Consider the following 114,658-nt stretch of genomic DNA (forward strand, 5'->3'; position numbering starts at 1 on the left):
TGATGGTAAACACCGGCTGGTCGGCTTCGCTCACATCGCCATTGCTCTCGATGGTCACCGATACCTGGTCGCCCTGGCCCTGCGGCTCGTCGGTCACCGTGGTGGTCACCGTCTCCTGGCCCAGGGTCAGCTGCTCGAAGTTGTCCGCGCCGCTCACGCCGGTCAGTTTGGCGCTCAGGTCCGCCTGGCCACCGCTGTAGACGTCATCCCCGGCGGTCACTGTCACGCTGCCGCTGGTCTGGCCGGCAGCAATGGTGATGGTCTCGCCGTTGCTCAGGGTGAAGCTCAGGCCGTTGTGGCCATTCACCGGCAAACCGTCTTTGCTGGTCAGGGTCACGGTGTAGGTCACCTCACCCCCTTCGGCCACGGTAGTCTTGTCCGCCGTCAGGGTCGCCACCACCTCGCTTTCGGTGTCGCTGATCTGGACCCTGGCGTCGCCACCGAGCGTCAGGTTTTCAAAGCTCTTGCCGTCAACCACCGCCTCCTTCAGGCCCACGGTCAGGGTCTCGCCGTCCTTGAATACGTCGTCACCCTGCGCGTCCGGGCTGTAGGTCGCGCTGGTCTGGCCCTTGGCGATCACCACCTGTGCGCCGTTGCTCAGGGTGACGGTCAGGTCACTGTCCAGTGCCTGGCTCACCTTGATGGTAAACACCGGCTGGTCGGCTTCGCTCACATCGCCATTGCTCTCGATGGTCACCGATACCTGGTCGCCCTGGCCCTGCGGCTCGTCGGTCACCGTGGTGGTCACCGCCCCTGGCAGCGCTGGCGCCTGCTCGTAACCGCCGCCACTGGTCTCGCTCACGCTCACCCGGAACTGCTCGGCCGGCTCGGCGTAGACGTCATCCAAGGTCGCTACATCAAAGCTCACCGAGGTGGTACCCGCCTTGATGACCAGGTCGCGGGTCACCGCCTGCACATCCCCCTCGTTGGTGGTAATGTGACCCACCACCACCTTGACGGTCAGATCGGTTTTCGGCGCGTCGCTGATGGTCAGGGTGTAGTTCGCCTTGCCCCCCTCGACCACATTGGCATCGCCGGTCAGGGTCAGGGTCGGCGCATCCTGATCATCCACCACGGTATTGGTGATAGTGCCAGTGGTAACCACATTCTCGTAATTGCCGCCACTGGTCTTATCGATAGTGACGCTCAGTGACTCTTCACCTTGCTGATAAATGTCATCACCACGTACCGGCACCGGATCGCTGCTGGCGCTGCTGGCTCCCACCGGGATGGTGATGACCACGCCGTTGGAAAGGATCACGGTCAGCGGGCTGCCGCTCACCGGGTTGTTGACGCTGGCGGTGTAGACGATGCTGCCGCCCTCGACCACCTCCTGGCCGGCGGTGGCCGAGCTCAGGGTCACTGTGGTGGTGTCCACCGTATCGGCCACCTCGGTGGTCACCGTGCTGCTGGTATCCAGTTTTTCGTAGTTGCCGCCGCTGCTGCCAGTGATGCTCACCGTCAGGTTGCTGCCATCTTTGTAGACATCGTCGCCAGGCGCGGCGACCGTCACGCTGCCACTCAGCTCGCCTGCCTTGATGGTGATGCTCGCCCCGTTCGACAGGCTCAGCACCAGATCGCCTTGCGGCGCGTTGTTGACGCTGGCGCTGTAGGTGATCTGGCTCCCTTCATTGACCTGCGCCGGAGCGCTCAAGGTCACTGTGGTGGTGTCGACGGTGTCGTTAATCTCGGTGGTCGTCGAAGGACCGGTAATGATCTGATTGAAGCCACCACCCTGGGTGCCGGTGATCGCGACTGTGATGGTTGACGGATCGACATAAGGACTATCGCTGGGGGCTGCAACGGTCACTGAACCCGAGCTCTGGCCGGCTGGGATAGTGATAACGGCACCGTTGGAGAGAGTAACTATCAGATCGGTACCAAAAACCGGTGTATCCACTGACGCAGTGAAAGTGATAGTGCCACCTTCATTCACTTGAGGTGCTGCTGAGAGTGTCAGGTTGGTGGAGATAAATGTCTGCTCTTCCCCTCCCAGCGCATCGCGCGGGGGTTCAGCATTGGTGTTGTAGGTCGTGTCGAAACCGGCCTGGGAGATGGTGGTATCACCGGTACGGTCGATAGTGACGAAGCCACCGTTGCCGCTGGCACCGGCCACACCGCCCACGCCACCACCGGCGGCAGGAGCCCCGCCAGCAGCCGAGGCTTCAAAGGTCTGGGTCGGGTCGGCGCCCCCCAGGATCGCTTGTTGCAGCGCATTGATATCATCCGGCGCACCGGCTGTTCCATTTTGCGCCAGCAGGGTTTCTGCCTCTTGGACTTGTTCACGGGGTTCTTCTGCGGGGCTCAGGGTGAACTGTTGCTCCCCCCCGAGAAAACTCCCCCCCTCCGGAGAGATGATCACTGCACCTTTTGGCACTACATCACCTTCAGCCAACAGCTTGCGGCTGCCATCTGCGGCCAGCAGATAGACCTCTCCTTTCAGCTGGGTAACGGTTACGCCCTGTGCCAAGGTAATGCTATTGGTGATCATTTTCACTCCTGAGTCCTGTTTTTGGCATACAAAAAACCACAGCGTACTTTGCTCCTTGATGGTGCAAATAACCAGTTCGAAAATTCGAACAGATGGACCGATTTAAACCTCGAATTTTCAGCCAGACAGAAGGGTGTTGCAAAGCGGAGGTGTGGCAATAAAAGTGTTTTTTATCAATATATTGCAGATGATGATGGTAGGAGCCTGATCAGGCGGGCTCCCACCCGGACGGAATACTAGGCACCAGCCCAGAGGATGATGGCAAGCAGCTGCGGCGAGATGATCCGCAGGAACATGACCAGAGGGTAAACGGTGGCATAGGAGAGGGCGCTGGCCCCGCTGGTCGGATGCATGGCGTTGGCAAAAGCCAGGGCGGGGGGATCCGTCATGGAACCCGCCAGCAAACCGCACAGGGTGAGGTAGTTCATTTTGCCATAGAGGCGAGCAAGCACGCCGACCACCAGCAGCGGGATCAGGGTAATGGCGGCGCCATAGAGCATCCAGGCCGGGCCATCACCATTGATCAGGGTATCGACAAAGCCGGCACCCGATTTGAAGCCGACCACTGCCAGAAACAGCACTATGCCAATCTCTCGCAGCGCCAGGTTGGCGCTAGGGGGCATGAACCAGTAGAGCTTGCCGATGCTGCCGATCCGCGACAGGATCAGCGCCACCACCAGCGGCCCGCCCGCCAGCCCCAGCTTGAGGGCAGCGGGGAATCCCGGCAGATAGAAGGGGATGGATCCCAGCAGCACGCCGAGGCCAATACCGATGAACACCGGCAGCATCTGCACCTGCTGCAGTTTTTGTTGCACGTTGCCCACCACATTGGTGACCGCCTCGATGGCGTCGAGCCGCCCCACCAGGTTGAGGATGTCACCGAACTGCAGGCTGGTCTGACTGGTCGGCACCAGTTCGATACCAGCCCGGTTGAGGCGGGAGATCACCACATCGTACTTCTGCTTGATGTCGAGATCGCGGATCTTCTTGCCGAGCACCTGCTCGTTGGTAACCACTACCCGCTCCACCCGCAGATCGGTGCCACGGGTCGAGAGAGAGGTCTCCACCTCCTCTCCCAGCACCAGCAGCACTTTGTGCAGGGCGTGGCGTTCGCCAACCAGATGCAGCAAATCCCCAAGCTCGATGCGGGACTCGGGCTTGGGCACCATCAGTTCCTCGCCGCGCTTGAGGCGGGAGCAGATGACATCGGACTCGTCGAGGCTGGGGATCTCGCTTAGCATCAGACCATGCATGTTGGGGTTGCGCACCGCGATATTGATGGTCTGCAGGCTCTCCTTGGTCTTGCCGGTCTGCTGTTCGAACAGGGCGGCTTCATCGTCGATCTTGATGCGAAAGAAGACTCTCACCAGCCACATGGTGATCAGGATGCCGCAGATGCCGAATGGATAGGCCACCGCATAACCCATCCCCATCAGGCCGGTCGAACCGGGCGCGGCGCCGAGTTCGCCCAGGATCTGCTGACCGGCACCGAGTGATGGAGTATTGGTGACCGCGCCAGAGAAAACCCCGAGGATCACCGGCAGCGGCACATCAAACAGCTGATGCAGAACCACCGCCACCACGCAGCCGAGCAGCACCAGCAGGGCGGCAAAGCCGTTAAGCTTGAGCCCGGAGCTGCGCAAGGAGGAGAAAAAGCCCGGACCGACCTGGATGCCGATGGTATAGACAAACAGGATCAGGCCAAATTCCTGAATAAAATGAAGGGTCTGCGAATCCAGCGCCAAGCCGGAGACCCCTGCGAAGTGGCCCACTATGATGCCACCGAATAGCACCCCCCCTATTCCCAATCCAACGCCATAGACCCGCCAGTTGCCCAGCCACAGCCCCAGCACCGCCACCAGCGACAATATGCTGATGGAAAGCGCGATATCACTCATCTTGTGCATCCTTTGCGAATTGAAACTGTGACTAGCTTGTCAGTAAAAGCCGGGGCCAACTGTGTGATACCGCACGAATTTATCCTTTAAAACGGTGATAAATACCAATTAAGAGCTAGTCAGCAACATAACCATAGATGGCCGCAAAGTGACAAATGCTGCCCCCCAGCACGAACAGATGCCAGATGGCGTGGTTATAGGGAATGCGCTTGGCCACATAGAAGATGACCCCCAGGCTGTAGACCAGTCCACCCAGGGCGAGCAGCAGCAGGCCGGCACCGGCCAGGTGAATATAGAGCTGATAGATGACCAGCAGCGACAACCAGCCCAGCATCAGATAGGTAAAAAGCGACAACCGCTTGAATCGGTTGATGAAGACCAGCTTGAACACCACTCCCGCCAGCGCCAGCCCCCAAATAACCGCCATCAAGCCACGCGCCAGCGGCGTATCCAAAGTCACCAGCAGAAAAGGGGTATAGGTGCCCGCGATCAGCAGATAGATGGCGCAGTGGTCGAAGACCTTGCACCAGCGCCTGGCTTTTCCCTCCGCCACGCTGTGATAGAGGGTCGAGGCGAGGTAGAGCAATACCAGACTGCCCCCGTAGAGGCCATAGCTGACCAGCGCCCGGGTTCCCTGTTCCCATCCCTTGACGAGCAACAGCACCAGACCGACGATCCCCAGCAGCAGGCCCGCCCCATGGCTCAGCCGGTTGGCCAGCTCCTCCCGGGGGGAGTAATCCATCTCACCACTCATATACGCACTCCACGATAACTGGCTCCACTCTACCCAGCCCATTTTCAGTGTACAAGTGTTAGCTTAAAAAAGGGGATGGCTGTCCCCCTCCCCCCCTATGGTGTATGCTCTGCCGCCGACGCCCGCGACAAGGGACATGCACACCGACCCCGGTGATCTGGTCTGGAGAACCTGATGAAGCTGACTGAGCTGTTTACACAACCGACCCCGGCCTTTGGCGAGGCGATGACCGCCCTGCTGGAGCATTTTCACCACTCGGATGACAGCCAGGCTCCCTACCAGCGCAATCAGTTCACCCACCAGCTCGATCAGTCCCGCATGCCGACCCAGGGCATCAGCATCGACGACTATCTGGCCCGGCTGGCCATCCTGGTGCCCGGCGCCTCCCACCTCACCTCGCCACGCTACATGGGGCACATGACGGCACCATTACCGGCCTTCACCGCCGAGCTATCGCGCCTGCTGGTGATGCTCAACCAGAATCCGATGAAGATGGAGTCCTCCCGTCTGCTCAGCTTTCTGGAGCGGGAGGTTCTGGCCAAGCTGCACCGCCTCATCTACCGCGCCGATGACGACTTCTATGGCGAGCAGATGCATGCCAAGGATGCCGCCCTCGGCGTCATGACCAGCGGCGGCACCATCGCCAACGTCACCGCCCTCTGGCTGGCACGCAACCGAGCCTGTGGCGACAACCTGTTCGCCCTCTATGAGCAGGATTATCGCGGCGCCGTGATCCTGGGCTCGCGGCTGATGCACTACTCCTTCGACAAGGGGATGGATCTGCTGGGGCTGGGGGCCAGAAGCGTGTGGCGCCTCGACACCGACGAGCACAACCGGCTCGACCTGGCGGCGCTGGAGCAGGCCCTTGCCCGGTGCAAGGCACAGAAGCTGAAGGTGCTGGCACTGGTCGGCGTCGCCGGCAGTACCGACTTTGGCTCCATCGATCCCCTGCCGGAGCTTGCATCCATCGCCGAGCGCGAGCAGATCCACTTTCATGTGGATGCCGCCTGGGGCGGTCCGACCCTGTTCTCTCCCCGTTATCAGGGGCTGCTGGAGGGGATCGAGCGGGCCGATACCGTCACCCTGGATGGCCACAAGCAACTGCTGGTGCCGCTCGGTACCGGCATGCTGCTCTGCCGCCAGCCGGATCTGATGATGACGGTCAAGCGCGAGGCCCCCTACGCCATTCGTGCCAGCTCCTTTGATCAGGGACGCTTCACCCTGGAAGGAACCCGCCCCGCCAACGCCCTCTATCTGGACGCCGCCTTCCAGCTGTTTGGCCAGCAGGGCTACGCCAGCCTTATCGAGGCCAACTACGATCGGGCACGCCTGATGGCGGCGCTCATCGATGCGGATCCCGCCTTCGAGCTGATGTCGGCTCCCGTGATGAACCTGCTCTCCTATCGCTGCATTCCGCCCCATCTGCAGGGCAAGCCCCTGAACGAGGCTGCCAACGCGCAGATCAACGCCTTTAATGTCGCCCTGCAAAAGGCCCAGCGGGCCGAGGGGCACAGCTTTGTCTCCCGTACCCAGCGGGCTGTGGTGCGCTACGGTGTCCAGCCCCTCACCCTGTTGCGGGCCGTGCTGCTCAATCCGCTTATCGAAGAGCGCCATATTCGCGAGCTACTGGCGGATCAGAAACGCCTCGGCGGCGAGATTGCCGGCCAGATGTTCGACCAGAGTAGCGACAGGGAACCGGATGCAAAATGAGCGGTCTTATTCATTTGCCGTTATCCACCTTGCAGGTAAACTGAACCAAATTTTGAGGGCAATGGGCCAGACATGAAGCAATTTATTGAATTTATTCCACTTATTGTATTTTTTGCCGTATACAAGTTCTACGACATCTATATGGCTACCGGCGCCCTGGTGGTGGTGACCGGCCTGCAGCTCATCTATGGCTGGGTGCGCTATCGCAAGGTCGAGAAGATGCAGCTGTTCACCTTCCTGCTGGTCGGCTTCTTCGGCGGTCTCACCGTCTTCTTCCACGATGACGCCTTCATCAAGTGGAAGGTGACCGTGGTCAACGCCCTGTTTGCCCTGGGGCTGCTCATCAGCCGCTACGGCTTTGGCAAGAACCTGATCAAGCAGATGCTGGCCAAGGAGCTACAAGCCCCAGATGCCATCTGGGACAAGGTCAACCTCGGCTGGGTCGGCTTCTTCACCGTCTGTGGTCTGCTCAACCTCTATGTGGCATTCAATCTGCCGCAGGAGATCTGGGTCAACTTCAAGGTATTCGGCCTGCTCGGCATGACCCTGGTCTTTACCCTGCTAAGCGGTGCCTACCTCTATCGCCACCTGCCCGCCGAGCAGAAAGGCGAGCTGAAAAAATAATCGCATCAAGAAAAGGACGCTCTCATGTGGTATCTCATCTATTCGGAAGATGTTCCCAACAGCCTGCCGCTGCGCAAACAGGCTCGCCCCGCTCACCTGGCCCGTCTGCAGGCACTGCAGGATGAGGGGCGCCTGCTGACCGCCGGCCCCAACCCGGCCATTGATGCTGAGGATCCGGCCGATGCCGGCTTCACCGGCAGTACTGTCATCGCCGAGTTTGCCAGCCTGGCAGATGCCCGGGCCTGGGCCGATGCCGATCCCTATGTGGCGGCCGGCATCTATGCCAGCGTCACGGTCAAACCGTTCAAGAAGGTCTTTTAAGAGACCGCTGCCGCAAAGGATGGATGCAAAGAGGCCGGACACTGTCCGGCCTCTTTTTTCTGCCTCGGCTGCCGGCAACGCCCGATCAGGCCTTCGCGACAAACCAGGGATTGAGGATATCCGGCTTGTTGTAGACAAGGGGCTCGCCATCGAGCCGGGTCACGCTGCCGCCGGCCCCCTCCAGTACCGCCTGGGCGGCCCCCGTGTCCCACTCGCAGGTAGGCGCAAGACGGGGATAGAGCTCGGCGCCCCCCTCGGCGATGATGCAGAACTTGAGAGAGCTGCCCATGGAGACCAGCTCAATCTCGCCCCGTTCCATGTCACCAAAGCGTGCCAGATAGTCGAGGGTCTCCCGGGAGAGGTGATTGCGGCTGCCCACCACCCGCCAGGGGCTTCCTTCCCGGTGTGGGCGTGTCTGGATGGCCTCACACTTGCCATCGGCGATGCACCAGGCACCGAGTCCCTTGCCGCCATACCAAAGCTTGTCCAGCACGGGAGCGTAGACCAGCCCCCAGCGCGGTGCCCCCTCTGCAATCAGCGCGATATTGACGGTGAACTCGCCGTTGCGGGAGACAAACTCCTTGGTGCCATCCAAAGGATCCACCAACCAGTAGCGCCGCCACTCCAGCCGCTCGGCCATCACTTGCGGGCCCGACTCCTCCGACAGCACGGGGATATCCGGCGTGAGCTTGGCAAGCTCTCGCACTATCACCTCGTGGGCCCCCTTGTCGGCGGCAGTGAGCGGGCTCTCGTCACTCTTGTACTCTACCGCAAAGGGCTGGCTGTAGATGGCCATGATGGCCTCCCCCGCGGCGCGGGCAACGGGTTCAATCTCGGCAATCTCGGGTCGGTACATAAGGGGCTCTTCCAGTGTGCAGGCCAGTCAGTGTAACCCTTTTGACATCAATCGCTTATAGCTTATTGCTCTGAGCTATGTCCTTCGGTTGCGACCTTGAGCTGGTATGCATCTGCGTGCAATCAAGAGTCAGGAACCACCTACATGGCGCACGCTAGAGGCCGCTTCTCCCGGGATGGCATCATAGGTATTCAGAGTAATGAAGCGACGCTTTTCAGCTATTTGCACAGACTCTTCTGCCGAAGCGATGTGTTGAAACAAAGATTTCATTTCGTTTCCATCCATCATGATTCGATGATAAAGCCACAACAAAGCCTTTCTCCTGTGCAAGAGAACACAGTGACTCGCTACACATAAATCTCAAAAAACTTCGATACCTTTCTTTTTGTGATCTTACTCATAGAGCAGGCTGCACTCTGTTTTGTTGTGCAGGCCACAAGCATATGGTTTTGAAACGGATCGAAACTTTTTCTGATGACCAGACGGGCAAGGGTGGTGGAATGAAAGGGATGCAGGGTCTTGTCCTGCGAGATAAACAGGAGAGCCACCTGTATCAACTGGTGGCTGACAGCCACTTTCCGATACGCCACCTTGGGTTTGTTCGAATCTCCCCATCCACAAGCCACAGGAGGCAACCCGCCGGCACACCATTCTGACCTTTCCACAACCGCACGGAGACAACCATGCACTCACGTACCGCGAGCATGACGCTGCTGGTCATGCTGACCCTACCCACCTTCGCCCGAGCCGAGGTGATGTCGCTGGAGGGAAACCAGTACCGCATCACCGTCGAGACAGCGGCCGACCAGTTCCGAGAGATCACCTTCACCAATACTGCCAACGGCGATCTCATCCGCTCGAACAACCTGTTTGATATCAAAGGTATGGATGATCGGCTGACCTCATCGGCCGACTTCAGAGTCACGGCGTTCGCCAAGGTGCAAGACCATATCAACATAGAGTTGAAAAACGCCGACTTCGTGGTCAAAAGCGCTATCCGGCTGCCCTCGAACAAAAGCTACGCCAGCATTGATTTCTCACTGGGCACTCGGCAAAACGACCTGCGGATCAACGGTTTTTCTATGCTGCCATTTTGCACCCAGGCCCCGTTCGTCTATGGCGCCATCAACAGCTCCCCCATCATCAGCGACAGCTTCTTCATCACGCCGCAGAATCCACTGGTCAACACCCGTGCCTACGAGGGGGGCGTCAGCCAACTTGTCTCCCTCAAACTCCCCCTCTCGCAGGACAAACCGCTCAGCTATCGCACCTATATCGGCACTTTCGGTGAGGGCCAGCTCAGACGCGACTTCAACCGCTTTATCAATGACGCCCGCGACAGACCTTACGCCCCCTATCTGCACTACAACTCCTGGCTCGACATAGGCTTCTTCACTCCTTACACCGAAGCCGAGGCACTAAAGCGTATCAACCAGATTGGCGAGGCGTTGGTCAAACAGCGTGGGGTACCCGTAAACGGCTTTCTGTTTGATGATGGCTGGGACAATCGCAAGGGCAACTGGGCATTTAGCAAGGACTTCCCCGACGGTTTTCACAAACTGAAAAAAGCTGCCGAAAAATACCATGCCCAGCTCGGGATCTGGCTTTCCCCTTGGGGCGGCTACAACAAGCCAAGGGATGAGCGGATTTCCCATGCCGCCGAGTTCGGGTATGAGCTGAGCGATGGCAAGTTCGCCCTCTCGGGCCCGATCTACTATCAAAACTTCCACCAGAAGGTGATGTCGCTCATCAAGGAACAGGGGGTTACTCACTTCAAGTTCGACGGGACCGGCAATGCGGACAAGCTGATCAAGGGGAGCCGCTTCACCAGCGACTTCGATGCCGCTATCAATCTCATCGCGGATGCGCGGGCCACCAACAAGGATGTGTTTATCAACCTGACCACGGGTACTACGGCCTCCCCCGCCTGGCTGTTCTTCGCCGACTCCATCTGGCGCGGCGGCGATGACATCAACTTCTACGGTCCGGGCTCCAAGGTTCAGCAATGGATCACCTATCGGGATGCCGAAACCTATCGCTCTATCGTCAAAAACGGTCCCCTGTTTCCGCTCAACTCCCTGATGCTGCACGGATTGGTCTATGCCAAGCAGGCCAAACATCTGGACAAGCAGTCACCGCAGGACTTTGCCGATCAGGCCTGGAGCTACTTCGCCACCGGTACCCAGCTGCAGGAGCTCTACCTCACTCCCGAGCTGCTGACCGGTGAGAACTGGGATCTGCTGGCCAGGGCGGCGCTCTGGTCACGCCAGAACCAGGACACTCTGTTTGATAGCCACTGGATCGGCGGCGATCCCACCCTGCAGGAAGTCTACGGCTGGGCCGCGTGGAGCCCCGACAGAGCATTTATCACCTTGCGCAATCCGTCGAGCCAGCCTCAACAATTCCTGCTGGAACCACAGCGTCAACTTGAGATCCCGTCGGGGGAGGCAAGCTACTTCGAGGTTCGGTCACGCTATGGCAACAACCCGACCGTCCCCTCTTCGCTTGGCAATGGCGCCGTCATCAAGCTGGCACCGCTGGAGCTCATTACCCTTGAACTGACTCCCTCCATTGAGCTGGCCCCCGCCAGCTAGCAAACCACAGGCCAGGCACAATTCAGCATGCCGGGCTGCACTGATAAAAAGGGACGCCGCAGCGTCCCTTTTTATCTCTTGTCAGTCTCGGCCGATCAGATCCCCTGACGGGCTTCCTGCATCAGTGCACGCATATCGCTGACCGCCTTGGCCAGGCCGTCGAAGGCGGCGCGACCGATAATGGCGTGGCCAATGTTGAGTTCATAGAGCTCGGGAATGGCGGCGATGGCCTTGACGTTGTGATAGTGCAGGCCGTGGCCGGCATTGACCTTGAGTCCCTTGCCGGCGGCATAGGAGGCACCGGCGGCGATACGCTTGAACTCGGCGTTGCGCTCGGCATCCGTGATGGCATCGGCGTAGCGACCGGTGTGGATCTCGATAAAGGGAGCGCCGCTCGCGGCGGCCGCATCGATCTGGACCGGATCGGCATCGATAAACAGCGACACCTGGGCACCGACGGCAGAGAGGCGAGCCACCGCATCGGTCACCTTGTCCAGCTGGCCGGCTACGTCCAGGCCACCCTCGGTAGTCACCTCGGTGCGCTTCTCCGGCACCAGGCAGACGAAGTGAGGCTTGATACGGCAGGCGATGCCGATCATCTCCTCGGTCACAGCCATCTCTAGGTTCATCCTGGTCTGGATCGTCTGGCGCAGGATCTCCACGTCACGGTCGGTGATGTGGCGGCGATCTTCCCGCAGGTGCACCGTGATGCCATCGGCACCGGCCTGCTCGGCCACGAAGGCTGCCTGTACCGGATCCGGGTACTGGGTGCCGCGGGCATTGCGCAGGGTGGCGATATGGTCGATGTTCACACCCAGGTAGATTTCACTCATGACGACTCCTTGAAACACTTCATTTGTTGACTGTGCGGCTGCCGCCTTGGCGCCAGCTCCGATATCCGTATGTCAGCCTTGCATGCTGGCTTTGCGTTTCAAAAACAGCTCCCGGCTCTTGAGTTGGCGTTTGCCGAGATAGGGTTGCAAGGCCAGCCGGCTGAAACGCTTGGCCGCCTGCAGCAGGGGGGGAGTATCGAAACGTCCCTCGGCGAAGGCCAGCAGGTGGGCACCGAGGAACAGGGTACGGGGATCCGGCGCTCGCTCGCAAGCGACAAAGCCCAATTCGCGCTCGAAACCGTAGAGCAGTTCGGGCTGGATCGGCGCATCGTCGTCGGCGGCATATTCGAAGTCCACCGCATAACCGAGGGCCTGCAACAGCAGGAATTCGAAGCGTCGCAAGGGCAGCTCCGGGGTCTCGCCATCCGCCAGCGCCATGATGGCACGGGCATAGGCATCAAACACCTCGGGGAAGGGGGTATGGGCTTCCAGCAGGTAGTAGACCAGCTCGTTGAGATAGAGGCCGTAGAAGAGGCGATCGCCCCCTAAGCGCAGGGAGTGATCCGGGCACTCCACCTGGGTGAGGTTCTTGAGATCTCCCTTGCCACGCCAGGCGATGGTGAGCAGGGTAAAGGGCTGCAGCAGCCCCTTCAGAGGGGAGCGTGGCCCGCGGGAACCGCGAGCCACCAGGGTAAAGCGACCACTATCCTGGGTGAATACCTCGACCAGCTGGCTGGTCTCCCGATAGGGCCGACTGTGGATGACGAAAGCCGGGGTCAGCAATCAATCGTCACCATACCCGAGACTGCGCAGGGCGCGCTCGTCATCGGCCCAGCCCGCCTTGACCTTGACCCACAGCTCCAGGTGCACCTTGTTCTGGAACAGCCGTTCCATGTCGAGGCGTGCTTCTGTGCCTATGGTCTTGATCTTCTCACCCTTGTTGCCGATGACCATCTTCTTCTGGCCATCGCGCTCCACCAGGATCAGGGCATTGATGTGGAAGATGCCGCTCTCTTCAACCTTGAAGCGCTCGATCTCCACCGTCACCGAGTAGGGCAGCTCCTCGCCGGTGAAACGCATCAGCTTCTCGCGGATGATCTCGGAGGCCATGAAACGGGAGGAGCGGTCTGTCACGTAATCTTCCGGGAAGAAGTGCACATTCTCCGGTAGCAGATCCTTGGCCCACTCGCGGATCTTGGCCACGTTGGTGCCCTTCTGGGCGCTAATGGGCAGGATGTGGGAGAAGGCCATCTGCTGACCCAGCCACTCGAGGTGGGGGAGCAGTTCTTCCTTCTCCTTGACGTTGTCGACCTTGTTGACCGCCAGCACCACAGGGCACTTGAGGTGGCGCAATTTGCCCAGCACCATCTCGTCATCCTTGGTCCAGTGGGTACCGTCGACTACGAACACTACCATGGCCACGTCTCCCAGCGAACTGGTGGCGGCGCGGTTCATCAGGCGGTTGATGGCCCGCTTCTCTTCGATGTGCAGACCCGGGGTGTCCACATAGATGGTCTGGTAGTTATCCTCGGTGTCGATCCCCAGGATCCGGTGACGGGTGGTCTGGGGCTTCTTCGAGGTGATGCTGACCTTCTGGCCAAGCAGCTTGTTGAGCAGAGTGGACTTGCCCACGTTGGGGCGGCCCACGATGGCGACAAAGCCGCAGTAGGTAGTATCTGTCATGACAGTTTTTCCAATGCCTGTTGTGTTGAAAGACCGCGGCCTCTTGCATCAATAGCAGTCATGACAGTCTTTCCAATGCTTGCTGCGCCGCGGCCTGTTCGGCCTTGCGGCGACTGGTGCCGACCCCGACCAGCGGACCATCCAGACCTTCCACCTCGCACTGCACGGTGAACTCCTGGTTGTGGGCCTCGCCCTTGACATTGGTCACTGTATAGGTCGGCAGGGATTTGCGGCTTCCCTGCAGAATTTCTTGCAGACGGGTCTTGGGATCCTTCTGCTCTATGCCCGGCTTGATCTCCTCCAGGCGGCTGGCATACCAGCCCAGCAGCAGGGTCCGGATCGTCTCGAGATTGGAGTCCAGATAGATGGCGCCAATCACCGCCTCGACCGTGTCGGCCAGGATGGACTCACGGCGAAAACCGCCGCTTTTCAGCTCACCCGGCCCCAGGATCAGGTGATCCCCGAGGTCGAACTCCCGGCCCAGCTCGGCCAGGGTCTTCTCGCGCACCAGGGTGGCACGCATCCGGCTGAGATCCCCTTCCGCCGCTTGCGGGAAGCGGTGGAACAGATCATCGGCAATCACCAGACTCAAAATGGAGTCCCCCAGAAATTCCAGTCGCTCGTTGTGACGGGAACCGGCGCTGCGGTGAGTCAGCGCCCGGGTCAGCAATTCTTGATCCTGAAAGACATGCCCGAGACGGGACTGCAGTCTGTTCATCTTGATATTCATTTACTTGATTCCGCCAATGCGGTTGAAGCGCACCCCTGTCGGTACCCAGCTTGGCAGCAGGGAGCCTTCTTCGCGCTCAAATTCAAAACTTATCCAGATAGCGACCGCCTTGCCGACCAGATTCTGCTCGGGCACGAAGCCCCAGAAACGGCTGTCGGTACTGTTGTCACGGTTGTCGCCCATCACGAAGTATTGCCCCTCCGGCACCACCCATTCGTCTGGGTAGGTGCCCGGCTGGCGATAGTAACGGCCGACCATATCGGGCATCAGCGGATTGCGCAGGGTCTCGTGGGAGACGTCGCCCAACTGCTCGGTATAGCGGTCAAGGGGGATCCCCATCTGGGTAAATTCACCTCTTTGTTCAAACTTGATGTCGAGCTTCTTGAAGCCCGGGCACGTTTTCCCTTCCTGCTCCTCGCACTTGGGCCGGATCATCAGCTCCTTGTTGCGATAGATAACGCGATCCCCTGGCATGCCGACTACCCGCTTGATGTAGTCCACCCGCGGTTCGAGCGGGTACTTGAACACCACCACATCACCGCGTTTGGGCTCACCGGTCTCGAGGAACTTGGTGTTGGTCACCGGATCCCGCAGACCGTAGGCAAACTTCTCCACCAGGATGAAGTCGCCCACCAGCAGGGTGGGCATCATGGAGCCTGACGGGATCTGGAACGGCTCGAAGATGAACGAACGCAATACCAACACGAAGGTGATGACAGGGAAGATCCCGGCGGTCTGTTCGATCCAGACCGGCACGGGAGCGACCTTGGCCAGGGTCTTCTCGTCCAGATTGGCGCCGCCGTGGGCACGGGCCACGGCGATCTTGGCCGCGCGCTGCTTGGACCAGATCATCTTGTCCAGGCACCAGATAACACCGGTGATCGCGCAGACCACCACCAGGATCAGGGAAAACGTGCTAGCCATCTATCAATCCTTTCCGACGTGGAGAATCGCGAGGAAAGCCTCCTGCGGCACGTCGACACGGCCCAGGGACTTCATCCGCTTCTTACCTTCTTTCTGCTTGTTCAGCAGCTTTTTCTTCCGGCTCACGTCACCACCGTAACACTTGGCGGTCACGTCCTTGCGCAGGGCCTTGACGGTGCTGCGGGCGATGATCTGGTTGCCGATGGCAGCCTGGATGGCGATGTCGAACATCTGGCGCGGGATCAGCTCGCGCATCTTCTCCACCACCTGACGGCCGCGATACTGGGCGTTGTCCTTGTGGGTGATGATGGCCAGGGCGTCGACGCGCTCGCCGTTGATCATGATGTCCAGACGGACCATGTCGGAGGTTTCGAAGCGCTTGAAGCCGTAATCCAGGGAGGCGTAGCCGCGGCTGGTGGACTTGAGGCGGTCGAAGAAGTCGAGCACCACTTCCGCCATCGGGATCTCATAGGTCAGCGCCACCTGCTTGCCGTGGTAGACCATGTTGGTCTGCACGCCACGCTTCTCGATACAGAGGGTAATCACGTTGCCCATGTACTCCTGCGGCAGCAGGATGTGACACTCGGCGATCGGCTCGCGCATCTCCTTGATGCTGGTGATGGCAGGCATCTGGGCCGGGCTGTCGATGTGGATGGTGGTGCCATCGGTCTGCTCAATCTGGTAGACCACGGTCGGCGCCGTGGTGATCAGATCCAGATCGTATTCACGCTCCAGACGCTCCTGAATGATCTCCATATGCAGCATGCCGAGGAAGCCGCAACGGAAGCCAAAGCCCAGCGCGGTGGAGCTCTCCGGTTCATAGAACAGGGACGCGTCGTTGAGCGACAGCTTCTCCAGCGCATCGCGGAAGGACTCGTAGTCATCGCTGGAGATGGGGAACAGGCCCGCATAGACCTGCGGCTTCACCTTCTTGAAACCCGCCAGCGCCTTCTCGGCACCGTGCTTGGCCAGAGTCAGGGTATCGCCCACCGGCGCGCCGTGGATGTCCTTGATGCCGCAGACAACCCAACCTACCTCGCCACAACCCAGGCCGTCGGTATCCACCTGCTTGGGGGTGAAGATACCGATGCGATCGACGCCCCAGGTCTGGCCGGTGCTCATGACCTTGATCTTGTCGTTCTTCTTGAGCGAACCGTTCTTGATCCGCACTAGGGAGACGACGCCCAGGTAGGAGTCGAACCAGGAGTCGATGATCAGCGCCTGCAGCGGAGCGTTCGGGTCACCTTCCGGTGCCGGGATCCTGGCCACGATCTCTTCCAGCACCAGATCGACGCCGAGGCCGGTCTTGGCGGAGCAGCGCACCGCATCCACCGCATCGATGCCGACGATATCCTCGATCTCTTCGGCAACACGCTCCGGCTCGGCAGCCGGCAGGTCAATCTTGTTCAGCACCGGCACCACTTCCAGATCCATTTCCATGGCGGTGTAGCAGTTGGCCAGAGTCTGTGCCTCAACCCCCTGGCCGGCATCCACTACCAGCAGTGCCCCTTCACAGGCCGCCAAAGAGCGGGAAACCTCGTAGGAGAAATCCACGTGGCCCGGGGTATCGATAAAGTTCAGCTGGTAGGTGTTACCGTCTTGTGCCTGGTAGTTCAGGGTCACACTCTGCGCCTTGATGGTTATGCCGCGCTCGCGCTCCAGCTCCATGGAGTCAAGCACCTGAGCCTGCATCTCGCGGTCGGAGAGGCCGCCGCAAGTCTGGATCAGACGGTCCGACAGGGTCGATTTACCGTGGTCGATGTGCGCAATAATCGAGAAGTTACGAATGTGTTTCATCGAGCAAGAGTCACTCAAAATTGGTTTAAGGTCGGTTATGGAGGCGCGATTTTACTGGATAACCCGGCTGACGGCCATTCTTTAGTCGCCAGCGCCCGTCAAATAGCACCCACCGGGTCAAGAGAGATTGCGGACAGGAACCACCACTCCGATCATCCGGGGACCGTAGCGCCCCTGATCTAGGCGGTTGGAAAAGTAACGAACCAGTAAAAAGCCGAGCACGCCCCCCAATACGCTGAAGAGAATGGTGATCCCCTCCCCCCCGGCGAGCAGCGGCGCCAGCCAGAGCTGGCCCAGCAGAGCCCCCGCCAACAGGCAGAAGAGCGGCAGCACATAGACCAGTGCGGCACCGCGCAGCAGGCTCTCCTGGGGGATACCGAGCCTGATTTGCTGGCCGACGCTTACCTCGGCAGTCAATCGCACCCGCAGACGCGGCGCCTTGAGGGGAAACGCCTTGGCAACCGTGCCGGTGCCACAGCTGGATTGTTGCTGGCAACCGCTGCAGGCGGAGCGCCGTTCGCACTCCACCCAGGCATGGTCGCCCTCAATGGCAACAACCGTCGCCAGCTCTTCACTCATCTCGTTCACGGCAACACCTCGGGCTTGCAAAGCACAGGATCTGAACACGCTTTGCCAGGTTCGGCAAGCGCCCTTCCCCTCTGTGCCAGCGTTATTGTACCGCTTCGTTGCGGGCCAGGGGCTGGACCGACTCGGCGATCCGCTTGGCCGTCTCGGCAGGCACTTCCCCCACGACGGTGATCTCGACCCCCACCTCGTTGACATAGCTCACCAGCGAAGTGGCTCCCTGGCGGATCAGCTGCTGGCGCACCGCCTGCTTGGGATCGACCCGGGCCACATAGACGGAGAGGTCCACCAGACCATCGGAGAGCATCATGTAGTCCACAGGCAGACTGGTGGTCACCAGCTGGTGTTTGTCGCGAGAGAGCACCTTGAAGCCATCCGGCAGCCAGGTGATCTGCCAGCTCAGCACCTGTTGTGGGGCAGGATAGGCATCTTCCAGCGCCAGCGCCTCCGGCAGCTTGCGCTTGGCTAGGGCAACCAGCCAGGGTGCCGGCTTGCTCTGCAGCTCCAGATCGACACCCAGCACCTGCTCGACCAGATTGCCTTCCCGCTCCACCATGTCGACCCGCAGCAACAGGTTGCTCTGCTCATCGATCCAGAGCACGAAGCCATACTTGTCTGCTTCTTTTGGCACCAGTCTGACGACCTGGGCCACCACACCAGCTACCCGGCTGCGACCGGCCAGCACGGCGTCATAGCTTTCCATCACCCGGGAAAGCGGCATCTTCACCAGGGTCGACCAGACGCCCGGGAAGCGTGCCCCCTTCAGGGTGTAGGGTTCATGACTGTTTTCAAAAAAGGTGAATTCATCCTGGCGCTGCAGATACTCGATGGCCTTGCCGTCGAGATAGCTGAGATGAGCGACCTCCTTGCCATCGATCACGGCATGACTGATGCGGATCGGCTCAAGGCGCCCCTGACGGGCTTTGACCATGGATAACTCGAAGTTTTGCTGCTGCACGGCACTCTGCATCTGCTGCAACAAGGCCTCGGCCGACTTATCGTCGGCCGAGGCCTTGGCACTGATCAGCAGGAGAGAGGCCAGCAAAATACGGCTGGACTGGCGCACGTTGTTGGTATCCCTGACGACTCGTTATTGTTGAATTTGCCTGTCTTGCAGCAGACGTTGCTGCAACTGGTGGTCACGCAGGAAGGCGTTGATCCGTTCCCGCTGCTCCTGCATCTGCTGCTCGGTCAACCCTTGCTGGCGATTGCGGTTACCCTCTTGCGGATAGTGCACGCTGACCGGGGCCGCGCTGCCACCGATAGGGATGGTATTGAGCACAGGGTTGGTCGGCACGCCGTCCTGTCCCTGATACTGCTGTACCCCGAAGATGACCGCCGCGGCGACCGATGCCGCAATGGCGTATTGGCCAAGTTGCTGGCCGATACGGCGGAACAGCGGCACCACATTGGAATCTGTCTTGGCTGGTTCCATTTCCGGTTGTGCCTGAGGCGCAACCGGTTTGGCCTCGACCGGCTTGGGTGCCAGTACGGTGGGCTCATCTTCCAGTGCGGCCATGATGCTGTCGCTGAGATCCAGCTGCAGATTGACCGGCAGGTCCCCCCGCATGGCATCGCCGATCAGGTGGTAACGACCCCAGGTATCTTGCAAGTCGGAGTCCAGCTCCAGCTCGTTCAGTACTTGTGCGTCACTCAGGTCACCATCCATCAGGGCAGAGATTTGCTCTTTATTTGCCATAAGTTAAACCCGTCTTTCCCCAGTTAGTTCTCGATCAGAGGTTGCAGCTTTTTGTCGATTGCTTCCCTCGCCCGGAAGATACGGGATCTGACCGTACCCACAGGGCAATCCATGATTTCGGCAATCTCTTCGTAGCTCAGCCCTTCCAGTTCACGAAGGGTGATCGCTGTCCTCAGGTCTTCCGGCAAGGCCTCTATGGCGGCAAACACGGTGCGCTTGATCTCGTCGGTCAGCGCCAGGTTTTCAGGGGTTGAGACCTCTTGCAAGGCTTCACCACCACCATAGGACTCTGCTTCGTCAGCCTCCACATCACTGCTGGGCGGCCTGCGCCCCTGGGAGGTCAGATAATTCTTCGCCGTGTTGACGGCAATTCGGTACAACCAGGTATAGAAAGCACTCTCACCACGGAATGTCGGCAAAGCCCGGTAGGCTTTGATAAAGGCCTCTTGCGCCACATCGGGCACATCTCCGGGATTGTTGACATACCTGGCCACCAGGTTGACCACCTTGTGCTGGTATTTTTTTACCAACAGGTTGAACGCTGCTTTGTCGCCACGCTGGACACGTTCAACCAGCTGTTCGTCCAGTAGATTCTGGTCGCTCATTGGAGCCGTAAAACCCCCATCAGGTTATCGTTTTTCTTTTCCGGCCCTTCCTAAGCGCACAAGTTCAGACAGGGAGAATCAGAGAAAGTTCGCTTGCATTGAAAAAAATGTGATGCAGGCTGCATACACGCCCCCGCTTGGGCTACCATGGTGCCAGTTCTTAATCCAGGCCAATGATACTTATGAAAGCAAGTGTTGAATACCTTTGCGACGTACTGATCATTGGCAGCGGTGCCGCCGGTCTGTCTCTCGCATTGCGATTGGCGGACCAGGCCAAAGTCCTGGTTCTGAGCAAGGGGCCCATCAGTGAGGGGGCCACTTTCTATGCGCAAGGAGGCATCGCTGCCGTGTTCGACGAGACCGACAGCATCGAATCCCACGTGAGCGACACGCTCAATGCCGGGGCAGGATTGTGCGACCCGGCCGCGGTCGAGTTCACCGCCCGCAACGCCCGCAACTCCATTCAGTGGCTGATCCAGCAGGGGGTCCCTTTCGATCAGGAAGAAGACTCCGAGGGCGAATCCCACTATCACCTGACCCGCGAAGGGGGCCACAGCCATCGCCGCATTTTCCACGCGGCCGATGCCACCGGCAAGGCAGTGCAACTGACCCTGATCGATCAGGTTCGCGCCCACCCCAACATCCAGTTGATGGAGCGCTTCAACGCGGTCGACCTCATCACCACCCGCAAGCTGGGTCTGCCGGGCAACCGGATCCTCGGCGCCTATGTCTGGAATCGCAACGCCGAGCAAGTCGAAGTTGTTCGCGCCCGCTTCGTGGCGCTGGCAACCGGTGGCGCCTCCAAGGTGTACCAGTACACCTCCAACCCGGACGTCAGCTCCGGGGACGGCATCGCCATGGCATGGCGCGCCGGTTGCCGGGTGGCCAACCTGGAGTTCAACCAGTTCCACCCCACCAGCCTGTTCCACCCCGACGATCCAAACTTCCTGCTGACCGAAGCCCTGCGCGGCGAAGGCGCTTATCTGCGCCGCCCCGACGGCAGTCGCTTCATGCCGGAATTTGACGAGCGTGCCGAGCTGGCACCGCGGGATATCGTCGCCCGTGCCATCGACCACGAGATGAAACGCCTCGGTGCCGACTGCATGTATCTGGACATCAGCCACAAGCCGGCGGAGTTCATCATCAAGCACTTCCCGACCATCCATGAGCGCTGCCTCGCGGTCGGCATCGACATCACCAAAGAGCCCATGCCCATCGTGCCCGCAGCTCACTACACCTGTGGTGGGGTGATGATCGACAACAACGGCCAGACCGACATTCCTGGCCTCTACGCCATCGGCGAGGTGACCTACACCGGGCTGCACGGCGCCAACCGGATGGCCTCCAACTCCCTGCTCGAATGCGTGGTCTATGCCCATCAGGCGGGGGCCGACATCCTGGCCAAGCTGCCGATGAGCGTGGAGCCGCCCCGTCTGCCGGTGTGGGACGAGAGCAAGGTGGAAGATTCGGATGAGCTGGTGGTGATCCAGCACAACTGGCACGAGCTGCGGCTGATGATGTGGGACTACGTGGGGATAGTGCGTACCAACAAACGTCTGGCCCGTGCCAAGCGCCGCATCGACCTGCTCAAGCAAGAGGTGCAGGAGTACTACGCCAACTTCCGCGTCTCCAACAACCTGCTGGAGCTGCGCAACCTGCTGCAAGTGGCCGAGCTCATCGTCAACTGCGCCCTGCAACGCAAAGAGTCCCGCGGCCTGCACTACAACCTGGACTATCCGGACATGCTGCCGGATCCCAAGCCCACCGTACTGACCCCGGAGCGGGATTGAGCCCGGCCTGGCAAATGCCCATCCGTGACCCCGCTTAAGGCGGGGTCACTCTTTTTTGGCAAAGCGACAAGCAGAAAACAACATCATCACGGACTGCCAACCTGACAATGAGGCTGCGACAGCGGCGAATGAAAGTGCGGCATTCAACGTCCGCTATCAGACGACAGGAAATGGATAGCCCGGGCCAACAGGCGATAGTGTGCGGGGGGAAGCGAGTCGGAGCAGAGCCACAGGGTACGAGGAGCACCTTGCTCGGGCAGAAGAGAGAGCCTCAGCACCCCGGGCAGAGTGCGACTCCCGGGGCCCAGCTGATAGCGGGCGCCTTGCCACGACAGCCAGCGGCCATCCCACTCCAGTACATAGTCATGGCGGGGCAGCGCACGCAAACCCAGCACCAGAGCGGCCAGCCAGCAGGGAATAAACAGGGCCCAACGCCAACCATCGATCAACATGGCCACAGGCCATAGCAACAACAGAAAGAGCGCCAGCAGCCAGATCCGCTGATGGCGGGAGGGGTGAACCGTCATGCTCACCCGCGCCACCGGATCAGCCCTGGCGGTCGTGACGGGCCTGGTTGCGCTCCAGGATCATCGGGATCATGGCGGCAAAGGCGGGGTCTTCGGGGATACCATGACCCATGCACCACTTGAACAGGTCCGGGTCATCGCACTCCAGCAGGCGGATAAAGGTCTGCTGATCGGCCTCGCTCAGGGTGTCGAATTCGTGTTCAAAAAAGGGCATAAAGATCACATCCAGCTCGAGCATGCCACGACGGCAGGCCCACTTCAGGCGGGATTTTTCAACTGGGCTCAACATGGAACTCTCCTTACAAAGACCGTGGGATGGTACCAGCTGGATTTTCCGGCTGACAAACATTAGTTACGTCTTTACCATGCAGCTCACATACTTTCTCTCTGGGATACCATCGTGAGCCTGCAACCACCTGTTTTTCCTGCCGAGCCGACCCGCTTTGCCCTGACCAAGATCGCCATCACCCGCATCGCCGGCCAGGATCGCGTCAAATACCTGCAAGGTCAGGTCACCTGTGACGTCAATGCCCTGCAACCGGGACAAAATACCCTGGGTGGCCACTGCGATCCCAAGGGCAAGCTGTGGAGCAATTTCCGCCTGCTCTGTCTCGAAGAGAGCCTGCTGATGCTGACGACCCCCTCCGTGCTGGAGCGCCAGCTGCCGGAGCTGAAGAAATTCGCCGTTTTCTCCAAGGTGGAGATCGCCGCCGACGAGCGCCACGCCACCGGGATTGCCGGCATCGGCAGCGACGCCTGGATCGCCGATCACTTTGGCCTGGTCCAAAGCGGGCTGGTCGACGGCGGCATGGCGGTGAAAATTGAGCAGGATCGCTGGCTGCTGGTGAGCGACCAGCAAGCCGATACCCTGCCGGCGGGCGACGAATCCCTCTGGTGGGGGCTCGAGATCAAGGCGGGTCTGCCGCACATGGAAGCGGTGCATCAGGGGGAGTTCATTCCGCAGATGCTCAACCTGCAGGCCCTCGATGGCATCTGCTTTACCAAGGGTTGCTACATGGGTCAGGAGACGGTGGCGCGCGCCAAGTATCGCGGCGCCAACAATCGTGCCCTGTTCCTGCTGGCGGGTGTTGCCAGCGAGCCTGTGGCCAGTGGTGATACGCTGGAAATCCGGCTCGGTGACAACTGGCGTCGCAGCGGTATGGTGCTCAACGCCTGGCAACAGGATGGTCAGGTGTGGCTCACCGCTGTGCTGCCCAAAGACACCGAGGCCGACGCCCTGTTCCGTCTCAAGCAGGATGAGAGCGCCAGCCTCACCCTGCAGCCACTGCCCTACTCCCTCGCCGACTGACCCGCAATCCGGACTAACGAGGCACGCGCGCCAGCAGTGCCTCCTTCAGCCAGCGCCCCGCCTGCCCAAGTGGGCGGGCGCGGTGCCACTGCAGCTCCAGCACCAGTTCATGCCTGGCGATAAAGTCGGGGTTGAGCACCACCACCTCCTTGCGCGCCAGGGGCCTGTCCAGCAAGAACTCGGGCACCACGCCCCATCCTAGCCCGCGCTTGACCAGCTCCAGCACGCCGAGATCTCCCTCGACCCACCACACCTGAGAGGCAATGCGAAAGCGCTGACGCTCGGGGCCATCCCGCCGCCCGGTGGCAATCAGCTGGCGCGCCCCCTGCAGATCGACCTCTTGCACCAGCACCCTGTGCGCCAGCGGATGATCCGGCGAGACCACCAGCGGCATGGCCACTTCCCCCAGAGTACGGGTGACTATCTCCCGCTGGGGAACAGCCTGCTGGTAACTGATGCCAAGCTGGGCGCGGCCGCTGACCAGCATGTCGGTCACATCCTCCATCAAGGGAAAGAGCAGCTCCAGCTCGACAGCCGGGTAACGGCGGGCAAACTCTTCCAGCAAAGCGCCCAGCCAGGGGAGATGGGAGTCATCGTCAATGGCCAGGGTCAGCCGTGACTCCACCCCTGCCGCCAGCTCGCCGGCGATGGCCTGCAGGCGCTCCCCCTGCGCCAACAGTATGCTCGCCTCCTGCACCATACGAACCCCGGCCGCCGTCAGCCGGGGATAACGGCCGGTGCGGTCGAACAGGGTCAACCCCAGATCGATCTCCAGATTGGCGATGGCAGTGCTCACCACCGACTGCGCCTTGCCCAGCTTGCGCGCCGCCGCCGAAAACGAGCCGGCCTCGGCGGCGGCCAGCAGTATATTGAGTTGTTCCAGTGACGGCCCCATCCCGGAATTCCTGTTTGCTTATGATACTTGTCGACCAACCTATCTGATTTGCAGATAGATAGTAACGTGAATACATCAATTTTTATCGATAGATTGGCCCGATATTCGTGAATGAACCTGATTGAGAGAGTGATTTATGCGAACCCGTAACGATCGCCTGCGCCATGCCATCGGCTTTGAATTGATTGGCCTGCTGATTGCCGCCCCGTTGGCGAGCTGGGTCACCGGAGTCGGGCTCAACCACATGGGGCCACTGGCACTGTTCTTTTCGGTGCTCGCCACCGTCTGGAACTATGTCTACAACATCGGCGTCGACAAGCTGCTGATGAAGTATCAGGGCCACACCCACAAGAGCCTGTGGCAACGGATCGTGCATACCTTCGGTTTCGAGGGGGGGCTACTGACCGTCGCCCTGCCGGTGATGTCCTGGTGGCTGGACATCAGCCTGCTGGAGGCGCTGGTGCTGGATCTGGGCTTCGTAGCCTTCTATCTGGTCTACGCCTTCGCCTACAACTGGGGCTATGACAAGGTATTCCCCATCCCCCAACCGATGCCGCAGAAGGCGCTGGGCTAATCGGCAAGGCCTCCAAAAAAACAGGGCACCATCATGATCGCAATGATGGTGCCTGAGAGAACAAAAGCGGCTAGCGGGGAGAGAGAAACGTCAGGCTTGAGCCTTGAGCTCAGCACCCTCTTCATCGGTGGCATCAGCCTCTTCGGGTTGAGCCTGGGCTAATTGCAGGGCTTCCAGCTCGCTTTGGTATTCACCAAGCATCTGCTGGGCCACCGCCATATCCCCTTTGTGCTTGCGCTCGAACAGATGGTGCTGCACCACGCCATTGAGATAATCCACCGTGATGGGCTGCTCCAGGAAGCTCTGCAGCCCCTCTTTTTCCAGCTCGGCATTGATTTCATCGGCAGTGGTACGCAGCAGACCGGCGAGTTGAACCAACATGCGGCGCTCACCTTCGCGCAGCAGGCTCAACATGCGGTTTCTCTGCTGCTCATTCTGTTGGGTCATACATTTCCTTACGTCTAATGGGAACAAGCTCGCTCATTCTGCCCTGTCCCCATGGCAGCGTCTATCTCATGACCCCCACAAATTTTTGGCGCAGGTTCACAAATGGCGACAGATGATATTAAGGGCGGCTCTGGGGTATAGTAACCGCTGATTTTCGGGGCATTTCATTAACAAAAATGTCCCCGCCGGTTTACCCCACCGAGGTGAAGATCCCCCTTTATGACTGACGCCATTGTGGTGCTCTGCACCTGCCCAGACCAACCCAGTGCCGACCTTGTCTGCGAACAGCTGCTGACCCGGCGACTGGCCGCCTGCATCAACCAGCTGCCGGGCGTGACCTCTGTCTATCGCTGGCAAGGCAAGGTGGAACAAGCCACCGAGATCCAGCTCATCATCAAATCCCGGATGCCGCTCTTTGCCGAGCTGCAACAGTGTATCCTCACCCACCACCCCTACGAGGTGCCCGAGTTGCTGGCGCTGCCGGTCAGTGCGGGTCTACCCGCCTATCTCGACTGGCTGAAGGAGGAGACCCCATGAGTCGCGCTCGCCTGCGCTACCTGCTGCCCGCCCTGTTCACCCTGCTGCTGGGCCTGTTGTTCACCCCTGTCCAGGCAAGCAGTGATCTGCTGGGGAGCCTGGGCATTCAGGCCAGTGCCAAGCCCGCCTTCCTGAAAGTCGACGAGGCATTCACCCTGGAGAGCGAGCAGCAGGGCAACCGGCTGCTGCTGCGACTTCGCATCGCCGATGATTACTATATTTATCGCCACAGCCTGCACTTTCAGGGCAACGACCTCACCTTCAGCGAGCCCGTCCTGCCCGAGGGAACCGAACACGAAGACGACTTCTTCGGCAAGACCCGGGTCTATTACCAGGAGGTGGAGATACCCGTCACCCTGACCGAGGCAGGGCAACAAGCGAGCCTCAAAATCAGCTACCAGGGCTGCACCGTGGGGCTCTGTTACCCGCCGACCACCAAGGTGGTCGAGGTGCAGTCGCTGATGGCCACGTCGGGTGATAACGAGGCGGCGCCGACTGCACCGTCCAGCCAACAGGATAAACTGGCCGCCGCCCTCGGCAGCCAGGGCTTCTGGCTCAGCATCGCCGCCTTCTTTGCGCTGGGGCTGGGGCTCGCCTTCACCCCCTGCGTCTTCCCCATGTACCCCATCCTGACCGGCATCATCGCCGGTGCCGGCCATCGTCTCTCCACCCGCCGCGCCTTCCTGCTCTCCTTCGTCTATGTCCAGGGGATGGCGCTCACCTACACCCTGCTCGGGCTGGTGGTGGCCTCGGCGGGGCTGCAATTCCAGGCGGCGCTGCAGCACCCCTATGTGCTGATCGGCCTCTCGGTGATGTTCGTGCTGCTGGCTCTCTCCATGTTCGGGCTCTACACCCTGCAGCTGCCGAGCAGCTTGCAGACGCGCCTCTCCGGCCTCTCCAACCGCCAGCAGGGCGGCTCGGTGGCCGGGGTCGCCATCATGGGGATGATCTCGGGGCTGGTCTGCTCCCCCTGCACCACGGCACCGCTCTCCGGCGCCCTGATTTACGTGGCCCAGAGCGGCGATCTCTGGCTCGGCGGCGCGGCGCTCTACGCCCTGTCGCTGGGGATGGGGCTGCCGCTGCTGCTGCTCGGCACCTCGGGCGGCAAGCTGCTGCCCAAGGCCGGCGCCTGGATGGATGTGATCAAACAACTCTTTGGTTTTGCGCTGCTGGCGGTGCCCATCCTGCTGCTGTCACGGCTCTGGAGCGAGCAGGCTACCACCCTGGCCTGGCTCGGCTGGGGGTTGGCGCTGTGCGCCTACTTCTATCACCACAACCAGCATCAGCCCCACTCCATCGGTAAGAGCCTGCGCGGTTTTGTGCTGCTGCTGGCGATGATCAGTGCCGTGGTGGTGGGAAAGGATCTGCTGCTGCCTCCCTCCGGCGCCCAGACCAGTGCCGAAACCCGGGCGCCGCAGTTTATTCGCATCAAGACCCAGGATGATCTCAAGACCCAGCTCGCAGCCGCCCGCGGCAAACCGGTGCTGCTCGACCTTTATGCCGACTGGTGCGTCGCCTGCAAGGAGTTCGAGCACAAGACCTTCAGCGATCCCGATGTGCGCGAGCGCTTTGCCGACATGGTGCTGTTGCAGGCGGATGTCACTGCCAATGACGACGCCGATGTCGAGCTGCTCAACGGCCTCAATGTGCTGGGCTTGCCCACCCTGATCTTCTTCGATCGCGCCGGCAATGAACTCACGGGGCAAAGAGTCACCGGCTTTATGGGCCCGGCCGAGTTTCTGGCTCAGCTCGACAAGCTGCCATAGATGGGAATTGGCCTGGCGCACCGCTGGGCCATCCCCACTGTTACTCGCTGATTTTTCTGGCAATCCCTTGTATATGAGCGACACCGTGGCAAAATTTGCCCTCCATTGTTTCGCCCGTCCGGAGTTTTGATGAAAAAGTGGTTCATCCCCCTGCTGGCCCTCTGGCTCTATGGCTGCAGCGCGGGCCCCGGTGAAGAGGTGATCCGCCAGCAGGTCAGTGACAAGCTGATGGCGGAAACGGACGCCAGCCTGTTCGAGATCAGCGACTTCGCCATCCTGGACAAGGAGGAACGCATGGAAGGCGTCTATCTGGTCAAGGTCAGCTACCAGCTCCACTTCAAGCAGGGGCTGGCTCAACTGCAGGTGCTGCACGACGAGGATCTGGTCTACGACAAGGTCGGTCCCTTCCAGCAAGAGATGGGACTGATGGAGCTGGAGCGCAAATATGGCGAGTTCGAGGCTGGCCAGGTGCTGCCCCAGCAAGCCGAAGTGTGGATGATGAAGACGGAGCAGGGCTGGCGGCTGGCCGAGCCCGCCCACTAATCCTGCTCAGGAGCATGCCCGCCCCGCCTGCGCTATAGTAAATCCTTCATCCGGTGCCACAGCATCCCGAGCGCCAGCAGCGGGGAGCGCAGGGCAGGGCCACCGGGGAAGGTGATATGGGGCACGCTGGCAAACAGCTCGAAACCCCGACTCTCCCCCCGAATAGCCTCCGCCACCAACTTGCCCGCCATGTGAGTGGCATTGACCCCATGCCCCGAATAAGCCTGGGCGTAGAAGACATTGGGATGCTGCTTGAGGCGGCCGATTTGCGGCAAGCGGTTAGCGCCTATGCCTATCATCCCCCCCCACTGGAACTCGATGGCAGTCCCGACCAGTTCGGGGAATACCCGCAACAGCTTGGGCAGCATAAAGGCTTTTATATCGCGAGGATCACGGCCGGAATAGTTGCAGGCACCGCCAAACAGCAGGCGGCCGTCGGCGGAGAGGCGGTAGTAGTCGAGTGCCACGTTCTGATCGCACACCGCCATGTTCTGCGGTAGCAAGCGCTGGCGCAGCCGCTTCTCCAGCACCTCGGTGGCGAGGATGTAGGAACCTGCCGGCAGCACCTTGCCCCCGAGTTCCGGATTGAGTTCGTTGAGATAGGCGTTGCACCCTATCACCAGATAGTCGCTGCTCACCCGACCGTGGGCCGTGGTCACCTCCACCCGCTTGCCGTAGTCGATGTGGGTTACCCTGGATTGCTCGAACAGGGCGACGCCCAGCCCCTGGGCGGCGCGCGCCTCGCCAAGGGCCAGGTTGAGGGGGTGAAGGTGCCCTGACCCCATGTCGATGAGGCCACCGATGTAGCGATCCGAGCCCACGACCGTGTGGATCTCCTCGCGCGGCACCAGCCTCACCTCATGCTCGTAGCCCAAGCTCGCCAGATGTTCGAGCTCTTCCTCGAAACCGGCCAGATGGCGCTGACGGGTAGCGAGATCGCAATAGCCCCAGGTGAGATCGCAGTCGATGCCAAAACGCGCAACTCGCTCGCGCACCAGTTGCACCGCCTCCAATCCCATCAGATCCAGCTCACGCACGCCTTCTTCACCAATCCAGCGGGCAAACTGGCTGGTGTCGTGGCCAATGCCGCGAATGAGTTGGCCGCCGTTGCGCCCGGACGCGCCCCAGCCGATGCGGTTGGCCTCCAGCAGTATCACCTTGTAGCCGGCATCAGCCAGGTTGATGGCGGTATTGAGGCCGGTAAAGCCACCGCCAATGACACAGACATCCGCCTGATGTTCACCGGCCAGCTCGGGCCACTCCTGCGAGTCGTTGCGAGTCGCGGCGTAATAGGAGGCCGCGTGTTCCTGATGTGCGTTGTGCTTTCCTGCCTGCATGCTCAGCATCCTGCCTTGGTTGCAAATTGTTTAATAAAATAAGCAGATTTGTTTCGATAATACCCAGCTCACTCACTGCAAACCAGTCGCACCGGATCACAGAAATGCAAAAGGCGCCCCGAAGGGCGCCTTTTCATGCAATCAAGGTACGGTAACGAATTACAGTACGTCGATGGCGTTCAGGTCGGAGAAAGCCTGTTCCAGACGCTTGATCATGGAAGTCTGACCGGCACGCAGCCATACGCGCGGATCGTAGAACTTCTTGTTCGGCTTGTCGGCACCTTCCGGGTTGCCCAGCTGACCTTGCAGGTAGGCTTCGTTGGTCTTGTAGAAGTCCAGAATGCCTTCCCAGGTCGCCCACTGGGTGTCGGTGTCGATGTTCATCTTCACGACGCCGTAGGAGATGGATTCGCGGATCTCTTCCAGAGTGGAACCTGAGCCACCGTGGAATACGAAGTCCAGGGACTTGGCCGGAATACCGAACTTCTCGGAAACGTACTTCTGGGACGCATCCAGGATGGACGGGGTCAGCTTGACGTTACCCGGCTTGTATACACCGTGTACGTTGCCGAAGGAGGCAGCGATGGTGAAACGCGGGCTGATCTTGGACAGACGCTCGTAGGCGTAGGCCACGTCTTCCGGCTGGGTGTACAGAGCGGACTGATCCATGTGGCTGTTGTCGACGCCGTCTTCTTCGCCACCGGTGCAACCCAGTTCCAGCTCCAGAGTCATGTTCATCTTGGCCATGCGGGTCAGGTACTCGCAGCAGATGTCGATGTTCTCTTCCAGAGACTCTTCGGACAGATCCAGCATGTGGGAGGAGAACAGCGGCTTGCCGGTCTCGGCGAAGTGCTTCTCACCGGCGTCCAGCAGGCCGTCGATCCACGGCAGCAGCTTCTTGGCAGCGTGGTCGGTGTGCAGGATCACGGGAACACCGTAGGCTTCGGCAACGGCGTGAACGTGCTTGGCACCGGAGATGGCACCCAGGATGGCAGCTTGCTGGCCTTCCAGCTTCAGACCCTTGCCGGCAGTGAACACGGCACCACCGTTGGAGAACTGCACGATGACCGGGGCTTTCACCTTGGCAGCCGCTTCCAGCACGGCGTTGACGGAGTCGGTACCGACGCAGTTGACGGCCGGCAGAGCGAAGCCGTTTTCCTTGGCGATGGCGAACACTTTCTGAACGTCATCACCAGTGATCACGCCGGGTTTTACGAAGTCGAAAATTTTCTTAGACATGTTTAATCGTCCTGTCTCGTATGCCGTTAATAAAAAGTGGGGGGTTCATCATGAACCGGCACAGCGGCCACATGATAAACGAAACGGGAGGCTTTTGCCCCCCGTCCCGGGTCAATTAGGCTTTGGCGCGCTGTTCCAGAATCGCGACAGCCGGCAGTACCTTGCCTTCTACGAACTCCAGGAAGGCGCCGCCGCCGGTGGAGATGTAGGAGACCTTGTCGGCGATGCCGAACTTGTCGATGGCGGCCAGGGTGTCACCACCGCCAGCGATGGAGAAGGCCGGGGAAGCGGCGATGGCTTCGGCGATCACCTTGGTGCCTTCGGCGAACTGATCGAACTCGAACACGCCGACCGGGCCGTTCCACAGGATGGTCTTGGCGTTCATGATGATGTCGGCCAGGGCCTTGGCGGAATCCGGGCCGATGTCGAAGATCATGTCACCGTCGGTCACGTCGGACACGGACTTGATGGTGGCCGGGGTGGACTCGGAGAACTCGGCACCGACAACCACGTCGGTGGTCACCGGGATGTTGGTTTCGGCAGCCAGTTTCTTGGCGGTGTCGATCAGGTCGTGCTCGCACAGAGACTTGCCGACGTTGTGACCGGCAGCAGCGATGAAGGTGTTGGCGATGCCACCACCGACCACCAGCTGGTCAGCAATTTTGGAGAGGGATTCCAGCACGGTCAGCTTGGTGGAGACCTTGGAGCCGCCAACGATGGCAACCATGGGGCGCTCGGGCTTCAGCATGGCTTTGCCCAGGGCTTCCAGTTCACCGGCCAGCAGGGGGCCTGCACAGGCGATCGGGGCAAACTGGGCGACACCATAGGTGGAACCTTCGGCGCGGTGAGCAGTACCGAATGCATCCATTACGAAGACGTCACACAGAGCGGCATACTTCTTGGCCAGCTCTTCGGCGTTCTTCTTCTCGCCCTTGTTGAAGCGGCAGTTTTCCAGCACAACCAGCTCACCGGCAGCGACTTCCACGCCATCCAGGTAATCCTTGGCCAGGCGAACCGGGCAGGACAGAGCGTCTTTCAGATAGTTGACAACCGGCAGCAGGGAGAACTCTTCGTTGTACTCGCCTTCGGTCGGACGACCCAGGTGGGAGGTGATCATCAACTTGGCGCCCTTTTCCAGAGCCAGCTTGATGGTCGGCAGGGTAGCGACGATACGTGCATCGGAGGTGACCTTGCCGTCTTTTACCGGCACGTTCAGGTCAGCACGGATCAGAACGCGTTTGCCCGCCAGATCCAGGTCAGTCATCTTGATAACAGACATATTCAGTCCTCTATATTTTCCAGGTAATGTTAAAAACAGTAACCTTTCGCCCGGGGCAGGCTCAGCCTGCAACCATCATGGCCCGGGTAGTATCCAGCATCCGATTCGCGAAGCCCCATTCGTTATCGCACCACATCAACATCTTGACGAGGTTGGCATCGCTCACCCGGGTCTGGGTACCATCAATGATGCAGGAGTGTGCATCATGATTAAAGTCTACGGAGACCAGCGGTTCTTCCGTGTAATCCAGAATACCTTGTAATGTACCTCTGGATGCCCGTTGCAGGGCTTGATTTACGTCACTAACTGTCACTTTTTTACGAACAGTAATACTCAGATCCATCGCTGTTACATTGATGGTCGGTACCCGTACCGCGATCGCCTCGAACTTGCCGGCGAAGTGGGGCAGGATACGCTCCAACCCCTTGGCCAGCTTGGTATCCACCGGGATGATGGACTGGCTGGCGGCGCGAGTTCGGCGCAAGTCGCCATGGTAGGCATCGATCACTTGCTGGTCATGCATGGCCGAATGAATTGTCGTAATAGTACCACAATTTATTTCGAATTCTCGATGCAATGTTTCTATGACGGGGACCACGCAGTTGGTGGTACAGGAGGCGTTCGAGACGATCCGCTCACGTCCGGTCAGCACCTGGTGATTGACCCCGTAGACGATGGTGGCATCCACATCCGCATCGGCCGGATGGGAGAAGAGTACCTTGCTCGCCCCCGCCGCCAGATGCAGCTCGGCATCGGCGCGCGATCCGAACACCCCGGTGCAGTCCAGCACCACATCAACCCCCAGCGCCCGCCACGGCAATCTGGACGGGTCTTTCTCGGCAAACAGGGAGATGAGGTCTTCGCCTACCTGCATGCTGTTGCCCGCCAGTTGCACCGGATAACGGAAGCGACCGTGGCTGGTGTCAAAGCGGGTCAGGTGCACCATGGCCTCCGGCGCCGCCAGTTCGTTGATGGCGACGATCTTGATGGTCTTGTCGCGCCCGCTTTCATAGAGGGCCCGCAACACGTTGCGACCGATCCGTCCGTAACCATTGATGGCAATCTTGATCATCTGGGATGCATTCCTTACCAGCAAAAAGGGGTGACCCTTGGGCCACCCGACACCCGGCTCACGACAGCAGGGCATCCTTGAATTCACCGCGCGCCAGCAAGGCCGCGCCAAATACCCCGGCGCTGTCGCCAAGGGCTGGTGCAATAATGGGGGCCCGGAAGCGGGGATTAAAGAGGAAGGGCAAAATTGTCTCCCGCCCGGCGCGATAGAGGCTCTGCACATTGCCCACCCCGCCACCGATGACGATGACATCCGGATCCAGAATGTTGACCACGTTGGCCAGCGCCTGGCCAAACAGCAGGTGCAGCCGGTCGATGGTGAGCTTGGCCACATGATCGTGGGCGCTAGCTGCCGCAATCTGGGCGAGCGAGAGGCGGCGCTTGGCCTTGGCTTCGTACCAGGCCTCCAGCGCCGGGCCGCTGATCAGGGTCTCGACGCAGCCGCGCTTGCCGCAGTAGCACTCGGGGCCATCGGGTGAGAGCACGTTGTGGCCCCACTCACCGGCGATGCCGTGGTGGCCGTTGAGGATGCGGCCATTGATGACAATGCCCGAACCCACGCCGGTGCCCATGATGATACCGAACACCACTTTCGCATCCGGATGATGCTGGCGCACCGCCCCGAGATGGGTTTCCGCCAGGGCGAAGCAGTTGGCGTCGTTGGCGATGAGTACGGGTACACCGAGCCTGCGCTCCAGATCTTCCTTGAACGGCTTGTCGTTGAGCTCGGTCGTATTGCAGTTCTTCATCAGGCCGGTTTGCGGATCCCGCGCTCCCGGGGTGCCCATGCCGATGATGGCCGGGCGCTGGCCGAGTTTGGCGGCGCACTCCTCTACCAGTTTGGCGATCTGGCCGATCATATGCTCATAACCGCCCTGGCGCTCGGTGGGGATGCGATGACGCAGCAGCACCTCGTCCCCCTCCAGCACCACGCACTCGCACTTGGTACCGCCCAGATCGATACCCCAATCCAATACTCGTTTGCTCATCCAGCCTCCAGCCATGACCAGGGAAACCTGTCTGGGAAACGAGACTCATGCCCGCTCCCATCGTTGTTCCCACAAGGGATGCAGTGTAACCCGAGCGACAACCGGGATGCAGCCCCGCCACCAACGAAACGGGGCCCCAAGGCCCCGTCGTCACGATAAAACGCGCCGCTATCAGCGCTTGTGGTATTGAGCCGAGAGCTCGTGTACCGCGTTGACGAACACGCCCGCATGCTCCGGGTTCACATCCTGATGGATGCCGTGGCCCAGGTTGAAGACGTGGCCATTGCCATGACCGAAACCGGCCAGGATGGAGGCGACCTCTTCGCGGATGCGCTCGGGAGAGGCGTAGAGCATGGAAGGGTCCATGTTGCCCTGCAGCGCTACCTTGTCGCCGACCCGACGCTTGGCGTCCGCGATGTCGGTGGTCCAGTCCAGCCCCAGCGCATCACAACCGGTGGCGGCGATCTGCTCCAGCCACTGGCCGCCGTTCTTGGTGAACAGGGTGACCGGCACGCGGCGACCGTCGTGCTCGCGGATCAGGCCATCGACGATCTTGTGCATGTACTGCAGGGAGAAGTCGCGATAATCGCGCGGGGTGAGCACGCCGCCCCAGGTGTCGAACACCATGACCGCCTGGGCACCCGCCTTGATCTGGGCATTCAGATAGGCGATCACGCTGTCGGCCAGCTTGTCGAGCAGCAGATGCAGGGTCTGCGGCTCTGCGTACATCATCTGCTTGATCTTGGTGAATGCCTTGGAGCTGCCCCCCTCCACCATATAGGTAGCCAGGGTCCAGGGGCTGCCGGAGAAGCCAATCAGCGGCACCTCACCCTTGAGCTCGCGGCGGATGGTGCGCACCGCGTTCATCACGTAGCCAAGCTCGTCTTCCGGATCCGGCACCGGCAGCGCCTGCACGTCGGCCATGGAGGTGATGGGACGCTCGAAACGCGGGCCTTCCCCCTGTTCGAAATAGAGACCCAGCCCCATGGCGTCGGGCACGGTGAGGATGTCGGAGAAGAGGATGGCGGCATCAAGCGGATAGCGGCGCAGCGGCTGCAAGGTGACTTCACAGGCCAGCTCGGCATTGCGGCACAGGGACATAAAATCCCCCGCCTGGGCGCGGGTCGCCTTGTATTCCGGCAGATAACGGCCTGCCTGGCGCATCATCCATACCGGGGTCATGTCCACTTCCTGGCGCAGCAGGGCACGCAGGTAACGATCGTTCTTCAGCTCTTTCATCCCAGTTCCTGAATTCATATCACGCATAAAATGGCGGCCATGATATCACTTTGCCCGCCGGAACGGACTGCCCAATGGGTGGCAAATCCAGGGCCGGTTGCAAAGATGTGAAGGGACGCAAACAAGCGTCCCTTTTACAACGAGGAAATAACGACTCGCCTCAGGCCTCGCCCGCCAGGCAAAGCTCGATGAGTCGCCGCGCTATGGTGCCGTGGGGAGGCAGCCTTGGCAGACAGTCAGCTTCGAAGAAGTCGGCGGCCACCAGCTCCTCGTCCTGTATCCGGATCTCGCCGCTCTCGTAGTCGGCGGTGAAGCCCATCATCAGGCTGTGGGGAAAAGGCCAGGGCTGGCTGGCCACATAGCGCACGTTGCGCACCCGGATGCCGCTCTCCTCGAACACCTCCCGCGCTACGCACTGCTCAAGGTTCTCCCCCGCCTCCACAAAGCCCGCCAGCACGGTATACATGGGATCCTCGACCTGATGGTGACGGCGATGGGCAGCCAACAAAATGGCCGGCCCCTTGCGCACCGCCACGATAATGCAGGGGGAGATGCGCGGATAGACGATGTGACCATGGTGACACACCTGGGCCCACTCCCCCGCCTTGGGCGCCATGGGGGCACCACACTCGCCACAGAAGCGGTGGGTGCGGCGAAAGGTCGCGAGCTGCCAGGCGCGCCCCGCCAGATGAAAACCCGCCTCATCCCCCGCCACCATCAGCTGGCGCAGGGGGGTCATAAGAGACGCCTCGGCCTCCTCCCCCAGATCCAGCAGATAGCAGGGCAGCCCCTCCCACTCGTCGAAACGCTCAAATGACTTGGCGTGCAAAAACGCGGGCAACTGGCTCAACGCCCCCTGCGGAATATGGCCCTGCTCGTCGAGCAGCACCAGATGATCGCCCCCCAGTACGAACCAGCGGGCCTGTTCGGTCAATGACATAAGCATCCAGGCTCTGTATAGCAAAGGTGCGCTCGGCACCGGTCGAGGCTCTCATCTTACGACCAGCGCGAAAAGATGACGACCCCCATGCAGCTAGCGCGACTCTCCGGTACGAGCCACCCCGAAATAACAAGGTCGCCCGCAGGCGACCTTGGTGTTATCTCGTTTTCACCAGAAAGACTCGATGTCAGGCATCCCCCATCGCCAGCAGGGAGGCGTTGCCCCCCACCGCCGTGGTATTGATGGTACGGGTCTTCTCGGTGACAAAGCGGCTCAGATAGTGGGGACCACCTGCCTTGGGACCGGTGCCGGAGAGGCCCTGGCCACCGAACGGCTGCACCCCGACCATGGCGCCGATCTGGTTGCGGTTGATGTAGACGTTGCCTACGTTGATGCGGCTCGCCAGCTCTTCGGCGTGGGATTCGTTGCGACTGTGAATGCCCAGCGTCAGGCCGTAGCCGGTACCGTTGATGTCGCTGATCACCTGCTCCAGATCCCGCGCGGCATAGCGCACCACGTGCAGGATGGGGCCGAACTGCTCGCGCTCCAGCTCTTTGATGGAGCGGATCTCGAGCGCGGTCGGCTGGACGAAGTGTCCCTCCTGGGTCGCCTTCGGCATGGGGGCCTGGGCGATCAGGCGGCTTTTCGGGATCATCCTGGCCAGGTGCAGATCCAACCCCGCCTTGGCCTCGGCGTCAATGACCGGGCCCACGTCGGTGTTGTGCTCGGCCGGGTTGCCGACCTTGAGCTCCTGCATGGCACCGGTGAGGATCTCCAGCACCCGATCGGCGATCTCCTCTTGCAGGAACAGCACCCGCAGGGCGGAGCAGCGCTGGCCGGCGCTCTGGAAGGCGGCGCTGACCACGTCGCGCACCACCTGCTCCGGCAGGGCGGTGGAGTCGACGATCATGGCGTTCTGGCCACCGGTCTCGGCAATCAGCGGCAGGATGGCGCCGTCACGATTGGCCAGAGTCTGGTTGATGAGCTTGGCGGTCTCGGTGGAACCGGTGAAGCAGACGCCGCCGATGCGGGGATCCGCTGTCAGCTTGGCGCCCACCGTGGCACCGTCGCCCGGCAGCAGCTGCAGCACGTCACCCGGGATGCCAGCCTGATGGGCCAGGGTCACCGCCAGATGGGCGATGAGGCCGGTCTGCTCAGCCGGTTTGGCGATGACGGTGTTGCCGGTGGCGAGCGCCGCCGCGACTTGCCCCAGGAAGATGGCCAGCGGGAAGTTCCACGGACTGATGCAGACAAACACACCGCGCCCTTGCAGGAGCAGCTCGTTCTGCTCGCCGGTGTAGCCGGGCAGCAGGGTCGCCTGACCCATCATGCTGCGAGCCTGCACCGCGTAGTAGCGACAGAAATCCACCGCCTCGCGGACCTCGTCGATGCCGTCCTGAAGCAGCTTGCCCGCCTCACGGGTACAGAGCGAAATAAACTGGCTACGGTTCGCTTCCAAAAGATCTGCCAGCTTTTCCAGCGCGGCAGCACGCTCGGAGACCGGCGTCTCGCGCCAGCGCGGGAAGGCTGCATGGGCAGAGGCCAGCGCCTGCTCCACCGCCTGCTCATCGGCCCAATGGATCTTGCCGACGGTCAGACTCACGTCCTGCGGGCTCACCACCACGCGGGCTTCATTACGCTTGAGGGTCTCGCCATCGACGATGGGGCCGGCCAGCCACTGCTTGCTCTCCAGCTCCTTGAGCCCGGCGAAGAAGGGGCGCTGGATGGAGACGATGTTCATGTTCACGCCACTGGAGTTCTTGCGATCACTAAACAGGTTCACCGGCTGCGGGATGCGGTCGTTGGCAAAGCTCGAGTAGCGCTTGAGGGTACGCAGCGGGTGCTCGGCCAGACTGTCCACCGGGGTGTTGGGATCCACCAGCTTGTGCACAAACGAAGTGTTGGCGCCGTTTTCCAGCAGACGGCGCACCAGGTAGGGCAGCAGATCCTTGTGGGCGCCGACCGGTGCATAAATGCGGCAGTGCAGGCCCGGGTTGTCATTGAGCACGGCGTTGTGCAGCTCCTCCCCCATGCCGTGCAGGCGCTGGAATTCGAACTGGCGATCGCCGGCCATCTCCAGAATGCTGACCACGGTATTGGCGTTGTGGGTGGCAAACTGGGGCGCGATGAAACCGCGGGTCGGCTCGCTCAGCAGGTAGCGGGCACAGGCGAGGTAGGAGATGTCGGTACCGGCCTTGCGGGTAAACAGCGGGTAGCCGGGCAGACCGGCCTGCTGAGCATATTTCAGCTCGCTGTCCCAGTAGGCCCCCTTCACCAGACGTACCGGAATGATATCCCCCTGCTCGCGGGCCAGGGCGGTGAGCCAGCACAAGACCGGCAGGGCACGCTTGGAGTAGGCCTGCACCACCATGCCGAGCTTGCCCCAGCCACGGTTCGCCTCGGAGCGGTAGAGCTGCTCGAACAGATCCAGCGACAACTCGAGGCGGTCCATCTCCTCGGCGTCGATGCTGATGGCCACGTCCTTATCGCGGGCCAGACGCACCAGCCCCACCAGCCGCTCGCACATCTCGCCGAGCACCCGCTCGCGGTTGGCCACGTCATAGCGCGGATGCAGCGCCGAGAGCTTGATGGAGATGGAGGGAGCCGGGCCGCCGTCGCTGATCCGCTCGCCGCCCACCGCCTCGATGGCGTTGTGGTAGTCGGCCAGATACTTGTCGGCGTCCTGCATGGTCAGCGCCGATTCACCCAGCATGTCGTAGGTGTGGGTGTAACCCAGCTCGCGGGACTTGCGGCTCGCCTTGAGAGCCTCCTTCATATCGCGACCCAGCACGAACTGCTTGCCCATGATCTTCATGGCGGCGTACATGGCAGAGCGCACCACGGGTTCGCCCAGCTTGTTGACCATCCGCCCCAGCAGGTTGGCCGGATTGCCGTCGAGCTTCTTGTCGAGCTTGATGATCTTGCCGGTCAGCATCAGGCCCCAGGTCGAGGCGTTGACCAGGGTGGAGTCGCTCTTGCGAAAATGAGAGGACCAGTTGGCGCCGGAAAGCTTGTCCTTGATCAGGGCGTCTGCGGTCTGGGCATCGGGGATGCGCAGCAGCGCCTCGGCCAGACACATCAGGATGATCCCCTCTTGGGTATCCAGGCTGTACTCCTGCAGGAAGGCGTCGATACCGTCGCCGGAACCGCTCTCCTTGCGCACCTTGGTCACCAGGGTGCGAGCCCGCTGGGTTACCTGTTCCAGCGAAGCGCCATCTCCCGGCAGCATGGCGGCAAGCTCTGCCAGATAGGCATTTTCATCCACCACATAGTTCTGGGTGATGGCTTCGCGCAGGGCGGCCAGATCGGAGGGAATATAGTCAGCTGCAAGCACTTGAGTCGCTTTGAACATATGGGGTCTTCCTGTACGCCCTAGGGCTGATATCGACGAAGGCGGCCGTGCCGCCGAAACGCCGATAATGTATACAATATTGCACCCTATATGAAATAAATTTGTTGCCTTGTTTTAACAAAAATCGCTGGCATGGGAGTTTTATGGCTATCTCAGGGTGAAAATGCCCTTTTCAGGCCAGCTTCACATCTTGTTTTGTATACAATTCCTCTCTCCCTTTATGCCCCCTCCAGCCCTGCGTCAAACGACAAAAACAGAGAAGGGCCGCCATGGCGACCCTTCTGCTCAGTCAGACAATTTTTGTCAATTCATCCAGCGATCGCTGCGGCTGCGGCGACGAGGCAGCATGGGCAACAGGATGCCGAGCAGGATGCCGGCCCCCACCATGGCACCGCCACGGATGAACCAGTCCATCTGCATGTCGTGTTCCCGGTTGTCATAACTCTGGGTCAGGGCATCGTTCTGCTCCTTGAGATTGCTCATCTCCTCGCCCTGGCTGGCGAGCTGGGCCTTGAGCGATGCTATCTCATTGCTCTGCAGTTCAATCTGGCCATCCTTCTCGGCAAAGCGTTTCTCGTTGTCGCCGTTGAGGTTCTGCAGGCGGCTCTTGAGCTCATCCCGCTCCTTCTCGACCTGGGGCAGGCGCTCGCGCAGGCTGGGCTGGCTCTGCAGCTCGCTGCTCTTGATCCACCCTTCACGGCCACGGCCGTCCACCACCTGAGTGAAACCGGCTTCGCCGTTCACCGACTTTATCTCCAGCGGCTCACCCGCCTTGACGCTGCCCAGGATCCGGTACTGGGTCCCCGGGCCATTGTGGATATAGGTAAAGATGTTGTCTGAAACATAACGGGTCTCGGCCAGTGCCTGGCCGGCACACAAGCAGATCAAAATCCCGAGAAGGGCGCGCATGGTCGATCGGTTCTCTTTTCAGTTTTGGGTAAGAGGCTGAATGTTAAGCCGCCGGCAGGTTAAAGGACAAGCAAAGAAAACGCTTCCCCTGGGGGCACTCCCTGCCCTGCCATACATGACTTGGCCACTTTTTGACCTCATCATCACTTGTTTCTCAGCTCCCGTACCTCGGCCCGCAGCGCTCGCAACTCCTGCAACAACTGCTCCTGCTGGGCATTGTAGTGATGACGCCACTTCTCGGTGTCGTTATCACCGCGATTGGGCTGCAGAAACAGGCTGGCCATGAAACCGCTGAGCGCGCCAAACAGGCCGACCCCGAACAGGATCAGCAGGCTGGCCACAAAGCGCCCCTCCTCCGTCTTGGGCACCAGATCCCCGTAACCCACGGTGGAGAGGGTCACCAGGGTCCACCAGAACGCATCATAGGGGGTCTCGATTTCACTGCCCGGTTGGCCAGATTCAATCCAGTACATGATCCCGGAGCCAAGCCCCAGCAAGAGGACGAACAGGAACAGGATGCCGGAGATGGTGGTTTCGTTTCGCTCGCGACGAAACATGGCCAGCAGGTCCGGCTGGCTGCGCAGCAACTGATAGACACGCCACAACTGGATCAACCGGGCCCAGCGCAGGGACTCCACCATGGGCAGACTGCCCGGCAGATAGAACCAGTTGGCCTTGAAGTAGGCCTTCCTGTCCGGGGCGCGGGCCAAGCCATAGGCGAAGTGGGCGAGAAAGAAGTAACAGATCAGGCTGTCGAGGTCATAGAAGAGTTGCAGTGTCTGGGAAGTCAGGGTTTCGTGCCCCCACCAACGGGCCGTAACCAGCAATACCGAGATAACGGAGAGGAAGGCCATCAGCAGATCGGTGGCCCGCAGATGAGTTAAGTGATGTCGCATACATTTTCCAACTTTAAACACAGTGCAAATTAATAAAAGGGAAGATAATGCCGATAGCCCTGAGGACAAAGGAAAAAGCAGTTTTTTAAAGGAGAAAAAATATGCAGCTAAACCTGCTAGAGAAGCGGATGAGTGATATACGGCTGGTACCCAAGGTAGTACTGCTGATGGTATTCAGTACCTTGTTGTTGCTCACCAAGCTCTGGTTCGATGCCAACAATCTGGAAGCCACCCTGCTCAGCGAAGGGCTGGATCCGGACAAGGCAAACGCCATTGCCGACCGCCTGCTCTGGACAGGTCTGATGGAGACGGCCATCATGGGGCTGCTGTTCGTGATCCTGCTGCTGACCGGCTCCCGTCTGATGGTGAAGCAGGTGCACTATCTGGTCGGCCTGCTGGAGCGCTTCGCCAAGCGGGATCTCAGCCACAAGGTGCTGCTCCACTCCCGCGATGAGTTCGGTGACATTGCCAAGGCGGTCTCCCACTCCCAGGAAAACCTCAAGGCGGTGTTTGGCAACCAGCGTGCCGCCTGCAAGGAGCTCAACGAGATCGCCTCCCAGGTCACCCTTTGCATGGAAGAGGCCAACGAGGCGATCAATGAAGAGTTCGGCCAGATAGAGCAGCTGGCCAGCGCCATGAGCCAGATGGTCGGCGCCATTCGTGAAGTGGCAGCCCACGCCGAACAGGCCTCCCACGCCACCACAGAAACCAGCCAGCTGGCCGAAGAGGGCAGCCGCTGCGTGGCGGAAACCGTCAACACCATCGACACCCTCTCCGGCAACATCCAACGCTCCGCCACCGTGGTCAATCAGGTGGAACAGGGAGTGGATCGCATCGGCTCTGTGGTCGACACCATTCGCGGCATTTCGGAGCAGACCAACCTGCTGGCGCTGAACGCCGCCATCGAGGCAGCCCGCGCCGGTGAGGCCGGTCGTGGCTTTGCGGTAGTCGCCTCCGAGGTACGCGAGCTGGCCAACCGGGCCCAGGCGGCCACCGTCGAGATCCAGAAGATGATCGAACAGCTGCAGGGCAATGCCGCCCAGGCGGCCGAGCTGATGTCCCAGAGCGTGCAACAGGCGGACAAGGGAGTAGAGCAGGTCACTCGCGCGGGGGATCAACTCGCCACCATAGTGCAGCGGGTGCAGGGGGTGGCCGACATGAACCGCCACATCGCCGCAGCCTCCGAGCAACAGAGCTCGGTGGCCGAAGAGATGCGCGGCAACCTGGAGCAGGTCAAGCAGATCGCCGAAGGCTCCGTGGTGGTGCTGCGGGAGCTGCAGGAGGCCTCCGAGCTGGTGGAGCAACACAGCAAGGATCTGGACAGCCAGATCAACTCCTTCAAGCTGACCTGATCCCGATCCGGAGCCTGCTCAGCCAGGCTCCGCCACACAAAGCTACGACCATAAAAAAATCCGAAACATGGCGTTTCGGATTTTTTATATCTGGTGTCCAGCCGGGCAGGTATCCCGCCCGGCCTGACGATGGCCTGCTTACTCGGCGGCCATGCGCGCTTCGATATACGCCAAAGCGCGATCGATGCGGGCGAGCACACGCTCCTTGCCCACCAGCGCCATCACGGCATCAATAGCCGGGGCAATTTACCCAGACCGATGACGGCAATGTGCGACGGCAAGCTTACTCAGCGGCCATACGCGCTTCGATATACGCCAAAGCGCGATCGATGCGGGCGAGCACGCGCTCCTTGCCCACCAGCGCCATCACGGCGTCGATGGCCGGGGACTGACCCAGACCGGTCACCGCCACGCGCAGCGGCATGCCGACCTTGCCCATACCCTGACCCAGCTCGGCGGCAGTGGCTTCAATCAGCTCGTGCAGCGCTTCGGTAGTCCAGGTATCCAGGGCAGCCAGCTTGGCCTTGGCCAGGGCCAGGGGCTCGGCGGCGACGCCGCGCAGATGCTTCTTGGCAGCCGCTTCGTCGATAGCGTCATACTCTTCGAACAGATAGCGGCTCTGGGCGGCCATCTCCACCAGGGTATTGCAGCGCTCGGCCAGCAGGGTCACCACGTCGGCCAGGGCCGGGCCATTGCTGGTGTCGATCTTCTGGTCGGCCATGTGCCAGGCCAGGTGCTTGGCCACATAGGCCGGATCCAGGCTGCGCATGTAGTGGTTGTTCAGCCACAGCAGCTTGTCGGTGTTGAAGGCCGAGGCGGACTTGGAGATGGCATCCAGACTGAACAGCTTGATCATCTCTTCCAGACTGAAGATCTCCTGATCGCCGTGGGACCAGCCCAGACGCACCAGATAGTTCAACAGGGCTTCCGGCAGGTAGCCGTCGTCACGGTATTGCATGACGGAGACGGCGCCGTGGCGCTTGGAGAGCTTGGCACCGTCGTCACCCAGGATCATGGAGACATGGGCAAACTCCGGCACCGGCGCGTTCAGCGCCTTGTAGATGTTGATCTGGCGCGGGGTGTTGTTGATGTGGTCTTCACCACGCACCACATGGGTGATCTCCATGTCCCAATCGTCCACCACCACGCAGAAGTTGTAGGTGGGGGCACCGTCGGTGCGGCGGATGATGAGATCGTCGAGCTCGGTGTTGGCGAACTCGATGCGGCCACGTACGTGGTCATCAAACACCACGGAGCCTTCGGTCGGGTTGCGGAAACGGATGACGTGGGGGGCATCGGCCGGGTGATCGTGATCACCATGACGGCACTTGCCGTCGTAACGGGGCTTCTCGCCGTTGGCCATCTGGCCTTCGCGCAGCGCTTCCAGACGCTCCTTGGAGCAGTAGCATTTGTAGGCGCGACCGTCGGCCAGCATCTCGTCGATCAAGGCGTTGTAGCGATCGAAACGCTTGGTCTGGTAGTAGGGGCCCTCATCCCAGTTCAGCTCCAGCCATTCCATACCCTCGATGATGGCGTCGATCGCCTCCTGGGTGGAACGTTCCAGATCGGTATCCTCGATACGCAGCACGAACTCACCGCCCTGATTCTTTGCAAACAACCAGGAATAGAGTGCGGTACGGGCACCGCCGACATGCAAAAAGCCGGTCGGGCTGGGAGCAAAACGGGTTTTGACTTTCATCTTTAAGCCTTGTGTAGAGGGCCTTGGGCCAATGCGTTAAAAAAACCGTCGCATTTTAGCACCGACAGTGACGGATGGGAAAACCATGAGGGTGCCGGACAAGAAATAAGCGGTCGATAGGGCATGCCCATCAATTTTTGAAGAGGATCGCAAAACCGTTCAGTTTTTTCCGCTTTGCTAGGCAGCATTGCTGGAGAAGCCTCCCGCCCTGCCGATAATTCAAACAACTTTCCACGTCACAAGGAACGCACGATGCAGTTTCGTTCTATCCAGAATCGTATTCTGGTAATGGCCGGGATCGCCATGACCACCGCCCTGGTGATCCTGATCCTGCTCAACCACTACTCGGGTCAACAGACCCAACAACTGACCATCAGCTCCAGCCGCGCCGCCCTGCAACAAGAAGCCTGGCAAAAAGTCAGCGCCAACGCCCGTGCCGAAGCGGCCGCCATCACCCAATTGCTGCAAAAGGGGCTCTCCTACACCCAGCAGATGGCCAGTGCCCTCGCCCTGCAGCAGGAAAACAAGCTGCCTCTGACTCGCCAGCAGGCAACCGATCTGCTCAAGGCCCAGCTCGCACTCGAGCCGCAACTCTATGGCGCCTTCGCCGGCTTCGAGCCGAACGGCTTCGATGGCCAGGACGCCAGCTTCGCCGGCCAGAGCGCGCTCGGCAGTGACGACAAGGGTCGCTTCGTTCCCTATTTCTATCGTGACAAGGATCAGATCGGCACGGATCTGCTGCTCTCCATCGAGAAAACCGACCCCGACGAGTTCGGCAATCCGGCCAACGACTACTACTCCTGTCCGAAACGGGAGGGACGCTCCTGTCTCATCGATCCCTTCAAGGTGGACATCAACGGCCAGCAGGTGCTGGTCAGTACCATCACCACCCCCATCATGGTGGGTGGCCAGTTCAAGGGGATCGCCGCACTGGATCTGGCGGTAGACTCCATCAGCCGCCAGGCCAAGACCCTCAACAGCAACATCTATGAGGGCAAGGGCGAAACCCTGATCGTCAGCGCCGCCGGTGTCATCACCGGCACCAGCGGGGATGCCAGCCTGCTGGGTGGGCGGGCCGACAAGGTGCTCGGCCAGCAGTGGCAACAATATCTGAAGCCGGAGGTTCAGCGTCAGGAGCTGAACGATTCATTCCGCATCTCGGTGCCCATCATGGTGCCGGGCATGGCCCGCAACTGGGCCATCATTGTCACCCTGCCCTACAAGGTGGTGCTGGCGGGCGCCGATCAGCTGGAAGCCCAATTGAGCGACATGAACCAGGCCGCCATGACCCAACAGCTGGTGGGTGCGCTCATCGTGCTGGTGCTGGCGCTGGCCACCATGCTGGTGATCGCTCGCAGCATCACGGGCCCCATCCGTCAGATGGTCAGTCTGGTGGATGACATCGCCGACGGCGAAGGGGATCTCACCAAGCGCCTCACCACCCGCTCGGTGGACGAGCTGGGGGATCTGGCCAAGGGCATCAATCGCTTCATTGACAAGCTGCAGGGGCTATTGGGCGATGTGCTGAAAACTGCCAGCGAGGTGAACCGTCACGCCAGTGACACCGACCGCATCGCCGGCCAGACCGACAACAACCTGCAGCATCATCAGGCAGAGATGGAACAGATGCTGACCGCAGTGCAGGAGATGTCCTACGTCAGCCAGGAGGTGGCCACCCACGCCAACAACACCGCCGACTCGGCCAAGCAGGCCCAGAGTGCGGCGGATCAGGGCAAGGTGCGCTTCCAGCAGGTGATCCAGTCGATGCACAAGGTCGCCGCAGAGGCAGGGAAAGGGGCCGAAGTAGTGGAAGGGCTGGCCCACGACAGCGAGCAGATCACCAGCATCCTCACCGTCATTCAGGGCATTGCCGACCAGACCAACCTGCTGGCGCTCAACGCGGCCATCGAGGCGGCGCGCGCCGGCGAGCAGGGCCGTGGCTTTGCGGTGGTGGCCGACGAGGTACGCAAGCTGGCAGGCAACACCCAGCAGGCGGTGCAGAACACTCAGGAGCTGATCGAGAAGATCCGTCACAGCTCGGCCAACGCGGTCAATGCCATCAACCAGAGCCAGCAGCTGACCCACCAGGCGGTAGGCGAGGCGGATCTGGCGGAAGAGGCGCTCGGCAGCATCTATCAGGCCATCTCCACCATCAACGACATGACCTACCAGATCGCCTCCGCCGCCGAGGAGCAGAGCTCGGTTTCCGAGACCGTCTCCGGCAATCTGTCAAAAACCAACGCACTGGCCAACGACATCGCCCTGGATGCGACCGAAACGGCCAAAGCCAGTCAGGCTCTGCGCCAGGCCGCAGAGCGATTGCAGCAATTGTTGGGACAATTTCGTCTCAGCTGATAATTTTCCTCTCACGGACTCTCCCCCTCGGGGGCGAGTCCGTTTACCATAGGCAGCGTATTTGCCTGATGGCAGGCAATGTAGTGAGAGGTAAATGCCGTGCCCACCCCGGACCGTCGCCCACGTGGCCATAACAGACGAGCCCAGCAGCGTCGCCAAGACGAATCACAAGGATCCCTGCTCCATCGTATCAATGCCGCAACCCTGCCCCTGCGCCAGCTCATCGGCCAGGGTATGAGCCGCTTCGGCAAACGTAGCCAGGAGCCCAAGGCCACCAGGTTCAAGCTGAGCAGCCCGCTGCCCCGCAAAAACACCATAGGGCTGCTGATCCTGACCCCGCTCTGGTTGCTGGTGCTGGCCTGGGAGCCGGCCCCCAGTGCACCAACGGTGGCCCCGTCAGGTTCACTCGATATTCCCCTTGCCGTACCCAGCCAGGCACTGACCGTCGGCAGCACCTCTTCAGCAGTTGCCGCCAAACCGGCGGTGGAAGAAAAGGTCAACGGTACCTGGTTGCAACACGAAGTCCAGGCTGGCGAGACCCTCTACTCCATTTTCCGCAAATTCGAGCTGCCGGGGGTGGAACTGAGTCGCCTCATCGCCATCGAAGGGCCGGATCGTCCGCTGACTCGGCTGCAATCCGGCAAATCGGTTTTCATCCTGGTAGACGAAAATCGTCGCATCCAGCGGGTGGAAATTCGCTCCTACGGCCAGGCCATCTATCGCTACGATCGGCAGGGTGAGGGGTTTGCCCTCAAGGAGTAAGAGAAGCGGGAGGCCAGGCCTCCCGTTTTTTTATGCCGTTTTCCCTCAAATAAGCCGCTGACTTCACAATATTTTTAGCTTGTTCAAAAAACGAAAGGGGCAAAATTGACAAGGGTAGGTGCTAACGTACAATCGTTTTTGCTTTAGACAGGGATTGTTCTGCGTGCTACTGGGACAATGAGACGTGGTCAGTCATGAGCCAACCCCTGCAGCAAGGCAAATGCAGCCCCACCGGGCTTAGTTTCATATTGTTATAGATAGGATTTAGCACATGTCTGACATTCGCACCGGCCAGGTCAAATGGTTCAACGAAACCAAGGGTTTTGGCTTTATCGAGCAATCCCAGGGTCCGGACGTATTCGTTCACTTCTCCTCCATCCAGAGCGCGGGTTTCAAGACCCTGGCTGAAGGTCAAAAAGTCCAGTTCACTGTGACCCAGGGCAAGAAAGGCCCGCAGGCCGAGAACGTCACCGTTATCTAAGCCCGTGCCAGCGAACCCGTAGGAGGAGCCGCCGCCCCTCCTATTTTTTTGCCCGTCGTTTTCCGCTCCCCCACCACGGGTCATGATCCCGTACCCTACGACCAGCCACGTACAAACTCGGTTTGCAAAAAACGGGAAAGCCGATCTGGGCAAATGCCAGATACGAGAAATCATCGCAGCGCGATGTCATTGATAAATCAGAAGGAGTGGCAAGACTTCGAGGAGAGATTGGAGCGGGAAACGAGACTCGAACTCGCGACCCCGACCTTGGCAAGGTCGTGCTCTACCAACTGAGCTATTCCCGCAACAGGATGTCATCTGAAAGTGATTGGAGCGGGAAACGAGACTCGAACTCGCGACCCCGACCTTGGCAAGGTCGTGCTCTACCAACTGAGCTATTCCCGCAACGGAATGTCACTTACAAACTTTTGGAGCGGGAAACGAGACTCGAACTCGCGACCCCGACCTTGGCAAGGTCGTGCTCTACCAACTGAGCTATTCCCGCAACAGAATGTCATCTGCAAGTGATTGGAGCGGGAAACGAGACTCGAACTCGCGACCCCGACCTTGGCAAGGTCGTGCTCTACCAACTGAGCTATTCCCGCATCGGAATATCACTTACAAATTTTTGGAGCGGGAAACGAGACTCGAACTCGCGACCCCGACCTTGGCAAGGTCGTGCTCTACCAACTGAGCTATTCCCGCAACATTAGGTTGTCTTGAGGCTGGCTGATGATTGGAGCGGGAAACGAGACTCGAACTCGCGACCCCGACCTTGGCAAGGTCGTGCTCTACCAACTGAGCTATTCCCGCATCGGGCTGGTTTGCACCAGTGTCATCATCAAATTTTGGAGCGGGAAACGAGACTCGAACTCGCGACCCCGACCTTGGCAAGGTCGTGCTCTACCAACTGAGCTATTCCCGCAACTACCTTAAAACAGACCGTACAGCATTTGGTTGCTTGCGCTACTGTACGGGAGCCGAATTATAAGAGCAGTCATTCCAATTGCAAGGGCTTTTTTGTCTGGTTGCGCGCGTTCGCTCAAAAGCTCACCGAACTGTCGATTTTAGCAACCAGAGCTGGGCAATCCCTTGCCTGGGCATCAGATCTTGAAGACGTGACTGCGGTAAAACTGCAGCTCGGCAATGGATTCGCGGATGTCGTCCAGCGCCTGGTGGGTACCGCTCTTCTTGAACTGATCCAGCAGCTCCGGCTGCCAGCGGCGTACCAGCTCCTTGATGGTACTGACATCGACGTTGCGATAGTGGAAGAAGGCTTCCAGCTCGCCCATGTGCTTGACCATGAAGCGGCGATCCTGGCCGATGCTGTTGCCGCACAGGGGGCTGGTGCGCTCCGGGACCCACTGGCGAATGAAGTCGAGGGTCTCGGCGACGGCTTTCGCCTCGTCGTGCTGGCTCGCCTTGACCCGGGCCACCAGCCCGCTCTTGGTGTGAGTGTTGACGTTCCAGTCGTCCATCTTGGCCAGCTCTTCGTCGCTCTGGTGGATGGCGATGACCGGCCCTTCGGCCAGCACGTTCAGGTCCTTGTCGGTGACGATGGTGGCGATCTCCAGTACCACGTTTTCCTCAGGGTCAAGGCCCGTCATCTCCATGTCGATCCATACCAGGTTCTGCGCGCTGACTGTCATGATTGCTCTCTCTATTGGGAGGAATGGCGGAATTTTGCCAATTTGCATGTATCATACTGGCTTTGGATCTGTTCATAAACTGGCGAATCGAGTGGCAAAGAAAGCAAAACTCAATCTGGGTCAACAAAGGCGCGTCCAGGCCAACCGCGAGCGTCGGCTGCAAAAAGAGCACACCACAGAGGTGGATGACACCCTGTTCGGGCCGGCCATCGAAGGGGTGGTGATCAGCCGTTTTGGTCAGCACGCAGACGTCGAGGCTAGCGATGGCACCATCCACCGCAGCAACCTGCGGCGTAGCAGCATCAGCAGCCTGGTGTGCGGCGACAAGGTGGTGTGGCGTCCCGGCCTCAATGCCGCGACCGCCGGCGTCATCGAGGCGGTGCATCCGCGTCACTCGGTGCTGACCCGGCCGGACTTCTACGACGGGGTCAAACCCATCGCCGCCAACATCGACCAGATCATCATCGTCTCGGCGGTGATGCCCGAGTTCTCCACCAACATCGTCGACCGCTATCTGGTGGCCGCCGAGGATGTGGAGATCCGCCCCCTCATCGTACTGAACAAGGTCGACATGCTCGATGATGCCGCTCGCGCCCGCATCGAGCGCCAGCTCGAAACCTACCGCAAGCTCAATTACGAGGTGCTGCTGGTGAGCTGCGAGAGCGGCGAAGGGCTCGATGAGCTGAAAGCCGCCCTGACCGACAAGATCAGCATCTTCGTCGGCCAGTCCGGGGTCGGCAAGTCGTCACTGACCAACGCCCTGATGCCGGGGCTGGATGTGCTCACCGGCGAGATCTCCGAAAACTCGGGGCTCGGCCAGCACACCACCACCACGGCGCGGCTCTACCACTTCCCGAGCGGTGGCGATCTCATCGACTCCCCCGGGATCCGCGAGTTCGCCCTCTGGCATCTGGAGGCCGACCGCATCACCTGGTGCTTCGTCGAGTTCCGCGATTATCTGGGCGGTTGCAAGTTCCGCGACTGTACCCACAAGGACGATCCCGGCTGTGCCCTGCGCGCCGCGGTCGAAGCGGGCGCCATCAGCGCCGATCGCTTCCACAACTATCACCGCATCCTGGAAACCATGCAGGAAGCCCGTCACGGTCGCCAACAGGCACGCCTGTGACCCTGTTTAACCTACGTTGATGATGAACATGAGCATTACTGACAACCTGAAAATTGCCGGTCAATACTGTCTGCCCAAACACGCCCTCTCCCGCCTGGTGGGCAAGCTGGCCGCCGCCGAAGCGGGAAACCTCACCACCAAGGTGATCGAGGCCTTTATCAAGCAGTACCAGGTCGACATGAGCGAGGCGCTGCACGAGAGCCCTGCCCACTACAAGAGCTTCAACGAGTTCTTCACCCGCGAGCTCAAGCCCGGTATTCGCCCCGTGGTGGAAGACGCCATGACCCTGGCGCTGCCGGTGGATGGCACCGTCAGCCAGCTCGGCCCCATCAGCCAGGGCCGCATCATCCAGGCCAAGGGCCACGACTACAGCGCCCGCGAGCTGCTGGGCGGTTATGAGGATCTGGTGGCGCCGTTCAAGGATGGCGACTTTGCCACCATCTATCTGGCGCCCAAGGATTACCACCGCATCCACATGCCGCTGGACGGCGTGCTGGAGAGCATGGTGTTCGTGCCGGGGGATCTCTTCTCCGTCAACCCGCTCACCGCCGAGAACGTGCCCAACCTGTTTGCCCGCAACGAGCGGGTGGTGGCCACCTTCCGCACCCCGCACGGCCCCATGGCGCTGGTGCTGGTCGGTGCCACTATCGTGGCCAGTATCGAGACCATCTGGGCCGGCAACATAGCGCCGACCAAAGAGAAGAAGGTGGTGCGCTGGGACTACAGCGGCGACGAGGCCATAACCCTGCAAAAAGGCGCCGAGATGGGCCTGTTCAAGCTGGGCAGCACCGTCGTCTGTCTGTTTGGCCCGGGCATGCTGGCCGGGTTCGAGCCCCATCTGGCCAACGGGGTCACCACCCGCATGGGTCAACCCTTTGCCAAGCTGGCGGAGCAGGCATGAGCGAACGGCCCGCCTCTTCACAGAAGAACAACCCGCTGCATGGGCTGACGCTGGAAGCCATCGTCACTGCCCTGGTGGCCCACTACGGCTGGGAAGAGCTGGGCCGGCAGATCAACATCCGCTGCTTCACCCATGAACCCAGCATCAAGTCCAGCCTGAAGTTTTTGCGCAAGACCCCCTGGGCACGGGAGAAGGTAGAGAGTCTCTACCTCTACGTCCAGCGTAAGCAGGCCAAAGCAAAGGAATAACGCCATGGCGTTCAAGATTACTTACACCTACAAGAAGCAGGCCAGGGAGATCGGCTACGCCAACGACAAGTTCAACAGCATCTATGATGCCGTTGCCGCCGCCGAAGGGATCGATCTCGCCAGCTTCCACGCCATGGAGGCACAACTGGCCCAGGTGTGCCGGCGCGACAAGAAGAGCGTGAAGGATTACCGCGAGAACTACTTCAAGGAGCTGGGCTTCTCCAACATCGTGATCGAGCGGGATCCCCAGGAATAAGTACCCGGGCGCGATGCCGGGAACCTTCCAAAAATAAAATGCCGACCCCGGGGTCGGCATTTTCATCTCTGGCGCCAGGACACATCAGGCGCGGCTCAGATAGTCCGCCTGGCCCACCCACTTGTAGCTGGTGAGCTCGGTGAGCCCCATGGGACCACGGGCGTGCAGCATCTGGGTCGATACCGCCACCTCGGCCCCCAGACCAAACTGGCCACCGTCGGTGAAACGGGTGGAAGCGTTGACATAGACCGCTGCCGAACCGGCGCCGTTGACGAAACGCTCGGCATTGGCCAGATCGTTGGTGAGGATGGCGTCCGAGTGGCTGGCATTGTGCTCGCGCATATGGGCCAGCGCCTCGTTGACGTCCGCCACCAGTTTGATCCCCAGGGTCAGCGACAGCCATTCGGTGTCAAAGTCCTCGGCACCCGCTGCGCGCAGCTGTTCGGCACCGGCCAGCAGGGGCATGGCCTCCGGGGTGGCCACCAGCGCCACCTTGCGCTCGTTCATCAGGTTCACCAGCTGAGACAACAGACGTTCGGCAATCTTCTCGTGTACCAGCAGGGTATCGAGAGCGTTGCAGGCGGAGGGGCGCTGCACCTTGGCGTTGTCGATGAGGGGCAAGGCACGCACCAGATCGGCACTCTCATCCACGAAAATATGGCTGATGCCGAATCCGCCGATGATGACTGGGATGGAGCTGTTCTCCTTGCACATCTTGTGCAGCCCGGCACCGCCGCGGGGGATGATCATGTCCACGTAGCGGTCGAGGCGCAGCAGCTCACCCACCAGAGCCCTGTCCGGGTTGTCGATGTACTGCACCGCCGCCTCGGGCAAACCTGAGGCGGTCAGCGCGCTCTGGATCACCCGCACCAGCTCCAGATTGGAGTGGAAGGTCTCGCGGCCGCCGCGCAGTATGCTGGCGTTGCCGGTCTTGAGGCAGAGGCTGGCGATATCGATGGTGACGTTGGGGCGTGCCTCGTAAATCACGCCGATGACGCCGATGGGGACCCGGCGACGGGAGAGCCTCAGGCCGTTCTCCAGTACCCTGCTGTCGATCTCGGCCCCCACGGGATCATCCAGGGTGATCACCTTGCGCACATCCGCCACGATTCCAGCCAGCCGGGCCGGATTGAGCAACAACCGATCCAGCATGGCCTCCGACAGCCCCGCCTCGCGCCCTGCAGCGATGTCCTTCTCATTGGCAGCCAGGATCTGGGCGCTTCGCGCCTCCAGTTCGTCGGCGATGGCAGCCAGCGCCCGATTCTTCTGCGCCGTGCTGACGGTGGCCAGCTGATAGGCGGCCTCACGGGCCGCCTGCCCCATTTTTTCCAGACTCATGACTGTTCCCTTCTGTTCATGCGGGTGCTGCGATCACAACAGCACCATATCATCCCGATGAATGGCCACGGCGCCATAGCCGTAACCCAATACCTGTTCAATCTGATCCGAATGGACGCCCTGCAGCTTGTCGAGCTCTTGATGGTTGTAACGGCAGATGCCGCGCGCCAGCTCGGCGCCCTTGGGTCCCAGGATACGCACCACGTCGCCGCGCACGAAATCCCCCTTGACCGCGACGATCCCCTTGGGCAGCAGGCTGGAGCCTTTCTCCTGCATGGCGGCCACGGCCCCCTGATCCACATGCACTTCGCCGTGGGGAGGGGGGCCTGCCAGGATCCAGCTCTTGCGCCCTTCCAGCGGGGTAGCCAGGGCCGGGAAACGGGTGCCGATACGCTCGCCCTTGGCCAGGCGCCCCACTACCTCCGGCACCTGGCCGGTGGCGATCACCACGTCGATACCGGCACGGCGGGCCACGTCGGCCGCCTGCAGCTTGGTGGCCATGCCGCCGGTGCCAAGGCCGCTGACACTGCCACCCGCCAGCTTGCGCAGAGTGTCGTCTATGGTCTGCACCTCTTCGATCAGCTGGGCATCCGGGTTGGTGCGTGGATCGGCGGTAAACAGCCCCTTCTGGTCGGTAAGCAGGATCAGCAGATCCGCATCGGCCAGGATGGCAGCACGAGCCGAGAGGTTGTCGTTGTCCCCCACCTTGATCTCGGCGGTGGCCACGGCGTCGTTCTCGTTGATGACCGGAATGATGCGGTGATCGAGCAGAGTACGCAGGGTGTCGCGGGCATTGAGGTAGCGTTCGCGATCCTCGAGATCGGCGCGAGTCAGCAGCATCTGGCCGATATGCAAACCGTAGAGGTTGAACAGATCCTGCCATACCCGGATCAGCTGGGTCTGGCCTATCGCCGCCAGCATCTGCTTGTTGGGCAGGGTTGGCGCCAGTGGCGGGTGCCCCAGGTGCTCACGCCCGGCGGCAATGGCCCCCGAGGTGACGACGACGACGCGATGGCCGTGACGGTGCAAGGCCGCACACTGTCTGACCAGCTCGACCATATGGGCACGATTGAGCTGGGAAGACCCCCCTGTGAGCACGCTGGTGCCCAACTTGACGACTATGGTTCTGTTTTCCATGGGAGCATAAAGGCTAAAAAGTAAGGAATCCCTTTATACCCACGGCCATCAGGCCCTGCAAGGCAATTAACGTCGGAAGAAGGGGCGAAAATCCGCGAAGGGGAGAACAAGAATAACCCTGCGAGGGAGTGAGTCCCTCGCAGGGTATCGGGGATCAGGCGGCGGTGACCGCCAGTTCGTTGGTTACCTGCTCAGCCGGCTCCAAGTGGCACTCAAGCACAGTCAATCTGTCCACCAGAAGCTTGTAGAAGTGATTGAGGGTCCGTTCCACTTCTGCCTGGTGTTTCTTGGGGACGGGTTTGTCGAGCCACACCCCGTCTGCATCGTAGAAACCGAGCTGATAGTAATAACGGAAGTGATGGTCATCCTGCTCCAGTACCAGCCACCAGCCCCAGAACTCCCGCTTGTCCGGTGCCGGCTTGGCGCTGACACAGACGGACAGACAATCGAAACGGTAACGCCCCTCTTCACACAAATCCTCGCGCAGATAGGGGCCTATGGCAGCGAATTGCCTCAGCAGTCGCTTGTAGGTCACTCTTTCAGACATGTTAACCTCCCTGTTAAACAAGCCGCGCCACCTTGTGATGGCATCAGATTTTTAGCGCGACATCAGACACACAGATGTCGTTTCAACCACTCGACAATCTCCTCCATGGCCTGGTCATACACCTCCAGCAAGGGTTGCTTGTCGAACACGACCGCCTTGCCATTGCGGCTGGCCGCCGCCAATGCCCGGACATCGCTCTCGGGACAGATGAAATCTTTCTTGTGCCCGATACTTAATATCGGCACCGAGGTGCGAGTCCCCAGCAATCCTTGCGTTTTGAGTGAAAATACCTGGCACTTGGTGCGCATGGTATCCCACTGGGCTGCATCCTCTCCCAGCCGGTTGGCCAGGCTGTCTCGCATCATGCGAGGGCATTTTGCAAAAAGCTCAGGGCTGGTGAATACCTGATTGACCCCCGCCCCCACACACACCACGGTACGCAGCTTGAAAGGCTCGATGAAGGCCAAACGCGCAGCAATATTCCCTGCAAGGCGCATGCCTACCATGGCGATGCGCTGGTGATCGACCCAGGCCACCTCGGAGAGATACTGCAGCACCGCCTGATGGAGGCGACTGGTGTCCTGCACCAGCGGCCAATGTTCGGCATAGCCGATCCCCGGCATGTCCAGCGAGAGCATGCCGATGCCGTTGGGTTCCAGCCGCTTGAGATAGAAGGCGAGGAAATCGAGCTGCAGGGAGTCGATCCCACCGCTGATGATCACCAGAGGCACCGGCTTGTCGGTGGTCGGCAGGTGCAGATAGCCCTGAATATGCTTGCCGCGAAACGGCACCTGGATCTCTTTGAGCGGCACCTTGAACAGCCGGCCCGCCTCGCGATAGGCCATGTTGCCTAAAAGCTGGGCTTGATCCGCCAGCTCGTCATTCTTGAGGTGTGGGTAGCTGGCGATGGAGTAGTAGCGCACCGCCTTGAGCAGTTGCTTCAGCGCAGCCGCCGAATCTCCCTGCTCGCGCAGTTCGCGTCCCCGTTTGAAATAGGTGCCGGCCACCTGGCTCCACTCATAGATCCAGTTGCCCGGCACATAACCCTTGATGGTATCGAAGTAGCAATCATGGGTTCGCTCCCCGGTCGCCATGGCGATGCGCGCCAGGGTCTGCTCCACTTCGACCGGATCGGCGCCCTGCCAGGCCCAGGAAGGGCGCCGCAGCAGACGATACCAGCGATTTGACAGGGAGCCATCGATAAACATCTCCTCTGACTCGCCCTCTTCCGCCGCCGGACTGGTATTGGATATCTCGGAAGTCTCCAATACCTTCTTGACGCGGGTAAACAGTCGGTCGGTCAGGTTGAGGTCGTCGTTCAAGTCCAAGGTAAAATCTCATTCATGATCAGGCAATGGTTCATCTTAACCAGATTTGTCGTCACACAGCCACCCCAGGCCCAATTGACAGACAAAAAAACAGGGCTCCGAAGTGGAGCCCTGTGAAACTGTTATTTTTCGTCGCAGATTGGCGTGGTGAACTCCAGCGCCATATCCCAAGGTTGTTCAATCCAGGTATCCTGCGGAATGGCAACCTCGAAGTCATCTACCAGCGGCTCGCCCATCGGCTTGGCGAAGATGGTGATGAACTTGGCGCGGGGATAGAGTTCGCGGATCGCCTTGGCGGTGCCACCGGTATCCACCAGATCGTCCACCACCAGCCAACCTTCACCATCCCCTGCGGTGGTCGCGGCCTTGACCACCACCAGCTCGCGCTGGTTGTCATGGTCATAGCTGGAGATGCACAGGGTCTCCACGTTGCGAATGCCGAGTTCACGGGCCATCAGGGCAGCGGGCACCAGGCCGCCACGGCTGACCGCGATGATCCCTTTCCACTGGCTGACTGGCAGTTGACGACGGGCCAGACGGCGCGCTTCACGTTGCAGGTTGTCCCACGATACATAAAACTTCTTCGGCATGTTATCGATCTCGAATAGTTATTTAAAACAATCACTTAAAATGATGGTAACCGGGACGCTTCCCCGATAACCAAGCAATGACGGCCCTTGCTCGACTGAATTCAGATTGCACTTTGGCTGCCTCAGGGCTAAGCCTCGGCAGCGGATCTATGGCAGTGGAAGCAAGATGGGCATATCCGGCGATCGGTTGCATGGAGTGCCAACACCGCGGACAGGCTGTTGGGCCGGTATGATAGCACCGTTTGCAGATAAAATGACTGGCAAACGTATGCCAAATGAAGGAAAGATCGTCCAGATTATCCCCAGATGACTCATATAAAGAGCCAAATGACCAAGCGACTACCCGTCCGGTTGACGCAAAATCCATCACAACGCCAAACAGCAGATAAAAAAATAGCAGGGAGGAGGATTTACCTCACACACCTGCTGCTTTCTCGTCATGCCTGTTTGTCACAGGCGGGTTGTCCGTTTGTTCGGACAGACCGTCTTAGCGACGGGTGACGAAGGGGTTAGGGTAGCTGAAACCCTGGGTATAGAGAGACGGGGCGAACCAATAGGTTGAGTTGCTGCCTGGCATCTTTAAACTCCTGATTGCTTAACAAGTTACGTACCTTTAATGCGGGCTCAAATCCTTGAACGAACACTCGGTTCCATGGAGGCGCACTTGTCTTTGCTTCGGTTCCCTGGAGGCTTTCATCGTCATCCTGACGGGTGGCGAACCACGGGAGCTAATTTACCAGTCGGCGCCATAAATTCAACTTTTTTGTGAGATGCGTCACATAATTTCTTTTCCACCAGCCAGCCCCCCTCGAACCTGATCATTGCCTGCCACAACCTTTCCCAGCAGCATAACCGACCCGAGATTTACGCTGTCTGCTCACATTTTTCTGCGATTGGCTGTATTATCGTTATCCACTTCCCGGGCCCGTTGACGGGGCCTCTCACTATTCCGTGCTGGTAAGGAGTCCTGACGTGGCACAACTGAGTTCCCTCTCTCCCACCCTGGTGTGGCATTTCTTCGAGAAAATCTGCTCCATCCCCCACCCCTCCAAGCACGAGCAGGCGCTCGCCAGCTGGATCACCGAGTGGGCCAGCGCCGAAGGGCTGGCGGTGAAGCAGGACAAGGTCGGCAACCTCTTCATCAAGAAGCCCGCTACCCCGGGCATGGAAAACCGCAAGCCGGTAGTGCTGCAGGCGCACCTCGACATGGTGCCCCAGGCCAACGCCGATACCCCGCACGATTTCACCAAGGACCCCATCGATGCCTACGTGGACGGTGAGTGGGTCACCGCCCGCGGTACCACCCTGGGCGCCGACAACGGCGTCGGCATGGCCGCCTGCCTGGCGGTGCTGGCCGACAAGAGCCTCAAGCACGGCCCGCTGGAGGTGCTGCTCACCTCCGACGAAGAGACCGGCATGACCGGCGCCTTCGGCCTCGAGGCCGGCTGGCTGGAGGGCGAGCTCCTCATCAACACCGATTCCGAAGAGGACGGTGAAGTCTACATGGGCTGCGCCGGTGGCGTCGACGCCAACATCCGCTTCCCCCTCGAGCTGACCGCTGCCCCGGCGGGTGAGGCATTCGAGCTGCAGGTGAAGGGGCTGGTCGGCGGCCACTCCGGCGGCGATATCCACCGCGGCCGCGGCAACGCCAACAAGCTGCTGGTGCGCCTGCTCAAGGCCGCCCAGGCCCTGAATGTGGAGCTCGCCGGGATCCATGGCGGCACCCTGCGCAACGCCATCCCCCGTGAGGCCCGTGCCACCTTGGTGGTGCCGGGTGCCAACGTAGCCGAGTTCAAGGCCCTGGTCGATCGCTTCACCGGCATCTACCAGACCGAGCTGGCCGCCACCGAGCCGCACCTGACCCTCCTGCTGACCCAGACTGCCGCCCCCGCCAAGGTGATGAGCGCCTCCCTGCGCGATCGCCTGCTGGATGCCCTGATGGCCTGCCCGAACGGCGTAATGCGCATGAGTGACAGCATGACCGGCGTGGTCGAGACCTCCACCAACCTAGGCGTCATCAAGACCCTGGACGGGGAAGTGTACGTCCAGTGCCTGATCCGCTCCCTCATCGACTCGGGCCGCGACCAGATTGAGCAGATGACCCGCTCCCTGTTCACCCTGGCCGGCGCCAGCTGCGAGTTCACCGGCGCCTACCCGGGCTGGGCCCCGAACGTCAACTCCCCGGTGATGGAGCTGGTGCGCGGCACCTATGAGGAGCTGTTCGGCAGCCGCCCCAACATCATGGTGATCCACGCCGGCCTCGAGTGCGGTCTGTTCAAGAGCGCCTACCCAGAGTGGGACATGGTCTCCTTCGGCCCGACCATCCGCGGCGCCCACTCCCCGGACGAGAAGGTGCACATCGTCGCGGTCGAGCGCTTCTGGCAGCTGCTGACCCGCGTGCTGGAGCAGATCCCGGCCAAATAAACGGCACCAGCCATAAACAAGAAAGCCCCGCATCATGCGGGGCTTTTTTGTCATCGACGAGAACAGGTCATCGAATGCCGCGGGCTTCGCGGATCCACTCCCAGGCCTGCTGGATCTCCTGGGCCTTCTCCTTGGCCATCTCCATCATCTCGGGTGGCAGCCCCTTGGCGGCCAACTTGTCGGGGTGGTGCTTGCTCATCTCCTTGCGATAGGCACGCTTGATATCCTGATCGCTGTCACTCTCGTTCACCCCGAGCAGCTGATAAGCATCCTTGAGACGATCGGCTGACGGTGCTTCCTGACGATACTGTTGGCCACCCGCACCACCGCCCTGGTACTGGCCATGGGCGCGATTGAAGAAGTTCATCTGCGCTTCGGCCATGGCCAGGATCCGGGCCAGCTCGATACGGCTGAAGCCCAGCTCGTCGGCGATGGTGTGCAGAATAGCACGTTCCCCATCCTCAACCCGGCCATCGGCAAACGCGGCCTGCAGCTGTACTTCCAGAAAGAAGCGCAGAATGTCCCGCTGCCCCTGGCTGGCACGACGAAACTCGGCCAAGGTCTCGCGCAGCGGAAAACCGGCCTCCTTGCCCTGACGGAACGACTCCTGGGCGCGGGCTCGCTGCTCCCCTGCCAGTCGCATCCGATCCATCAGGTTGGAGGCCACCCGGATCTCCTGCTCGGTCACCTGACCGCTGGACTTGGCAATGTGCCCCATGACGGCGAAAGTGGCATGAAAGAAGACCGCCTGCTGCTCCTGAGTCGGCCCACGGCGAAACGCACTTTGCAATCCCATGCCCCGATCGAAACGGTGGCCAATCCAGAGGCCGATGAGGGCACCAATCAGGTGGCCGAGCAGAAAACCGAAGAAGGCGCCGAGCACCTTACCCCAAATACGCATGGTTCAAGACCTCTTGATGTTAATGAGTGCGAGCCAGAAGCAGATCATCCAGCTCGCGCAGTCGCGGGACTGTGCCTATATCACGCCACTCGCCGGCCAGCAGGCTGCCACCCACTCGCCCTTGTGCCATCCACTCCCGCAACAGGGGAGCCAGCTTGCGCGCGCCGCTCGCCAGACTGGAGAATGCTGCCGGATGATAGAGCCCGACGCCACTGAAGGTAAACCCGGGAATATCGAGCACCCGCCCCTCTTGCAGGGAAAAATCCCCCTGGGGATGCTGGGGGGGATTGGGCACCAGCCAGAGATGGGCCAGACCTTCCCCCAGATGCTGGGTAACCAGGGTGCGGTAGTCCAGATCGAGCCAGGTATCCCCGTTGATCACCAGAAAGGGGTCGCTCCCCAGCAGCGGCAGTGCCTGCACTATGCCCCCTGCGGTCTCCAGCGCACTCTCCTCTGCTGACCAGTGGATGGTCACCCCGAACTGGCTGCCATCCCCCAGCACCTCTACCAGCTTGTGGCCAAGCCAGGCGTGGTTGATGACCAATTCGGTCACCCCTGCAGCTTTAAGCTTTTCGATATGATGCACAATGAGGGGCTTGCCCCCCACTACCAGCAGCGGCTTAGGCAGGGTATCGGTGAGCGGGCGCATCCGCTCGCCACGTCCTGCCGCCAGGATCATCGCCTTCATGCCTGCTCCTTCGCCACCCGGGCGAGTCCCGGCAGCACCACCTGCTGCAACCAGTCGCCAAAACGGGCGAGCACGGGCTCGCTGGCCCCGTGCAGCTGGCAAACATCCACCACATATCCCAGGGTGCGGGGAATATCCTGGAGGTAACCTGACTTGCCATCCCGATGATAGAGTCGGGTGAAGATGCCGGCGGCTTTCAGGTGACGCTGCATGCCGGTGAGATCCGCATGGCGGCGGAAGCTGGCATAATCGAGATCGCCGAGCAGCCCCGCCTGCTGCAGGGTCGCAAAACCATGGCACATCCCCTGTTCGATCACCTCGTCCGGCCAGCGCACGTAGCAATCCTTGAGCAGGGAGACCAGGTCATAGCTAAGGGGGCCGATGACCATGTCCTGAAAATCGATGATGGCAAGATCGCTGCTATCGGGGGTATTGCCACCACATACCATCAGGTTGCGGCTGTGAAAATCCCGGTGCATCACTCCCTGCGGCTGGGCCAAGTTGCTGGCGGTCAGGCAGGTAAAGGTATCGTCGAGCAGCCGTTGTTCTGCCGCGCTCAGGGTCAGTTGAAGATGGTGGCCCAGCAGCCACTCGGGGAAGATGCTGTTCTCCCTGGCCATAAAGGCGGCATCAAAAGGCTCCAGGTCAAGCTCAACCGCACCAAGGCGAGGCAACAGCCCGATGGCCTTGTCATACCAGGCCTGTACGTTGTCGGCATTCAGGCAGCCAATAAGCTGGGTATCCCCCAGATCGGTGACCGCCAGCAGACCGAGTTCATAGTCCACCGCCTTGACCTCGGGCGCCAGCAGCTGACGCGCATGCAAGGCCGCCGCATTGCGAACAAATTCATGATTTTTTTCGGTTTTAGGATTGGCATCCACCCAGATAAGGCCACCGCCACGAAAGTAGCGGCGGAAACTGGCATCACCGGAAATAAGGGTAAGATGGAGGCAGGCATCACCGGAGAGTCGGCGTGCCCACTGCAGAAGCAGGGAATCGCGATCGTGCATAAGTCGAGGACCAAGGTAGAAAGCAGCACTTGGCTGTTAGCCCTGGCCGCAATAATGCTTTATCATTGCCGGCTAACATAAAGCAATGACATGCAATGTCAAATACGCAGTTAGGATAACTTGTTGAAATCCTTATAAATCAGCATCTTATGGTGTGATTTGTGCTATGGATTGGGTCATTACACTGACCCTAAGATAACACATAGGGATCACAGGATGAAGTACCTCCAACTACGTCGACGACGCTACTACCTCCACTGGAATGTCCCCGCCGAACTAAGGGATCACCCCTTCTTTGGTGGACGAGCCATCTACACCAAAACCCTCGAAACCAGCGACCTTCAGCAGGCTCGAAGGATGCGCGATACCATCGTTGCAGAATTCAATGAGTTGCTAGAGCGTGTTAGGACAGCACCTCGCCGCCATCGCTTCAATCACTTGCTTACCGAAATCCGTGCAGCCATCGAAGAGAGCAACCGCTATAGCAGCCCCAACGATGACGACGAACACCTCTTCCATGCGTATGACGTGGAAGCGGCAGTCGCATCAGGGGACCTTGTGAAAGCCGATGCAATCAGGGTGGCTCTACATGGTGATACCTCACTTGCCAAAGACTACGCAATGACCCTGCTCGAAGCGGTCGATGGGTTTGCCAATGAGCACAGCCGAACCGTCAATAAAGCGGTCATCAGCAAAGCTCGTCAGGGAGCTAAAAGCCTTCTTAGTGTTTTGAAGGTAAAGGACATCACTCTGTCTAAGATCGAACCTCGGGACGTCACACGGTGGCTCCAGGCGATCAGCACAGAGAAAAGCGACTGGACACGCAAGGGCTACCGCTCTGCACTCTCCTCCTGCTGGGAGTGGTGCTATCTGCACAAGGAAGTGGACGGGACGAACCCGTTCACTGCTTCTCGCTTCAAATCAGGGATCGCCCCTCAGAAGTACAAGCCATTTACCTTTGAACAGCTCAAGGTCATGGCCGAGACGGCTACCCTTCCCTTGCGCCAGCTTATGAAGTTCGGGCTTGTGACTGGGTGCCGTATTGGAGAGCTGGTCTCCCTCACACCTGAAGACTTTGAGGTGAAAGGCGGTATTACTCTCATACGGATCAAAGACGGCAAGACAGCCAATGCCATCCGTGGGATCCCTCTGCCGCGATACCTTTGGGAAGAGCTTAAAGGACACGTCTGCTCCGGCCTATGGCTAGACCGACACGGCAAAACGTCACCTTCAGGGTGGTCTTCGAAATTCAGTGCTTTCAAAGGGAAGATAACTGGCGAGCGAGAGAAGCAACAGTGCTTCCATAGCTTCCGTGGAATGACGATAACCGCTTACCAAAACGCAGGGGTACAGGAGGGCATGACCTCTCAGATCGTTGGGCACAGCAAGCAAGGCTTAACGTTGTCATACGGGCTCTACTCTTCCGGCTACAACTACACCCATCAGCTTGAAGCCGTCGAGAAGATGCTGGCAGAGGAAACCATGTCCCAGTTTCTCAAGTTGTTCGATAAGTAACCACCTCGAAAAAAAGCCCCCTCGGTGAACATCAAGTAGTCCTGAAGTCCGCCAAGGGGGCTTTGTCGTTTGGTTGTCAGGTAGTCTTCTGAATTTCAGAGGACATAGTTACCAAGAGCTGAAGGCTGACTGATGCTTTCGCAGCGATTTCTTGAAGTCCTGCTCGATGCGGAAGGCTTCGTTGAAGATAGCCTTGGCCTCCTTCTCATAGCAGGCCTTGAAGGGCACCTTGTAGAGGGTCAGTTGCAAGGCGAACTCCTTGTAGAACGCCAGTATGTCGTCCTTTCCACGATGCTTGGTGATCGCTTCGGCGGCACAGTAAGCCAGCCCAATGTCATTCCATTGCTTCTTGGTGTAGCTCGTCTTGGCATGGCATACGCTGGCGATACGACTCTCTATAGCCCTCACAGCGCTTAGTGTGTCAGCCGCTATCTCTGCTTTAGCCAGTTCAGGCAAAGACTCCATGCCAGACGCATAGACACCATACTTGCGGATTGACGGAAGGACTGTCTTAGTGACCCAGCGTTTGAACACTTTGGCCCGCTCAAGGCGAGAGCCCATAACGAGTGAGTACAGGCCGGACTCGTTGACGCAATTTACCGCTTGAATACCGCCTTTGGTAAGGATGTCGCGTTTTGCTACGTCCTCTTCATCTACGTGCTTTGCAATAGTATCGCGGGCGTTGCTGTACCCCAGCGCATCTGCCACGTCCTTAGCGACGAACCACGGCTCCCCATCGCGGAGAACCACGCGGATGTCGAAGGACAGTTCATCGGTGACATTGAAGGTGTGTTTGGTAATTTTCATCGATGGGTTTCCTTATGTTGTGCCTCTCCTGCCGTCCTCTCTCCGGTAGGCAAACTGGAACAGCAGAGGCACGACATAAAGGCACTGATGTTTGAATGAAAGTGACCGAAGGGCGGTCAGAGATCTTGCTTAGGTCAGTGAAAAGGAAGGGGGAGTGCTAGTGGGTCAAGTGTCAGAAAGCAACAAGAGTAGAAGGAGACCGATCTGTCACAACTCAAGGGCTGTTGATAGGTCTTAAACCTTGATAAAAAAAGCACCAGATCGCTCCAGCGCTTTCATCTATCTGTCCGTCAGCTTATTCCGCCAAGATGACACCCATTTGAGCCGCCGCTTTGCGCAATTTCTCTTCTTGTCGTTCTATTTTGGCCTTTGCTTTCTGGTGTGCTTTCCACGCCTCTTGCAGTTGTTCAGAGGTCATGTCCTCGGGTTTCACTGGTTTGGCATGGCGGGTTTGGTCGGGTTTGTAGCCTGTTGCTTTATAAACATCAAAAGGCTCGTCCGACTTTTCGGTAGGTGCGGAAGTGTCATCAAGAGAGCTGATGGCACGGGGAATGTGGGTGTCTGCATCCACGCGGGTTGTACTACGATCTGAGGCGTCAGCCATTGGGATTACGGAAGACGCAACATTCTCACTGTTGCCCTGGGAAGCGCCAAGTTCTGTTTCATCGTTCTCATAGATGTGGGCCATTTGCTGAAATAACCACACCTCATTCTCACTATACCCATGCTCAGCGGCGCGAGCGATGAGTGCAGCCTTTTCCGCAGCTGCTTGCTCCTCCCTCATGCGCTCATCCTCAGCCCACTTCGCTTCGGCGTCACTGATTACCTGAGCTACCGTCTTGGGGCTCTTGATGCGATACTTTTCTGCAATAGCGTTTGCCGTTAATCCATCGCAATAGGCTTCAATAATCGCTTCATTGCGACGAGTCTTACATTCCACAGACAAGGTGGGATGTGGGTTGTCCTTGAAACCTGTGAATTTGTTGTAAGCCACTTCCAGCACAGTCTTGGAGGTGCCAATGGCCTTAGCTATAGCGGGGATGTCTGGCTCGAATGCGTTCTTCATTAATTCGCGGGGATAGCCCTTCTCCACGATTTTCGCGATGATGTTACGATAATCGGCAGCACTGTTTCGCTTCCCGTGTTTTGTATTAGCTCCCATTGCATGTAATCGTACGTCTACGCTCGAATCAGCTTCCTCAATAGAAAAGTGATGAATCGGAATCTCGGTGATGCCTAACCGTTTGAATGCTTCCATCCGGTGAAACCCATCTACTAAGTACAGCTGAGACCCCCAAAGACACTGTAGACGGATAGGTGTAGCGAAAGGGACTCCGTCTTGGATCAGCGTGGCAAGATACGCCACATTGTTATCGTCCAAGGGGCCAACACGGTACTGATACTCTGGACTGATGATAATCGTGGATGCGTTGATGGTCTTTTGTGCCCTGATTTCATTGATAGCACTGTATGGGTTTAGCTCGGTGGGCTGCTCAATAGCATCAGTAGGAACAAGAGCTGGGGAGAGGATCTCGATCTTATCAGTTGTCATAGCGTTCTAGTTTGGCAGTTGTTGAGTTGGTATTTCCCGTAAATTTCGGATTTTACCAATTTGATCAGATTCACGACCCCATGACAACCATACGTTGGGATTATCACTATTCGTCGGAATTCTGAATTGGTTGGTTAGGAAACTGCAGTGATGTCCTTAAGCGGATCACCATAACAGCAGTGCTGATAGGTCTTCCCTGCATCTTCCCTGACAAGTGGTTGTATTGGCGATTCATGGGGTTACTAAACAATGGCTGCATGGCAGACAATGGATCGCTCTGAAGATGATCTCTGATGAGACCATTGGTAATCTTGAAGATACCTGACATAAGTAAGGTAAGAGAGAAGTTATCTGGGGTGTCTTAAAGATGTCTTTTAGTATTGGTCTTTTCGTATCCCCCCCTATGGTCAGGGAAAATAGATAGCCTCATTCATCACTGTTCTTGATGGCGCTCTTCGGAGGCCTCGGAACAAACAGGGGCACTCAGACGAACAAGCCCAGAGTCGGCCCCAGGCTCCCCCTCTGGTCCCTTCCAGATAGCCCCTCAGACGATCTCTCTGCTCACCTTACGCATTCCCCCATGTAACCCCACACGCTCACCCCTGCACGATCTCACAGGTCCACAGAGAAAGCATGAAGACAGCAGGGACAAGGATGGAAGGGAAAAGGGAGGCAATGAGAAAGGACCAGAGGGACAGGCGCAGGGTCATCGTCGAGTCCTCTCAAACGACAAACCCCCAAGGTGTCGCAGTGAACAGCCTCGGGGGGCGATTGAAGGATTCGATCAAAGTTGGCTACTCGATCAATCCTTTCTATTGGTCAGGGTAAATTAGCTGTCTCTAATGTTACTCGGGACAGTCCCAGTAATCGATCCTTTCGATGGTCTCAGACTCAACCTATAGACACACTCGATCAATTCAATTCCCCATCCTCTCGCATCCTTGTTGATAGGCGATGGACAGTCGCTCGGCTGACTCCATGAAGCGTAGCGATTTCCCGCAGAGACTTGCCGCCCTCCAGCAGGGTCGCCTTGATTGCACCCTCGTCGATACTCTTGGGCCTGCCGGTGTACTTCCCCGCAGCCTTAGCTTTGGCGATCCCTTCCATCTGGCGCTCCTTGCGTAGAGCCGTCTCGAATTCAGCAAAGGCACCCAACATGGTGAACATCAGCTTCCCTTGGGCAGTCGTCGTCTCTAGGTTTTGGTCCAAAACACGCAGGGTCACGCCCTTGGCTTCCAGTTGCTCCGTAATGTCCAGAAGGTCAGCGAGAGAACGGCCCAGACGGTCCAGCTTGGTGATCACCACCTCGTCCCCCTCTCGGACATACCGCAGGAGTTCGGCTAGTTGCTCACGGCCATCTATGCTGGTCCCTGAAACCTTCTCTTGGTACACACGCTCACAACCGGCCTTTGTCAGCTTATCCAGTTGAACATCCAGCGATTGACCGACAGACGACACACGTGCATAACCGATAACCTGTCCCATCACTATCTCCTACTCAATCCACCAATGCCCAAGCTGTCATAGGGACTTTCCCCGCGTCGTAATGCTTTCCTGCCGCTATCTCTGCTTGCCGGTGGTCAATCGCAGCAATGACCTTCAGTTCCTCTTGGAGGCCCGTAGCAGCAGCCTTATCAAGCATCCTTGGGGCGACTCTATCCAGTGACTTCCTGTCCTTGAATCGGCGAAGCCTGATAACCAAGTCATTCATGCGGAAATCTCCTTCATCTTCTTCCTATTGCTTCAACGTGAGTCCTTGTCGGTGTCACGCCGTCACATTAATGTCTTAACCCGATGGGACTTAGATTATGAAACAGAAATGAGACAGTCAATGCCCCGTGTGAAAGAAGTCCATTAGGGTATACCTAATGGGACGAAGGGAAGGGCAGAGAGACACAGTAGGAGGAGATAGGAAGACGCAGGGGCTCGCCTATGTGTTAGCAAGGGGATGGCTGGGGCATGGACAAGGAGAGGCACAGGCAGGCGCTCAGGCGGTGAGAGAAAGAGGACGGCAGGGCTACCGGCTGGCTGTTTCTGAGGGGGTACGGGGGGAAATCGCGGGCGTTAAATCACTGAAGATGGCATTCAGATTTTTTCCAGAATTTACCCTGGGGAGGGTCTAGTGGCGCGTAATAATACTGATCTTTTCTCAGAGTGCAACTTTGATGCCCTCGTCAAAATTCCTTTAAAAACATGTAGTTGCAACACTCCTTGATTTGATGGATAGTAGTTGTGTGGAAATCAACCACATCAACTTAGAGGCTCCGCTTATGCTCCAGAACTTCAGAAAGCACTTCCCACAATTCTCCGATACGGAGACGTACCCTGATGTACTTATTGAAGTCGCAAGGCAGACGGCTTTACCGGAAGTAGGTGGAAAATGTTGGACGGATGAGCGGAGGCAGAGAGGGCTGTCTTTGTTAGTTGCTCACTACTTGGCATGTGACCTGAAATTTGGGCCTGCATCCTTTGAACAAAGCCGGTACGGGCAAGAGTTCAAGCGCATCCGTCCCAAACATGTGGCACTGGTATTGTGATCAACCGAAAAAGAGAGGCGACAAGATGATGTACTGCACCCCGCACAATGTAGAAATCAGAAAACCTGATGGAAGATTAAGTGGTCAATTTAAAGCTGCGATTAATACAACGTCACGCACAATACGTTTTGAGGCAATACAGCTCCCAACCGATGTTGGTGACTTCCAGATTGACGTTGGTGACGTAGTGATACATCACATAGGGAATGGTACAGAAAAAGAGTACCGCATACATGATCTGGGCTGGCGGGCTAGTTCTGGGTATCACCTCCCAGAGAGATACATACTAAAAGTTCAGCAATTGCCCTAACTCAGCGAGTCGTGTGTGAGTAACCGCACTCCTACGTGAAATCATGGCCCCTCTGGTACACGTAGACCTAAAGATTTCACGTAGGAGCGCATCCCCCAAAGGTATTTTTCGCACAACAGCTCAAAAACCATTTCAATCATTGATTTGATCATCTATGATTTCATGCATGGTTTTTTAGATGATTTGTGAGTGGAGAGAAAAGATGCCAGTATCAATAATGCTATCTGATGAAACTTTTAAGCGGCTGGAGAAGTTGGCAGTTGGGTTTGATACCCCCGAGCGGGTGATAGCACGGCTTCTTGATGGGGTGAATGCTGATAGCGCGAAGTCCGCAGATGCCAGACCAACGCTAACATTCTTGCCTGATGAGACTGCATTCAAAAATGAGCTATTAGCCAGAAAGATCGCCCAAGTGGTGCTGTATTTTCAGGATGGTGAGCGGGATGTGCTTCACTGGAATGCATCCAGATTACAACCTAGCTCAAAATTGAGAGCTAACTTGTGGTCAGGTTTCCTGCGTAATTGGAAAGAGAGAGGGATCATTGCCGCTGAACTCTCGGTTCTTCCCAGAAGCACTAACCAACCTGATGATGACACGGCACTACGCATAGCTATCGCTGGTGAAGTTCATTGGACGTTAGAGGAAGTTAATGATTACTACGTTGATCATGAGTTAGTGAGTAGTGATGACGATCAACCGTACTATTACCTTGTAACCTTCTCGGAAGACACACCAACTGAATTGGTGAAGATCGCTGGATTGAATAGCTCATTCCAAGCTCACTTTGATCTAAATTTCATGCCTAGTAGCGATGAATACGAGAACTCATAACTGAGAAGTACCAAATGAGGTTAACGCTTGGCCCCTGTAGGCTCATCTTATGATGCTCGGGGGGCATTATTTATTAGTCATAGCCCCAAACATCGGCCCATTCTTCCAGCTCTGAACACGCCCAGATCGCTTGCTGATCTTTCTGTAGCTCCCGCCTAACAGAATCTCCCAGACAGACCCATTCTCTCCTAGCACGGGAAATACCTGGCCCTCGGTTATCCCAAGTCCAGCCTCTATGCATACCAGCTTTTTCTGTCCGTTCATCGTTGTGCCCTCAGTATGTCCTTGAGCTTCTCAAGGGCGCTCCTGTTGTTCTCTAGGCTGGCTTTCTTGTCAGCTTCCCATTCCTCCGGTGTCTTAGTGACCCGCTTCCGGTCGAACATGGCGAACTTACCCACAGACGAAGAAACGGGAGAGCGATCCTTGTTACTTTGTTTCTGTTTAGAAGAAGTCAAAGACTTAGCCGGATGCTGGGGGCTGGAGGTACGGAAAAGGACTAGGAGCGCAGACCCCAAGCGGTACACAGAGGCCAGATTCCAGTTGGCTATCTGGTCATGCTTCCGGAACTCGGTCTTTATGAAACCAAGGGTTTCCAAGCGGCGCAGAGCGTTGCGGACAGTTCTGGTCGTACAACCAATGGCCTTAGCGATTGTCCTCAGATAGAGACACGCAGCCCAGCCTTGAGCCTTGTTCATGTGGCGGGCAATAACGAGAGCAACCTCCTTGGTATAGGAGGTCCCGAAAGAGGATACGGGGAGCTTGGCGAGAGTAGCGACAACTTGATCGCTGTGTGATAGTCTTGTCGGCTGCATGGTGTGCTTTCCGTGCTATGAAATTTGGCAACACACACACCGTAAGTATCTGATTTTTAATAATTAAACCAACCAGTTCCCGACATGCAATGTCAACTCGATGAAACCTGTCGTAAAATGCATGCCCTGGATCAACCGTACCTATCACGGATTGCACGAGTCTTTCACATGACAAAATGGACACTGGGATACCGCTATCCCATCGCCCTGACTATCAGCCTGGCACCGGCCCTGACCTCCATGATGGTGCAGGCGGCCCCGTTCAATCCGCCGCCTGCGACCGGTATTCTCGACAGCCTCTGCTATGACTATGTCCCCAAGGTCGAAAAGCCCTCTTCGGCAGAAGATGCCAATGCCCTGCCGGTCGAGGTCGACGCCGATCGCCTTGAGGCCAAGCAGGGCGGCACCGCCGTCTATGAAGGGGACGTCAAGGTGCGTCAGGGGGTTCGCAAGTTTGACTCCGACTATGCCCAGCTCGATCAGAAGAGCCGGGATGTCATCGCCATCGGCAACATCTATTACAACGACGGTCAGGTGACCGTCACCAGCGACAAGACCCTCAAGTCCAACCTGGATACCAAGAATTCCGAACTGGAAGAGGGCAAGTATCAGGTTCATGGTTCACCGGTGCGCGGCTTTGCCAAACGGGTCACCATGACCAACAACAACCAGAACATCACCATGGAGGGCGCCCAATACACCACCTGCCCCCCCGGTCAGGAGGTGTGGACCCTCAAGGCGGGCAGCATCGACATCGATCAGAAAGAGGTGTTCGGTGAAGCCTGGAACGCCAGCCTCTGGCTCTATGACTATCCGGTGTTCTATTTCCCGTACATCAACTTTCCCATCAAGGATGAACGCAAGACGGGTCTGCTCTATCCGGGTTACAAGCAGAGCTCCGGCAACGGCATGGAGATCACCCAGCCCTTCTACTGGAACATTGCCCCCAATTATGATGCCACCATCACCTCCCACTTCATGGACAAGCGCGGCCTGATGGAACAGGTGGAGTTCCGCTACATGCCGGACCCCGCCCACGTCGGCACTCTCTATTTCGAAAACCTGGCGGATGACAAACAGTACAGCCCGAGCAACCCCAGCCTGGCCGGTTTGTCTGACGGCCATCGCTATATGCTGAACGTCCGTCACGGCTCCAGCCTGATGGACGGTTCCCTGCACTTCGGGCTCGACTACACCAAGGTGCGGGACAGGGACTACAACTACTTCAACGATTTCAGCCCCCAGGTGGGCACCCAGATTGACAGCCAGTTGCAACAATCCTTCACCGCCGGCTACTACCAGAAGAACTGGAACCTCACCTCCGAGGTGCGCCGCTACCAGATCCTGAGTCCCTATGCGCTGCTGCCGCACGAGATGCTGCCGCGCATCGACTACAACTACTATCGCCAGGGCAACTGGTTCGATCTGGCCTGGAACAGCGAGCTGACCAAGTTTGGCTATGACAGCGGCAATGCCAGCAGCTACCAGTCGGGAGAGCGCTATACCGCAACCCGTTTACACATGGCCCCGACCCTGACGGTTCCCTTGGTGGATGCTCCCGGTTACTACCTCACCAGCCAGTACAAGCTGATGTTTACCTCCTACAATCAGGAGGTACCAGACACCCTGGTCGGTACGGATCGCGCTCGCTTCACCGATGCAGAGACTGGCAAGCTGACCCTCAAGGATGGCACCATCAATCGTCTGCTACCCTCTTTCCGCCTCAAGGGTGGCCTCAACTTCGATCGCTCGGTCGACTGGTTTGATGGCAAGGGAACCCAAACTCTGGAACCCGAGTTCCAGTATCTCTACATCCCCTACGAGAACCAGGACGATATCGGGGTCTACGACTCCACTACTACCCGACAGGACTACTACAGCCTGTTCAGCGATCGCCGTTACGCCGGTCTCGACAGGATCAGCGATGCCAACCGGATCAGCGCTGGTCTCACCAGCCGGATCTATGACAACGTCGGGGATGAGCGGCTGCGTCTCGCCGTCGCCCAGGCGTTCGAGCTGACCTCTCCCAAGGTTCGTCTCTATTCCTCGGATCCCGAGAGCACCAACGCTCGTTCTCTGCTCTCCTTTGAGGGGGATGCCCGGATCACGGATCAGTGGTTCGCCCACGCTGGCGCCCAGTACGATACCGAGGAGGGTGCGTTCAGTTCAGGCAATGGTGCCGTGGAATACCGTCATGACAAGCTGGTTACCCAGCTCAACTACCGCTTTATTCAGGATGGCAACCGGGATTACCGCTACCCGACCAACGCCGCCCTGGCAGAGGACCTTAGCCAGGCAGGTCTGGTAATGATGGCGCCGATTGCCGATCAGTGGCAGGTTTACGGCGGCTACTATCGCGATATCAAGCAGGATGTGAACATTGACCGCAAGATCGGTGTCAAATACGACTCCTGCTGCTGGAGCATCAACCTGAGCCTGGAGTGGCACAACCAGCCTGACAACGTCACCCTGAGACCCACTTCGGAGAAATCGATCGGTCTGCAGTTCGAGATGAAGGGGCTCGGCAGTGTCGGTACCGGTGGCCGCAGCGTCACTCTGGATACCGAACTGTTGCCCTATGTTCGCCCGTTTAATCTGAAAGACCAGCAATGATGCTGGTCCAGCCTTGAGAGATGGATATGAAAAAGACCCTGATAGCCCTGCTGACCGCGGGAATGTTCGGCGCCATGAGCCAGGCCGCCATGGCGGCCCCCGAGCTGATGGACAAGGTTCTGGCCGTGGTCAACAAGGACGTGGTACTTGCCAGCCAACAGGATGCCCTGGTCAACAAGGTCAAAATCTCCGCCCAGGAGAGCGGCCAGTCTCTGCCTGACGACGCCACCCTGCGCAAACAGGCGCTGGATCGCCTGATCCAGGAGAGCCTGCAACTGCAGCTGGCCGAACGCCAGGGCCTGAAGATCAGCGATACCCAGCTGGAACAAGCCATCCAGGGGATCGCCGCCGACAACAAGATGACCCTGGATCAGCTGCGTGCCCAGCTCGCGCGCGAAGGCATGAGCTATGCCCAGTACCGGGAAGAGGTGCGCCGCGAGATCCTGATGAACGAGGTACGCCGCAACCAGGTGCGCCGTCGCATCAACATCTCCGAGCAGGAGGTGAAACAGGTAGTCGACATCCTGAAAAAACAGGGTCAGCAGCAGAACGAGTATCACCTTGGTCATATCCAGATTGCCCTGCCTGACAACCCTTCCGCTGCCCAGCTGGATGCAGCCAAGAGCAAGATTGAGGGCATCTTGGCCGCGCTCAAACAGGGGGCTGATTTCCGCAAGCTGGCCATTGCCGAGAGCAACGGACCCAAGGCGCTGGAAGGGGGTGACTGGGGCTGGATGAGCCCGCAGGAGATGCCGACCCTGATGGCCGAAGCGGTTCAGGGCGCGACCAAGGGCGACATCGTCGGTCCGCTGCGCTCCGGTGCCGGCCTGCACATCATCAAGGTATTCGACACCAAGGGTCAGCAGCAGGTGATGCAGACCGAGGTGAAAGCCCGTCACATCCTGATCAAGCCCTCCATCATCCTGAGCGAAGAGAAAGCCAAGGGCATGCTGGACGGCATCTTGCACGATATCAAGAGTGGCAAGGCGAGCTTCGCCAGCATGGCGGAGAAGTACTCCGAAGACCCGGGCTCTGCGGTGCAGGGCGGCGAACTGGGCTGGTCTGATCCGAACGTCTACGTGCCCGAGTTCCGCGACATGGTCAACCGCCTGCAACCGGGCCAGATCAGTGCCCCGTTCCGCAGCTCTCACGGCTGGCACATTGTCCAGCTGGAGGATCGTCGCAGCCAGGATGCCACCGACAAGGCCCAGGAGCAGCGCGCCTATCAGCTGATCTACAACCGCCGCTTCGTGGAAGAGTCCCAGGCGTGGCTGGACGAGCTGCGTGATGAGGCTTACATCCAGATCGAAGGCGCCAGCAGCTGATGCGTTGTCGTCGCCTTGCCGTGACCCCGGGTGAACCGGCCGGGGTTGGTCCGGATCTTGTGTTGCAGATAGCCCAGCAGGATTGGCCCCACCAGCTGGTGGTGATCGCCGATCCGGCGCAGCTGCGTGAACGCGCCGCCCTGCTGGGTCTGCCCATCGAGCTTGAGCCCTACGATCCCGCCGCACCCGCGCATCCGCAGCGGGCCGGCACCCTGACCGTCTGCCCTGTCTCTCTCGGCGCCGCCGTGGTGCCCGGAGAGCTCGACGAAGGCAACGGCGCCTATGTGCTGGCCACCCTGCAGCGCGCCTGCGACGGCAACATGAGCGGTGAGTTTGCCGCCGTGGTGACCGGCCCCGTGCACAAGGGGATCATCAACCAGGCCGGCGTATCGTTCAGCGGCCACACCGAGTTCTTCGCCCAGCAATCCAACACCGCCGACGTGGTGATGCTGCTGGCAACCGAGGGGCTGCGGGTGGCGCTTGCAACCACTCACATCCCCCTGGCCTATGTGGCGAAGGCCATCACCGAGGATCGCCTCGGCAAGGTGATCCGTATCCTGGATGCGGATCTCAAGGCCAAGTTTGGCATCGCCAAACCGCGCATTTACGTCTGCGGCCTCAATCCCCACGCCGGGGAAGGGGGCCATCTCGGTCGTGAAGAAATTGACGTGATCGAACCCGCCCTGGCCACCTTGCGCCAGGAGGGAATCGATCTGGTCGGCCCATTGCCGGCCGACACCCTGTTCCAGGAGAAATACCTCAAGGATGCGGATGCGGTACTCGCCATGTACCACGACCAGGGACTGCCCGTGCTCAAATACAAGGGCTTCGGCAGTTCGGTCAATATCACCCTTGGACTCCCTTTCATCCGCACTTCGGTGGATCACGGCACCGCACTGGATCTGGCAGGCAAAGGCCTGGCCGATCCCGGTAGCCTTACCACCGCGATTAACCACGCCATCAAGATGGTAGAGAAAAAAAGATATGAGCAGTAAGGTGCACATGGGCCACACGGCCCGTAAGCGTTTTGGTCAGAACTTCTTGCACGATCGCTACGTGATCGACCAGATCGTGGCCGCCATCAATCCGCAGCCTGGCCAAAACCTGGTGGAGATCGGCCCGGGTCTGGCCGCGCTGACCGAGCCGGTTGCCGCCCAGATGGACAAGATGACTGTGGTCGAACTGGACCGGGATCTGGCGGCCCGCCTGCGCGAGCACCCGACACTGAAGGACAAGCTCACCGTCATCGAAGCCGACGCCATGCGCTTCGACTTCAGCACCCTGATGGGAGAAGGCAAGGGGCCGCTGCGCATCTTTGGCAACCTGCCCTACAACATCTCCACCCCGCTCATCTTCCACCTGTGCGAGTTTGCCGATCGGGTGGAGGACATGCACTTCATGCTGCAAAAGGAAGTGGTTCTTCGTCTGGCCGCCGGTCCCGGCAGCAAGGCCTACGGCCGTCTGAGCGTGATGACCCAGTACTACTGCCAGGTGATCCCGGTGCTGGAAGTGGGCCCGGGCGCCTTCAAGCCGGCGCCCAAGGTGGACTCCGCCGTAGTGCGTCTGGTACCGCACAAGAACCCGACCATAGTCGCGAAAGACATCCGCTGCCTGAATCGCGTCTGCACCGAGGGCTTCGGCCAGCGTCGCAAGACCATTCGCAACAGCTTCTCCAACTTCATCACCGACGCCCAGCTGACCGAGCTTGGTATCGATGGCAACCTGCGCCCCGAGAACCTCACCCTGGAGCAGTTTGTCATGATCGCCAACTGGCTGGCGGATCAGCCAAAGGTCTGATCCCGTGACCACCCCGTGCATCGTGATCCGCCCCTACCCCAGTTATGTGGCGGACTCCAAAGACCCATATCAGTTTCACTATCTCATCGAGATCGAGAACCTGGGGCCCGGCCCGGTGCAGTTGCTGCACCGGCGTTGGCTCATTACGGATGCCAATGGCAAGATGCTGGAAGTCGAAGGTCCAGGCGTGGTCGGGGAACAGCCCGTGATCGCCGAGGGGGAGACCTACCGCTACCAGAGCGGCGTCCCGCTGGTGACCCCGCTCGGGGTGATGGAAGGGCGTTATACCCTGCAAGATGGCTCTGGTCAGCAATTTGAGGCGCCCATCGCCCCCTTCACGCTGGCCATCCCCAATATTATCAACTGAGGTTTCATGGCGAACTGTTTTGTCGGCGATATCCAGGGCTGCTATGACGACTTGCGCCGTCTGCTGGATCTGGCCGGGTTCGATCCCGCGTATGACGTTCTCTGGCTCTGTGGTGACCTGGTCGCCCGCGGCCCCGACTCCCTCAACACCCTGCGCTTCGTCAAGGGACTGGGCAACCGCGCCGTCACCGTGCTCGGCAACCATGACCTGCACCTGCTGGCGGTCGCCAACGGCGTCGCGCCGCTCAAGAAAAAAGACCGGTTGCAGAGCCTGATGGAGGCGCCGGATCGGGACGAACTGCTGGAGTGGCTGCGCCACCGGCCGCTCCTGGCGGAACACCCAGATCTGCCGATCATGATGGTGCATGCCGGCATCTCGCCGGCCTGGGATGCCCGCACAGCCCGCAACTGTGCCCGCGAGGTGGAGAGCCTGCTGCGCGGTGACCAGTACAGCTGGCTGCTGCACAACATGTATGGCGATCAGCCCGACTGCTGGCGGGACGATCTGGTCGGGATAGACCGCTACCGCTACATCATCAACACCTTCACCCGGATGCGCTTTTGCTACTTCGACGGCCGGCTCGACTTCAAATGCAAGAAGGGTCCCAGCGAATCGACCCCGGGCCTGCGCCCCTGGTTCGAGCAGCGCGAGCACCATGTGGATGATCCCATCCTGGTGTTCGGCCACTGGGCAGCCCTGATGGGCAAGACCGACAAGCAGGATATCAAGGCACTCGATACTGGCTGCGTCTGGGGCAACAGCCTCACCCTGTGGCGCTACGAGGATGATGCCCTGATCGCCACCCCCTGCCCGGTGCATGCGAGCTGATCGCAGCCCATACTGGCTGCATGAAAAAGCCCGACTGATAGTCGGGCTTTTTATTGTCAGGCGGGTTACAACTTGCGCCCCAGCCGTTTCTCTATCTGGCGCCGCTCCCACTCCGGGCCAAACAACTTGAAGGGCTGGAACAGGTTGATGGCGTGAGAGATCAGCCCCAGCCCCCAGCCCAGCGCCGCCCACCAGGCCCAGATATAATCCGGGTTGCTCAGATAGTTGATGACAAACAGCCCGCCGATCACCACCAGATAGCTGGCGATGTGGTAGTAGAAGCCTCTGAGATCCTCCACATAGCTCATCGCCGCCCGCTCCTCGGCCGATACCTGCCCCCAATCCCGTTTCCTCGTCTCGCTGCCTTTCATCTCGTGCTCCTGTTGCTGTACTCCATCCAGTTGAGCCACATCGAGTTCAAAGACGGCGGCCAGGGCCTTGAGGGATTCCAGTCCGGGCTGCTGCCCCTGCTCAATCCGCTGGATGGTGCGGACACTCAAGCCGGAGAAGGTCGCCAACTGCTCCTGTGACCAGCCCCGCTGCAATCTCAACTTCCTGACGATCATCTTGCACTCCTTGTGGTGATTGACGGGGCCAGCATAGGGTCAACATCGGGCAAGGTGAGACGACAGCAAGCCGACATAAACCTGACAATCTTTTAAAATCATAATGTTAACTACAGGCCATGGAAACAGGTGTCGCCTGCGGCTGACAAGCACCAGCCGCAAACTGCCTGGCTTACAGACTCTTCATCAACTCGGCGGCGATCTCGAAGGAGCGCAGCCGCGCCTGATGATCGACGATAGGGCCGTTGAACATCAGCTCGTCGGCCCGGGTTTCCACCAGCAGCGACTTGAGGCCATGACGTACCTGTTCCTGATCCCCTACCAGGGAGCGGGCCAGCGTTTGCTCCATGGCCATCAGCTCGCGGGGTGACCAGGTGTCACCCAGTGACTGGACAGGGGCAGGCAACTTGCCGGCATCACCGCGATAGAGGCGCAGAAACTGCTGCTGCACCGTAGTGAACTGGAAGCGGGCCTCCCGCTCGCTGTCGGCGGCGATCATGTTGACGCACACCACCGCATAGGGCTTGGGCCAGCGGGCCGAGGGGCGATACTGGGTGCGGTAAATCTCCAGCGCCTGCAGCAGCAAAGCGGGGGCGAAGTGAGAGGCAAAACCAAACGGCAACCCCATGGCCGCCGCCAGCTGGGCGCTGTAGAGACTCGAGCCCAGCAACCAGACCGGCAGATGCAGTCCCTGGCCAGGTACCGCCTGCACCGCTCCCGCCTCATCGCCAAAATAGTCCATCAGCTCGCGCACATCTGCCGGAAAATCATCGACGTCTCCGCTGCGCTGGCGGCGCAGTGCCTGCATGGTGCGCTGATCGGTGCCCGGTGCTCGACCCAGGCCCAGATCTATCCGATCCGGATAGAGGGAGGCGAGCGTGCCAAACTGCTCGGCGATCACCAGCGGCGAGTGATTCGGCAGCATGATGCCACCCGCCCCTATTCTCAGGGTGCGGGTCGCTCCCGCCAGGTGGCCGATCAGCACAGCAGTGGCGGCACTGGCAATGCCCGGCATGTTGTGGTGCTCGGCCAGCCAGTAGCGGTGGTAACCCCAGCGCTCGGCATGTTGCGCCAGATCGCATGAGCGGTGGAACGACTCGGCCGGTAGGGAGCCTTCAGGAACCGGCACCAGATCGAGGACGGAATAGGGGATGGCAGACATGGGTCACTCCATTGATTCACAGACCAGTAACAAGTGGGGCAATGTAGCATGAGATACCTGAATGAATCACCTTACAAACCGGTTTCTGTCAGATGCCGAACAAGAGCCAGGACATCCACCTAAAGCGGATGCTGCGACTAATGATGAATAGGTTGAAAGCATCGCTGTTTTTTTAGTCATTTTATTGCCACACTGCTGACTGATCTTTTCTGCAACTGCACGTGTGACAAGGATGTGTCCATGACAACAGCCAGGCCTGGTCGTAAACCCTTCTATGTTCATATCGCCACCCTCTTTATCTTGCTGTTTACCTTTCTGGGAGGGGCGCTTATCACGCTTCAGTTCCAGCAGGATACCCAGCAAGGGCTCGAGCATGAGCGACAGAATTTTTTGCAATACCGGGAACAGCTTGCCCTGGCCTTGCAGTTGAACGAACGTCCCGCCCGCATGTCCCTCAGCCTGCTGCGCACAGGCCGGCTGGCAGGCATGGAGAGCCTGGATGAACGGCTCGGTTACCTGCCGCAGTTGATCGAGGTGCTGGCAAACAGCGCCAGCTATGGTGCCGTCTACGCAGGCTATGAAAACGGCGATTTTTTTCTGGTTCGCAAGCTGACCAGTCGGGCCAGAATGCAGCTGGAAAATGTTCCCCTCGCCAGCACCCTGATGGTGCAGAGCCTGCATCAGGGCAAGGGGGAATTTCTCTACTTTGACCAGCATCTGACGCTGCTCGAGCGCCGGGCCATGCCGCAATACCAGTACGATCCCCGTAGTCGTGACTGGTACAAGCAAGCGCGTCGCCATCCAGGCATTGCCGTCACCCACCCCTATCTTTTCTTCACCACCAAGGAACCCGGAATGACCCTGGCGGTGGAGAGCAAGGACAAACGCGCCGTGCTTGGGCTCGATACCAGCGTCGAGGGACTGTCGGCCCTCATCGGTGAGCTGCGCCTGCCACAACATAGCCAGGTGGTTCTGTTTGATGACCATGCCACCCTGCTGGCCGCCGATCCCAAGGATCTGCCCAGCTTCGAGCAATTAAAACAGCTGCCCATGCTGTCGGCCCTCGCTCACCCCGCCCTGGCCCGGTTGCAGCAGCAGATCACCAGTGAGCCCGGGTTACTGGACACTCCGGTAGAGCTGGATATCAGCCTGCCTGACGGCAACAGCTGGCTGGCCAACCTGGCCCCCCTCGGCGAGGGCTCGCCTTTCTATATTGCCCTGCTGATCTCGACCGATGTGCTCTACCAGCAGGCGCGCGACGCGGCACTGGTCAATCTGGCCCGCACCCTGATCGGTTTGCTGTTGCTGCTGCCGGTGATCTGGTGGGTATCCCGCCGCACCGCCACCCCGCTGCAAGCCCTGACCCGGGAGGCGGAGCGGATCCAGCATTTCGATTTTACGGCCAGCAAGGAGCCCGAATCGGCGATCCGCGAGATCGATGATCTGGCCCGTACCATGTCCGGCATGCGCCTGACACTGGGCAACTTCATGAACATGGGTCGCGCACTGGCTGCTGAACATCGCTTCGACTCCCTGATCAGCCGCATCCTGCACGAGACCACGTCAGCGGTACAGGCTACAGGAGGCTGCCTCTATCTGGCGCAAGATCAGCAGATGGTGGCAGTCAATGCGTGCTGGTTGCAGGGCGACTTGCCAATCGAACAGGTACCCTGGCAACCGGCACTATTCGGGACTCAGGTCGCCGCCAACCGGCTCTCCGTCGGCATCGACCAAACGGGCTGGCAGCAATACATGAGCAGCTGGGGCTCCTTCCCCGGCCCCAGTGAACTGGTCGCCGAGCCCCTGCGCAATCACCGCCAGGAGTTGATCGGTTACCTGTTTCTGATCCTGCCCGAGTGCTCGCCACGGGAACTGGTCTCGCGGATCAGCCTGATCGAAGCGCTGGCGGGGACTTCCGCCTCCGCCATCGAGAACCAGCGCCTGCTGGAAGAGCAGAAGCAACTTCTGGAGTCCTTCATCGAGCTGATGGCGGGCGCCATCGACGCCAAGAGCCCCTATACCGGCGGTCACTGCCAGCGCGTGCCCGAGCTGACCAAGATGCTGACCGAGGCGGCCTGCGCCCAGCGACAGGGCCCCTTTGCCGATTTCAGTCTCAACGAGGAAGAGTGGGAAGCCATCCATATCGCAAGCTGGCTGCACGATTGCGGCAAGGTCACCACCCCGGAGTTCGTGGTCGACAAGGCCACCAAGCTGGAGACCATCTACGACCGGATCCACGAGATACGCACCCGTTTCGAGGTACTCAAGCGCGATGCCTATATTGAGGCCCTCTGTGCCAGGCTGCCAGAGTCAGAGCGGAGCGCCTGCCGCGAAGCGGTGGCTCCACGTTGGTCGGAACTGGACGAAGAGTTTGCTTTCGTGGCCGAATGCAATCTGGGTGGCGAGTGGATGGCCCCCGAGAAGATTGAGCGGCTCGACGCCATCGCCAGCCGCACCTGGTTGCGCACCCTGGACGATCGGCTCGGCATCAGCCGCGAGGAGCTCAAGTTGCATCAAAGCGAGCCGGCGTCGACCCTGCCCTGTGTTGAGCAGCTGCTGGCCGACAAACCCTCCCATCTTATTCCGCGGCCCCAGCAGGACAGGTTTGACGATGGCAATCCCTGGGGGTTCAAGGTCAAGGTGCCCAAACATCTCTACAACCGCGGGGAGCGCTACAACCTGGCCATCGGCCGCGGCACCCTCACCGAGGAGGAGCGCTACAAGATCAACGAGCATATCATCCAGACCATCCGCATGCTGGAGCACCTCCCCTTCCCGCGCCATCTGCGCAGCGTACCGGAAATTGCCGGCGGCCATCATGAGCGGATGGATGGCAAGGGATACCCGCGCCAGTTGCTGGGGGAACAGATGAGCATCCCGGCCCGCATCATGGCCATCGCCGACATCTTTGAGGCGCTGACCGCAAGCGATCGCCCCTACAAATCGGGCAAGACGGTCTCCCAATCCCTGGCCATCATGCAGAACATGGTGCGAGAACAGCATATCGATCCGGCCCTGTTTACCCTGTTCGTCAGCAGCGGTATCTGGCGCGACTATGCCAAGCGCTTCCTGACCCCGGAACAGCTGGACGAAGTGGATCAGGAGATACTGCTGGCCAGCTAGTTGCCACCACACATTGAAAAGGGGCCCGCGGGCCCCTCTTCTCTTGGCAGATCGTATCAGCCGCCAGCCTCGACATACTGGCGAGTCAGCTCGGCCGTCATCATCTCCCGCATCCTGAATTTCTGCAGCTTGCCGGTCACCGTCATGGGGTACTCTTCCACGAAGCGGATATAGCGCGGCACCTTGAAATAGGCGATGCGGGCCGAGAGGAAGTGCTTGATCTCCTCCTCGCTCGCCACCAGATCCGGCCTGAGCTTGACCCAGGCACACACCTCCTCGCCGTAGCGTTCGCTGTCAACGCCAAATACGGCCGCATCCTGCACCGCCGGGTGCTCGTAGAGGCGCTCCTCGATCTCCCGTGGATAGATGTTCTCGCCACCACGGATGATCAGATCCTTGATGCGCCCAACGATCTGGACATACCCCTCTTCATCCATGATGCCGATGTCCCCGGAGTGGAGCCAGCCATCATCATCTATGGTCTGTGCCGTCTTGGCCGGATCCTGCCAATAGCCCTGCATCACCCCATGGCCGCGACAGCAGATCTCCCCCTTCCCACCGATGGGGACCGTCTCGCCGCTCGCATCAACCAGCTTGATCTCGGTGTGGGCGAGGGCACGGCCCACCGTGCTCACCCGCTTGTCCAGCGGCGCATCGATGGCGGTCATGTGATTGATCGGACTGCACTCGGTCTGGCCATAGGCAATGGTTACCTCGGTCATGTGCATCAGACTCTGGACCTTGCGCATCAGGGGTTCGGGGCAGATGGCCCCGGCCATGATGCCGGTGCGCAGGGAGGAGAGATCGAAGCTAGCGAACTGTGGCAGCTCCAGCTCGGCGATGAACATGGTCGGCACCCCGTGCAGGGCGGTGCAACGCTCCTCGCTCACCATCTGCAGGGTTGCTACCGGGTCGAAGGCCTCCGACGGAAACAGGGCGCAGGCACCCACGCTGATGCAGACCAGATTGCCAAGCACCATGCCAAAGCAGTGGTAGAGCGGCACCGGGATACAGAGTTTGTCCTGCTCGCTGAACGCCATGCCGCTCGCCACCAGCCGCGCATTGTTGAGGATGTTGCGATGGCTCAAGGTGGCCCCCTTGGGGTTGCCCGTGGTGCCCGAGGTGAACTGGATATTGATGGCATCCTCCGACTTGAGGCTGGCACCCACCCGGGCCAGCACGGCGGGATCCACTCCCTCCCCCAAGGCCTGCACGGCATCAAAATTCAGCATGCCGGGGGTCATCTCCTCCCCGAGCCGGATCACCATCTCCAGGGTTGGCAGACGGGCGGCGGCGAGCCGTCCCGGCGTACTGCCGGCCAGTTCGGGGGCCAGCTCGTTCAACATGGCGAGGTAATCGCTTCCCTTGAAGGCGCTGGCACAGATGAGGGCACGGCAACCCACGTTGTTGATGGCAAACTCCAGCTCGTAACTGCGATAGGCGGGATTGATGCAAACCATGATGGCGCCGATGCGAGCGGTGGCAAACTGCACCAGGCACCACTCTATGTTGTTCGGTGACCAGATGCCGACCCTGTCACCCGGCTTGATCCCGAGTGCGAGCAACCCCTTTGCCAGTCTTTCGATCCGGGCCAGATATTCGCGGTAGCTCCAGCGGATCTGCTGGTGGCGCACCACCACGGCGGGGCGGTCGGGAAAGCGTTCGGCTATCTCTTGCAGATAAGTGCCAATGGTCTGGGATAGCAGAGGTTGGTCACAGGGACCGGTCCGGTAGCTGAGCAGTGAGGTCATGGGTGACTCCTGGCCACATGGGTTGGAATTGCCTACTGCTCGGCTGGCACGGGTTCAATTTGTTACATTAATGTAAATGCCAATTCTTGAGAAGATTCACTTTGGTCTAATGTTGACCATAAAAAAACGGCCAACCGAAGTTGACCGTTTTTAGTCCGCAATGGCTGTTTTAGAACAGCAAGTGCGCCACACCGGCGATGACCGGCAGGGTCACCAGGGTGCGCAGCAGGAAGATGACGAACAACTCCCACAACTTGACCGGGATCTTGCTGCCCAGCAGCAGGGCGCCCACTTCCGACATATAGATGAGCTGGGTCACAGACATGGCGGCGATGACGAAGCGGGTCATCTCGCTTTCGATGGTGGAAGCCAGTACAGCCGGGATGAACATGTCGGCAAAGCCAACCATGATGGTCTTGGAGGCCGCCTCGGCCTCCGGCAGTTGCAGCAGCTCCAGCAAGGGAACAAAGGGAGCCCCCAGCCAATTGAAGATGGGAGTGTGTTCGGCCAGCATCAGGGCACAGGTACCGATGGCCATCACCACGGGCAGCACGCCAAACACCATATCCAGTGCATTCTTCACCCCTTCCCGCGCTACGGCACCGAGGTCGCTCACGCTCTCGGCTTTGGTCAGCGCCCGCTCGTAACCGTAGCTCAGCACGCTGTGGCGATGCGGTACCACCTCCTGCTTGCGGCACAGGGGAGAGCCATCGGCGTAGACATCCTTCTTCCAGGAGAGCGGCGGCAGACGCGGAACTACGATGGCAGCCACCACGCCGGCCAGGCAGACGGTCAGGTAGAAGGGTACGAACATGTGCTCCAGCTTCACCTGGGAGATCACCACCAGACAGAAAGTAATGGAAACCGCAGAGAAGGTGGTACCGATCACGGCCGCTTCACGCTGGGTATAGAACTTGCCTTCATACTGTTTGCTAGTCAGCAGAATGCCGACGCTGCCGTCCCCCAGCCAGGAGGCGAAGCAGTCCACGGCGGAACGACCCGGCAGACGGAACACGGGACGCATGATGCGGGTCATCATGGTACCGACGAACTCCAGCAGACCAAAGTCGAGCAGCAGGGGCAGCAGCAGGCCGGCAAAGATGAATACGGAGAACAGTACCGGCAGCAGATCGTGCAACACCAGCCCGCCGGTGGCGCCCGAATAAAGCACCTCAGGCCCCATCTGGAAGAAGGTTAGCAAGACGAAGATGCCGCCCAGCACCCGCACGCTGGCCCAGAAGGGGGAGACATTGAACAGGCTGTTGAGGAAAGGACGGCGAACCAGGATGGCCGGTTTGAACAACCAGGCGATGATCGTCATCAGCATGGTGGTGGTGATCACGGCGCTGACCATGGCGACCAGATAGTCGGCAAAGACCAGCTGAACCAGCTTCGCCAGCACGGCGACCGGGATGGTGACATTGCCTTCATAGACGACCGGCGTCATGAACAGCAGGATCCCGATGAGGGACGGGATCAAAAACATCAACAAGTTGCGGCGGGTGTTGACCGCCGGTGCTTCCAGACTCTTTTCCAACATGATGTGACAACCTTAACGTTACTTTCCTTAGCCTGGTCAACCTGCATACTCACGCATAACCCGGCAAAACGGGCGCAAGAATACTCTAAAAAAATGCACAAACAACCTTTTTATGGATAAATCTGCGCATAAATATTTTTACAGGAAAACCATCCATCAAAACAACCCGTTACAGAAGCGCATATCGATTCATTCGACATCGCTAGCAGATTGTTTCATTACTGTTAATTCAGGTGGGCAGTATAATCGGTTAGCCATCACAGGCAATAAGCAGCATCACAAATATATCTATTGAATCCGACTGACAGGCATAAAAAAACCGGAGCCTTCGCAGGCTCCGGTTTTCAATGCCAGTGACGGGATTCAGTCACGGACATAAATGACTTCGACGCCATCGTCGTCATCTTCATCCCAGTCATCATCGTCGAGCCCTTCGTCGAAGGCCATGGACGCGGCCAGCGCCTCGGCTTCGGCCTTGGCCAGCTGGTTCTTGTGGTAGTCATCCCACTTGAACTCAACTTTCTCGATGGCTTCTTTCGCATCGGCTTCCAGCTGACGGGGCATAGTATCCAGCAGATCCAGGATGTCGTAGCAGACCTTCTTGGTCCCTTCCTTGCTGATGGCGGTGATTGCGTAGATGGGCCCTTCATGGTTCAGGGCAGCCTTGACCCGATCCATCACCTCCTGAGCCTCTTCTTCCAGGATCAGGTCCATCTTGTTGAACACCAGCCAACGCGGCTTGCTCGCCAGCTCGGGGCTGTATTTCTCAAGCTCGCGGACTATGGTCACAGCATTTTCAGCCGGATCGGAACCATCGATGGGGCAGATATCCACCAGGTGGATCAGCACGCGGCAACGCTCGAGGTGCTTGAGGAAGCGGATACCGAGGCCAGCACCTTCGGCAGCCCCTTCGATGAGGCCCGGAATGTCGGCAATCACGAAGGAACGGGAGTTCTCGCCACGCACCACGCCCAGGTTTGGCACCAGGGTGGTGAAGGGGTAGTCGGCCACTTTCGGACGAGCGGCGGAAACGGCGCGGATAAAGGTGGATTTGCCGGCATTGGGCAGACCCAGCATGCCGACGTCGGCCAGCAGCAGCAGCTCCAGCTTCAGGGTACGCACTTCACCCGGGGTGCCGTTGCTCTTCTGGCGCGGCGCACGGTTGACCGAGCTCTTGAAACGGGTGTTGCCAAGACCGTGGAAACCGCCCTTGGCGACCAGCAGCTTCTGCTCATGATGAGTCAGATCACCCAGCAGCTCGCCGGTGTCTTCATCGGTAGCGCGGGTACCGACCGGCACGCGCAGGATCTTGTCCTTGCCGCGGCGACCAGTACAGTTGGCGCTCTGGCCATTCTCGCCACGCTCGGCGGCATGGAAACGCTCGAAGCGATAGTCGATCAGGGTATTGAGGTTCTCGTCGGCGATCAGGTAAACGTCGCCACCATCACCACCGTCACCACCATCCGGGCCACCGTTCGGGATATATTTTTCACGGCGAAAGCTTACACAACCGTTACCACCGTCACCGGCATCGACTCGAATCTGGACTTCATCAACAAACTTCATAGGTAACCGTCACCTTAATTCGAAAAACCGATACGCAATTATAGTGGTACAGACCCCTGCGGGCGATACGCATATTGCCAATCATGTCCTGCAGAACCGGGGTCGGCTGCGTTCCGTTTTTTCGTCAAAAACATCAAAAAGACGTCAGAAAAACAAAAGCCCCGCCTGTTGGCGGGGCTTCGGATCCTTGCGGTCCGTAATTACTCAGCAACGATGCTAACGTACTTACGGTTCAGCGGACCTTTGACTTCGAACTGCACCTTGCCGTTCGCGGTAGCGAACAGGGTGTGGTCCTTGCCCAGACCAACGTTCTCACCAGCGTGGAACTTGGTGCCGCGCTGACGAACGATGATGCTGCCAGCCAGAACTGTTTCGCCGCCGAAACGCTTCACGCCCAGGCGTTTAGCTTCAGAATCGCGACCGTTGCGGGATGAACCGCCAGCTTTTTTGTGTGCCATCTATCGGACTCCTCTAATTAAGCGCTGATGCCAGTGATTTTGACTTCAGTGAACCACTGACGGTGGCCCGCTTGCTTACGGTGGTGCTTACGACGACGGAACTTGACGATAGTCACTTTCTCGCCACGGCCGTGAGCCACAACTTCAGCTACAACCTTGCCACCTTCAACGAAAGGAGCACCTACTTTAAAAGTGTCGCCTGCAGCAACCATCAGCACTTCGTTGAAGTCGATGGTAGCGCCAGTCTCAACGTTCAGCTTTTCCAGACGAACGATTTGACCTTCGGCCACACGGTGTTGTTTTCCGCCGCTTTGGAATACCGCGTACATTTGATTAACTCCGTAAAGGCATGTCTTTTGCTCAAGGCCAGACATGCGCAAAAACCTATAACAATGGGCGGGCATTCTACGCAAATCGATCTGCTCAGGCAAGGCCAATTTAGCAAAAAGTTTATTTTGTGCGCATATCTGCCGCCGTGGATAAACGCTTAACTGTAACCCATTGTGAAATCGTGTAGAATCCCCGCCATTACTAAAAATCGCAGTTATTGCTGCCGTCACGTTACGAGACTTATGGACCAACAGACTATCCGTGCGCTCTGTGCCGCCGACATGACGGCGGTCAATGAACTGATCCTGGCTCGACTTCAGTCCGACGTTAGTCTGATCAATCAGCTGGGTTTCTATATTGTCAGCGCCGGCGGCAAACGGATGCGCCCCATGCTGACCGTCATGGCAGCCCGTGCGCTGGGCTACGAGGGTGAAGATCACCTGAAGCTGGCCGCCATCATCGAATTCATTCACACCTCTACCCTGCTGCACGACGACGTGGTCGACGAATCCGATCTGCGCCGCGGCCGGGAAACCGCCAACGCCCTGTTTGGCAATGCTGCCAGCGTCCTGGTGGGCGACTACCTCTACAGTCGCTCCTTCCAGATGATGAGCGAGCTCTCCAACCTGAGGGTGATGGAAATCCTGTCGGATGCCACCAACACCATCGCCGAAGGGGAAGTGTTGCAGCTGATGAACTGCAACGATCCCGACACCACCGAAGAGAGCTACATGACGGTCATCTATTGCAAGACCGCCAAGCTGTTTGAGGCCGCCACTCGCCTCGCTGCCGTGCTGACCCATCAGCCTGAGCCGGTCGAGCAAGCCATGACCGACTACGGCATGTATCTGGGTACCGCCTTCCAGATCATCGACGATGTGATGGACTACTGCTCCCAGAGCGACGACATGGGCAAAAACGTGGGGGACGATCTGGCCGAAGGCAAACCGACCCTGCCGCTGTTGCGGGCCATGGAAGTGGGTACGCCGCAAGAGCGCCAACTGGTGCGCGATGCCATCGAGCATCGCAATGGCATGGAGCATCTCGATCAGATCCTGGCCATCCTCGAGCGCACCGGCGCCCTGGAGTACTCCCGCATGCGGGCTCGCGAGGAGGCCGACAAAGCCATCGCCGCTCTCACCATTCTGCCGGACTCCCAGCACAAGCAGGCGCTGGAGACTCTGGCACATATGGCGGTGCAGCGTAGCGCCTGAGTCAAGGCTCAACCACACACGAAAAGAGGCCGAACGGCCTCTTTTTTATTTTCTGATTCGCACCGGTTGGCTTAACGCGCAAGCATCCAGAGGATCACGCCTCCGGCCACCACCAGAGAACCGCCGATGCGGCGCAACAGCTCGGGGGGCTGCTCGCTCAGCAGGCGCAGCATCTGCTGCCAGGCTCTTGGCATCAACAGCGGACCCAGCCCTTCAAACAGCAGCAACAAGCCCAATCCCATCAGTACAGATGTCAGCATCTTGTTCCCTTCTGCTCCCCTCTTCTGCCGGCATCACTGTGGCTGGCACCCAAGAAAAAAAAGGGTCTGACAATGCAGACCCTTTGCAACTACTTTTCCCAACGGCTTACTTGCTGCCGTTCGGCGACTTGAGGTAACGGAAGAACTCGCTGTCCGGCTTGAGCACCATCAGCTCATTGCCACCGGAGAAGCTCTTGCGATAGGCCTCCATACTGCGCACGAAGCTGAAAAACTCGGGGTCTTTCTTGTAGCTGTCGGCATAGATCTTGGCGGCCTCGGCATCCCCTTCACCACGCAGCTGACGGGCATTACTCTCGGCATCGGCGATCATCACGGTCACCTTGCGGTCGATGTCGGCACGCAGGATCTCCGCCTTCTCACGCCCCTGGGAGCGATGCTCACGGGCCACTGCGGTACGCTCGGCGCGCATCCGCTGGTAGATGGAGTTGGAGACTTCCACCGGCAGGTTGATCTGCTTGATCCGCACATCCACTACCTTGATGCCGAGCTCGGAGGAGCGCGCCATCTTCTTCAGGGCATCTTCCATCACGGTACTACGCTCGCCGGAGACGATATCCTTGATGGTGCGGTTACCGATCTCGGAACGCAGACCGTTGTTGATCTTGCGCTTGAGCAGGTCTTCGGCCTGCAGTTTGTTGCCACCACCGGTCGCCAAGTAGTACTTGGAGAAGTCCTCGATCTTCCACTTCACGTAGGAGTCGATGATGAGGTCTTTCTTCTCGGAGGTGACGAAGCGGTCGGCCTGGCTGTCGATGGTCTGGATACGGGCATCCATCTTGCGAACCTGGTCGATGAGCGGCACCTTGAAGTGCAGGCCCGGCTCATAGAGGCGCGGCTCGCCGGAATCAACCCGCTTCACCTTGCCAAACTGCACCACGATCCCCTTCTGACCTTCATCAACGATAAAGACAGAGGAGAAGCAGACCATGGCCGCGACAGCGATTGCACCAATAGCTAGCTTTTTCATCTATCAGTTTCTCCCTGAGCTGAAGCGGTCACCGCTACGCAGCGGCATCGGAGTGGAGTTGGCCCCCTCGTTGGAAACCGGCGCCGGCTCTACGGTCGGAGCCACGGTCGAGCGCTGTGGCTGAGCCACGTTCGGCTTGCCAGACAGCTTGTCGAGCGGCAGGTAGATCATGCTGTTGTTGCCAGCAGGCATGTCGACCAGCACCTTGTTGGCTTGCTGGTACAGCTCTTCCATGGTTTCCAGATAGATACGGTTACGGGTCAGCTCGGGTGCAGCCTGATACTGGGGCAGCAGCTCGTTGAACCGAGCAACCTCACCCTGGGCCTTCAGCACAATCTGGGACTTGTAGGCTTCGGCCTCCTGCTCCAGACGCTTCACCTGGCCACGGGCCTTGGGTTCCACTTCACGGGCATAGGCTTCCGCTTCACGAATGAAGCGCTGTTCATCTTCCTGGGCGGCGATAGCGTCATCAAACGCATCCTTCACCTCTTCCGGCGGACGAGCCGGCAGGAAGTTGACGTCCACGATCTGCAGACCCATCTGGTAGGGCTCGATGATGCCATCGATCACTTCCCAGGTTTCCTGACGGACCTTTTCCCGACCCGTGGTCAGTACGTCATCCATCTTGGTGTGGCCCACCACGTAGCGCAGGGCACTGTCGGTGGCCTGGCTCAGGCTCTCGTCGGCATTGGTCACACTGAACAGGTACTGCTCGGGATTGACGACGCGGTATTGTACGTCCATCTCGACCCGCACCACGTTCTCATCCTGGGTCAGCATGAAACCGGATGCCGGCAGGGAGCGCACGGACTCGACGTCCACCGGGATCACCTGATCGATAAAGGTCGGCTTCCAGCGCAGGCCCGGCTCGACAATGTGGGAAAACTTGCCAAAGCGCAGCACGGCACCGCGCTCGGCTTCACGAATGGTGTAGAAGCCGCTGACGACCCACACCACCACGGCGACCACCAGCGCGATGGAAATACCAAAGCGACCCACATCGCCGCCAGACTTGCCGCCACCCAGCAGGCCACCGAAACGGCGACTCACCTTGCGCAGCATTTCATCCAGATCAGGGGGCCCCTGATTCTTGCCGTTGTTCCCCCAGGGGTCACGGTCTTTGCCGTTGTTACCAGGCTCATTCCAAGCCATCAGCGTCTCCATTAATACTTGCGGATGGATATCATCTCTATCGAACCCTCATCGTTGATGAAGCCTGTCAGCATTCACCGACGAATCAATGTCTGATAAAGCGTTGTAAACTCTCACCTTCCTGTTTCACGAGGCGGTTCCAGTCGGCCACTTGCAAGCGGACTTCCAGCACAAAATCCCCCTCCTCGCTAAAACCTTCCTGCTCAATCCCTTTCAACTGATAGAGCGCACTGCGCAATCTCGCGGCAGAAGGCGGCAACTGCAGGGTGTGATGCACCATGGAGCCAGCCAGCAGCTCGGTCAGGGCCTGAAACAGGTATTCACACCCTTCACCGGTCTGGGCAGACAGCCAGACGCGCAACGGGCGTCCTTCTTTATCCCGCTCCAGGCCAGCCGGACGGTCCGCCAGCTTGTCGATCTTGTTGCAGATCATCAGCTGGGGGCGGTCGTCCGCTTCGATCTCGGCCAGCACCAGCTGCACGGAGTCGATATTCTCCTGCATCTGCTCATCGGCACAGTCCACCACATGCAGCAACAGATCCGCTTCGCGGGTCTCCTGCAAGGTCGCCTTGAAGGCGGCGACCAGATCATGGGGCAAGTGCCGAATAAATCCAACCGTGTCTGCCAAAATCACATCACCCACGTCCCGGATCACCAGTTTACGCAGGGTGGGGTCCAGGGTTGCGAACAGTTGGTCGGCAGCATACACGCTGGCAGCTGTAAGTTGGTTGAACAAAGTAGACTTTCCGGCGTTGGTATAACCAACCAGGGATACTGTCGGTACTTCATTGCGATTGCGGGCGCGGCGCCCCTGTTCCCGCTGCTTGGCTACCTTTTCAAGCCGACGCAAAATCGCCTTGATGCGTTCACGCAGCAGACGTCGGTCGGTTTCAAGCTGGGTTTCCCCCGGACCGCGCAGACCGATCCCCCCTTTTTGACGCTCAAGGTGGGTCCAGCCTCGCACCAGGCGAGTAGAAAGATGGCGTAACTGAGCCAGTTCGACCTGCAGTTTACCTTCGTGGGTTCTGGCCCGCTGGGCAAAGATATCGAGGATCAGGCCGGTTCTATCCACCACCCGGCACTGGAACAGACGCTCCAGGTTGCGCTCTTGGGCAGGGGTCAGGGCATGGTTGAAGATCACCACGTCGGCGTCCAGCATCTGGACCTGGGATGCGATCTCTTCAGCCTTGCCACTGCCGACAAAAAATTTGGCACTGGGGGCACTGCGACTGGTGGTGATCACCGCCAGCGCATTGACTCCGGCAGAGCTCACCAACATCTTGAGCTCTTCCAGATCCTCCCGTTCACCCTCATCACTGAAGTTGACATGCACCAGAACGGCCTGTTCGCCAGCTTCATAACGGTCAAACAAGCGCTTGCTCCTTAACAGGAATCATGATGAATCTGAGTTGACGAGTGGACTCGTCCCGGGATATCACGCCTCGGCGTCACCCTGTTCATCAGCACCACCGTTGGGAGCAGGCTGATGATGGTTGACGGCACGGGCCGGCACCACGGTGGAGATGGCGTGCTTGTAAACCATCTGGCTCACGGTGTTCTTCAGCAGGATGACAAACTGATCGAAAGACTCGATCTGACCTTGCAGTTTGATGCCGTTCACCAAATAGATAGAAACAGGAATACGCTCACGGCGCAGCGCATTCAAAAACGGGTCTTGGAGAGATTGCCCCTTAGCCATTTTTCTTTTCCTTATAGTTTGTTGTTTTTAAACATCGAATCTCAATATAACAACCTGATTATACAGGGAGTGTCAAGCCACACCAGCGCGAGCAAGCACGCGTTCCAGATTGCCAGACTCACCAGATTCCAACCAGATCACATCGGGCCAACCGCGCAACCAGGTCATCTGTCGTTTTGCCAATTGGCGGGTGGCAACGATGCCACGATAACGCATCTCATCATACTCTATCTCACCGTTCAGATAGTCCCACATTTGGCGATATCCGACGCAGCGAATAGAGGGCAGATCCGGTGTCAGATCGCCGCGGGCCATCAGGGCCCTCACCTCCTGTTCGAAGCCCCCTTGCAGCATTTTGTCGAAACGCTGTTCGATACGCTGATGCAGCACGGCACGATCCTTCGGCGCAATGGCAAACTGTTGCACCCGATAGGGCAACCCCTCTCCCTGTACCTGGGTCAATTCGGTGAGCGTCTTGCCGCTGATGCGGTAGACCTCGAGCGCCCGGCTGAGCCGCTGCGGATCGTTGGGATGAATGCGGGCACCGGCTACCGGGTCGATGCGCACCAGCTCGTCGTGCAACGCCTGCCAGCCGAGGCGGGCCGCCTCTTCTTCAATGCCGGCACGAATGGCCGGATCGGCGGAAGGCAGGGGTGACAGCCCCTCCAGCAACGCCTTGAAATAGAGCATGGTGCCACCCACCAGCAGCGGAATGCGGCCGCGATCGGCGATATCCTTCATCTCCCGCAGGGCATCCTTGCAAAAATCCGCCGCCGAGTAGCTCAGGGCCGGATCCAAGATGTCGATCAGCCGGTGAGACGCCAGCGCCAGCTCGGCCGGGGTCGGCTTGGCAGTGCCGATATCCATACCGCGATAGATCAGGGCCGAATCGACGCTGATGATGTCGCAGGGCAGCGCCTGACACAGTTCGATGGCGAGATCCGTCTTGCCGGAGGCCGTCGGCCCCATCAAAAAAATTGCAGTCGGCAAGTCACTCGCCATGCTTGAACTCCTCCAGCACGGCCGCCAGCGAGAGCGGGCGCACCATGCGAACGTCTGCCAGTTGGTCAGCGTGATCGGCAACAAGTTCCGTCAGCAACCGACTGGCAGTTGAAAAATCGTATACTTTCTCGCGGCTTATCCCCTGCTCCACCAGCCATTGGCATAATACTTCAGCCTGCTGGCCGGCATCACTGTCAGATCCACCCTCAATGATTTGCAGCAATTCGGGTAACAGCCGTACCAGGTCGGTCTGACGCAGCAAGGCGGGTACCCGAGTCAGGATCATGGTGTCGCGCCCACCGCTTTTCAACTCCAGCCCCATCCGTTTGAGCAAACGCTCCTGCGCCTCCACCAGGGTCATCAGGTTTTTGGGCAACTTGAAGGAGACCGGCAACAACAGTGGCTGGGCCGCCAGCCCCTGGCCCCAGGTCTCCAGCAGCCAGTGACGCAGCAGCAGGCGTTCGGCCCGCACCAGCGACAACAGTGCCAGCTGGCCATCCCGCTCTATCAGCAGATAGGCCTGCTCCACCAGAGTAAGCGCCCGGCAACCCTGTTGTGCGGGTGGCCTGGGAGCGTCAGCAGGGGCGTTTGTCGCAACTTGCGCCGATTCGGCGATGGGCAAGGTGGTGAGCAGCGCTCCCATGCCCCGCATCGCCTCGCGGCTCGGGGGCTCGGGTGGCTGGTAGCTGCCGGCGCGCCCTGCACCTGAGCTTCCCGATCCTCCTTCTCGCACCTGAGCCGGCGCCCGGTAGTTGTGCTCGGCGCCATACCATTCGGGACGAGGCGCCTGCCCGGGATATTCGATCTGCGGACTGACCGGCAGTTCGACCAGGGTTTCGGCCAGCGGCTCATCGGTGGCGGTACCAGCCCCTTCACGGCGCAGTGCGGTAAAGAGCGCCTGGAAGATGAAGTCGTGGATGAGGCGGGCCTGATGAAAGCGCACCTCGTGCTTGGCGGGGTGGACATTCACATCCACCTGACGGGGATCCAGCTCGATATAGAGCACATAGGCGGCGAAGCGATCGGCGGGCAACAGCTCGTCATAGGCCTGACGGATGGCGTGATTGATGAGCTTGTCGCGCATCATGCGGCCATTGACGTAGGTGTATTGCAGATCGTTTTGCGGCCTGGCCCCTTGCGGAGTGGCCAGCCAGCCCCACAGCCGCACGTCGCTGTGTTCGCTCTCCACCGCCAGCGCATGATGCATGAAGGGCGTGCCACAGACGGCGGCAAGGCGGCGCTCCTGCTCCGGCACCGTATTGGCCGCCTTGTACTGGCGTACCACCTTGCCGTTGTGGCGCAGGATCAGAGTAACATCGAAGCGAGAGAGCGCAATGCGGCGCACCAGCTCGTCGATATGAGCGAACTCGGTCTTTTCGCTGCGCATGAACTTGCGCCGCGCCGGGGTGTTGAAGAAGAGATCCACCACCTCCACTGTCGTACCCACCGGATGGGCCGCCGGCTTGACGGTGACGCTCATCTCGCGCCCCTCGGCTTGGGCTTGCCAAGCTTCGGCCTGCTCCGCCGTGCGGGAGGTGAAGGTCAACCGGGAAACCGAGCTGATGGAAGCGAGCGCCTCGCCGCGAAATCCCAGGCTGTTGATCCCCTCCAGATCGTCCAGAGTCGCGACCTTGGAGGTAGCGTGGCGCGACAGCGCCAGCACCAGTTCATCCCGGGCAACCCCGCAGCCGTTATCACGAATGCGGATCAGCTTGGCGCCCCCCTTGTCGATATCGATTTCGACCCGGTCGGCGCCCGCATCCAGGCTGTTTTCCACCAGCTCCTTGACGACGGAAGAGGGCCGCTCCACCACCTCCCCTGCGGCAATCTGGTTAGCCAGAATCGGAGGCAATATACGGATTGGCATCGCTGGCTCCTGCTTTATTTTTTGGGAATGTAGAGCACCTGCCCTATCTGGATTTCCCGCGATTTCAATTTGTTGATCTCCACCAGACGGGCCTGGCTCACCCCGTACCGTTCGGCAAGGCGAGAGAGGCTCTGGCCGCGGGTGACCACGTGGCGGATCATCTTCGACTTGTCGTTGACCCCGGCACTGGTGGTCGCCGAGTAGGGCTTGATCACCCCGGCGCCGGAGGCGCTGCCCACGCTGCTGACCGGTGCACCACTGTCACGCACGGTCGCCGGCATCCGGTTGGTCACCTGGGGTTGGGGAGCCGGTTTGCTGGCGGCCACCTGTCTGGGCGCCGCAGCTGGCTGGCTCGCCACGCTCTTGCCGGTCAGCATGGCCCCCTTGGTCGGGTGAGCACGGTAATAGTTACGGATCCCCTCGAAGATGGCGCGAGCCAGCTGATCCTGATAGCTGGAGGTGGCCAGCAACTTCTCTTCGGCGTGGTTGGAGATGAAACCCGTCTCCACCAGCACGGAGGGAATGTCCGGCGCCTTGAGCACCGCCAGGCTGGCGTGTTCCGGCGCCTTCTTGTGCAGCCGCGCGACCTTACCCATCGAGCGCAGGATCTGGCGGCTGACGTCATAGCCCTCGGCGCGGGACTTGTCCATCGAGAGATCGAGGAAGGTCTGTGCCAGATAGGGGTTGGGGTCGGATTCGGCCAATACCTTGCCGACCCCGCCGAGCAGTTCGCCCTGCTTCTCCTGCTTCTCCAGCCAGCTGCCCATCTCGCGGTTGGCGCGGTTGGTCGACAATACCCAGACGGAAGCACCACGTGGCGTGGAGTTATGGAAGCTGTCGGCATGAACGGAGACCAGTAGATCAGCCTTCGCCTTGCGAGCGATTTCGGAGCGCTTGTTCAGATCGACGAAGTAGTCGCCACGGCGGGTCAGGATGGCACGCATCCCGGGCTCACGGTCGATGAGAACCGCCAGCTTCTGGGAAACCGCCAGGGTCACCCGCTTCTCGTAGGTGCGACGCGGGCCGATGGAGCCAGGGTCTTCCCCGCCATGACCCGGGTCGATGGCAATCACCACCCCCTTGCCCTTGCCGCCCACCGGCGCCGATCGCACGGCGGCGGCCGAGCGCTTCTCTTCATAGGGCAGGTCGATCACCAGCCGGTGTCCGTAGGGGCCGGCCGGTGCCAACGGAAACACCACCGGCTTGATGGCTGAACTCAGGTCCAGCACCAGCCGCAAGTCGCCCTTCTCCTGGGGCGTGCTCTGGCGCACCTTGCGCACCAGTTCACTGTTGTTCTCGACGCGAGCCAGGTTGGTGGCCACGTTCGCCCCTTTCAGGTCGATCACCAGGCGATCCGGACCGGTCAGGGTGAAGTAGTTGTAATTGGGGGCACTGCTCATGTCGAGCACCACCCGGGTGTTGTCCGGTGATGGCCAGATCCGCACGCTCTTGAGCTGATTCGCCCAGGAGGGTAAGGCCATCAAGGAGAAAGCAATAAGAAGGATCAAGCGCACGTAGATGACAACCGTTCCAGAATGGCTTCGCCAATAGCAGTGCGTGCCTCAATCAGGGCCTCGCGCTGCTCGCCTACATAGGTGAGGGTGATTTCGAGGTCGGGTGCCGGCAGCCAGCCCTCCCCCTTCTCGGACCACTCCACCAGACAGAGGGTGTTGGCAGAGAAGTAGTCGCGGATCCCCATGAACTCCAGCTCTTCGGGATCGGCCAGACGGTAAAGATCGAAGTGGTAGACCTGCCAGCTATCCAGCTCATAGGGTTCGACCAGGGTGTAGGTCGGACTCTTTACCTTGCCCTGATGGCCCAGCCCCTGTACCCAGCCCCGGGTCAGGGTCGTTTTACCGGCCCCCAGGGCGCCATGCAAAAACACCGTGGTCGCCTGCTGACAGGCCTGTGCCAGACGGCCACCCAGAGCCACTGTTGCTGCCTCGTCCGGCAGTGTCATCATCAACTGTTTTGCCATGTTCTTCTTTTAACTTGTAATGGTGTCGGGATTAACCAGTTTGCGGATCCAGGGCAACAGATCGGACGCCAGCATGCCCCGCTCTCCGTCAGCGGCGGCCAGATCGGCAGCCTCTCCGTGGATCACGGCCCCCAGCCGGGCAGCCATGGTGGCGGACCAGCCCTGAGCCAAAAGGGCGGCGATTATACCAGATAACAGATCGCCCATGCCGCCACTTGCCATGCCGGGATTGCCCTCGCAACAGAGCGCGATCCCCTCGTCATCGGCAATCAGGGTACCGGCCCCCTTAAGCAGCACAACGCCGCCGTAACGCTGCTGCAAGGCGCGCACCGCGGCAAACCGGTCGGATTCAATCTCGGCGATGGAGCACCCCAGCAGCCGAGCGGCCTCGCCAGGGTGGGGAGTAAGTACCCAATTATCCTGATGACGGGGAGCTTGCGCCAGCCAATTCAATCCATCAGCGTCTAAAACCAGAGGAATTTTGCTGGTCAATGCCTGCTCGAACCGGGTGCGAGCCCACTCATCCAGCCCGAGGCCCGGACCTATGACCCGCACCGATGCCCAGCCCCCGTCATCCGCCTCATCGCCCCCCATCAATTCTGGCTGGGATAGACTGACTGGCGGATGAACCGGATGCTGACACACTCGCACCAATCCGGCGCCGGTCCGCAGGCAGGCCCTGGCCGCCAGCAGGATGGCCCCCTGCATGGCGCGATTGCCGCCCACCAGCAGCACCTTGCCGTTCACCCCCTTGTGAGCCGAACGCAAGCGCGGCACCAGCTGCGATTTTAGCGCCGGATAATCGAGCCGCCAGGCTGAAGGCAGCACACGCTCATCGGGCATGACGCCAAGATCATCGCACTCGAGTCGGCCGACGCAGTCGACCCCATCCCCGGTGAGCATGCCCTGCTTGATGCCGATAAAGGTGAGGGTGCGGGTGGCGCGCACCACGGCCCCCATGGCACGTCCCGTATCGCCATTGAGTCCGGAAGGCAGATCCACTGCCAGCACGGGCACACCCAAGCCATTGATTGTTGCGACGATCTTTGTCAGTAACGGAACAAGATGTGTACTGACACCCGTCCCCAGCAGGGCGTCAATGACCAGATCGGGGGGAGGAAGACTTGCAAGCACCGGGTCTTCGGCCAGCCAGACCTTTCCCCCGCAGGCCAACCATGCCTCGGCGGCCACTCTGGCATCCCCCTTCAACTGAGCGGGCTCCCTTACGGCGATCACCACGGGCACCAACCCATGCTGGCGGGCGAGGCGGGCCAGTACATAGCCATCCCCACCGTTGTTGCCGGGGCCGGTGAAAATCCACCAGTTGCGACGCTCAGGCCAGTGTCGAATTGCATGGGCAAAGAGGGCCGCACCAGCCCGCTCCATCAGGGCATAGAGCGGTTGCCCTTCACGCCTGGCCCACTCCTGTTCACGAGCGCGGATCTGTTCGGTCCGCCACAGCCCCTGTGATAGACTGTCCGCCTCTTTCTTGCATTCAGCATCCCCGATGACCTGTACCATGACGGCTCCCGACGCTTATCCATTGTCCCGAACCGGCCCAGCCCGGCCCATGATGATGCCTGAGCATCCACTCCTGTTTGCCTTGCAGATCAATTCATTAAGGCATGCAGCGGGATGACGGCCCCCGACTTTGAGCAGTTGGCTCAAGATATCAAGCTCTGGGCCCGCGAGCTAGGATTTGACCAGGCAGGCATCACGGATACGGATCTCGCCATCGAAGAGCCCAGGCTGCAGGCCTGGCTGGATGCGGGCCACCACGGCAGCATGGAGTATATGGCGCGTCACGGCATGATGCGGGCCCGCCCCCACGAGCTGCTGCCGGGCACCCGGCGGGTGCTGTCGGTGCGGATGAACTACCTCCCCTTCGAGGCGGGGTTCGCCGCCACCCTGCGCGATCCGACTCTCGGCTACATCAGCCGCTATGCTCTCGGGCGCGACTACCACAAGGTGCTGCGCAACCGCCTCAAGCAGCTGGGGGAACGCATCGAGCGGCGCTGCACTGAGATGTTTCAAACCACAATCGACCCCATCGGCGAGTGGCGTCCCTTCGTCGATTCGGCCCCCGTACTGGAGCGGCCGCTGGCAGCCAAGGCAGGCCTCGGCTGGGTGGGCAAGCACTCGCTGCTGCTCAATGAGTCGGCCGGTTCCTTCTTCTTTCTGGGAGAGCTCTTGCTCAACCTGCCACTGCCGCTGGACGAACCGGTCGAAAAGGAACAGTGCGGCAAGTGCGTGGCCTGCATCAACATCTGCCCGACCGGTGCGATCAAAGCTCCCTATGTGGTGGACGGACGCCGCTGCATCTCCTACCTCACCATCGAAAATGACGGTCCCATCCCGCCAGAGTTCAGGCCGCTGATGGGCAACCGCATCTATGGCTGTGACGACTGCCAGCTCATCTGCCCCTGGAACCGCTACGCGGACGTCAGCCCGGAGCCCGACTTCAGTGCGCGACCCAATCTGCACCGCCCGCCCCTGCTTGAGCTGTGGCGCTGGAGCGAAAGCGAGTTTCTCAAGCACACCGAAGGGAGCCCCATTCGCCGCATCGGCTACCAGCGCTGGCGCCGCAATCTTGCAGTGGCACTCGGCAACGGGCCGGCCACAGCGGAAGTGATTGAGGCCCTGCAACGGGCCCTTGCTGGAGCCGAGCCTCTGGTGGCCGAGCATATCGAATGGGCGCTGGCGACCCTGGCCAATCGCCAAGAGGAAGAGAGCAAGAAGACTCGCTTGCTGATCCGCTGCATCGAAAAAGGTTTGCCGGATCACGCCTGAGCAATCTGCCCCTTGCCGGCACGCCGCAGTTTTTTCATGCTCTGCCGATCCGTCACGGTCAGCACATTAAAAGGACACCACAGATGCATATGTTGGGAGTGGATATTGGCGGCTCGGGGATCAAGGGCTGTCTGGTCGATACCAAAACCGGCGAGCTGATCGGCGAGCGCCATCGCATTGCCACGCCGCAACCGGCCACACCGGCCGCCATTGCCCATACCCTCAAGGCACTGGTGGAGCATTTCAACTGGCAAGGGCCGGTGGGGTGCGGCTTTCCCGCCACCATCCACCACGGGATCGCCAAGAATGCCTCCAACATCGACAAGAGCTGGATAGAAACCGACGCCGTTCACCTGTTCAGCGATGTCACCGGCCAGCCCTGCTACGTGCTGAACGATGCCGATGCCGCCGGTCTTGCCGAGATGAAATTTGGCGCAGGTAAGGAGCGCCAGGGGGTGATCATCCTCATCACGGTAGGCACCGGCATCGGTACGGCGGTGTTTGTCAACGGCCACCTGCTGCCCAATACCGAGCTGGGTCATCTCGTTCTGGAAGGCATGGTCGCCGAGCACTACTGCTCGGATGCGGTGCGCAAGCGCGAGGATCTCTCCTGGAACCGCTGGGGCAAGCGCTTCAACAAGTATCTGGCCCGCCTCGAGTTTCTGTTCTCCCCCGACCTCTTCATCCTGGGGGGCGGCAGCGCCGCCAAACTGGAGAAGTTTGTCGACCGCATCCAGACCCGGGCGCCGCTCATCCCGGCGGCCAGCCTCAACCAGGCAGGCATCATAGGGGCAGCCCTCTACGCCGCCGAGCAGCATCAGAGCTGAACACTTCGGCGTTGTGACTACCTCCCATAACCAAGGGGCCCGACAGCCATGCCGGGCCCTTCTTTCATATGGCCTTACAAATCATCCAGGCGATGCACCCCGTGTACCAACCGGGTCAGGCGGGTCTGCTCCAGCCGGGCAAGATTCTCGAGCAGCGCCGCCGTATCCGAGGTCGGGCACTCGCGGGCCAGGTGATTGAGCTCGCCCACCAGCTGCTCTTCCCAACTACACACCCGGGTGACGATATCCTGGGTCTGGGCCGTGGCAGGCAGCTCGAACTGGCGAATGCCGGGCAACATGTCTTCACTGAACCCCTGCTCCAGCCAGGTCTCCCTCACCGCCTCGGTCAGCTGGCTGCCATACTCGTGCAGGTGAGCGCAGGCGGCGTCTTCCCGCCCCTGCAAATACACCAGCAACATCCGGCTGCGTTCACTGTCCACCTGAGCGGCCAAGCGCCCGTAGCAGAGCCCAAGCTGGTGATGTACCTGCTCCAGATAGTGCAGCAACTGTTTGATCTGTTGGAATCTCATCGCACTGCCCTCCTTGTCTGATGTCCATCCCAGTATAAAAAACCATCTTTCGTGCCCCAATCAGGATCGCGCTGCCCCTTGCGCTATATCAAATGAACGGGCAAGAAGTGCCATAGACGAGGAAACGGGAACGATTTGTGCAACAAAAAGTAAAAAGATAGGGCGGGGCGTGAACAGGCGCTTCAAACGAAGCAGAACAAAAAGGTCGTGCAAAATCCAATATAAATGACATTTAAGCCAGCATTTCCATGTTAAATTCGGATTGATAGCCACATTTATGAATTCAATATTTAGCTCCTCTTCGCCACAAAACATCATCTCGGGAACGGCATCCTTTTTCTCATTTTTTTAGACGTCTAGATGTATAAATGGTCGTTGACATGGCCATCCAGACATCTTAGCATCATCCTCCATGATGGCAGTGTCACCCAGTGAAACCTCTGCCCAATTCACCCGCCTGTAGCGCCCTGTGCTTTAAGGCTGTTAGCACGGAAGAATCCCATGATTAAGTTGATCGGTCTCAACAAAGTCTACGGTAAAGGCAGTGATGCCGTGCACGCCCTGCGTGATGTCAGCCTGCATGTGCCGCAAGGCAAAATTTTCGGGGTGATCGGTGCCTCCGGCGCCGGCAAGAGCACCCTCATTCGTTGCGTCAACCTGCTGGAGCGTCCGACAGAGGGCCAGGTCATCGTTGGTGGCCAGGATCTGGTGACCCTGAGCGAACGGGACCTGACCCAGGCCCGCCGCCAGATCGGGATGATCTTCCAGCATTTCAACCTGCTCTCCTCCCGCACCGTGTCTGCCAACATCGCCTTCCCGCTGGAACTGGCAGGCTGGAGCAAGGATAAGATCCAGCATCGGGTCGCCGAGTTGCTGGCGCTGGTCGGGCTGGAAGCCCGTGCCCACGCCTATCCGTCAGAGCTCTCCGGCGGCCAGAAACAGCGTGTCGCCATCGCCCGCGCCCTGGCACCGGCGCCCAAGGTGCTGCTGTGCGACGAGGCCACCTCGGCCCTCGACCCGCAGACCACCCGCTCGATCCTGACCCTGCTCAAGGAGATCAACGTCAAGCTGGGGCTCACCATTTTGCTCATCACCCACGAGATGGACGTGGTGAAGGGGATCTGTGACGAAGTGGCCATCATCAGCGACGGCCGTCTGATCGAGCAGGGCGAAGTGGCCTGGTTCTTCAGCAATGCCCAGACCGAGCTGGCTCGCGACTTCATCCGCTCCACCATCCATCTGGAGGTGCCGCAGGAGTATCAGGATCGGATGAGCAGCGACCGGGTACCCGGCAGCTATCCACTGGTGAAGCTCGGCTTTACCGGCAGCACGGTCGACAGTCCGCTCATCTCCGAGGCAAGCCGCCGTTTCAACATCGACATCAGCATTCTGAGTGCAGACATCGAGTATGCCGGTGGCGTCAAGTTCGGTTTCCTGCTGGCGGAGCTGTTCGGGGATGAAGCCCAGTGCGAGGCGACCCAGCAGTTCCTCATCGACAACCATATTCAGCTGGAGGTAATGGGTTATGTCCGAAGCCATGATTAATCTGCTGTTCACGGCCCTGGGCGACACCCTCATCATGGTGTTTGCCTCCGCCCTGTTTGGCTGCCTGCTCGGCCTGCCGCTCGGCGTGGCGCTACATGTCACCAAGGCGGGCCAGATCCTGGCCAACCCTGTGCTCAACAGCACCCTCGGCATGGTGGTCAACATCGGCCGCTCGGTGCCCTTCATCATCCTGCTGGTGGCCATCATTCCGCTGACCCGGCTGATCGTCGGCACCAGCATCGGTACCGTCGCCGCCATAGTGCCGCTCACCATAGGCGCCGTGCCCTTTATCGCCCGCCTGGTGGAAGGGGCCCTGATGGAGGTGCCGGACGGCCTGCTGGAAGCGGCCAAGGCCATGGGCGCCAAGCCCCTGCAAATCATCACCAAGGTGCTGCTGCCCGAGGCCCTGCCCGGCATCCTCAACAGCGTCACCATTACCCTGGTGACCCTGGTCAACTACTCCGCCATGGCTGGTGCCATCGGTGGGGGCGGTCTGGGTGATGTGGGTATCCGTTACGGCTACCAGCGATTCGACCCGACCGTCATGCTGGTCACCGTGGTTATCCTGGTGGTGCTGGTTCAACTCATCCAGAGCGCAGGTGAGCGCCTGGTCAACAAATACGATCATCGTTAATCGTCGATTTCTGACAGGAGGTTTTATGAAATTTGGCATCAAATCCGTTGCGGCTGCCCTGCTGGCTGGCCTGGTACTGGCCGGCTGCGGCCAGAAAGAAGAGAACAAGAGCCTGAAGGTAGGCGCCATCGCCGGCCCTGAGACCGAGCTGGTCGAAGTGGCCGCCAAGATCGCCAAGGAAAAATATGGCCTGAACGTCGAAGTGGTGACCTTCTCCGACTACGTCACCCCGAACGTGGCTCTGAACGATGGCAGCATCGACGTCAACGCCTTCCAGCACAAACCCTATCTGGATGCCCAGATCCGTGATCGCGGCTTCAAGCTGGTGCCGGTCGGCAACACCTTCGTCTACCCGATCGCCGGTTACTCCAAGAAGATCAAGGCGCTGAACGAGCTGCACGATGGTGCCCAGATCGCGGTACCGAACGACCCGACCAACCTGGGCCGCTCCCTGATCCTGCTGGAAAAGCAGGGCCTGCTGACCCTGAAAGAGGGTGCCGGCCTGGAAGCCACCGTACTGGATATCACCAACAATCCGCGTAACTTCAAGATCGTCGAGCTGGAAGCAGCCCAGCTGCCCCGCTCCCTGGAAGACGTGGATCTGGCCATCATCAACAACACCTTCGCTGGCCAGATCGGTCTGACCCCGAGCGAAAACGGCCTGTTTGTTGAAGACAAGGAGTCCCCCTACGTCAACCTGATCGTGGCTCGCGAGAACAACAAGGAGGACGAGAAGGTCAAACAGTTCGTCCAGTCCTTCCAGACTGACGATGTCTACAAGAAAGGTCAGGAGCTGTTCAAGGGCGGCCTGGTCAAAGGCTGGTAATCATCCATTCGGTAAAAAAGGCCACGCTTTGCGTGGCCTTTTTATTAAGCGCCGCTATCATATCCGCGAGCACGGCAACACGAACATACTGATCACATGAAAAAATGGTATCTGGCCTACTGCAAGCCAAAAGAAGAGGCCCGCGCCCGCGCCCATCTCGATGCCCAGGGTATCGAATCCTATTACCCCATGGTGGAGATCGAGAAGCTGCGCCGGGGCAAGCGGGTTCCCGTCCGGGAACCCATGTTTCCCAACTACCTGTTTATCTTCGTCGATCTGAACGAAGTCACCCCCATCACCCTGAAGTCGACCCGCGGCATCAGCCGGATCATCCACTTCGGCAGCGAATGGACGCCCATCAATAGCGCCTTGGTCTATCAGCTGATGAGCAAGGATGACAGTGACGAGGCGAGAGCCAGTTACGCCAGGCTGCCCAGCCAGGGGGACAAGGTGAAGATAGAGACCGGCCCCTTCGCCGGTTTTGAAGCCATCTATATGGAACCTGATGGCGAGAAACGGGCCATCCTGCTGGTCAACCTGCTCAACCAGGAGACCCCCTGCAGCCTCGAGAATGGCGACTTCCGCCGCCTCGATTAGCCGCGATAACGCCAGGTGGCGGCTTGCTCCGCCACCGCTTTCAACCCTGCCGACCCTCTTTCCTGCCAACTTTTCTCATTCGGCACCAACCGCGCTATCCAGCCCACAGGTCAGGCACAGCCCCCATCAGCCAGACAGCAATGCTGGCAAGCGTTCCAACCAGGCTGCATGCCAGTTTTTCAGCTCGTGACGGGGCATCGGTCGGGCGGAGAAAAATCCCTGGCAGACATCGCAGCCAAGTACCGCCAGCTGGCGCCAGGTCTGCTCGTCTTCCACTCCTTCCGCGACTGACTTTAGCCCCAGTTTACGGGCCAGTTCGATGCTGGATTCGATAATGGCCAGACGAGAAGGATCGGCATAGCAGCGATCCACGAAGGATCGATCCAGCTTCAACTCGGTAAACGGCAGCAGCGCCAGCTGCTGCATGGAGGAGTAGCCAGTACCGAAATCATCAATGGAGAGGCCAAAACCGTGCATGCGCAGACGCGTCAGCACCTCCAGGGACTTGCCCAGATCCTGGACGAAAGAGCTCTCGGTCACCTCCAAGGTGATCAACTCGGGATTGATGCTCCAGCGTTGACACTGGTTGATGAGGGAGTGGCAGAGATCCCCCTCGATCAGGGATGTCGTGGAGAGGTTCATCGACAGATTCAATGACAGACCCGTCTCTTCCCAGAGATGACCATCACGGAGCGACTTGCTGATGATGACCTCGGTCAGCTGATCGATGAGCCCATTGTTCTCCGCCAGGGGAATAAAACGGGCGGGAGAGATCATGCCATATTCCGGGTGCTGCCAGCGGGCCAGCGCCTCCATGCCGACCCACTGGCCGGTCACAAAGCTCACCTTGGGCTGGTACCAGGGCAGGATCTGATCCCGCTCGAGGGCCAGTTGCAACTCGACGACGTCGATGCCGTACCCCTCTTCGCTATGTTGTGGCTCTTGTCCGGGGGACCAAGTGTCGATCAGTTGCCGGATCTGCTGCGGACTTGAGGGCTTTTCGAGCCGCCCCAGCACCTGCAGGCCATAGGCGGCACTCATTCGCAGCACTGCCGCCACCACGTCATCCTCCAGTGCACTGGAGAGGATAATACCCCCCTTGAAGCCCCCCAGAGAGAGGCGGCGCAACAATGCCATGCCATCCATGCCGGGCATGCGCAGATCACATATCAGGATGTCGACCTGATGATGCTGGCAAAGCGCCAACGCCGAGAGGCCATCCTGCGCCTCCAGCAGTTGCTGATATCCGAGGCTGCGGATCTGGTGCAACAGGGTCTTGCGCTGGAAGGCGTGATCTTCCACCACCATGATAACCAGCTCATCTTCTCTCTTATTCATGGATCCACAGTCCCATTTCGCGTGTTACTTCATGCATGGCGGCATTCACACCGGCTGCCAACGCATCGAGTTCATCCAGCTGTTTCAACCGGGCGGCCGACTCCAGCCTGGCCGCCTGCTCCGCCAGCGCGGCTTCACCGACCATGCGGGCTGCCCCCTTGATGCGATGGGCTATTTCCATCAATTCCCGGGTATCACGAGCCGCCGTCGCTGCCATCATCTCTTGGCAATCAGCCTGATTTGATGCCAGATATTCTCGCGCCATGGTGCAGGCCAGGGCCTCATCACCAAACAGATCCCGCCAGCGGCTGGCTTGCTCGAGGGCAGAAGTCGAGTCGGCAGGCTCAGCTGCATTGGTGCCGCTTGCAGGCAACCACTTGGTCAGCAACTTGCGCAGCGATTCCAGTGCATAGGGTTTGATCAGCATGCCATTCATGCCGGCCGCCGTCATGCTCTGGGTCGCCTCCTCGGACGCATCGGCAGTCACCCCTATGATGGGGGCCTGCTCTCCCTGGCTGCGCAGGGTTCTCGCCAGGGTATAGCCATCCATGACCGGCATATGGCAATCGGTCAGCAGCAGGGCAAAATGCTGCCCTTGCCAGGCACGCAGTGCCTGTTCGCCATTATCCACCACCTCGCAGTCGACCCCAAGAATCGCCAGCTGGCGGACCAGCAAGGCCCGGTTCACCGGGTGATCATCGGCCACCAGCACACGGCCATCCAGAGTTGCCGTTGCTTCGTCCTGGCTTGGCGGTGCATGGTCGGCCAGCAGATCGCGGCACGTTTCCAGCAGCAGGTCCGGGTAGAGTGGGGATTGACCGAGTCGCCACCAGTGGCTGGTGCCAAGCCGCCCCCGCAGCGCCTCCCGGGGGGAGATAACTATCCCCTTGAGACTGGCGTGCTGTAACCAGCGTTGCCATTCGCTGCCAAGCGCTCGCTCGAGGCTTTGTTCATCCGCCAGCAGCAAGCCTTCCAGCTCCCCATCTAGCTGGCTGCCATCAATGGGATGCAGGGTAGCACCGAAACGGATCATGGTTGCCTGCAGCAGCGGCTCATCACTGAGCAGCCACCAGTGGCTGCCAGCCAGTGCCGGGGTATCCCATCGGCAGTCGGAAAGCGGGATGGTGAAGCTGAAGCTGGCCCCCTCACCGGCCCGGCTGGTGAGGGAGAGTGTTCCGCCCATTTTGCGCACCAGCTGATCGCAGATGGCCAGCCCCAGTCCGGTGCCGCCAAAACGGCGATTGATGTCGGACTCCACTTGCTCGAACGGAGTAAACAGCAACTCTTGCTTCTCTTCGGCGATCCCGATGCCGGTATCACTCACCGTGATGACGAGGGCGCCATCGCGATAGCCAACCCGGATGCCGATGCTCCCCTGCTCGGTAAACTTGACCGCATTGCTGAGCAGATTGGAGATCACCTGCCCCACGCGAATGGCATCGAGCACCGCCTGGTCGGGGATCTGCGCCTCCCAGTGCAGCGTCACCTTCAACCCCTTGCCGTAGGCCTGGGCCGCATGGCCACGGATCACATCGCAGATGACGGACTGCAGGCGGCCGGGATGGTAATCGAGCAGGAACTGCCCCGCCTCCATCTTGGAAAAATCGAGGATATCGTTGACCAGATAGAGCAGATTGTTGGTGGAGCTCTCAACATTGCGCAGCAGGTAGCGCTGATCCTCGTCGAGGGAACTCATGCGCAGCAGCTCCAGCATGCCGTGCATGCCGGAGATGGGGGTCCGCAGCTCGTGGCTCATGGTCGCCAGGAAGCGGCTGCGTGCCTGCATGGCCTGCTCGGCTGACGCGCGCGCTTCGCGCAGCTCGAGCTCTTGCTGCTTGAGGGTGGTGATATCCTGCACCACACCGTTGAGGATCAGATCGCCACTCTCCTGCGGGACGAAGTTGCCCCGCACCTGCAGATATCGCGTCCCCGCAGGCGAAGGTACCATGACTTCCAGATCCAGTGGCGTCAGGGCCATGGCATGGGCCGCCACCTCGCTGACGAACGCCTGCTGCATCTCCTCACCGAGATCGAATACCGCCCCGCCAGGCTGGGCCTGCAACAAGCTCTCCGCCGGTTTGCCAAGGATCTCTTCGGCGCCACGCGAAACATAGAGAAAACGCCCTTTCCCCACACCCTGCCACAGATATTGATAAACGACCCCGGGCATGCTGTCGGTCATGTCCTTCAACCGGGTTTCGGCTTCACGCACCTTGCTTTCGGCCGCCTTGATGGCGCTCACATCGGTCAGCACCGTCAGTACGCCCTGAATGCTCCCATCCGCGGCGCGGTAGGGCAGTTTCACATAGATGACGTGGAACAAGGTGCCATCTCGATTGCTGCTCTGCCCCGCCCCGGCGATGACCTCACCGGTCGCCCAGATCTGGCGCTCCTCGCGCAGCATCTGCTCCCGCTCGTCCGGGCGCATGTTGCTCCAGCCATCCTCCAGTTCGGCCCCGATGAAGGTCTCCCGATAGGCCTTGTTGCACAGGGTCAGGGTCTGCTGGCGATCCCGCAGCGCCACCATGTTGGGCAAGGAATCGAGCAGGGTCTGGACAAATACCAGTTGTTCGTTGAGCTTTTGCTCCGCCCGCTGGCGCTGGGCTATCTGGCGCCGCAGGCTCCTGACCCAGATAAACGCCAGCGCGCCTATGACCACCACCCCGCCCAGAGAGAAGGCCAGCCAGCGGTAAAGCAGCGTATTGTCCTGCTCCATGTTGATGGAGATATTGAGCCATTTGCGCTCCAGCAGGGCCCACTCATCGTCGCTGATGGTCAGCAGCAACTTGTCCATGATGCGGGTCAATTCTGGCTGGCTGTGCGCCACCGCCATGCTGACCGGCGTGCCAAACTGGCTGCTGGCATAGACGACCTGGTACTTGTCGTTGAAGCCCTGCATCGCCTGACGACCGATGTTGGTCATGGTCAGCAGCACATAATCCGCTCGCCCGTCATCCAGCATCGACAGCAGCTCGTTATCCGTACTGGTATGGACCAGGATGCCACCATTGGCATTGACCACAGAAGACTCGTAAGAGCCCACCACACCGCCAACCCGATGGCCACGCAAATCAGCGAGAGAGGCCAGGTTCTTGCTCCCCCGCTTGGCGACCACATACGAATGGAGCATCAGGAAAGGAGACGTAAAAGAGGCGTAGCCTCGCCGCTCGTCCATCACAGTGATGAGGGGGATAAGATCCACCTGCTGGCGGCGCAGCAGTTCGAGGGATTGGGTCCATGAGTCCGTTGGCGTCAACTCGAAGCGAATGCCGGTACGCAGGCTCAGCAGCTTCATCAGATCCGCCGCATAGCCGTGCAGCACACCTTCTTTGTCGATCTCACTGATCCCGGCGAAAGCCGGCGCCACCGCAAATCGAACCACCTCTCGCTTTTTCAGCCAGGCCCGCTCCTCTTCATCCAGCAGATGAGCCAAACTGACGGGAGATTCATCCCTCCCCAGACGCAGCCTGGAATCGGTGATCGGCACCCGCTGGTAAGCCTCGAGCAGTCGATCTCTCAAGGCGATATTGCCCTTCCTGATCGCAATCGTCAGTACTGTGCCTTGCAACCACTCCGGATTGACGATCCCCAGCGGGCCGGACATGTGCTCCATGGCGTTCTTCAGCGCGGGCTCCAGACCCACATAGGCATCGGCCAGACCCAGTTTCACCCTGTAGCTGGCCTCGTCACGACTGTTGAGCTGGGTGACGTTATCTATCCCCATCCTGTCCAGGATCTGGCAGGAACCAAACCCGCGCACACACACCCAGCGCAGTTTCTTTGCCTGCTCAAGGGTGAGCATCTGGGCAGGTTCTCGCAGCAGCACCACCCTGTCATAGCTCCCCAGATAGCCGACCTGGCTGACTTCGCGATGATCCAGGCTATCGCGCGGGATGCCAAACAGCGCATCCACTTTCCCGTCGATCAGCGCCTGCTGCGCCTCGACATAAGAGGCGTAGGGAACATAACGCACCTCTCTTCCCATCTCGGCGGCAATACGCAGGGTCAGCTCCCGCTGGGGCCCAGCATAATGACCGACGGACATGGCATAGAGAAATGGTGGGTAGCCTTCCCGTGGTATCCCCACCACCAGTTCGGGTACGGACTGCTGCTCGACGGCGGCGCTACCTTCATATGCAGACTGCGCCGCAGCGCTTAACGGACTGCTCAGCAGCAGCCACGCGAACCAGGCGAAGAAAAAGTGGCGAGAAAGAGGCATGAAGGTCTTGTCCTGATGAGTGAAATCGATAATGCAGCTACCGCCCATCTTGCTGGCAATTGCACCACAAGGCGAGAAAACATACGCATCCGTCACAAACGGGGCCAAGAGGATAGAGGTATATCTAATAAAAGTGAATAAAAGGCCTACTTTTTATGGCAGAAAAAGTGACAGGCTCCGGCCTGTCACGCCACAGGGGTTGGGGGGATGACTCCCCCCCTTGATCAGGTTATTCGATTCCCGAGCCGAAAGCCGGTTTGATACTCCCGCTCACGGACGTGAGTGACATGGGAAACCTGCCCCTCATACCCTTCCAGGCCGATATCCTTGAGCAAGGCCGGCGAAAGGTTGACCTGCGTCAGGCGACGCTCGACATGGGCGATCCGCTTCTGGACCAGGGACTCTACGCTGCGCAGTAAAACCAGTTCGATTGACATGACATTCTCCAGCTGAACATGCGGTTCTCCCGGAGAAAGTGGACATCACCCTGCGGGACAACCGCGGGTGATAAAAATAAGCAGGGGTTACCTGTTTACGCCACGCGGTAAAAGAGCACGAGATTTCACGCTGCCATGGGTGCAGCGAGCAAATGCAACGTTGAGCATCAGATCTTGCATTTTCGTCTCCTTACCGGGTAAAAGTTGAACAGGTCGCAGCAGTCTAAAAAATCTTCACATCTAAAACAAGTCTCTCATGGCACCTTTTTAAAAACGTTTTCATTGGCAAGCCATGGCCATCACAAAAACCGGGATCGCCGTCAGATGCCGGACAGCAGCCGGTACTCCTCCAGCACATAGGTGTCCGTCATGCCGCTGACGTAATCGAGCAGCAGGCGCACCCGGTAATACCACTCCTGCTCCCCCTCGTCGGTAAAGCGTGCATCACGGGTCGCCACCGCCAGCCGATAGGCCTTGAGATGGCGGGCCGAGAGCCTGTGGTAGAGGCGCCGGGCGAAGAACAGTTCATTGCCCCCTTCCCCCGCCAGCAAGCGAGCAAACTGCCCGGCCGGCATTGCCAACAGGCAGGCGTAAGTAGAGAGCACCCCGCGCAGGGCGGCATAGCCTTCCAGCTCCAGCGCCTCCACCTCGGGGCGCCGGAACACCAGCTCGCGGGCCACCTGCTTGAGCATGTCGAGCACCCGCGCTGCCGGCGCCTGACCGTGTAACAACGCCTGGGGATAACTGCCCCGCAGGATGGCATCGTGTTCATCCACATAACTCTTTGCCGCAAGCGCCACCAGATCCCGGGTCAACTGCTGGCGAAAGTGGGGGAAAAAGCCCCTGCCGGAGGCCAGCGCATCATCGAGCAATCCGGCCAGATAATCGCTCCCGTCTGCGCTGCGCAGCGCCGTCAGCAGCTCGCCGAGGGTGAGGATGCGCCGGTCCACCGCATCTTCCAGATCGGCGATGCAGTAGGAGATGTCGTCGGCCGCCTCCATGATGTAGACCAGTGGATGGCGACAACCCTGGGCCAGCCCCAGGCTTTGGCCCAGAGCGCGATAGAGGGGCTGCTCGCTAAAGAAGATGCCCCGCTTGCTGCTCCAGCCATGATGCTGGCCATAGCTCACCCCGGCCAGAGGCTGCTGCGGGTATTTGCACAGCGCCGCCAGCTGCCCCAAAGTGAGATTGAGTTCGTGCAGGCTGTGCACCAGGCGCAGGCTCTGGGCATTGCCATCGAACAGCAGCAGATCCTGGCGCAGTTCCGCCCATTGGGGTGAAGGCATCAGGCCCAAAGCTTGTTGATAGAGGGGATCGAGCATCTCGCCGAGACACTGGCTCATCACCTGCTCGCCGAAGTGACCAAACGGCGGGTTGCCCACGTCGTGCAGCAGGCAGGACATCTCCACCAGATTGATAAAGGCCCCCTCGCACACGGCACCTGTCGGCAAGGCCGTCAGAATACGGCGGCTGATCTGGCGGCCGGTCTCCTGCACCTCCAGCGAGTGGGTGAGGCGACTGCGCACCGACGCCTTTACGTCGAGGGGAAACACCTGGGTCTTCTGCTGCAACCGGCGCACCGGGGCGGCCTGCACAATGCGGGCACGATCCTGCTCGGTCGCCTCCAGCAGCTCCTCATCTCCCCAGGGGTGGATGCGCTCGGGGGTAATCAAACGGCGATACATTGGCGACTCCTTGCCAGCGGCTTTCATCGGGCTCAAGACAACAACCAGCGTCGCAAGCGGGCGATGTCACCCGGGTACTCGCGGCGCAGCGTCTCGATCCAGTCCTCGACATTCTCCCACCAGGCGGGGTGATCCGGACTCTGGATCAGCTGGGCAGTCTGCTGCAAACGGCGCAAACCGATAGAGCCCGCGGCGCCCTTGATCTTGTGGGCCTCCTCCACCACCCCGGCCTGATCCCGGGCAACCATGTTGGAATCAAGCACCGCCATGTAGTCCGGCATCATCTTCTCGAACAGCTCGACGCTGGAGAGCAGCACCGGCTTACCGACGGTATCGGCGTAATCGGTGAGAAAGGGAATATCCAGCAACGCATCCTGATTGCCGGCATCGGCCTGCTCGTCGGCCTCGTCTTCTGCCAGATCGGCAAACAGGTGGCCAATCACCTCCCGCACCGCTTTCGAGCCCAGTGGCTTGTTGATCACATCCCGCATGCCGCGATCCAGATAATACTGGCGATCACCGGTCACGTTGGCAGTCAGCGCCACCATGGGTGGCAGGCTGTCGCCGTAACGCTCCAGCAGTTGGGCCGCCACATCAAAGCCGGTCATGTCCGGCAACTGGATATCGAGCAAAATCAGATCAAAATCATCGGGATTGGCCATCGCCAGCGCCTGACCACCATCCCGCGCCACCTGGACATGATGGCCCAGCTTGGTCAACAGGGCGCAGGCCACCGTCACATTG

Annotated in this window: 103 protein-coding genes and 7 tRNA genes (1 of these 110 cut by a window edge); 36 read left to right on the forward strand and 74 right to left on the reverse strand. The window is 59.6% G+C overall.

Annotation, left to right across the window (positions count from 1 at the left end; translation table 11 throughout):
• The 3 genes from ACB028_RS15570 to ACB028_RS15580 form a co-directional block, all read right to left on the reverse strand.
• On the reverse strand, window positions 1-2,491 hold a 2,491-nt coding region (locus ACB028_RS15570), incomplete at its 3' end, for a retention module-containing protein (RefSeq protein WP_371144667.1).
• 236 nt (window positions 2,492-2,727) lie between these two features.
• On the reverse strand, window positions 2,728-4,389 hold the full coding sequence (locus tag ACB028_RS15575; protein WP_225633267.1) for a putative transporter: 1,662 nt from the start codon (window positions 4,387-4,389) through the stop codon (window positions 2,728-2,730).
• Window positions 4,390-4,504: 115 nt separating this feature from the next.
• Entirely contained in the window at window positions 4,505-5,143 is a 639-nt protein-coding gene (locus ACB028_RS15580) for a hemolysin III family protein (RefSeq protein WP_042028321.1), read from the reverse strand.
• A gap of 174 nt (window positions 5,144-5,317) precedes the next feature.
• On the opposite strand from ACB028_RS15580, the gene ACB028_RS15585 reads away from it, so the two are divergent.
• The 3 genes from ACB028_RS15585 (at window position 5,318) to ACB028_RS15595 (ending at window position 7,798) form a co-directional block, all read left to right on the forward strand.
• Window positions 5,318-6,853: a pyridoxal-dependent decarboxylase gene (locus ACB028_RS15585; RefSeq protein ID WP_371144668.1), complete on the forward strand. Its 1,536-nt coding sequence runs from the start codon at window positions 5,318-5,320 to the stop codon at window positions 6,851-6,853.
• A gap of 72 nt (window positions 6,854-6,925) precedes the next feature.
• Window positions 6,926-7,477, forward strand: a complete 552-nt coding sequence (locus ACB028_RS15590) for a septation protein A (RefSeq protein ID WP_026456166.1) — start codon at window positions 6,926-6,928, stop codon at window positions 7,475-7,477.
• Between the two features lie 24 nt (window positions 7,478-7,501).
• A complete protein-coding gene (locus tag ACB028_RS15595) occupies window positions 7,502-7,798 on the forward strand; it encodes a YciI family protein (protein ID WP_026456167.1) in 297 nt (98 codons plus the stop codon).
• Window positions 7,799-7,883: 85 nt separating this feature from the next.
• Here the strand turns inward: ACB028_RS15595 and cysQ are convergent, their stop codons facing one another.
• Window positions 7,884-8,654: a 3'(2'),5'-bisphosphate nucleotidase CysQ gene (gene cysQ / locus ACB028_RS15600; RefSeq protein ID WP_371144669.1), complete on the reverse strand. Its 771-nt coding sequence runs from the start codon at window positions 8,652-8,654 to the stop codon at window positions 7,884-7,886.
• A 129-nt stretch (window positions 8,655-8,783) separates the two neighbouring features.
• Window positions 8,784-8,924: a hypothetical protein gene (locus ACB028_RS15605; RefSeq protein ID WP_371144670.1), complete on the reverse strand. Its 141-nt coding sequence runs from the start codon at window positions 8,922-8,924 to the stop codon at window positions 8,784-8,786.
• 413 nt (window positions 8,925-9,337) lie between these two features.
• On the opposite strand from ACB028_RS15605, the gene ACB028_RS15610 reads away from it, so the two are divergent.
• The gene (locus tag ACB028_RS15610; RefSeq protein ID WP_371144671.1) at window positions 9,338-11,248 is read left to right on the forward strand and encodes an enterotoxin; all 1,911 of its coding nucleotides are present in this window, start codon (window positions 9,338-9,340) and stop codon (window positions 11,246-11,248) included.
• Between the two features lie 95 nt (window positions 11,249-11,343).
• Here the strand turns inward: ACB028_RS15610 and pdxJ are convergent, their stop codons facing one another.
• From pdxJ to rpoE, 10 genes are all read right to left on the reverse strand, one after another.
• Window positions 11,344-12,081, reverse strand: a complete 738-nt coding sequence (pdxJ, locus tag ACB028_RS15615; RefSeq protein WP_371144672.1) for a pyridoxine 5'-phosphate synthase — start codon at window positions 12,079-12,081, stop codon at window positions 11,344-11,346.
• Window positions 12,082-12,153: 72 nt separating this feature from the next.
• The gene (recO, locus tag ACB028_RS15620; protein ID WP_042028311.1) at window positions 12,154-12,864 is read right to left on the reverse strand and encodes a DNA repair protein RecO; all 711 of its coding nucleotides are present in this window, start codon (window positions 12,862-12,864) and stop codon (window positions 12,154-12,156) included.
• Window positions 12,865-13,764, reverse strand: a complete 900-nt coding sequence (era, locus tag ACB028_RS15625) for a GTPase Era (RefSeq protein WP_026456171.1) — start codon at window positions 13,762-13,764, stop codon at window positions 12,865-12,867. It lies immediately after the preceding gene.
• Between the two features lie 58 nt (window positions 13,765-13,822).
• The gene (gene rnc / locus ACB028_RS15630; RefSeq protein ID WP_371144673.1) at window positions 13,823-14,494 is read right to left on the reverse strand and encodes a ribonuclease III; all 672 of its coding nucleotides are present in this window, start codon (window positions 14,492-14,494) and stop codon (window positions 13,823-13,825) included.
• Window positions 14,495-15,418, reverse strand: a complete 924-nt coding sequence (gene lepB / locus ACB028_RS15635; RefSeq protein ID WP_026456173.1) for a signal peptidase I — start codon at window positions 15,416-15,418, stop codon at window positions 14,495-14,497.
• Between the two features lie 3 nt (window positions 15,419-15,421).
• Entirely contained in the window at window positions 15,422-17,215 is a 1,794-nt protein-coding gene (gene lepA, locus ACB028_RS15640) for a translation elongation factor 4 (protein WP_042028307.1), read from the reverse strand.
• 117 nt (window positions 17,216-17,332) lie between these two features.
• Entirely contained in the window at window positions 17,333-17,794 is a 462-nt protein-coding gene (locus ACB028_RS15645; RefSeq protein WP_371144747.1) for a SoxR reducing system RseC family protein, read from the reverse strand.
• Between the two features lie 91 nt (window positions 17,795-17,885).
• Complete coding sequence (locus tag ACB028_RS15650) at window positions 17,886-18,866, reverse strand: MucB/RseB C-terminal domain-containing protein (RefSeq protein ID WP_124239621.1); 981 nt, start codon at window positions 18,864-18,866, stop codon at window positions 17,886-17,888.
• A gap of 24 nt (window positions 18,867-18,890) precedes the next feature.
• Window positions 18,891-19,499, reverse strand: coding sequence for an RseA family anti-sigma factor (locus ACB028_RS15655; protein ID WP_042028304.1), 609 nt, complete (start codon window positions 19,497-19,499; stop codon window positions 18,891-18,893).
• Between the two features lie 23 nt (window positions 19,500-19,522).
• Window positions 19,523-20,104, reverse strand: coding sequence for an RNA polymerase sigma factor RpoE (gene rpoE / locus ACB028_RS15660; RefSeq protein ID WP_042028302.1), 582 nt, complete (start codon window positions 20,102-20,104; stop codon window positions 19,523-19,525).
• A 182-nt stretch (window positions 20,105-20,286) separates the two neighbouring features.
• Between rpoE and nadB the strand changes: the two genes are divergently transcribed.
• Window positions 20,287-21,894, forward strand: a complete 1,608-nt coding sequence (gene nadB, locus ACB028_RS15665) for an L-aspartate oxidase (RefSeq protein WP_371144674.1) — start codon at window positions 20,287-20,289, stop codon at window positions 21,892-21,894.
• 143 nt (window positions 21,895-22,037) lie between these two features.
• Here nadB and ACB028_RS15670 read toward each other — a convergent pair whose 3' ends face one another.
• Entirely contained in the window at window positions 22,038-22,421 is a 384-nt protein-coding gene (locus tag ACB028_RS15670) for a protein YgfX (RefSeq protein ID WP_371144675.1), read from the reverse strand.
• Between the two features lie 19 nt (window positions 22,422-22,440).
• Complete coding sequence (gene sdhE, locus ACB028_RS15675) at window positions 22,441-22,710, reverse strand: FAD assembly factor SdhE (RefSeq protein WP_042028298.1); 270 nt, start codon at window positions 22,708-22,710, stop codon at window positions 22,441-22,443.
• 111 nt (window positions 22,711-22,821) lie between these two features.
• On the opposite strand from sdhE, the gene ygfZ reads away from it, so the two are divergent.
• Window positions 22,822-23,730 (forward strand): tRNA-modifying protein YgfZ, encoded by a 909-nt coding sequence (ygfZ, locus tag ACB028_RS15680; protein ID WP_371144676.1) that lies wholly within the window; start codon window positions 22,822-22,824, stop codon window positions 23,728-23,730.
• 13 nt (window positions 23,731-23,743) lie between these two features.
• On the opposite strand, the gene ACB028_RS15685 is transcribed toward ygfZ, so the two are convergent.
• A complete protein-coding gene (locus ACB028_RS15685; protein WP_201982111.1) occupies window positions 23,744-24,625 on the reverse strand; it encodes a LysR family transcriptional regulator in 882 nt (293 codons plus the stop codon).
• Between the two features lie 136 nt (window positions 24,626-24,761).
• Between ACB028_RS15685 and ACB028_RS15690 the strand changes: the two genes are divergently transcribed.
• Window positions 24,762-25,199, forward strand: a complete 438-nt coding sequence (locus ACB028_RS15690; RefSeq protein WP_201942065.1) for a PACE efflux transporter — start codon at window positions 24,762-24,764, stop codon at window positions 25,197-25,199.
• A gap of 90 nt (window positions 25,200-25,289) precedes the next feature.
• On the opposite strand, the gene ACB028_RS15695 is transcribed toward ACB028_RS15690, so the two are convergent.
• Window positions 25,290-25,646: a hypothetical protein gene (locus tag ACB028_RS15695; protein WP_223379985.1), complete on the reverse strand. Its 357-nt coding sequence runs from the start codon at window positions 25,644-25,646 to the stop codon at window positions 25,290-25,292.
• A 219-nt stretch (window positions 25,647-25,865) separates the two neighbouring features.
• Here ACB028_RS15695 and cutA point away from each other — a divergent pair, with 219 nt between their 5' ends.
• From cutA to ACB028_RS15710, 3 genes are all read left to right on the forward strand, one after another.
• On the forward strand, window positions 25,866-26,183 hold the full coding sequence (gene cutA, locus ACB028_RS15700; RefSeq protein ID WP_371144677.1) for a divalent-cation tolerance protein CutA: 318 nt from the start codon (window positions 25,866-25,868) through the stop codon (window positions 26,181-26,183).
• Window positions 26,180-27,949, forward strand: a complete 1,770-nt coding sequence (locus ACB028_RS15705; protein WP_371144678.1) for a protein-disulfide reductase DsbD — start codon at window positions 26,180-26,182, stop codon at window positions 27,947-27,949. The genes cutA and ACB028_RS15705 overlap by 4 nt, the downstream gene beginning before the upstream one ends.
• 129 nt (window positions 27,950-28,078) lie before the next feature.
• Entirely contained in the window at window positions 28,079-28,492 is a 414-nt protein-coding gene (locus ACB028_RS15710) for a hypothetical protein (RefSeq protein ID WP_224211108.1), read from the forward strand.
• Between the two features lie 32 nt (window positions 28,493-28,524).
• On the opposite strand, the gene ACB028_RS15715 is transcribed toward ACB028_RS15710, so the two are convergent.
• The 10 genes from ACB028_RS15715 to ACB028_RS15760 form a co-directional block, all read right to left on the reverse strand.
• Window positions 28,525-29,829 carry an NAD(P)/FAD-dependent oxidoreductase gene (locus ACB028_RS15715; RefSeq protein ID WP_371144679.1) on the reverse strand — a complete coding sequence of 435 codons (1,305 nt, stop codon included), beginning with the start codon at window positions 29,827-29,829 and terminating at the stop codon, window positions 28,525-28,527.
• Between the two features lie 159 nt (window positions 29,830-29,988).
• Window positions 29,989-31,068 (reverse strand): class II fructose-bisphosphate aldolase, encoded by a 1,080-nt coding sequence (gene fbaA, locus ACB028_RS15720; protein ID WP_201982134.1) that lies wholly within the window; start codon window positions 31,066-31,068, stop codon window positions 29,989-29,991.
• A gap of 115 nt (window positions 31,069-31,183) precedes the next feature.
• Window positions 31,184-32,347 (reverse strand): phosphoglycerate kinase, encoded by a 1,164-nt coding sequence (locus tag ACB028_RS15725; RefSeq protein ID WP_371144680.1) that lies wholly within the window; start codon window positions 32,345-32,347, stop codon window positions 31,184-31,186.
• Between the two features lie 61 nt (window positions 32,348-32,408).
• A complete protein-coding gene (gene epd / locus ACB028_RS15730; protein WP_026456220.1) occupies window positions 32,409-33,419 on the reverse strand; it encodes an erythrose-4-phosphate dehydrogenase in 1,011 nt (336 codons plus the stop codon).
• Between the two features lie 58 nt (window positions 33,420-33,477).
• Window positions 33,478-34,407, reverse strand: a complete 930-nt coding sequence (locus tag ACB028_RS15735) for an ROK family protein (protein WP_342011083.1) — start codon at window positions 34,405-34,407, stop codon at window positions 33,478-33,480.
• A gap of 171 nt (window positions 34,408-34,578) precedes the next feature.
• Window positions 34,579-35,646 carry a uroporphyrinogen decarboxylase gene (hemE, locus tag ACB028_RS15740; protein ID WP_026455918.1) on the reverse strand — a complete coding sequence of 356 codons (1,068 nt, stop codon included), beginning with the start codon at window positions 35,644-35,646 and terminating at the stop codon, window positions 34,579-34,581.
• A 160-nt stretch (window positions 35,647-35,806) separates the two neighbouring features.
• Window positions 35,807-36,586 (reverse strand): NAD(+) diphosphatase, encoded by a 780-nt coding sequence (nudC, locus tag ACB028_RS15745; protein WP_371144681.1) that lies wholly within the window; start codon window positions 36,584-36,586, stop codon window positions 35,807-35,809.
• Between the two features lie 187 nt (window positions 36,587-36,773).
• The gene (gene putA / locus ACB028_RS15750; protein WP_371144682.1) at window positions 36,774-39,938 is read right to left on the reverse strand and encodes a bifunctional proline dehydrogenase/L-glutamate gamma-semialdehyde dehydrogenase PutA; all 3,165 of its coding nucleotides are present in this window, start codon (window positions 39,936-39,938) and stop codon (window positions 36,774-36,776) included.
• A 303-nt stretch (window positions 39,939-40,241) separates the two neighbouring features.
• A complete protein-coding gene (locus ACB028_RS15755; protein ID WP_042028283.1) occupies window positions 40,242-40,847 on the reverse strand; it encodes a TIGR04211 family SH3 domain-containing protein in 606 nt (201 codons plus the stop codon).
• Window positions 40,848-40,990: 143 nt separating this feature from the next.
• A complete protein-coding gene (locus tag ACB028_RS15760; protein ID WP_042070094.1) occupies window positions 40,991-41,812 on the reverse strand; it encodes a potassium channel family protein in 822 nt (273 codons plus the stop codon).
• 32 nt (window positions 41,813-41,844) lie between these two features.
• Between ACB028_RS15760 and ACB028_RS15765 the strand changes: the two genes are divergently transcribed.
• Complete coding sequence (locus tag ACB028_RS15765; protein ID WP_026455921.1) at window positions 41,845-43,095, forward strand: methyl-accepting chemotaxis protein; 1,251 nt, start codon at window positions 41,845-41,847, stop codon at window positions 43,093-43,095.
• Between the two features lie 283 nt (window positions 43,096-43,378).
• Here ACB028_RS15765 and gltX read toward each other — a convergent pair whose 3' ends face one another.
• Window positions 43,379-44,794, reverse strand: coding sequence for a glutamate--tRNA ligase (gene gltX, locus ACB028_RS15770; RefSeq protein WP_371144683.1), 1,416 nt, complete (start codon window positions 44,792-44,794; stop codon window positions 43,379-43,381).
• A gap of 252 nt (window positions 44,795-45,046) precedes the next feature.
• On the opposite strand from gltX, the gene ACB028_RS15775 reads away from it, so the two are divergent.
• The 3 genes from ACB028_RS15775 (at window position 45,047) to ACB028_RS15785 (ending at window position 48,392) form a co-directional block, all read left to right on the forward strand.
• A complete protein-coding gene (locus tag ACB028_RS15775) occupies window positions 45,047-47,149 on the forward strand; it encodes a methyl-accepting chemotaxis protein (RefSeq protein ID WP_371144684.1) in 2,103 nt (700 codons plus the stop codon).
• 99 nt (window positions 47,150-47,248) lie between these two features.
• Window positions 47,249-47,911, forward strand: a complete 663-nt coding sequence (locus tag ACB028_RS15780) for a LysM-like peptidoglycan-binding domain-containing protein (protein WP_371144685.1) — start codon at window positions 47,249-47,251, stop codon at window positions 47,909-47,911.
• Window positions 47,912-48,182: 271 nt separating this feature from the next.
• Window positions 48,183-48,392, forward strand: coding sequence for a cold-shock protein (locus ACB028_RS15785; RefSeq protein ID WP_005297820.1), 210 nt, complete (start codon window positions 48,183-48,185; stop codon window positions 48,390-48,392).
• Window positions 48,393-48,621: 229 nt separating this feature from the next.
• On the opposite strand, the gene ACB028_RS15790 is transcribed toward ACB028_RS15785, so the two are convergent.
• The 8 genes from ACB028_RS15790 to orn form a co-directional block, all read right to left on the reverse strand.
• Window positions 48,622-48,697: transfer RNA gene (locus ACB028_RS15790), tRNA-Gly, on the reverse strand.
• A 24-nt stretch (window positions 48,698-48,721) separates the two neighbouring features.
• Window positions 48,722-48,797, reverse strand: a tRNA-Gly gene (locus ACB028_RS15795).
• 24 nt (window positions 48,798-48,821) lie between these two features.
• Window positions 48,822-48,897: transfer RNA gene (locus tag ACB028_RS15800), tRNA-Gly, on the reverse strand.
• Window positions 48,898-48,921: 24 nt separating this feature from the next.
• Window positions 48,922-48,997: transfer RNA gene (locus tag ACB028_RS15805), tRNA-Gly, on the reverse strand.
• A 24-nt stretch (window positions 48,998-49,021) separates the two neighbouring features.
• A tRNA-Gly gene (locus ACB028_RS15810) sits at window positions 49,022-49,097 on the reverse strand.
• Window positions 49,098-49,129: 32 nt separating this feature from the next.
• A tRNA-Gly gene (locus ACB028_RS15815) sits at window positions 49,130-49,205 on the reverse strand.
• A 36-nt stretch (window positions 49,206-49,241) separates the two neighbouring features.
• Window positions 49,242-49,317, reverse strand: a tRNA-Gly gene (locus ACB028_RS15820).
• A 178-nt stretch (window positions 49,318-49,495) separates the two neighbouring features.
• Window positions 49,496-50,041, reverse strand: coding sequence for an oligoribonuclease (gene orn, locus ACB028_RS15825; protein WP_371144686.1), 546 nt, complete (start codon window positions 50,039-50,041; stop codon window positions 49,496-49,498).
• Between the two features lie 91 nt (window positions 50,042-50,132).
• On the opposite strand from orn, the gene rsgA reads away from it, so the two are divergent.
• From rsgA to ACB028_RS15845, 4 genes are read left to right on the forward strand one after another with little or no spacing between them, the layout of a single operon-like run.
• On the forward strand, window positions 50,133-51,167 hold the full coding sequence (rsgA, locus tag ACB028_RS15830; RefSeq protein WP_041202860.1) for a small ribosomal subunit biogenesis GTPase RsgA: 1,035 nt from the start codon (window positions 50,133-50,135) through the stop codon (window positions 51,165-51,167).
• A 28-nt stretch (window positions 51,168-51,195) separates the two neighbouring features.
• Window positions 51,196-52,068, forward strand: a complete 873-nt coding sequence (gene asd / locus ACB028_RS15835) for an archaetidylserine decarboxylase (RefSeq protein ID WP_371144687.1) — start codon at window positions 51,196-51,198, stop codon at window positions 52,066-52,068.
• Window positions 52,065-52,316, forward strand: a complete 252-nt coding sequence (locus ACB028_RS15840) for a VF530 family DNA-binding protein (protein ID WP_371144688.1) — start codon at window positions 52,065-52,067, stop codon at window positions 52,314-52,316. Before asd ends, ACB028_RS15840 begins: the two co-directional genes overlap by 4 nt.
• Before the next feature lie 4 nt (window positions 52,317-52,320).
• Window positions 52,321-52,572: a DUF2960 domain-containing protein gene (locus ACB028_RS15845; RefSeq protein WP_042028274.1), complete on the forward strand. Its 252-nt coding sequence runs from the start codon at window positions 52,321-52,323 to the stop codon at window positions 52,570-52,572.
• A gap of 84 nt (window positions 52,573-52,656) precedes the next feature.
• On the opposite strand, the gene ACB028_RS15850 is transcribed toward ACB028_RS15845, so the two are convergent.
• The 5 genes from ACB028_RS15850 to gpt all read right to left on the reverse strand — a co-directional run bounded on the left by ACB028_RS15850 (window position 52,657) and on the right by gpt (window position 57,512).
• The gene (locus tag ACB028_RS15850) at window positions 52,657-53,910 is read right to left on the reverse strand and encodes a glutamate-5-semialdehyde dehydrogenase (protein ID WP_371144689.1); all 1,254 of its coding nucleotides are present in this window, start codon (window positions 53,908-53,910) and stop codon (window positions 52,657-52,659) included.
• A 33-nt stretch (window positions 53,911-53,943) separates the two neighbouring features.
• Window positions 53,944-55,047: a glutamate 5-kinase gene (proB, locus tag ACB028_RS15855; protein WP_042028272.1), complete on the reverse strand. Its 1,104-nt coding sequence runs from the start codon at window positions 55,045-55,047 to the stop codon at window positions 53,944-53,946.
• A 154-nt stretch (window positions 55,048-55,201) separates the two neighbouring features.
• Window positions 55,202-55,594: a sigma factor-binding protein Crl gene (gene crl, locus ACB028_RS15860; RefSeq protein WP_342011175.1), complete on the reverse strand. Its 393-nt coding sequence runs from the start codon at window positions 55,592-55,594 to the stop codon at window positions 55,202-55,204.
• Between the two features lie 62 nt (window positions 55,595-55,656).
• Window positions 55,657-56,922 (reverse strand): esterase FrsA, encoded by a 1,266-nt coding sequence (gene frsA / locus ACB028_RS15865; protein WP_124239573.1) that lies wholly within the window; start codon window positions 56,920-56,922, stop codon window positions 55,657-55,659.
• Window positions 56,923-57,044: 122 nt separating this feature from the next.
• Complete coding sequence (gene gpt, locus ACB028_RS15870) at window positions 57,045-57,512, reverse strand: xanthine phosphoribosyltransferase (protein ID WP_026457557.1); 468 nt, start codon at window positions 57,510-57,512, stop codon at window positions 57,045-57,047.
• 972 nt (window positions 57,513-58,484) lie between these two features.
• Here gpt and ACB028_RS15875 point away from each other — a divergent pair.
• The gene (locus tag ACB028_RS15875) at window positions 58,485-59,936 is read left to right on the forward strand and encodes an aminoacyl-histidine dipeptidase (protein ID WP_371144690.1); all 1,452 of its coding nucleotides are present in this window, start codon (window positions 58,485-58,487) and stop codon (window positions 59,934-59,936) included.
• A 67-nt stretch (window positions 59,937-60,003) separates the two neighbouring features.
• On the opposite strand, the gene djlA is transcribed toward ACB028_RS15875, so the two are convergent.
• The 3 genes from djlA to ACB028_RS15890 are packed head-to-tail and all read right to left on the reverse strand — an operon-like array spanning window position 60,004 to window position 62,535.
• The gene (gene djlA / locus ACB028_RS15880) at window positions 60,004-60,837 is read right to left on the reverse strand and encodes a co-chaperone DjlA (protein ID WP_042028270.1); all 834 of its coding nucleotides are present in this window, start codon (window positions 60,835-60,837) and stop codon (window positions 60,004-60,006) included.
• A gap of 19 nt (window positions 60,838-60,856) precedes the next feature.
• The gene (murU, locus tag ACB028_RS15885) at window positions 60,857-61,525 is read right to left on the reverse strand and encodes an N-acetylmuramate alpha-1-phosphate uridylyltransferase MurU (RefSeq protein ID WP_371144691.1); all 669 of its coding nucleotides are present in this window, start codon (window positions 61,523-61,525) and stop codon (window positions 60,857-60,859) included.
• A complete protein-coding gene (locus tag ACB028_RS15890) occupies window positions 61,522-62,535 on the reverse strand; it encodes an aminoglycoside phosphotransferase family protein (protein ID WP_371144692.1) in 1,014 nt (337 codons plus the stop codon). The genes murU and ACB028_RS15890 overlap by 4 nt, the downstream gene beginning before the upstream one ends.
• A gap of 216 nt (window positions 62,536-62,751) precedes the next feature.
• Here ACB028_RS15890 and ACB028_RS15895 point away from each other — a divergent pair, with 216 nt between their 5' ends.
• Window positions 62,752-64,050, forward strand: coding sequence for a DUF6538 domain-containing protein (locus tag ACB028_RS15895; protein WP_371144693.1), 1,299 nt, complete (start codon window positions 62,752-62,754; stop codon window positions 64,048-64,050).
• Window positions 64,051-64,158: 108 nt separating this feature from the next.
• On the opposite strand, the gene ACB028_RS15900 is transcribed toward ACB028_RS15895, so the two are convergent.
• The 4 genes from ACB028_RS15900 to ACB028_RS15915 form a co-directional block, all read right to left on the reverse strand.
• Window positions 64,159-64,857 carry a Bro-N domain-containing protein gene (locus tag ACB028_RS15900; RefSeq protein ID WP_371144694.1) on the reverse strand — a complete coding sequence of 233 codons (699 nt, stop codon included), beginning with the start codon at window positions 64,855-64,857 and terminating at the stop codon, window positions 64,159-64,161.
• Window positions 64,858-65,152: 295 nt separating this feature from the next.
• A complete protein-coding gene (locus ACB028_RS15905) occupies window positions 65,153-66,409 on the reverse strand; it encodes a hypothetical protein (protein ID WP_371144695.1) in 1,257 nt (418 codons plus the stop codon).
• 912 nt (window positions 66,410-67,321) lie between these two features.
• A complete protein-coding gene (locus ACB028_RS15910) occupies window positions 67,322-67,894 on the reverse strand; it encodes a recombinase family protein (RefSeq protein ID WP_371144696.1) in 573 nt (190 codons plus the stop codon).
• Between the two features lie 13 nt (window positions 67,895-67,907).
• On the reverse strand, window positions 67,908-68,120 hold the full coding sequence (locus ACB028_RS15915; protein ID WP_024946490.1) for an Hha/YmoA family nucleoid-associated regulatory protein: 213 nt from the start codon (window positions 68,118-68,120) through the stop codon (window positions 67,908-67,910).
• 559 nt (window positions 68,121-68,679) lie between these two features.
• Between ACB028_RS15915 and ACB028_RS15920 the strand changes: the two genes are divergently transcribed.
• Together ACB028_RS15920 and ACB028_RS15925 are read left to right on the forward strand one after the other, a co-directional pair.
• Complete coding sequence (locus ACB028_RS15920; RefSeq protein ID WP_371144748.1) at window positions 68,680-68,946, forward strand: DUF4054 domain-containing protein; 267 nt, start codon at window positions 68,680-68,682, stop codon at window positions 68,944-68,946.
• A gap of 512 nt (window positions 68,947-69,458) precedes the next feature.
• On the forward strand, window positions 69,459-70,088 hold the full coding sequence (locus ACB028_RS15925; protein WP_371144697.1) for a hypothetical protein: 630 nt from the start codon (window positions 69,459-69,461) through the stop codon (window positions 70,086-70,088).
• A gap of 260 nt (window positions 70,089-70,348) precedes the next feature.
• Here the strand turns inward: ACB028_RS15925 and ACB028_RS15930 are convergent, their stop codons facing one another.
• Window positions 70,349-70,900: a helix-turn-helix domain-containing protein gene (locus ACB028_RS15930; protein ID WP_371144698.1), complete on the reverse strand. Its 552-nt coding sequence runs from the start codon at window positions 70,898-70,900 to the stop codon at window positions 70,349-70,351.
• 168 nt (window positions 70,901-71,068) lie between these two features.
• Here ACB028_RS15930 and lptD point away from each other — a divergent pair, with 168 nt between their 5' ends.
• The 6 genes from lptD to ACB028_RS15960 are packed head-to-tail and all read left to right on the forward strand — an operon-like array spanning window position 71,069 to window position 77,830.
• Entirely contained in the window at window positions 71,069-73,513 is a 2,445-nt protein-coding gene (lptD, locus tag ACB028_RS15935) for an LPS assembly protein LptD (protein ID WP_371144699.1), read from the forward strand.
• A 26-nt stretch (window positions 73,514-73,539) separates the two neighbouring features.
• Window positions 73,540-74,838 (forward strand): peptidylprolyl isomerase SurA, encoded by a 1,299-nt coding sequence (surA, locus tag ACB028_RS15940; RefSeq protein ID WP_042028374.1) that lies wholly within the window; start codon window positions 73,540-73,542, stop codon window positions 74,836-74,838.
• Window positions 74,838-75,833 carry a 4-hydroxythreonine-4-phosphate dehydrogenase PdxA gene (pdxA, locus tag ACB028_RS15945; RefSeq protein ID WP_371144700.1) on the forward strand — a complete coding sequence of 332 codons (996 nt, stop codon included), beginning with the start codon at window positions 74,838-74,840 and terminating at the stop codon, window positions 75,831-75,833. Before surA ends, pdxA begins: the two co-directional genes overlap by 1 nt.
• Window positions 75,823-76,635: a 16S rRNA (adenine(1518)-N(6)/adenine(1519)-N(6))-dimethyltransferase RsmA gene (rsmA, locus tag ACB028_RS15950; RefSeq protein WP_223379968.1), complete on the forward strand. Its 813-nt coding sequence runs from the start codon at window positions 75,823-75,825 to the stop codon at window positions 76,633-76,635. The genes pdxA and rsmA overlap by 11 nt, the downstream gene beginning before the upstream one ends.
• A 4-nt stretch (window positions 76,636-76,639) precedes the next feature.
• Window positions 76,640-77,002: a Co2+/Mg2+ efflux protein ApaG gene (gene apaG, locus ACB028_RS15955; protein WP_342013930.1), complete on the forward strand. Its 363-nt coding sequence runs from the start codon at window positions 76,640-76,642 to the stop codon at window positions 77,000-77,002.
• Window positions 77,003-77,008: 6 nt separating this feature from the next.
• Entirely contained in the window at window positions 77,009-77,830 is an 822-nt protein-coding gene (locus ACB028_RS15960; RefSeq protein WP_371144701.1) for a symmetrical bis(5'-nucleosyl)-tetraphosphatase, read from the forward strand.
• Window positions 77,831-77,895: 65 nt separating this feature from the next.
• Here the strand turns inward: ACB028_RS15960 and ACB028_RS15965 are convergent, their stop codons facing one another.
• Entirely contained in the window at window positions 77,896-78,396 is a 501-nt protein-coding gene (locus ACB028_RS15965) for a 2TM domain-containing protein (RefSeq protein WP_371144702.1), read from the reverse strand.
• A gap of 172 nt (window positions 78,397-78,568) precedes the next feature.
• The gene (locus tag ACB028_RS15970; RefSeq protein WP_371144703.1) at window positions 78,569-79,558 is read right to left on the reverse strand and encodes a luciferase-like monooxygenase; all 990 of its coding nucleotides are present in this window, start codon (window positions 79,556-79,558) and stop codon (window positions 78,569-78,571) included.
• 240 nt (window positions 79,559-79,798) lie between these two features.
• Here ACB028_RS15970 and ACB028_RS15975 point away from each other — a divergent pair, with 240 nt between their 5' ends.
• A complete protein-coding gene (locus ACB028_RS15975) occupies window positions 79,799-82,681 on the forward strand; it encodes an HD domain-containing phosphohydrolase (RefSeq protein WP_371144704.1) in 2,883 nt (960 codons plus the stop codon).
• A gap of 56 nt (window positions 82,682-82,737) precedes the next feature.
• Here ACB028_RS15975 and ACB028_RS15980 read toward each other — a convergent pair whose 3' ends face one another.
• The 5 genes from ACB028_RS15980 to rplU form a co-directional block, all read right to left on the reverse strand.
• Window positions 82,738-84,432 (reverse strand): AMP-binding protein, encoded by a 1,695-nt coding sequence (locus ACB028_RS15980; RefSeq protein WP_371144705.1) that lies wholly within the window; start codon window positions 84,430-84,432, stop codon window positions 82,738-82,740.
• Window positions 84,433-84,601: 169 nt separating this feature from the next.
• Window positions 84,602-85,972, reverse strand: coding sequence for a YjiH family protein (locus tag ACB028_RS15985; RefSeq protein ID WP_371144706.1), 1,371 nt, complete (start codon window positions 85,970-85,972; stop codon window positions 84,602-84,604).
• A 363-nt stretch (window positions 85,973-86,335) separates the two neighbouring features.
• Window positions 86,336-87,538: an Obg family GTPase CgtA gene (gene cgtA / locus ACB028_RS15990; RefSeq protein WP_042028257.1), complete on the reverse strand. Its 1,203-nt coding sequence runs from the start codon at window positions 87,536-87,538 to the stop codon at window positions 86,336-86,338.
• A 200-nt stretch (window positions 87,539-87,738) separates the two neighbouring features.
• Window positions 87,739-87,996, reverse strand: coding sequence for a 50S ribosomal protein L27 (rpmA, locus tag ACB028_RS15995; protein ID WP_005304202.1), 258 nt, complete (start codon window positions 87,994-87,996; stop codon window positions 87,739-87,741).
• A 17-nt stretch (window positions 87,997-88,013) separates the two neighbouring features.
• Entirely contained in the window at window positions 88,014-88,325 is a 312-nt protein-coding gene (gene rplU, locus ACB028_RS16000; RefSeq protein WP_005304210.1) for a 50S ribosomal protein L21, read from the reverse strand.
• A gap of 243 nt (window positions 88,326-88,568) precedes the next feature.
• Here rplU and ispB point away from each other — a divergent pair, with 243 nt between their 5' ends.
• Window positions 88,569-89,540 (forward strand): octaprenyl diphosphate synthase, encoded by a 972-nt coding sequence (gene ispB, locus ACB028_RS16005; protein ID WP_224211084.1) that lies wholly within the window; start codon window positions 88,569-88,571, stop codon window positions 89,538-89,540.
• 71 nt (window positions 89,541-89,611) lie between these two features.
• Here the strand turns inward: ispB and ACB028_RS16010 are convergent, their stop codons facing one another.
• The 10 genes from ACB028_RS16010 to ACB028_RS16055 all read right to left on the reverse strand — a co-directional run bounded on the left by ACB028_RS16010 (window position 89,612) and on the right by ACB028_RS16055 (window position 100,007).
• On the reverse strand, window positions 89,612-89,800 hold the full coding sequence (locus tag ACB028_RS16010; RefSeq protein ID WP_371144707.1) for a DUF2065 family protein: 189 nt from the start codon (window positions 89,798-89,800) through the stop codon (window positions 89,612-89,614).
• 106 nt (window positions 89,801-89,906) lie between these two features.
• On the reverse strand, window positions 89,907-90,788 hold the full coding sequence (hflC, locus tag ACB028_RS16015; protein ID WP_026456015.1) for a protease modulator HflC: 882 nt from the start codon (window positions 90,786-90,788) through the stop codon (window positions 89,907-89,909).
• 3 nt (window positions 90,789-90,791) lie between these two features.
• On the reverse strand, window positions 90,792-91,940 hold the full coding sequence (gene hflK / locus ACB028_RS16020; protein WP_026456016.1) for an FtsH protease activity modulator HflK: 1,149 nt from the start codon (window positions 91,938-91,940) through the stop codon (window positions 90,792-90,794).
• A gap of 85 nt (window positions 91,941-92,025) precedes the next feature.
• Window positions 92,026-93,312, reverse strand: coding sequence for a ribosome rescue GTPase HflX (gene hflX, locus ACB028_RS16025; protein ID WP_371144708.1), 1,287 nt, complete (start codon window positions 93,310-93,312; stop codon window positions 92,026-92,028).
• A 63-nt stretch (window positions 93,313-93,375) separates the two neighbouring features.
• Entirely contained in the window at window positions 93,376-93,639 is a 264-nt protein-coding gene (gene hfq, locus ACB028_RS16030; RefSeq protein ID WP_026456017.1) for an RNA chaperone Hfq, read from the reverse strand.
• Between the two features lie 72 nt (window positions 93,640-93,711).
• Complete coding sequence (gene miaA, locus ACB028_RS16035; RefSeq protein WP_371144709.1) at window positions 93,712-94,641, reverse strand: tRNA (adenosine(37)-N6)-dimethylallyltransferase MiaA; 930 nt, start codon at window positions 94,639-94,641, stop codon at window positions 93,712-93,714.
• Entirely contained in the window at window positions 94,631-96,508 is a 1,878-nt protein-coding gene (gene mutL, locus ACB028_RS16040; RefSeq protein ID WP_223379961.1) for a DNA mismatch repair endonuclease MutL, read from the reverse strand. Before mutL ends, miaA begins: the two co-directional genes overlap by 11 nt.
• Window positions 96,509-96,522: 14 nt before the next feature.
• Window positions 96,523-97,989, reverse strand: coding sequence for an N-acetylmuramoyl-L-alanine amidase (locus ACB028_RS16045; RefSeq protein WP_223380415.1), 1,467 nt, complete (start codon window positions 97,987-97,989; stop codon window positions 96,523-96,525).
• Between the two features lie 23 nt (window positions 97,990-98,012).
• Window positions 98,013-98,486 carry a tRNA (adenosine(37)-N6)-threonylcarbamoyltransferase complex ATPase subunit type 1 TsaE gene (tsaE, locus tag ACB028_RS16050; RefSeq protein ID WP_371144710.1) on the reverse strand — a complete coding sequence of 158 codons (474 nt, stop codon included), beginning with the start codon at window positions 98,484-98,486 and terminating at the stop codon, window positions 98,013-98,015.
• A 9-nt stretch (window positions 98,487-98,495) separates the two neighbouring features.
• Window positions 98,496-100,007 (reverse strand): NAD(P)H-hydrate dehydratase, encoded by a 1,512-nt coding sequence (locus ACB028_RS16055; protein WP_371144711.1) that lies wholly within the window; start codon window positions 100,005-100,007, stop codon window positions 98,496-98,498.
• Window positions 100,008-100,121: 114 nt separating this feature from the next.
• Between ACB028_RS16055 and queG the strand changes: the two genes are divergently transcribed.
• Both queG and ppgK read left to right on the forward strand, forming a co-directional pair.
• Window positions 100,122-101,276 carry a tRNA epoxyqueuosine(34) reductase QueG gene (gene queG / locus ACB028_RS16060; protein WP_371144712.1) on the forward strand — a complete coding sequence of 385 codons (1,155 nt, stop codon included), beginning with the start codon at window positions 100,122-100,124 and terminating at the stop codon, window positions 101,274-101,276.
• An 83-nt stretch (window positions 101,277-101,359) separates the two neighbouring features.
• Window positions 101,360-102,103: a polyphosphate--glucose phosphotransferase gene (gene ppgK / locus ACB028_RS16065; RefSeq protein WP_371144713.1), complete on the forward strand. Its 744-nt coding sequence runs from the start codon at window positions 101,360-101,362 to the stop codon at window positions 102,101-102,103.
• A 74-nt stretch (window positions 102,104-102,177) separates the two neighbouring features.
• Here ppgK and ACB028_RS16070 read toward each other — a convergent pair whose 3' ends face one another.
• Window positions 102,178-102,633, reverse strand: a complete 456-nt coding sequence (locus ACB028_RS16070; protein ID WP_026457144.1) for a hypothetical protein — start codon at window positions 102,631-102,633, stop codon at window positions 102,178-102,180.
• 501 nt (window positions 102,634-103,134) lie between these two features.
• Between ACB028_RS16070 and metN the strand changes: the two genes are divergently transcribed.
• The 4 genes from metN (at window position 103,135) to rfaH (ending at window position 106,235) form a co-directional block, all read left to right on the forward strand.
• The gene (gene metN / locus ACB028_RS16075; RefSeq protein WP_342013919.1) at window positions 103,135-104,178 is read left to right on the forward strand and encodes a methionine ABC transporter ATP-binding protein MetN; all 1,044 of its coding nucleotides are present in this window, start codon (window positions 103,135-103,137) and stop codon (window positions 104,176-104,178) included.
• Window positions 104,159-104,812: a methionine ABC transporter permease gene (locus ACB028_RS16080; protein ID WP_026457146.1), complete on the forward strand. Its 654-nt coding sequence runs from the start codon at window positions 104,159-104,161 to the stop codon at window positions 104,810-104,812. The genes metN and ACB028_RS16080 overlap by 20 nt, the downstream gene beginning before the upstream one ends.
• Before the next feature lie 25 nt (window positions 104,813-104,837).
• Window positions 104,838-105,638, forward strand: coding sequence for a methionine ABC transporter substrate-binding lipoprotein MetQ (gene metQ / locus ACB028_RS16085; protein WP_371144714.1), 801 nt, complete (start codon window positions 104,838-104,840; stop codon window positions 105,636-105,638).
• Window positions 105,639-105,734: 96 nt separating this feature from the next.
• The gene (gene rfaH, locus ACB028_RS16090; protein ID WP_371144715.1) at window positions 105,735-106,235 is read left to right on the forward strand and encodes a transcription/translation regulatory transformer protein RfaH; all 501 of its coding nucleotides are present in this window, start codon (window positions 105,735-105,737) and stop codon (window positions 106,233-106,235) included.
• Window positions 106,236-106,361: 126 nt separating this feature from the next.
• Here the strand turns inward: rfaH and ACB028_RS16095 are convergent, their stop codons facing one another.
• From ACB028_RS16095 to arcB, 5 genes are all read right to left on the reverse strand, one after another.
• Window positions 106,362-107,573: an EAL domain-containing protein gene (locus ACB028_RS16095; RefSeq protein WP_371144716.1), complete on the reverse strand. Its 1,212-nt coding sequence runs from the start codon at window positions 107,571-107,573 to the stop codon at window positions 106,362-106,364.
• Window positions 107,566-111,792, reverse strand: coding sequence for an ATP-binding protein (locus ACB028_RS16100; protein ID WP_371144717.1), 4,227 nt, complete (start codon window positions 111,790-111,792; stop codon window positions 107,566-107,568). Before ACB028_RS16100 ends, ACB028_RS16095 begins: the two co-directional genes overlap by 8 nt.
• A 224-nt stretch (window positions 111,793-112,016) precedes the next feature.
• The gene (locus ACB028_RS16105; protein ID WP_026456921.1) at window positions 112,017-112,229 is read right to left on the reverse strand and encodes a hypothetical protein; all 213 of its coding nucleotides are present in this window, start codon (window positions 112,227-112,229) and stop codon (window positions 112,017-112,019) included.
• 320 nt (window positions 112,230-112,549) lie between these two features.
• On the reverse strand, window positions 112,550-113,914 hold the full coding sequence (gene dgt / locus ACB028_RS16110) for a dGTPase (protein WP_371144718.1): 1,365 nt from the start codon (window positions 113,912-113,914) through the stop codon (window positions 112,550-112,552).
• Window positions 113,915-113,946: 32 nt separating this feature from the next.
• Window positions 113,947-114,658, reverse strand: the end of a protein-coding gene (gene arcB / locus ACB028_RS16115) for an aerobic respiration two-component sensor histidine kinase ArcB (RefSeq protein ID WP_342018111.1). The gene runs 1,601 nt beyond the window's last position; only the last 712 of its 2,313 coding nucleotides appear in the window; the start codon falls outside the window, past its right edge; its stop codon occupies window positions 113,947-113,949.

The sequence above is a fragment of the Aeromonas sp. S9(2024) genome, from assembly GCF_041403185.1.
GTDB lineage: Bacteria > Pseudomonadota > Gammaproteobacteria > Enterobacterales > Aeromonadaceae > Aeromonas > Aeromonas enteropelogenes.

What these genes read in the sequence shown, in the direction of transcription:
- ACB028_RS15575 (WP_225633267.1), bottom strand. Translation starts at nt 4,389, where the DNA reads ATGAGTGATATCGCGCTTTCCATCAGCATATTGTCGCTGGTGGCGGTG.
- ACB028_RS15580 (WP_042028321.1), bottom strand. Translation starts at nt 5,143, where the DNA reads ATGAGTGGTGAGATGGATTACTCCCCCCGGGAGGAGCTGGCCAACCGG.
- ACB028_RS15585 (WP_371144668.1), top strand. Translation starts at nt 5,318, where the DNA reads ATGAAGCTGACTGAGCTGTTTACACAACCGACCCCGGCCTTTGGCGAG.
- ACB028_RS15590 (WP_026456166.1), top strand. Translation starts at nt 6,926, where the DNA reads ATGAAGCAATTTATTGAATTTATTCCACTTATTGTATTTTTTGCCGTA.
- ACB028_RS15595 (WP_026456167.1), top strand. Translation starts at nt 7,502, where the DNA reads ATGTGGTATCTCATCTATTCGGAAGATGTTCCCAACAGCCTGCCGCTG.
- cysQ (WP_371144669.1), bottom strand. Translation starts at nt 8,654, where the DNA reads ATGTACCGACCCGAGATTGCCGAGATTGAACCCGTTGCCCGCGCCGCG.
- ACB028_RS15605 (WP_371144670.1), bottom strand. Translation starts at nt 8,924, where the DNA reads ATGAAATCTTTGTTTCAACACATCGCTTCGGCAGAAGAGTCTGTGCAA.
- ACB028_RS15610 (WP_371144671.1), top strand. Translation starts at nt 9,338, where the DNA reads ATGCACTCACGTACCGCGAGCATGACGCTGCTGGTCATGCTGACCCTA.
- pdxJ (WP_371144672.1), bottom strand. Translation starts at nt 12,081, where the DNA reads ATGAGTGAAATCTACCTGGGTGTGAACATCGACCATATCGCCACCCTG.
- era (WP_026456171.1), bottom strand. Translation starts at nt 13,764, where the DNA reads ATGACAGATACTACCTACTGCGGCTTTGTCGCCATCGTGGGCCGCCCC.
- rnc (WP_371144673.1), bottom strand. Translation starts at nt 14,494, where the DNA reads ATGAATATCAAGATGAACAGACTGCAGTCCCGTCTCGGGCATGTCTTT.
- lepB (WP_026456173.1), bottom strand. Translation starts at nt 15,418, where the DNA reads ATGGCTAGCACGTTTTCCCTGATCCTGGTGGTGGTCTGCGCGATCACC.
- lepA (WP_042028307.1), bottom strand. Translation starts at nt 17,215, where the DNA reads ATGAAACACATTCGTAACTTCTCGATTATTGCGCACATCGACCACGGT.
- ACB028_RS15645 (WP_371144747.1), bottom strand. Translation starts at nt 17,794, where the DNA reads ATGAGTGAAGAGCTGGCGACGGTTGTTGCCATTGAGGGCGACCATGCC.
- ACB028_RS15655 (WP_042028304.1), bottom strand. Translation starts at nt 19,499, where the DNA reads ATGGCAAATAAAGAGCAAATCTCTGCCCTGATGGATGGTGACCTGAGT.
- rpoE (WP_042028302.1), bottom strand. Translation starts at nt 20,104, where the DNA reads ATGAGCGACCAGAATCTACTGGACGAACAGCTGGTTGAACGTGTCCAG.
- nadB (WP_371144674.1), top strand. Translation starts at nt 20,287, where the DNA reads ATGAAAGCAAGTGTTGAATACCTTTGCGACGTACTGATCATTGGCAGC.
- ACB028_RS15670 (WP_371144675.1), bottom strand. Translation starts at nt 22,421, where the DNA reads ATGACGGTTCACCCCTCCCGCCATCAGCGGATCTGGCTGCTGGCGCTC.
- sdhE (WP_042028298.1), bottom strand. Translation starts at nt 22,710, where the DNA reads ATGTTGAGCCCAGTTGAAAAATCCCGCCTGAAGTGGGCCTGCCGTCGT.
- ACB028_RS15685 (WP_201982111.1), bottom strand. Translation starts at nt 24,625, where the DNA reads ATGGGGCCGTCACTGGAACAACTCAATATACTGCTGGCCGCCGCCGAG.
- ACB028_RS15690 (WP_201942065.1), top strand. Translation starts at nt 24,762, where the DNA reads ATGCGAACCCGTAACGATCGCCTGCGCCATGCCATCGGCTTTGAATTG.
- ACB028_RS15695 (WP_223379985.1), bottom strand. Translation starts at nt 25,646, where the DNA reads ATGACCCAACAGAATGAGCAGCAGAGAAACCGCATGTTGAGCCTGCTG.
- cutA (WP_371144677.1), top strand. Translation starts at nt 25,866, where the DNA reads ATGACTGACGCCATTGTGGTGCTCTGCACCTGCCCAGACCAACCCAGT.
- ACB028_RS15705 (WP_371144678.1), top strand. Translation starts at nt 26,180, where the DNA reads ATGAGTCGCGCTCGCCTGCGCTACCTGCTGCCCGCCCTGTTCACCCTG.
- ACB028_RS15710 (WP_224211108.1), top strand. Translation starts at nt 28,079, where the DNA reads ATGAAAAAGTGGTTCATCCCCCTGCTGGCCCTCTGGCTCTATGGCTGC.
- ACB028_RS15715 (WP_371144679.1), bottom strand. Translation starts at nt 29,829, where the DNA reads ATGCAGGCAGGAAAGCACAACGCACATCAGGAACACGCGGCCTCCTAT.
- fbaA (WP_201982134.1), bottom strand. Translation starts at nt 31,068, where the DNA reads ATGTCTAAGAAAATTTTCGACTTCGTAAAACCCGGCGTGATCACTGGT.
- ACB028_RS15725 (WP_371144680.1), bottom strand. Translation starts at nt 32,347, where the DNA reads ATGTCTGTTATCAAGATGACTGACCTGGATCTGGCGGGCAAACGCGTT.
- epd (WP_026456220.1), bottom strand. Translation starts at nt 33,419, where the DNA reads ATGATCAAGATTGCCATCAATGGTTACGGACGGATCGGTCGCAACGTG.
- ACB028_RS15735 (WP_342011083.1), bottom strand. Translation starts at nt 34,407, where the DNA reads ATGAGCAAACGAGTATTGGATTGGGGTATCGATCTGGGCGGTACCAAG.
- hemE (WP_026455918.1), bottom strand. Translation starts at nt 35,646, where the DNA reads ATGAAAGAGCTGAAGAACGATCGTTACCTGCGTGCCCTGCTGCGCCAG.
- nudC (WP_371144681.1), bottom strand. Translation starts at nt 36,586, where the DNA reads ATGTCATTGACCGAACAGGCCCGCTGGTTCGTACTGGGGGGCGATCAT.
- putA (WP_371144682.1), bottom strand. Translation starts at nt 39,938, where the DNA reads ATGTTCAAAGCGACTCAAGTGCTTGCAGCTGACTATATTCCCTCCGAT.
- ACB028_RS15755 (WP_042028283.1), bottom strand. Translation starts at nt 40,847, where the DNA reads ATGCGCGCCCTTCTCGGGATTTTGATCTGCTTGTGTGCCGGCCAGGCA.
- ACB028_RS15765 (WP_026455921.1), top strand. Translation starts at nt 41,845, where the DNA reads ATGCAGCTAAACCTGCTAGAGAAGCGGATGAGTGATATACGGCTGGTA.
- gltX (WP_371144683.1), bottom strand. Translation starts at nt 44,794, where the DNA reads ATGAAAGTCAAAACCCGTTTTGCTCCCAGCCCGACCGGCTTTTTGCAT.
- ACB028_RS15775 (WP_371144684.1), top strand. Translation starts at nt 45,047, where the DNA reads ATGCAGTTTCGTTCTATCCAGAATCGTATTCTGGTAATGGCCGGGATC.
- ACB028_RS15785 (WP_005297820.1), top strand. Translation starts at nt 48,183, where the DNA reads ATGTCTGACATTCGCACCGGCCAGGTCAAATGGTTCAACGAAACCAAG.
- orn (WP_371144686.1), bottom strand. Translation starts at nt 50,041, where the DNA reads ATGACAGTCAGCGCGCAGAACCTGGTATGGATCGACATGGAGATGACG.
- asd (WP_371144687.1), top strand. Translation starts at nt 51,196, where the DNA reads ATGAGCATTACTGACAACCTGAAAATTGCCGGTCAATACTGTCTGCCC.
- ACB028_RS15840 (WP_371144688.1), top strand. Translation starts at nt 52,065, where the DNA reads ATGAGCGAACGGCCCGCCTCTTCACAGAAGAACAACCCGCTGCATGGG.
- ACB028_RS15845 (WP_042028274.1), top strand. Translation starts at nt 52,321, where the DNA reads ATGGCGTTCAAGATTACTTACACCTACAAGAAGCAGGCCAGGGAGATC.
- ACB028_RS15850 (WP_371144689.1), bottom strand. Translation starts at nt 53,910, where the DNA reads ATGAGTCTGGAAAAAATGGGGCAGGCGGCCCGTGAGGCCGCCTATCAG.
- proB (WP_042028272.1), bottom strand. Translation starts at nt 55,047, where the DNA reads ATGGAAAACAGAACCATAGTCGTCAAGTTGGGCACCAGCGTGCTCACA.
- crl (WP_342011175.1), bottom strand. Translation starts at nt 55,594, where the DNA reads ATGTCTGAAAGAGTGACCTACAAGCGACTGCTGAGGCAATTCGCTGCC.
- gpt (WP_026457557.1), bottom strand. Translation starts at nt 57,512, where the DNA reads ATGCCGAAGAAGTTTTATGTATCGTGGGACAACCTGCAACGTGAAGCG.
- djlA (WP_042028270.1), bottom strand. Translation starts at nt 60,837, where the DNA reads ATGCGTATTTGGGGTAAGGTGCTCGGCGCCTTCTTCGGTTTTCTGCTC.
- murU (WP_371144691.1), bottom strand. Translation starts at nt 61,525, where the DNA reads ATGAAGGCGATGATCCTGGCGGCAGGACGTGGCGAGCGGATGCGCCCG.
- ACB028_RS15890 (WP_371144692.1), bottom strand. Translation starts at nt 62,535, where the DNA reads ATGCACGATCGCGATTCCCTGCTTCTGCAGTGGGCACGCCGACTCTCC.
- ACB028_RS15895 (WP_371144693.1), top strand. Translation starts at nt 62,752, where the DNA reads ATGAAGTACCTCCAACTACGTCGACGACGCTACTACCTCCACTGGAAT.
- ACB028_RS15900 (WP_371144694.1), bottom strand. Translation starts at nt 64,857, where the DNA reads ATGAAAATTACCAAACACACCTTCAATGTCACCGATGAACTGTCCTTC.
- ACB028_RS15905 (WP_371144695.1), bottom strand. Translation starts at nt 66,409, where the DNA reads ATGACAACTGATAAGATCGAGATCCTCTCCCCAGCTCTTGTTCCTACT.
- ACB028_RS15910 (WP_371144696.1), bottom strand. Translation starts at nt 67,894, where the DNA reads ATGGGACAGGTTATCGGTTATGCACGTGTGTCGTCTGTCGGTCAATCG.
- ACB028_RS15915 (WP_024946490.1), bottom strand. Translation starts at nt 68,120, where the DNA reads ATGAATGACTTGGTTATCAGGCTTCGCCGATTCAAGGACAGGAAGTCA.
- ACB028_RS15920 (WP_371144748.1), top strand. Translation starts at nt 68,680, where the DNA reads ATGCTCCAGAACTTCAGAAAGCACTTCCCACAATTCTCCGATACGGAG.
- ACB028_RS15925 (WP_371144697.1), top strand. Translation starts at nt 69,459, where the DNA reads ATGCCAGTATCAATAATGCTATCTGATGAAACTTTTAAGCGGCTGGAG.
- ACB028_RS15930 (WP_371144698.1), bottom strand. Translation starts at nt 70,900, where the DNA reads ATGCAGCCGACAAGACTATCACACAGCGATCAAGTTGTCGCTACTCTC.
- lptD (WP_371144699.1), top strand. Translation starts at nt 71,069, where the DNA reads ATGACAAAATGGACACTGGGATACCGCTATCCCATCGCCCTGACTATC.
- surA (WP_042028374.1), top strand. Translation starts at nt 73,540, where the DNA reads ATGAAAAAGACCCTGATAGCCCTGCTGACCGCGGGAATGTTCGGCGCC.
- pdxA (WP_371144700.1), top strand. Translation starts at nt 74,838, where the DNA reads ATGCGTTGTCGTCGCCTTGCCGTGACCCCGGGTGAACCGGCCGGGGTT.
- rsmA (WP_223379968.1), top strand. Translation starts at nt 75,823, where the DNA reads ATGAGCAGTAAGGTGCACATGGGCCACACGGCCCGTAAGCGTTTTGGT.
- ACB028_RS15960 (WP_371144701.1), top strand. Translation starts at nt 77,009, where the DNA reads ATGGCGAACTGTTTTGTCGGCGATATCCAGGGCTGCTATGACGACTTG.
- ACB028_RS15965 (WP_371144702.1), bottom strand. Translation starts at nt 78,396, where the DNA reads ATGATCGTCAGGAAGTTGAGATTGCAGCGGGGCTGGTCACAGGAGCAG.
- ACB028_RS15970 (WP_371144703.1), bottom strand. Translation starts at nt 79,558, where the DNA reads ATGTCTGCCATCCCCTATTCCGTCCTCGATCTGGTGCCGGTTCCTGAA.
- ACB028_RS15975 (WP_371144704.1), top strand. Translation starts at nt 79,799, where the DNA reads ATGACAACAGCCAGGCCTGGTCGTAAACCCTTCTATGTTCATATCGCC.
- ACB028_RS15980 (WP_371144705.1), bottom strand. Translation starts at nt 84,432, where the DNA reads ATGACCTCACTGCTCAGCTACCGGACCGGTCCCTGTGACCAACCTCTG.
- ACB028_RS15985 (WP_371144706.1), bottom strand. Translation starts at nt 85,972, where the DNA reads ATGTTGGAAAAGAGTCTGGAAGCACCGGCGGTCAACACCCGCCGCAAC.
- cgtA (WP_042028257.1), bottom strand. Translation starts at nt 87,538, where the DNA reads ATGAAGTTTGTTGATGAAGTCCAGATTCGAGTCGATGCCGGTGACGGT.
- rpmA (WP_005304202.1), bottom strand. Translation starts at nt 87,996, where the DNA reads ATGGCACACAAAAAAGCTGGCGGTTCATCCCGCAACGGTCGCGATTCT.
- rplU (WP_005304210.1), bottom strand. Translation starts at nt 88,325, where the DNA reads ATGTACGCGGTATTCCAAAGCGGCGGAAAACAACACCGTGTGGCCGAA.
- ispB (WP_224211084.1), top strand. Translation starts at nt 88,569, where the DNA reads ATGGACCAACAGACTATCCGTGCGCTCTGTGCCGCCGACATGACGGCG.
- ACB028_RS16010 (WP_371144707.1), bottom strand. Translation starts at nt 89,800, where the DNA reads ATGCTGACATCTGTACTGATGGGATTGGGCTTGTTGCTGCTGTTTGAA.
- hflC (WP_026456015.1), bottom strand. Translation starts at nt 90,788, where the DNA reads ATGAAAAAGCTAGCTATTGGTGCAATCGCTGTCGCGGCCATGGTCTGC.
- hflK (WP_026456016.1), bottom strand. Translation starts at nt 91,940, where the DNA reads ATGGCTTGGAATGAGCCTGGTAACAACGGCAAAGACCGTGACCCCTGG.
- hfq (WP_026456017.1), bottom strand. Translation starts at nt 93,639, where the DNA reads ATGGCTAAGGGGCAATCTCTCCAAGACCCGTTTTTGAATGCGCTGCGC.
- miaA (WP_371144709.1), bottom strand. Translation starts at nt 94,641, where the DNA reads ATGGCGAGTGACTTGCCGACTGCAATTTTTTTGATGGGGCCGACGGCC.
- mutL (WP_223379961.1), bottom strand. Translation starts at nt 96,508, where the DNA reads ATGCCAATCCGTATATTGCCTCCGATTCTGGCTAACCAGATTGCCGCA.
- ACB028_RS16045 (WP_223380415.1), bottom strand. Translation starts at nt 97,989, where the DNA reads ATGGCCTTACCCTCCTGGGCGAATCAGCTCAAGAGCGTGCGGATCTGG.
- tsaE (WP_371144710.1), bottom strand. Translation starts at nt 98,486, where the DNA reads ATGGCAAAACAGTTGATGATGACACTGCCGGACGAGGCAGCAACAGTG.
- ACB028_RS16055 (WP_371144711.1), bottom strand. Translation starts at nt 100,007, where the DNA reads ATGGTACAGGTCATCGGGGATGCTGAATGCAAGAAAGAGGCGGACAGT.
- queG (WP_371144712.1), top strand. Translation starts at nt 100,122, where the DNA reads ATGACGGCCCCCGACTTTGAGCAGTTGGCTCAAGATATCAAGCTCTGG.
- ppgK (WP_371144713.1), top strand. Translation starts at nt 101,360, where the DNA reads ATGCATATGTTGGGAGTGGATATTGGCGGCTCGGGGATCAAGGGCTGT.
- ACB028_RS16070 (WP_026457144.1), bottom strand. Translation starts at nt 102,633, where the DNA reads ATGAGATTCCAACAGATCAAACAGTTGCTGCACTATCTGGAGCAGGTA.
- metN (WP_342013919.1), top strand. Translation starts at nt 103,135, where the DNA reads ATGATTAAGTTGATCGGTCTCAACAAAGTCTACGGTAAAGGCAGTGAT.
- ACB028_RS16080 (WP_026457146.1), top strand. Translation starts at nt 104,159, where the DNA reads ATGTCCGAAGCCATGATTAATCTGCTGTTCACGGCCCTGGGCGACACC.
- metQ (WP_371144714.1), top strand. Translation starts at nt 104,838, where the DNA reads ATGAAATTTGGCATCAAATCCGTTGCGGCTGCCCTGCTGGCTGGCCTG.
- rfaH (WP_371144715.1), top strand. Translation starts at nt 105,735, where the DNA reads ATGAAAAAATGGTATCTGGCCTACTGCAAGCCAAAAGAAGAGGCCCGC.
- ACB028_RS16095 (WP_371144716.1), bottom strand. Translation starts at nt 107,573, where the DNA reads ATGAATAAGAGAGAAGATGAGCTGGTTATCATGGTGGTGGAAGATCAC.
- ACB028_RS16100 (WP_371144717.1), bottom strand. Translation starts at nt 111,792, where the DNA reads ATGCCTCTTTCTCGCCACTTTTTCTTCGCCTGGTTCGCGTGGCTGCTG.
- ACB028_RS16105 (WP_026456921.1), bottom strand. Translation starts at nt 112,229, where the DNA reads ATGTCAATCGAACTGGTTTTACTGCGCAGCGTAGAGTCCCTGGTCCAG.
- dgt (WP_371144718.1), bottom strand. Translation starts at nt 113,914, where the DNA reads ATGTATCGCCGTTTGATTACCCCCGAGCGCATCCACCCCTGGGGAGAT.